This window comes from Paludisphaera mucosa (assembly GCF_029589435.1).
Lineage (GTDB): Bacteria > Planctomycetota > Planctomycetia > Isosphaerales > Isosphaeraceae > Paludisphaera > Paludisphaera mucosa.
The window spans coordinates 1-113,634 of sequence record NZ_JARRAG010000002.1 but is presented as its reverse complement, the minus strand read 5'-3'; the positions used below and the strand labels follow the sequence as shown (position 1 = coordinate 113,634).

General features: G+C 70.5%; 102 protein-coding genes and 1 tRNA gene (1 of these 103 only partly in view). 54 read left to right on the top strand and 49 right to left on the bottom strand.

Features of this window, described 5'->3' with window-relative positions; translation table 11 throughout:
* A protein-coding gene (locus PZE19_RS09945; protein WP_277860457.1) for a purple acid phosphatase family protein crosses the window boundary here: on the bottom strand, positions 1–1,417 show its 5' portion. Its footprint begins 611 nt before the window's first position; the window shows 1,417 of its 2,028 coding nt (coding positions 1–1,417); its start codon is at positions 1,415–1,417; its stop codon lies off the left edge, out of view.
* Between the two features lie 63 nt (positions 1,418–1,480).
* Between PZE19_RS09945 and PZE19_RS09940 the strand changes: the two genes are divergently transcribed.
* On the top strand, positions 1,481–2,545 hold the full coding sequence (locus tag PZE19_RS09940; RefSeq protein ID WP_277860456.1) for a hypothetical protein: 1,065 nt from the start codon (positions 1,481–1,483) through the stop codon (positions 2,543–2,545).
* An 18-nt stretch (positions 2,546–2,563) separates the two neighbouring features.
* Here PZE19_RS09940 and PZE19_RS09935 read toward each other — a convergent pair whose 3' ends face one another.
* Positions 2,564–3,640 (bottom strand): ligand-gated ion channel, encoded by a 1,077-nt coding sequence (locus PZE19_RS09935; RefSeq protein ID WP_277860455.1) that lies wholly within the window; start codon positions 3,638–3,640, stop codon positions 2,564–2,566.
* A gap of 224 nt (positions 3,641–3,864) precedes the next feature.
* On the opposite strand from PZE19_RS09935, the gene PZE19_RS09930 reads away from it, so the two are divergent.
* The 7 genes from PZE19_RS09930 to lgt all read left to right on the top strand — a co-directional run bounded on the left by PZE19_RS09930 (position 3,865) and on the right by lgt (position 10,216).
* Positions 3,865–4,641, top strand: a complete 777-nt coding sequence (locus tag PZE19_RS09930) for a ubiquinone/menaquinone biosynthesis methyltransferase (protein ID WP_277860454.1) — start codon at positions 3,865–3,867, stop codon at positions 4,639–4,641.
* A complete protein-coding gene (locus PZE19_RS09925) occupies positions 4,638–5,252 on the top strand; it encodes a UbiX family flavin prenyltransferase (RefSeq protein WP_277860453.1) in 615 nt (204 codons plus the stop codon). The genes PZE19_RS09930 and PZE19_RS09925 overlap by 4 nt, the downstream gene beginning before the upstream one ends.
* Before the next feature lie 3 nt (positions 5,253–5,255).
* On the top strand, positions 5,256–6,125 hold the full coding sequence (locus PZE19_RS09920) for an SDR family NAD(P)-dependent oxidoreductase (RefSeq protein ID WP_277860452.1): 870 nt from the start codon (positions 5,256–5,258) through the stop codon (positions 6,123–6,125).
* 4 nt (positions 6,126–6,129) lie between these two features.
* Positions 6,130–7,008 carry a UbiA-like polyprenyltransferase gene (locus PZE19_RS09915; RefSeq protein WP_277860451.1) on the top strand — a complete coding sequence of 293 codons (879 nt, stop codon included), beginning with the start codon at positions 6,130–6,132 and terminating at the stop codon, positions 7,006–7,008.
* Positions 7,009–7,151: 143 nt separating this feature from the next.
* On the top strand, positions 7,152–7,940 hold the full coding sequence (locus PZE19_RS09910; RefSeq protein WP_277860450.1) for a hypothetical protein: 789 nt from the start codon (positions 7,152–7,154) through the stop codon (positions 7,938–7,940).
* A 197-nt stretch (positions 7,941–8,137) separates the two neighbouring features.
* On the top strand, positions 8,138–9,286 hold the full coding sequence (gene mqnE / locus PZE19_RS09905; protein WP_277860449.1) for an aminofutalosine synthase MqnE: 1,149 nt from the start codon (positions 8,138–8,140) through the stop codon (positions 9,284–9,286).
* A gap of 96 nt (positions 9,287–9,382) precedes the next feature.
* A complete protein-coding gene (gene lgt, locus PZE19_RS09900; protein WP_277860448.1) occupies positions 9,383–10,216 on the top strand; it encodes a prolipoprotein diacylglyceryl transferase in 834 nt (277 codons plus the stop codon).
* A gap of 21 nt (positions 10,217–10,237) precedes the next feature.
* On the opposite strand, the gene arfB is transcribed toward lgt, so the two are convergent.
* The gene (gene arfB / locus PZE19_RS09895; RefSeq protein WP_277860447.1) at positions 10,238–10,663 is read right to left on the bottom strand and encodes an alternative ribosome rescue aminoacyl-tRNA hydrolase ArfB; all 426 of its coding nucleotides are present in this window, start codon (positions 10,661–10,663) and stop codon (positions 10,238–10,240) included.
* Positions 10,664–10,935: 272 nt separating this feature from the next.
* Between arfB and PZE19_RS09890 the strand changes: the two genes are divergently transcribed.
* The 7 genes from PZE19_RS09890 to PZE19_RS09860 all read left to right on the top strand — a co-directional run bounded on the left by PZE19_RS09890 (position 10,936) and on the right by PZE19_RS09860 (position 17,743).
* Positions 10,936–11,940, top strand: a complete 1,005-nt coding sequence (locus tag PZE19_RS09890; protein WP_277860446.1) for a PstS family phosphate ABC transporter substrate-binding protein — start codon at positions 10,936–10,938, stop codon at positions 11,938–11,940.
* A 43-nt stretch (positions 11,941–11,983) separates the two neighbouring features.
* Positions 11,984–12,955, top strand: coding sequence for a phosphate ABC transporter permease subunit PstC (gene pstC, locus PZE19_RS09885; protein ID WP_277860445.1), 972 nt, complete (start codon positions 11,984–11,986; stop codon positions 12,953–12,955).
* Positions 12,952–13,899 carry a phosphate ABC transporter permease PstA gene (pstA, locus tag PZE19_RS09880; RefSeq protein ID WP_277860444.1) on the top strand — a complete coding sequence of 316 codons (948 nt, stop codon included), beginning with the start codon at positions 12,952–12,954 and terminating at the stop codon, positions 13,897–13,899. Before pstC ends, pstA begins: the two co-directional genes overlap by 4 nt.
* A gap of 44 nt (positions 13,900–13,943) precedes the next feature.
* On the top strand, positions 13,944–14,834 hold the full coding sequence (pstB, locus tag PZE19_RS09875; RefSeq protein WP_277860443.1) for a phosphate ABC transporter ATP-binding protein PstB: 891 nt from the start codon (positions 13,944–13,946) through the stop codon (positions 14,832–14,834).
* Between the two features lie 123 nt (positions 14,835–14,957).
* Positions 14,958–15,668, top strand: coding sequence for a glycosyltransferase family 25 protein (locus PZE19_RS09870; RefSeq protein WP_277860442.1), 711 nt, complete (start codon positions 14,958–14,960; stop codon positions 15,666–15,668).
* A gap of 34 nt (positions 15,669–15,702) precedes the next feature.
* On the top strand, positions 15,703–16,929 hold the full coding sequence (locus PZE19_RS09865; protein WP_277860441.1) for a M20 metallopeptidase family protein: 1,227 nt from the start codon (positions 15,703–15,705) through the stop codon (positions 16,927–16,929).
* Positions 16,930–17,035: 106 nt separating this feature from the next.
* A complete protein-coding gene (locus tag PZE19_RS09860) occupies positions 17,036–17,743 on the top strand; it encodes a response regulator (RefSeq protein WP_277860440.1) in 708 nt (235 codons plus the stop codon).
* Here PZE19_RS09860 and PZE19_RS09855 read toward each other — a convergent pair.
* Entirely contained in the window at positions 17,682–17,912 is a 231-nt protein-coding gene (locus tag PZE19_RS09855) for a carbon storage regulator (protein WP_368411352.1), read from the bottom strand. The genes PZE19_RS09860 and PZE19_RS09855 overlap by 62 nt on opposite strands.
* A gap of 308 nt (positions 17,913–18,220) precedes the next feature.
* Between PZE19_RS09855 and trxB the strand changes: the two genes are divergently transcribed.
* Positions 18,221–19,252 (top strand): thioredoxin-disulfide reductase, encoded by a 1,032-nt coding sequence (gene trxB / locus PZE19_RS09850; protein WP_277860438.1) that lies wholly within the window; start codon positions 18,221–18,223, stop codon positions 19,250–19,252.
* A gap of 12 nt (positions 19,253–19,264) precedes the next feature.
* On the opposite strand, the gene PZE19_RS09845 is transcribed toward trxB, so the two are convergent.
* The 9 genes from PZE19_RS09845 to PZE19_RS09805 all read right to left on the bottom strand — a co-directional run bounded on the left by PZE19_RS09845 (position 19,265) and on the right by PZE19_RS09805 (position 30,786).
* Positions 19,265–20,587 (bottom strand): sensor histidine kinase, encoded by a 1,323-nt coding sequence (locus PZE19_RS09845; protein WP_277860437.1) that lies wholly within the window; start codon positions 20,585–20,587, stop codon positions 19,265–19,267.
* A 73-nt stretch (positions 20,588–20,660) separates the two neighbouring features.
* Positions 20,661–21,350: a GGDEF domain-containing protein gene (locus PZE19_RS09840; RefSeq protein ID WP_277860436.1), complete on the bottom strand. Its 690-nt coding sequence runs from the start codon at positions 21,348–21,350 to the stop codon at positions 20,661–20,663.
* A gap of 254 nt (positions 21,351–21,604) precedes the next feature.
* Positions 21,605–22,417, bottom strand: coding sequence for an ABC transporter permease (locus PZE19_RS09835; RefSeq protein ID WP_277860435.1), 813 nt, complete (start codon positions 22,415–22,417; stop codon positions 21,605–21,607).
* A 4-nt stretch (positions 22,418–22,421) separates the two neighbouring features.
* Complete coding sequence (locus PZE19_RS09830) at positions 22,422–23,312, bottom strand: ABC transporter permease (protein ID WP_277860434.1); 891 nt, start codon at positions 23,310–23,312, stop codon at positions 22,422–22,424.
* A complete protein-coding gene (locus PZE19_RS09825; protein ID WP_277860433.1) occupies positions 23,299–24,291 on the bottom strand; it encodes an ABC transporter ATP-binding protein in 993 nt (330 codons plus the stop codon). Before PZE19_RS09825 ends, PZE19_RS09830 begins: the two co-directional genes overlap by 14 nt.
* Before the next feature lie 53 nt (positions 24,292–24,344).
* A complete protein-coding gene (locus PZE19_RS09820; RefSeq protein WP_277860432.1) occupies positions 24,345–26,273 on the bottom strand; it encodes a DNA gyrase/topoisomerase IV subunit B in 1,929 nt (642 codons plus the stop codon).
* 74 nt (positions 26,274–26,347) lie between these two features.
* Entirely contained in the window at positions 26,348–28,882 is a 2,535-nt protein-coding gene (locus PZE19_RS09815) for a DNA gyrase/topoisomerase IV subunit A (RefSeq protein WP_277860431.1), read from the bottom strand.
* Between the two features lie 184 nt (positions 28,883–29,066).
* Positions 29,067–29,906 (bottom strand): sugar phosphate isomerase/epimerase family protein, encoded by an 840-nt coding sequence (locus PZE19_RS09810; RefSeq protein ID WP_277860430.1) that lies wholly within the window; start codon positions 29,904–29,906, stop codon positions 29,067–29,069.
* Positions 29,907–29,910: 4 nt separating this feature from the next.
* Positions 29,911–30,786, bottom strand: a complete 876-nt coding sequence (locus tag PZE19_RS09805; protein WP_277860429.1) for a bifunctional 5,10-methylenetetrahydrofolate dehydrogenase/5,10-methenyltetrahydrofolate cyclohydrolase — start codon at positions 30,784–30,786, stop codon at positions 29,911–29,913.
* Positions 30,787–30,973: 187 nt separating this feature from the next.
* Between PZE19_RS09805 and PZE19_RS09800 the strand changes: the two genes are divergently transcribed.
* The 6 genes from PZE19_RS09800 to PZE19_RS09775 all read left to right on the top strand — a co-directional run bounded on the left by PZE19_RS09800 (position 30,974) and on the right by PZE19_RS09775 (position 36,822).
* On the top strand, positions 30,974–31,774 hold the full coding sequence (locus PZE19_RS09800) for an AraC family transcriptional regulator (protein WP_277860428.1): 801 nt from the start codon (positions 30,974–30,976) through the stop codon (positions 31,772–31,774).
* Positions 31,775–31,815: 41 nt separating this feature from the next.
* Positions 31,816–33,171, top strand: a complete 1,356-nt coding sequence (locus tag PZE19_RS09795) for a ThuA domain-containing protein (protein ID WP_277860427.1) — start codon at positions 31,816–31,818, stop codon at positions 33,169–33,171.
* An 18-nt stretch (positions 33,172–33,189) separates the two neighbouring features.
* A complete protein-coding gene (locus tag PZE19_RS09790) occupies positions 33,190–34,158 on the top strand; it encodes a sugar phosphate isomerase/epimerase family protein (protein WP_277860426.1) in 969 nt (322 codons plus the stop codon).
* Positions 34,155–35,309 carry a family 20 glycosylhydrolase gene (locus PZE19_RS09785; RefSeq protein WP_277860425.1) on the top strand — a complete coding sequence of 385 codons (1,155 nt, stop codon included), beginning with the start codon at positions 34,155–34,157 and terminating at the stop codon, positions 35,307–35,309. The genes PZE19_RS09790 and PZE19_RS09785 overlap by 4 nt, the downstream gene beginning before the upstream one ends.
* Positions 35,310–35,536: 227 nt before the next feature.
* Positions 35,537–36,304, top strand: coding sequence for a ThuA domain-containing protein (locus tag PZE19_RS09780; RefSeq protein WP_277860424.1), 768 nt, complete (start codon positions 35,537–35,539; stop codon positions 36,302–36,304).
* A gap of 140 nt (positions 36,305–36,444) precedes the next feature.
* Positions 36,445–36,822, top strand: coding sequence for a CZB domain-containing protein (locus tag PZE19_RS09775; RefSeq protein ID WP_277860423.1), 378 nt, complete (start codon positions 36,445–36,447; stop codon positions 36,820–36,822).
* A 13-nt stretch (positions 36,823–36,835) separates the two neighbouring features.
* Here PZE19_RS09775 and PZE19_RS09770 read toward each other — a convergent pair whose 3' ends face one another.
* From PZE19_RS09770 to PZE19_RS09725, 10 genes are all read right to left on the bottom strand, one after another.
* Positions 36,836–37,000, bottom strand: coding sequence for a hypothetical protein (locus PZE19_RS09770; protein WP_277860422.1), 165 nt, complete (start codon positions 36,998–37,000; stop codon positions 36,836–36,838).
* On the bottom strand, positions 36,972–38,321 hold the full coding sequence (locus PZE19_RS09765) for a glycosyltransferase family 9 protein (protein ID WP_277860421.1): 1,350 nt from the start codon (positions 38,319–38,321) through the stop codon (positions 36,972–36,974). Before PZE19_RS09765 ends, PZE19_RS09770 begins: the two co-directional genes overlap by 29 nt.
* Entirely contained in the window at positions 38,302–39,426 is a 1,125-nt protein-coding gene (locus PZE19_RS09760) for a glycosyltransferase family 4 protein (RefSeq protein ID WP_277860420.1), read from the bottom strand. Before PZE19_RS09760 ends, PZE19_RS09765 begins: the two co-directional genes overlap by 20 nt.
* Positions 39,426–40,922 carry a polysaccharide deacetylase family protein gene (locus PZE19_RS09755; protein WP_277860419.1) on the bottom strand — a complete coding sequence of 499 codons (1,497 nt, stop codon included), beginning with the start codon at positions 40,920–40,922 and terminating at the stop codon, positions 39,426–39,428. Before PZE19_RS09755 ends, PZE19_RS09760 begins: the two co-directional genes overlap by 1 nt.
* Positions 40,915–41,616, bottom strand: coding sequence for a class I SAM-dependent methyltransferase (locus PZE19_RS09750; RefSeq protein ID WP_277860418.1), 702 nt, complete (start codon positions 41,614–41,616; stop codon positions 40,915–40,917). Before PZE19_RS09750 ends, PZE19_RS09755 begins: the two co-directional genes overlap by 8 nt.
* Complete coding sequence (locus PZE19_RS09745) at positions 41,613–42,377, bottom strand: glycosyltransferase family 2 protein (protein WP_277860417.1); 765 nt, start codon at positions 42,375–42,377, stop codon at positions 41,613–41,615. The genes PZE19_RS09750 and PZE19_RS09745 overlap by 4 nt, the downstream gene beginning before the upstream one ends.
* A complete protein-coding gene (locus tag PZE19_RS09740; RefSeq protein ID WP_277860416.1) occupies positions 42,370–43,440 on the bottom strand; it encodes a CDP-alcohol phosphatidyltransferase family protein in 1,071 nt (356 codons plus the stop codon). The genes PZE19_RS09745 and PZE19_RS09740 overlap by 8 nt, the downstream gene beginning before the upstream one ends.
* Positions 43,441–43,535: 95 nt before the next feature.
* Positions 43,536–44,480, bottom strand: a complete 945-nt coding sequence (locus PZE19_RS09735) for a glycosyltransferase (protein ID WP_277860415.1) — start codon at positions 44,478–44,480, stop codon at positions 43,536–43,538.
* 145 nt (positions 44,481–44,625) lie between these two features.
* On the bottom strand, positions 44,626–45,582 hold the full coding sequence (locus PZE19_RS09730) for a sugar phosphate isomerase/epimerase family protein (RefSeq protein ID WP_277860414.1): 957 nt from the start codon (positions 45,580–45,582) through the stop codon (positions 44,626–44,628).
* A 38-nt stretch (positions 45,583–45,620) separates the two neighbouring features.
* Positions 45,621–46,445 carry a sugar phosphate isomerase/epimerase family protein gene (locus PZE19_RS09725; protein WP_277860413.1) on the bottom strand — a complete coding sequence of 275 codons (825 nt, stop codon included), beginning with the start codon at positions 46,443–46,445 and terminating at the stop codon, positions 45,621–45,623.
* Positions 46,446–46,622: 177 nt separating this feature from the next.
* Here PZE19_RS09725 and PZE19_RS09720 point away from each other — a divergent pair, with 177 nt between their 5' ends.
* On the top strand, positions 46,623–47,087 hold the full coding sequence (locus PZE19_RS09720) for a hypothetical protein (RefSeq protein WP_277860412.1): 465 nt from the start codon (positions 46,623–46,625) through the stop codon (positions 47,085–47,087).
* A 6-nt stretch (positions 47,088–47,093) separates the two neighbouring features.
* On the opposite strand, the gene PZE19_RS09715 is transcribed toward PZE19_RS09720, so the two are convergent.
* The 6 genes from PZE19_RS09715 to PZE19_RS09690 all read right to left on the bottom strand — a co-directional run bounded on the left by PZE19_RS09715 (position 47,094) and on the right by PZE19_RS09690 (position 55,907).
* Entirely contained in the window at positions 47,094–47,867 is a 774-nt protein-coding gene (locus PZE19_RS09715; RefSeq protein ID WP_277860411.1) for a phosphorylase family protein, read from the bottom strand.
* Complete coding sequence (gene hpnH / locus PZE19_RS09710) at positions 47,852–48,853, bottom strand: adenosyl-hopene transferase HpnH (protein WP_277860410.1); 1,002 nt, start codon at positions 48,851–48,853, stop codon at positions 47,852–47,854. The genes PZE19_RS09715 and hpnH overlap by 16 nt, the downstream gene beginning before the upstream one ends.
* Before the next feature lie 87 nt (positions 48,854–48,940).
* The gene (gene shc, locus PZE19_RS09705) at positions 48,941–50,968 is read right to left on the bottom strand and encodes a squalene--hopene cyclase (protein WP_277860409.1); all 2,028 of its coding nucleotides are present in this window, start codon (positions 50,966–50,968) and stop codon (positions 48,941–48,943) included.
* A 239-nt stretch (positions 50,969–51,207) separates the two neighbouring features.
* Entirely contained in the window at positions 51,208–52,533 is a 1,326-nt protein-coding gene (locus tag PZE19_RS09700) for a BON domain-containing protein (RefSeq protein ID WP_277860408.1), read from the bottom strand.
* A 205-nt stretch (positions 52,534–52,738) separates the two neighbouring features.
* The gene (locus tag PZE19_RS09695) at positions 52,739–55,084 is read right to left on the bottom strand and encodes a TolC family protein (RefSeq protein ID WP_277860407.1); all 2,346 of its coding nucleotides are present in this window, start codon (positions 55,082–55,084) and stop codon (positions 52,739–52,741) included.
* 418 nt (positions 55,085–55,502) lie between these two features.
* Positions 55,503–55,907 (bottom strand): Mpo1-like protein, encoded by a 405-nt coding sequence (locus PZE19_RS09690; protein ID WP_277860406.1) that lies wholly within the window; start codon positions 55,905–55,907, stop codon positions 55,503–55,505.
* A 144-nt stretch (positions 55,908–56,051) separates the two neighbouring features.
* On the opposite strand from PZE19_RS09690, the gene lpxK reads away from it, so the two are divergent.
* The 10 genes from lpxK to PZE19_RS09640 all read left to right on the top strand — a co-directional run bounded on the left by lpxK (position 56,052) and on the right by PZE19_RS09640 (position 66,932).
* On the top strand, positions 56,052–57,128 hold the full coding sequence (gene lpxK / locus PZE19_RS09685) for a tetraacyldisaccharide 4'-kinase (protein ID WP_277860405.1): 1,077 nt from the start codon (positions 56,052–56,054) through the stop codon (positions 57,126–57,128).
* 76 nt (positions 57,129–57,204) lie between these two features.
* The gene (waaF, locus tag PZE19_RS09680; RefSeq protein ID WP_277860404.1) at positions 57,205–58,299 is read left to right on the top strand and encodes a lipopolysaccharide heptosyltransferase II; all 1,095 of its coding nucleotides are present in this window, start codon (positions 57,205–57,207) and stop codon (positions 58,297–58,299) included.
* Positions 58,284–59,225, top strand: a complete 942-nt coding sequence (locus tag PZE19_RS09675; RefSeq protein WP_277860403.1) for an NAD-dependent epimerase/dehydratase family protein — start codon at positions 58,284–58,286, stop codon at positions 59,223–59,225. The genes waaF and PZE19_RS09675 overlap by 16 nt, the downstream gene beginning before the upstream one ends.
* Positions 59,226–59,295: 70 nt before the next feature.
* The gene (locus PZE19_RS09670; protein WP_277860402.1) at positions 59,296–60,891 is read left to right on the top strand and encodes a glycosyltransferase family 39 protein; all 1,596 of its coding nucleotides are present in this window, start codon (positions 59,296–59,298) and stop codon (positions 60,889–60,891) included.
* A complete protein-coding gene (locus PZE19_RS09665; RefSeq protein WP_277860401.1) occupies positions 60,888–61,739 on the top strand; it encodes a lipopolysaccharide kinase InaA family protein in 852 nt (283 codons plus the stop codon). The genes PZE19_RS09670 and PZE19_RS09665 overlap by 4 nt, the downstream gene beginning before the upstream one ends.
* A 119-nt stretch (positions 61,740–61,858) precedes the next feature.
* On the top strand, positions 61,859–63,106 hold the full coding sequence (locus PZE19_RS09660) for a glycosyltransferase family 4 protein (RefSeq protein WP_277860400.1): 1,248 nt from the start codon (positions 61,859–61,861) through the stop codon (positions 63,104–63,106).
* Between the two features lie 61 nt (positions 63,107–63,167).
* Entirely contained in the window at positions 63,168–63,923 is a 756-nt protein-coding gene (locus PZE19_RS09655; RefSeq protein WP_277860399.1) for a sugar phosphate nucleotidyltransferase, read from the top strand.
* 14 nt (positions 63,924–63,937) lie between these two features.
* Positions 63,938–65,746, top strand: coding sequence for a glycerol-3-phosphate 1-O-acyltransferase PlsY (gene plsY, locus PZE19_RS09650; protein WP_277860398.1), 1,809 nt, complete (start codon positions 63,938–63,940; stop codon positions 65,744–65,746).
* 89 nt (positions 65,747–65,835) lie between these two features.
* The gene (locus PZE19_RS09645) at positions 65,836–66,261 is read left to right on the top strand and encodes an OsmC family protein (RefSeq protein WP_277860397.1); all 426 of its coding nucleotides are present in this window, start codon (positions 65,836–65,838) and stop codon (positions 66,259–66,261) included.
* Positions 66,262–66,299: 38 nt separating this feature from the next.
* Positions 66,300–66,932, top strand: coding sequence for a hypothetical protein (locus PZE19_RS09640; RefSeq protein WP_277860396.1), 633 nt, complete (start codon positions 66,300–66,302; stop codon positions 66,930–66,932).
* Between the two features lie 4 nt (positions 66,933–66,936).
* Here the strand turns inward: PZE19_RS09640 and PZE19_RS09635 are convergent, their stop codons facing one another.
* The 6 genes from PZE19_RS09635 to PZE19_RS09610 form a co-directional block, all read right to left on the bottom strand.
* Positions 66,937–68,898 carry a hypothetical protein gene (locus tag PZE19_RS09635; protein WP_277860395.1) on the bottom strand — a complete coding sequence of 654 codons (1,962 nt, stop codon included), beginning with the start codon at positions 68,896–68,898 and terminating at the stop codon, positions 66,937–66,939.
* 94 nt (positions 68,899–68,992) lie between these two features.
* A complete protein-coding gene (locus PZE19_RS09630) occupies positions 68,993–69,694 on the bottom strand; it encodes a class I SAM-dependent methyltransferase (RefSeq protein WP_277860394.1) in 702 nt (233 codons plus the stop codon).
* Positions 69,691–70,488 carry a glycosyltransferase gene (locus PZE19_RS09625; RefSeq protein ID WP_277860393.1) on the bottom strand — a complete coding sequence of 266 codons (798 nt, stop codon included), beginning with the start codon at positions 70,486–70,488 and terminating at the stop codon, positions 69,691–69,693. The genes PZE19_RS09630 and PZE19_RS09625 overlap by 4 nt, the downstream gene beginning before the upstream one ends.
* Entirely contained in the window at positions 70,488–71,510 is a 1,023-nt protein-coding gene (locus tag PZE19_RS09620; RefSeq protein ID WP_277860392.1) for an NAD-dependent epimerase/dehydratase family protein, read from the bottom strand. The genes PZE19_RS09625 and PZE19_RS09620 overlap by 1 nt, the downstream gene beginning before the upstream one ends.
* 163 nt (positions 71,511–71,673) lie before the next feature.
* The gene (locus PZE19_RS09615) at positions 71,674–72,888 is read right to left on the bottom strand and encodes a nucleotide sugar dehydrogenase (RefSeq protein ID WP_277860391.1); all 1,215 of its coding nucleotides are present in this window, start codon (positions 72,886–72,888) and stop codon (positions 71,674–71,676) included.
* 379 nt (positions 72,889–73,267) lie between these two features.
* Complete coding sequence (locus PZE19_RS09610) at positions 73,268–74,323, bottom strand: hypothetical protein (RefSeq protein ID WP_277860390.1); 1,056 nt, start codon at positions 74,321–74,323, stop codon at positions 73,268–73,270.
* 268 nt (positions 74,324–74,591) lie between these two features.
* Here PZE19_RS09610 and PZE19_RS09605 point away from each other — a divergent pair, with 268 nt between their 5' ends.
* From PZE19_RS09605 to PZE19_RS09540, 14 genes are all read left to right on the top strand, one after another.
* Positions 74,592–75,074 carry a cupin domain-containing protein gene (locus tag PZE19_RS09605; RefSeq protein ID WP_277860389.1) on the top strand — a complete coding sequence of 161 codons (483 nt, stop codon included), beginning with the start codon at positions 74,592–74,594 and terminating at the stop codon, positions 75,072–75,074.
* A gap of 144 nt (positions 75,075–75,218) precedes the next feature.
* Positions 75,219–76,433: an SGNH/GDSL hydrolase family protein gene (locus PZE19_RS09600; protein ID WP_277860388.1), complete on the top strand. Its 1,215-nt coding sequence runs from the start codon at positions 75,219–75,221 to the stop codon at positions 76,431–76,433.
* The gene (locus tag PZE19_RS09595; RefSeq protein ID WP_277860387.1) at positions 76,430–79,915 is read left to right on the top strand and encodes a PVC-type heme-binding CxxCH protein; all 3,486 of its coding nucleotides are present in this window, start codon (positions 76,430–76,432) and stop codon (positions 79,913–79,915) included. The genes PZE19_RS09600 and PZE19_RS09595 overlap by 4 nt, the downstream gene beginning before the upstream one ends.
* A 416-nt stretch (positions 79,916–80,331) precedes the next feature.
* Positions 80,332–81,534, top strand: a complete 1,203-nt coding sequence (locus PZE19_RS09590; protein WP_277860386.1) for a GspE/PulE family protein — start codon at positions 80,332–80,334, stop codon at positions 81,532–81,534.
* 135 nt (positions 81,535–81,669) lie between these two features.
* The gene (locus PZE19_RS09585; protein ID WP_277860385.1) at positions 81,670–82,752 is read left to right on the top strand and encodes a type II secretion system F family protein; all 1,083 of its coding nucleotides are present in this window, start codon (positions 81,670–81,672) and stop codon (positions 82,750–82,752) included.
* A gap of 67 nt (positions 82,753–82,819) precedes the next feature.
* Complete coding sequence (locus PZE19_RS09580) at positions 82,820–84,049, top strand: type II secretion system F family protein (RefSeq protein WP_277860384.1); 1,230 nt, start codon at positions 82,820–82,822, stop codon at positions 84,047–84,049.
* Positions 84,050–84,083: 34 nt separating this feature from the next.
* Positions 84,084–84,329: a hypothetical protein gene (locus tag PZE19_RS09575; RefSeq protein WP_277860383.1), complete on the top strand. Its 246-nt coding sequence runs from the start codon at positions 84,084–84,086 to the stop codon at positions 84,327–84,329.
* A 1-nt stretch (position 84,330) separates the two neighbouring features.
* Entirely contained in the window at positions 84,331–85,548 is a 1,218-nt protein-coding gene (locus tag PZE19_RS09570) for a type II secretion system F family protein (RefSeq protein ID WP_277860382.1), read from the top strand.
* Positions 85,545–85,973, top strand: a complete 429-nt coding sequence (locus PZE19_RS09565; protein WP_277860381.1) for a type IV pilus modification PilV family protein — start codon at positions 85,545–85,547, stop codon at positions 85,971–85,973. Before PZE19_RS09570 ends, PZE19_RS09565 begins: the two co-directional genes overlap by 4 nt.
* On the top strand, positions 85,970–86,509 hold the full coding sequence (locus PZE19_RS09560) for a PulJ/GspJ family protein (RefSeq protein ID WP_277860380.1): 540 nt from the start codon (positions 85,970–85,972) through the stop codon (positions 86,507–86,509). The genes PZE19_RS09565 and PZE19_RS09560 overlap by 4 nt, the downstream gene beginning before the upstream one ends.
* On the top strand, positions 86,506–86,931 hold the full coding sequence (locus tag PZE19_RS09555; protein ID WP_277860379.1) for a hypothetical protein: 426 nt from the start codon (positions 86,506–86,508) through the stop codon (positions 86,929–86,931). The genes PZE19_RS09560 and PZE19_RS09555 overlap by 4 nt, the downstream gene beginning before the upstream one ends.
* Positions 86,932–86,948: 17 nt before the next feature.
* Positions 86,949–87,869: a DUF1559 domain-containing protein gene (locus PZE19_RS09550; protein ID WP_277860378.1), complete on the top strand. Its 921-nt coding sequence runs from the start codon at positions 86,949–86,951 to the stop codon at positions 87,867–87,869.
* 28 nt (positions 87,870–87,897) lie between these two features.
* Positions 87,898–88,857, top strand: a complete 960-nt coding sequence (locus PZE19_RS09545; protein WP_277860377.1) for a DUF1559 family PulG-like putative transporter — start codon at positions 87,898–87,900, stop codon at positions 88,855–88,857.
* On the top strand, positions 88,844–89,749 hold the full coding sequence (locus tag PZE19_RS09540; RefSeq protein WP_277860376.1) for a DUF1559 family PulG-like putative transporter: 906 nt from the start codon (positions 88,844–88,846) through the stop codon (positions 89,747–89,749). Before PZE19_RS09545 ends, PZE19_RS09540 begins: the two co-directional genes overlap by 14 nt.
* A gap of 37 nt (positions 89,750–89,786) precedes the next feature.
* Here the strand turns inward: PZE19_RS09540 and PZE19_RS09535 are convergent, their stop codons facing one another.
* Together PZE19_RS09535 and PZE19_RS09530 are read right to left on the bottom strand one after the other, a co-directional pair.
* The gene (locus PZE19_RS09535) at positions 89,787–93,827 is read right to left on the bottom strand and encodes a DUF6797 domain-containing protein (protein WP_277860375.1); all 4,041 of its coding nucleotides are present in this window, start codon (positions 93,825–93,827) and stop codon (positions 89,787–89,789) included.
* A gap of 129 nt (positions 93,828–93,956) precedes the next feature.
* Complete coding sequence (locus tag PZE19_RS09530; RefSeq protein WP_277860374.1) at positions 93,957–95,249, bottom strand: hypothetical protein; 1,293 nt, start codon at positions 95,247–95,249, stop codon at positions 93,957–93,959.
* A 280-nt stretch (positions 95,250–95,529) separates the two neighbouring features.
* On the opposite strand from PZE19_RS09530, the gene PZE19_RS09525 reads away from it, so the two are divergent.
* Positions 95,530–96,909: an SGNH/GDSL hydrolase family protein gene (locus PZE19_RS09525; RefSeq protein ID WP_277860373.1), complete on the top strand. Its 1,380-nt coding sequence runs from the start codon at positions 95,530–95,532 to the stop codon at positions 96,907–96,909.
* 2 nt (positions 96,910–96,911) lie between these two features.
* Here the strand turns inward: PZE19_RS09525 and PZE19_RS09520 are convergent, their stop codons facing one another.
* Positions 96,912–97,409 carry a DinB family protein gene (locus tag PZE19_RS09520; protein ID WP_277860372.1) on the bottom strand — a complete coding sequence of 166 codons (498 nt, stop codon included), beginning with the start codon at positions 97,407–97,409 and terminating at the stop codon, positions 96,912–96,914.
* A 346-nt stretch (positions 97,410–97,755) separates the two neighbouring features.
* Between PZE19_RS09520 and PZE19_RS09515 the strand changes: the two genes are divergently transcribed.
* Positions 97,756–98,127 carry a DUF3024 domain-containing protein gene (locus PZE19_RS09515; RefSeq protein WP_277860371.1) on the top strand — a complete coding sequence of 124 codons (372 nt, stop codon included), beginning with the start codon at positions 97,756–97,758 and terminating at the stop codon, positions 98,125–98,127.
* Positions 98,128–98,161: 34 nt separating this feature from the next.
* Here the strand turns inward: PZE19_RS09515 and PZE19_RS09510 are convergent, their stop codons facing one another.
* Entirely contained in the window at positions 98,162–99,094 is a 933-nt protein-coding gene (locus tag PZE19_RS09510; protein ID WP_277860370.1) for an alpha/beta hydrolase family protein, read from the bottom strand.
* Positions 99,091–100,716 (bottom strand): glycerol-3-phosphate dehydrogenase/oxidase, encoded by a 1,626-nt coding sequence (locus tag PZE19_RS09505; RefSeq protein ID WP_277860369.1) that lies wholly within the window; start codon positions 100,714–100,716, stop codon positions 99,091–99,093. The genes PZE19_RS09510 and PZE19_RS09505 overlap by 4 nt, the downstream gene beginning before the upstream one ends.
* Positions 100,717–100,989: 273 nt before the next feature.
* Between PZE19_RS09505 and PZE19_RS09500 the strand changes: the two genes are divergently transcribed.
* The gene (locus tag PZE19_RS09500) at positions 100,990–102,651 is read left to right on the top strand and encodes a flagellar biosynthesis protein FlhF (RefSeq protein WP_277860368.1); all 1,662 of its coding nucleotides are present in this window, start codon (positions 100,990–100,992) and stop codon (positions 102,649–102,651) included.
* 109 nt (positions 102,652–102,760) lie between these two features.
* Here the strand turns inward: PZE19_RS09500 and PZE19_RS09495 are convergent, their stop codons facing one another.
* Positions 102,761–103,573 (bottom strand): SAM-dependent methyltransferase, encoded by an 813-nt coding sequence (locus tag PZE19_RS09495; RefSeq protein WP_277860367.1) that lies wholly within the window; start codon positions 103,571–103,573, stop codon positions 102,761–102,763.
* A gap of 43 nt (positions 103,574–103,616) precedes the next feature.
* A complete protein-coding gene (locus tag PZE19_RS09490; protein ID WP_277860366.1) occupies positions 103,617–103,940 on the bottom strand; it encodes a winged helix-turn-helix transcriptional regulator in 324 nt (107 codons plus the stop codon).
* A 200-nt stretch (positions 103,941–104,140) separates the two neighbouring features.
* On the opposite strand from PZE19_RS09490, the gene PZE19_RS09485 reads away from it, so the two are divergent.
* The 4 genes from PZE19_RS09485 to PZE19_RS09470 all read left to right on the top strand — a co-directional run bounded on the left by PZE19_RS09485 (position 104,141) and on the right by PZE19_RS09470 (position 106,658).
* Complete coding sequence (locus PZE19_RS09485) at positions 104,141–104,776, top strand: NADPH-dependent F420 reductase (protein ID WP_438269970.1); 636 nt, start codon at positions 104,141–104,143, stop codon at positions 104,774–104,776.
* Between the two features lie 243 nt (positions 104,777–105,019).
* A complete protein-coding gene (locus PZE19_RS09480; RefSeq protein ID WP_277860365.1) occupies positions 105,020–105,325 on the top strand; it encodes a hypothetical protein in 306 nt (101 codons plus the stop codon).
* 493 nt (positions 105,326–105,818) lie between these two features.
* Positions 105,819–106,172, top strand: coding sequence for a transposase (locus PZE19_RS09475; RefSeq protein WP_277860364.1), 354 nt, complete (start codon positions 105,819–105,821; stop codon positions 106,170–106,172).
* Between the two features lie 21 nt (positions 106,173–106,193).
* Positions 106,194–106,658 carry a transposase gene (locus PZE19_RS09470; protein WP_277860363.1) on the top strand — a complete coding sequence of 155 codons (465 nt, stop codon included), beginning with the start codon at positions 106,194–106,196 and terminating at the stop codon, positions 106,656–106,658.
* An 18-nt stretch (positions 106,659–106,676) separates the two neighbouring features.
* Here PZE19_RS09470 and PZE19_RS09465 read toward each other — a convergent pair whose 3' ends face one another.
* The 7 genes from PZE19_RS09465 to PZE19_RS09435 form a co-directional block, all read right to left on the bottom strand.
* Entirely contained in the window at positions 106,677–108,800 is a 2,124-nt protein-coding gene (locus tag PZE19_RS09465) for a M56 family metallopeptidase (RefSeq protein WP_277860362.1), read from the bottom strand.
* Entirely contained in the window at positions 108,797–109,180 is a 384-nt protein-coding gene (locus tag PZE19_RS09460) for a BlaI/MecI/CopY family transcriptional regulator (RefSeq protein ID WP_277860361.1), read from the bottom strand. The genes PZE19_RS09465 and PZE19_RS09460 overlap by 4 nt, the downstream gene beginning before the upstream one ends.
* Positions 109,181–110,253: 1,073 nt before the next feature.
* Positions 110,254–110,865, bottom strand: coding sequence for a hypothetical protein (locus PZE19_RS09455; RefSeq protein ID WP_277860360.1), 612 nt, complete (start codon positions 110,863–110,865; stop codon positions 110,254–110,256).
* A 97-nt stretch (positions 110,866–110,962) separates the two neighbouring features.
* Positions 110,963–111,036, bottom strand: a tRNA-Val gene (locus PZE19_RS09450).
* 105 nt (positions 111,037–111,141) lie between these two features.
* A complete protein-coding gene (frr, locus tag PZE19_RS09445; RefSeq protein WP_277860359.1) occupies positions 111,142–111,702 on the bottom strand; it encodes a ribosome recycling factor in 561 nt (186 codons plus the stop codon).
* Between the two features lie 138 nt (positions 111,703–111,840).
* On the bottom strand, positions 111,841–112,617 hold the full coding sequence (gene pyrH, locus PZE19_RS09440; RefSeq protein WP_277860358.1) for a UMP kinase: 777 nt from the start codon (positions 112,615–112,617) through the stop codon (positions 111,841–111,843).
* Between the two features lie 115 nt (positions 112,618–112,732).
* The gene (locus PZE19_RS09435) at positions 112,733–113,329 is read right to left on the bottom strand and encodes a translation elongation factor Ts (protein ID WP_277860357.1); all 597 of its coding nucleotides are present in this window, start codon (positions 113,327–113,329) and stop codon (positions 112,733–112,735) included.
* Positions 113,330–113,634 lie beyond the last annotated feature (305 nt).

Here is a 113,634-nt window from a genome sequence, read left to right as displayed (position 1 = left end):
CCGCGGTCGTGTCGGGCGGCCCGTCCTGGGGAAGCCGGAAGAAGGCGTTGTACAGCCGAGGGCCCTGGTCGAGATATTCGTGGTTGCCGACCGCGGGCATGACGGTCACGCGGTCGAACACGGGCGCGGCGCGGAGGAAGAAGTGGTCCCAGTTGGTCCGCTCGTTGCCGCGGTCGACGAGGTCGCCGGCCAGGAAGATGAAGTCCATGCCCGGGTGCCGGCGGAAGGCGGCGGTGACGAGCGCGCCCCAGCCCTCGAAGCCGGTCTGGGCGTCGCCGAGGTAGAGGAACTCGAGCCGTTTCGGCCGCGTCGGGCCCGTCTTGACGGTCCGCCAGGAGCCCCAGTTGCGGGGGGCGCCGTCGCCGACGGAGTAGTAGTACATCGTGTCGGGCTCGAGGCCGTCGACGGTCACCGCGTGGCGACGGATGACCGGGTCGTTGAGCAGGCCGGGCGAGCGCACCAGCCGGGAGTCCCCCTCGACGATCCGCATGCCGACGAGGTCGGGCGGGGAGGTCGGGTCGTCCTCGGGAGTCTGGTACTTCGCGGGGGCGATCCGGACGACGCTCGACTCGACGTCGGGCGCGGTCCGCCAGCTCCACACGAGCCGCCGCGTCGGGTCGTCGCTCAGGCTGATGACGACCTGGTCGGGCTGGTCGGCCGAGGGCGAGTGCGTCTTCCAGACCCGGCCGCCGGCCAGCATGGCCCCGTGGCGGCGGTCGTGCGCCGGCTGGAGCAGGATCGAGCCGTCCAGCTCGGCGGGCAGCTCGCGGATCGTCCGCCGGCCGTCGTTCGCGGCGCTGGCGCCGTTGCGCGCGGCGACCGCCTTCCATTCGAAGTCCGGGTCGGGAGCCAGTTGGAGCGCGTCGGCGGCGAGCGGCGGGTGTCCGGGGACGGCGCGCACGAAGGCGACGTAATGCTCCTCGGGGGAGCGATCCAGGCCGTTGACGCCCAGCCCGACCCAGCCGGGAGGGAACGTCTTGCGGTGGACGTCCCACGGCCGGCCCTCGACCTGGAAGGTCAGGCCCGACGGCCGGAAGCCCTGATCTCCCACCCAGAACGGCGTCGAGCCTCGCGGTGCGGCGACGGCGACCATCACCGGGCCGGGGGCCTGGAATCGTACGGAGTTGCGTCCCAGGGCGTCGCGTTCGGAACGCTGGAGCCAGGGGAGGAGCTTCGCCTGTCGGCTGGCCGCGACGGTCAGCTCGCGTTCCGACTTGACCGCGCTGAGCCGGACGCCGACGGCGTCCAGGGACTTGCGGACGCCGGGCAGGTTCTCGACGGGCGTGGATTCCCGGCAGCCGGCGCAGCACGCCAGCGTCGGCAACACGACCCACCACCCGACTCGCTTCCAAACGTGCATGATCCGCCGTCCCTCCTGGATCTGGCGACGCTCCATCGCGAAAGATAGATACCGCATCGGGCCGACTCTTCAAATGGCGATTTGCCGGGAGCGACGCCCTTTCCCCCGCGAGACGACCCCATGCCCGCCGTCGGATTCCCCCCGAACGCCCCATCTCCGCTGGCCTGGGCCGCCGAGGAGCCGGTGGATCTGCGAATCTGGGCGATCCTGGGCGGCGCGGGCCTCGTCCTCCTGACGGTCGAGCTGATCCGGCTGATCCTCCGGGCCCGGCGCGAATCACGGCCCCTGGCGACCGGCGTCGCGAGGGGGCCGATCGCGAACCCGGCCCTCGGCCCGGTCGAACTCCCGATGGAGCCCCGGGAGCCCAACCCCCACGCTCCGCGTTACTTCCGGTACCTCGGGCCGTTCCGAGACGACCAGCGGGCCGAGGTGCGGCCGGCGATGCCCTGGCGGAGGGTCGCGTGCCCGCCGCTGCGGGGCCGGATCGTGCTGGTCTCGCTGTTCGTGGGGGCGGACGGACGGGCATGGAGCGACGAGGAGATCGCCCGGCACCTGGCCTCGCTGGGACGCGCCGCGAGGTGGATGGAAGAACAGGCCGGCCGCTACGGCGCGGCGTTGGGGGTGGGTCTGGCGGACGTCTATTTCCAGGTCGACGGCGATCCCACGCCCGAAACCGACGTCGTCGTCGCGCAGAGCGGGGGGGAGGTCGGCCTGTTCGAGGCCGACTCGACGGCCCGCGCCCTGACCATCATGAGTCGGGCGGCGGCGACGCTGGGGTTCCGCGACGCGGTCGACTTCGTCCAGGAGGTCGCCGCGCGACTGCCCGGGGCGACCGTCGCCTGGCTGCTGCACCTGCGGCTGGCGGGCCGGTCGTACGCCGTGCCGCTCGACCGGACCGAACTCGACGGGGTCAGCCTGGCCTTCTGCCACGCCCGGCAGGCCAACTTCACCGAGCCCCTGATCCGACCCCCCGTCCCTCGCGCGGGGGTGCTGGCGCACGAGGTCATGCACCTCTTCGGCGCCGAGGACAAGTACGGCTGGCCCCTCTCCCGCTTCCCGCCCGGGAGCGTGACCCGCCGCGACGTCATGCGGCTGGAATCGGAGCGGCTCTCCGAACTGCGCGTCGACCCCCTGACCGCCGGCGAGCTGGGCTGGGGGCCGAGGGCGGCGGACGTTCGGGCCTGAGGCGGACTCCCGGGCCGATCAGGCGAACGAGAACGCGGCGACGGCGAGCCCCGAGATCACGAAGGCCAGCGGGAACACCCATCGGGCCGCCTTTTGCAGCTTGAGCGCCCGCTCCACCCCGTCGCGGCGGATGACCACGTGGATCGCCGAGACCGAGAAGATGACCGCGAGGACGAACAGGAACGAGGTCAACGTGTAGCGGTCGATGAAGGTCAGGTAGGCCACCTTCGGCAGCGAGAAGTCGATCGCATACGTGAACGTGACCAGCGACAGGAGGATGGCCAGCCCGGTGCTGACCTGGGGCTGGAGGTTCGTGGGCTCGAACCAGAAGACGATCCAGGACGCCACGACCAGGAGACTCATCGGCAGCAGGACCCGCCAGACGTAGAACGTGTACCGCCGGCTGATGTCCACGTCGAACATCAGGCGCTCGTCGCTCGGGCCCTCGTCGCGGTCGGGCTCGATGCGGGCCGAGACCGCCTCGATGTTCCAGTCCGTCACCGAGGCTTCCGACAGCTTGCCGACCCTCTTGGGGTCGATGATCAGCCTGAGGTCCTTGGCGAAGGGGTCGAACGCCGAGACCACGACGGTCAGCGTCTGCTCGTCGAACGGGAACCGCTTGAGCCGCAGCGGCGACTGGAACTTGTGGCTGAACCGGATCCGCTGGGCGACCCGGCCGTCGTCGTCCACGTAGAGGTCCCCCTCGCGCTCGGCGTTGACCTGCTCGACGGCGTTGACGAATTCGAGCGCCGGGGCCCAGATCTGGCCGGGCCGGTAGCGTCGGACCTTGCCCCGCCGTTCCTCGGGCTTGAGGACCAGCGTCGGGTCGGTCCAGGCGGTGTCGAGATAGGCCGCCATGTCGAACGACTCTTCGCGCAGGTTGATGCGCGCGAAGTCGATCAGGTAGACCCCGAGCGAGATCTCGATCCGCGCGCCCCCTTCGCCCGGCCAGTGGATCCCTTCCAGGCGGAGCGGCCCGGCGATCGGCCCGTCCGGGCCGGCCCCGACGCGGGCCGGCGCGAGCCCCGTCGTCGCGGCCAGGACGAGGCCGGCCCACATCAGCCTGCGAGAAGCGGGGGATGTCGCCGCGGGCACGTTCACCTCGTCGGACGGATTTCTGAATAGGTCGATGAATGCGTCTTCAGCTTAGCGAAGCCTATGCCGTCATGATGCACCCACGACGATTTTCGATCTCGGTTCAGGTCTGGGGCGAACCTGCGGGGCCGCCGGCGGTCGCGCGTCGACTTGTCGGGAGGCGGTGTCGAGGCAACAATGACTTGTCTCCACCCAACCCCGACGACCCCAGCGGACGACGCCCCGTGCCCCTATCCGAACCCGCGACGGCCCCGCCGGCCCCCGCCGCCCCGTCATCGTCCGAGGACAAGTCGAACCAGCGCGTCCGGCGGATGTTCGCGTCGATCGCCAAGCGGTACGACCTGCTCAACCACCTGCTGAGCCTGAACATCGACCGCTCGTGGCGGCGGTTCACGACCCGGACGGTGCCCCCGACGCCCGGCGACCCGGTTCTGGACTGCTGCACCGGCACCGCCGACCTGGCGATCGAGTACGACAGGGCCGGGAAGGGACGCTCGCCGATCGTCGGGGCCGACTTCTGCCGCGAGATGCTCCTCGTCGGCGACGAGAAGATACGGAAGATCGGGGCCGAGGGCCGCATCACCCTCGTCGAGGGCGACGCCCAGCACCTGCCCGTCCCCAGCGACGCGTTCGGCGTGGTCAGCGTCGCGTTCGGCCTCCGCAACGTGCGCGACACGGTCGCCGGCCTCGACGAGCTGATCCGCGCGGCGAGGCCCGGCGGCAAGGTGGCCGTCCTGGAGTTCTCCCGCCCCCGGGGCCGCGTCCTGGGGCCGATCTACCTCGGGTTCTTCCGCAAGATCCTCCCCCGGATCGGCCAGGCGGTCGCGCCCAACGAGGATTCCGCGTACCACTATCTGCCCAAGACGGTCCTGGAATTCCCCGACGGTCAGGATCTGCTCGACTTGATGGGCTCGCGCGGGCTGGTCGACCTGGAGATGCACCCGCTGACCTTCGGGATCGCCACGCTCTACGTCGGCGTCAAGCCGCCGGCGCGGCCATGACCGACGACGGGCTCCCCCTGGTCGTCGCGATCACCGGGGCCAGCGGCGCGCCTTACGCGCTCGCCCTGCTGCGGACGCTCCTGGGGCTGGGCCGGACGGTCCACCTGACGATCAGCCCGAGCGCCGTCGAGGTGATGCTGGCCGAGGTCGGCCTGGCCCCGAAGCTCAACGCCTTCGACCCGGCCGCCTGGCTGGGCGAGGTCGGGCCGGGTCGCTTGATCTATCACCATCACCGCGACTTCTCCGCGGGGATCGCCAGCGGTTCGTTCCTGACGGCCGGCATGGTGGTCGTCCCGTGCAGCATGAGCACGCTGGGTTCGATCGCCCACGGGATCACGACGAACCTCGTCACCCGCGCGGCCGACGTGCACCTGAAAGAGCGCCGCAAGCTGATTTTGGTCCCGCGCGAGACCCCCTTGAGCCTCGTCCACCTGGAGAACATGCTGCAGGTCACGCGGGCCGGGGCGATCGTCCTGCCCGCCTCGCCCGCCTGGTATCATCGGCCGAAGGGGCTCGAAGACATGGTCGCCTTCGTCGTCGGCCGGATCTGCGACCAGCTCGGCGTCGCCAACCGGCTGATCCCGCGCTGGGGCGAAGGGGAGGGGGGCTGAACCATGCCGGATGCTCAACCCGCCGGCCGCGTCGTCCTGATCACCGGCGCCTCGTCCGGCCTGGGAGCGGCCATCGCCCGCGAGATCGCCCGGCGCGGCAAGGCGTCGGCCTTCGCGCTGGTCGCGCGGCGCGAGGATCGCCTGGCCGCGCTGGGCGACGAGCTGAAGCGGCTTGCGCCGGGGGTGGACGTCCTGACGATCCCGGCCGACCTATCCCAAACCGAAGCCTGCGCTCTTGTGGCGAAGGAGGCCGTCGAGCGGTTCGGGGGCGTCGACGTGCTGATCAACAACGCGGGCCTCGGGCTGCCGACGCTCTTCGCCGACGCCCCGGTCGAGGACCTCGAACAGCAGGTCGCAGTCAACTTTCGGGCCCCGCTGCTGCTGACGCGGCACCTGGTCGGCTCGCTGACCGCGCGGCGGGGGACGGTGATCAACATCGGCTCGGCGATCACCTGCGTGGCGAACTCGGCGCTAGGGGCCTACGGGGCGACCAAGGCCGGGATCGCCTACTGGAACGACGCCCTCCGCCGCGAGCTGCGGCCCGACGGCGTGACGGTCTGCCTCGTCGAGCCCGGCCCGATCAGGACCGAGTTCACCGAGGCCTTCCAGAAACTCGCCCGCGACGGGGCCCAGGCGCACCCGGTGGTGGAGACCCCCTCGGCCTGGATGACGGCCGACGTCGAGGACGTGGCGCGGCGGGTCGCGGGCCTGATCGACCGTCCCAGACGCCGGTTGTCCGTCCTTCGCCGCATGGTCTGGCCGTTCCGGGCGATGGGGGCGCTGGCCTGGGCGTTCCCGGCGCTGGGGGACTGGCTCGTCACCCGGATTTTCCACGTCGACCAGGCCTCGGGACGTGCTGGAAAGGCTCGCTGATCCCATGTCGATCGCCCTGCGGCGCGTCCGCGACTACCTGGAGCTGGTGCGGTTCAGCCACACGCTGTTCGCCCTGCCGTTCGCGCTCATGGGCGCCTTGCTCGCGGCCTGCGGGCCGGAAGGTCTGCGAGGGCGGCCTCGCGACTGGCTGGGGATCTTGCTCTGCATGACGACCGCGCGGTCGGCGGCCATGGCTTTCAACCGCCTCGTCGACCGCGACGTCGACGCCGGGAACCCCCGCACGGCGGGGCGACACATCCCCCGCGGGGCGCTCAGCCCGGCGGCCGTCGCGCTCTTCACCGTCCTTTGCGCGGCGGCCTTCGTCGCCTCGACGCTACTCTTCCTGCCCAACCCCTGGCCGCTGCGGCTGGCCGTGCCGGTGCTGCTCTGGCTGCTGGGCTACTCGTACACGAAGCGGTTCACCAGCCTGGCTCACTTCTGGCTGGGGGCGTCGCTGAGCCTCGCGCCGATCGCCGCCTGGATCGCCCTGCGGGGCGACATCGCCTGGGCCCCGGCCTGGCTGGGCCTGGCCGTCTTCTGGTGGGTCGCCGGCTTCGACCTGATCTACGCCTGCCAGGACGCCGAGTACGACCGCAGCGTCGGCCTGAACAGCGTCCCCGCGCGGCTGGGCGTCGCCGGCGCGCTCCGGCTCGCGGCGTTCTGCCACGCGCTCATGGTCGCGGCCCTGATCGGCCTGGGCGTCTCATACCCGCTGGGCGCGATTTATTACGTCGGCGTCGCCGCCGCGGCGGTGCTCCTGGTCTACGAGCACTCCCTGGTCCGTCCCGACGACCTCGACCGCGTCAACCTGGCGTTCTTCCACGTCAACGTGATCATCAGCATGGGCCTGCTGGTCGTGACGCTGTTCGACCTCTTCCTCTGAGGCGACGGCCGCTGCACCGGGACGAGGCGGTCGCCATTTCCCGGAAATCCCCGGACATGGGGCGCGCCGTAGTCGCGAATCGGCGATTCCTCCAGTAGAGGGTTCCCTTCGTCGGCTTCAACGTCCCGGACCGGGAGGCAGCGGTGCTGCGATTCCAACACCTCGTCCTGTCACTGTCGCTCGTCGCTCTCGCCTCCTCCCCGAGCCAGGCGGCCGACGCGCCGGCCGTCGCCGCCCTGAAGGAGAAGGGGCTGACGAGGTCGGGCCGCTTCTTCGTGATCGAGGCGGAGCAGGCGGCGCTGGAGAAGTGGAAGGCGGCCCGTCCCGTGCTGGCCGGTCACGCGGCGAACGTCGAGCGCAAGAGCCGGGCCGATGCAGCCGCCGAGGAACTCGCCCAACTGGAAGCGAGCCGGGTCGAGCTGCAGAACACGCTGAGCGACCTCGACCAGCAGGTCAACCCGCAGGGGTTCCAGCCCGGCGGGTTCGGTCAGGGGGGCTTCGAACAGGGGAGTTTCGGCCAGACCGGATTCGGCGGCCAGGCGTACCTGGCCCAGGTGAACACCCAGCGCGCCTGGGTGCGGGCGAATCTGGTCGAGATCGCTTCCCTGCAGCGGGCCGCCCGGTCCGAGACGCCCAAGGACGAGAAGGCCCTGGAAGCCGAGATGCAGAAGAGCCTGGAAGCCGTGCGGACCGCCCTGGCGGAATTCCGCGAGGCGGCCGACGCCGTCGTGAGGCGATACGACGAGCTGGACGTCGACCCCGCGGTCAAGTCGGCGTTCCAGGCGCTGGAAAAAGCGAAGCTGGGCGGACTGAAACTCGGACCGACGCCCGAGTTCGGCAACGCCCTGAAGGCGCTCGCGAAGGCCGAGCGGACGTACCTGGAGAAGAAGTCGCCCGTCGTCTCGCGGACGAGGTCGCGACCGCGGCGATGAACCGGCCCGTCGGGGTTGCGCGGAAGGGGCGAACGTCCGCGAGGCCGGCCCGGGGGGCGGCTTGGTCGTCGAACGTTTCGCCGGCTTCCGCCGCGACGTCTCGGCAGGTGTTGCCGTATGATTCAATCACGACTAAAATTCGAGAAACCGCCCCGACCGGCGGGTTGAACCGATATCGTTCGAGGATGGGAGCGGACATGGCCGACGACGTGGCTCGTCTGAAGGTGATTCGCGAGAAGGTGGAGGCCGGCGAGCGGCTCAGCTTCGACGACGGGCTGGCGCTGGAGGCGTCGCGCGACATCCTGGAGATCGGCGCGCTGGCGAACCTGGTTCGCGAGCGGAAGAACGGCGACCTCGGGTTCTACAACGTCAACACGCACATCAACCCGACGAACGTCTGCGTCTACACCTGCGACTTCTGCGCCTTCCGGGCCGACCTCGACGAGCCCAAGGCTTACGTCATGTACCGCGACCAGGTCGTCGAGCGCGCCCGCCAGGCGAGCGAGCGGGGGGCGACCGAGATCCACATCGTGGGCGGGCTGCACCACAAGCTGAAGCTCGACTACTACTGCGACGTCATCCGCTGGATCAAGGAGGTCGACCCCGAGATCCACGTGAAGGCGTACACGGCCGTCGAGGTCGAGTTCTTCGCCAAGATCACCCGGGTCTCGACCGAGGAGGTCCTCAAGCGGCTGATCGACGCCGGCCTGGGGAGCCTCCCGGGCGGCGGGGCCGAGATCTTCCATCCCGAGGTCCGCGAGAAGATCTGCGGGGCCAAGGCGACCACCGAACAGTGGCTCGACGTCCACCGCACGGCCCACCGGCTGGGGCTGCACTCCAACGCCACGATGCTCTACGGCCACATCGACGGCCCCGTCCATCGGATCGACCACATGGTCCGGCTCCGCGAACTGCAGGACGAGACCGGCGGGTTCCAGACGTTCATCCCGCTGGCCTTCCACCCCGACAACTCGGAGATGGCCGACATCCCCCGGCCCTCGGGGATGATGGACCTCAAGACGATGGCCATCAGCCGCTTGATGCTCGACAACTTCCCGCACATCAAGGCGTATTGGGTCATGCTCGGCCTGAAGACCGCCCAGGTGGCCCTCTCGTTCGGGGCCGACGACATCGACGGCACCGTGGTCCACGAGAAGATCTACCACGAGGCCGGCGCCGAGACGCCCCAGGAGGCGACCGTCGCCGAGATCCGCCGCCTGATCGAGGAGGCCGGCCGCGTCCCCATCGAGCGCGACACGCTCTACCGCGAGATCCGCCGCGAGGGGGGCCGCTGGTCCGCCGGCGCCAAGATCCAGACGCCCTCGCTCGCGATTCTGAACTCCTGATTGATTGGCCTTGCCCGCCGCCGCCCCCGCTGGCATCCTCCCGACGACCCCGGCGCGTACGACGCGCGCCGGCCCCCTCGCCGAAAGGACGCGGCCATGCAACCGATCTTGTTCGAGGCCCTCGGCTTCAAGGTCCACGCCTACGGACTGATGATGGCCCTGGCCTGCGCCTCGGCGCTGGGGATCTCGGTCTGGCGGGCGCGCCGCGAGGGGATGGACGCAGACGCCGTGTACGAGCTGGCGACCTGGCTCTTCCTGGGCGGCGTCGTCGGCGCCCGGGCCCTCTTCGTGATCGTCTATCCCGGGTCGATCCACTCGGTCCTGGACGTCTTCAAGGCCTGGGAAGGGGGCGGGGTATTCTACGGCTGCATTCTGGGCGGCCTGGGCGGGACGCTGCTCTACTACCGGCGGCGACCCTTCCCGTTCCTCAAAATGGCCGACGTCGTCGCCCCCGCACTGGCGGTCGGCGCGTTCTTCGGGCGGATCGGCTGCCACCTCAACGGCTGCTGCCACGGGGCCGTCACCCGCGCCGCGTGGGGCGTCCGCTTCCCCTACGGCTCGCACGCCTGGGCCGAGCATGTCGACCACGGCCTGATCCCGCCCGACGCCCCGTGGTCGCTCCCGGTCCATCCGACCCAGTTAATCGCCTCGCTCGGCGGCCTCGTCCTGCTCGTCGTCCTGACGGCCTATTTCCCGTATCGCCGCCGCCCCGGCCAGGTGATGGCGCTTTTGATGATCGCCTACCCGATCACCCGCTGGCCCGTCGAAGTGCTCCGCGCCGACGACCCAGGCGTCTTCGCCGGTGTCACCGTCTCGATGCTCATCAGCCTGGGGCTGCTCGCGGGGGGCGTCGCGCTCTGGATGCGGCTGCGCGGCGACGAAGAACGGATCGAACGGCTGGTCCTCGAAGGCCGTCCGGCCGCTGCCTGAGAGCCTGCGGGCCGGCGGAAATCATTCCTCGTGCGCGCCGGGGTCTTTCCGCCGCGACTTGGATTCGCTGTGCTTCTTCTTGGAGGCCAGCCGGCGCTTCTGGGAGCCGAGGGTGGGGCGGGAGGGGCGGCGGGGCTTGGGGCGTTCGCAGGCCTTGGCGATCATCTCGACCAGGCGTTCGACGGCGTCGCGCCGGTTCGACTCCTGGGTCCTCTCGGCCTGGGCGAGGATCGACAGGAAGCCGTCGCCGCCGACCCGTCGCCCGGCCTGGGTGATGAGGCGGCGCCGCACGTCCTCCGGGAGCGACGGCGAGTTGGTCGCGTCGAACCGGAGGCGCACGGCCGTCGAGACCTTGTTGACGTTCTGCCCGCCGGGGCCGGATGAGCGGATGAACTCGAATTCGAGTTCCGCCTCGTCGAGCGTCACCCGGTCGTTGACCACGATCATCGCGTGCCGTCCACCAGCCAGGGGAATGAAAGAGGGATTCGGCGAGCGCCGCCCTTCCAGTGTATCGCCGTCGCGGGAGAATCGCCCCGGAAGTTCGCCGATCCGCCGGACTCCGCCCATCCTCACGTCGACTTCATATGAACTTCATGAAGGCGCGATAGACTGGACGGGCGGAGCGGGCTCGCGGACAATCGCGAGGTGTTCCCCCGGGCGGGCCGGTCCGTCCGGCGGAAGACTCGCACCCTCTCCTCGAGACGAAGGATCAGCGATCCATGCGGCCCTGGCGTGAACGATTTCGGCTCCTGGCCCTGGGCGCGGCCCTCGGCGTCGTCGGGGGATGCGGCGGGGGCGGCGGCGCAGCCAACGATGCCTCGACCCCCGCGCCGACCATCATCATCGACGGCTCCAGCACCGTCTACCGGATCAGCAAGGCGGCGCAGGAGGGGTTCGCGGCGGTCGACCCCGACGTGACGGTGGTCGTCGACAACCACGGCACCGGCGGCGGCTTCGGACGCTACCTGCAGGGCGAGGTCGACATCGTCGACGCCTCGCGCGACGCCAAGCCCGAGGAGGCGGAGAAGGCCCGCAGCCAGGGGATTGAATGGACTCGGCTGCTGGTCGGCTACGACGGCATCACCCTGACGGTCAACGCCAAGAACGACTTCGTCAAATCGCTGACGGTCGAGCAGATCAAAAAGTTGTGGGAGCCGGGCTCGACGCTCAAGACCTGGAAAGACCTCGACGGCTCGTGGCCCGATCGGCCGATCATCCTCTACTCCCCCGACAACGACTCGGGCACCTACGAGTTCTTCACCGAGGCGATCGTCGGCAAGGCCAAGAGCCAGCGCGAGGGCGTCCAGCAGAGTTCCGACGACAACATCCTGGTCAACGGCGTCGCCGGCGACCCGGACGGCCTGGGCTACTTCGGCTACGCGTACTACGCGGCCAACAAGGAGAAGCTGCGGGCCCTGGCGGTGCAGGCGACGGCCGACGCTCCGGCGGTCGTCCCCAGCCCCGAGACGATCGCCGACAAGTCGTACAAGCCGCTCTCGCGGCCCCTCTACCTGTTCGTCAAGAATTCCGCGGCCCGGCGGCCCGAGATGGGGCGATTCCTGTCGTATTACCTGGACAACGTCTCGACTCTCGCCGTGAAGGGGGGATACGATCCCCCGAGCGCGGACGAATGCCAGGCGGCCAAGGCGGCGCTGGCCCGGCTGACCGCGGCGCCGGGTGCCGGCTCGGCCGAGCCGGCCGCCAAGACGCCCGCGACCCCCTGAGCGAGCGATGCCGCCCGAACGTCCCGTCTCCCCGGATGCGACCGTGACCCCCAAAGCGCCGCCGAGCCCGCCGACCGCCCTTTCTTCGCAGGACGACGCGTGGAGCGGCCAGTCGCGGGCCTCGGCCGTCGCCGAGCTGCTCGCGCCGGTCGTGCTCGGTTTGTGCGGGCTCATCACCGTGCTCACGACGCTGGGGATCTTGCTCGTCCTCACGGTGCAGACGGTCGAGTTCTTCCTCAAGGCGAAGATCGGCGTCGGCGATTTCCTGCTGGGGGCGGTGCTCAAGCCGGACGCCCTGCCGCCGAAGTTCGGCATCCTGCCGCTGGTCTGGGGGACCTTCCTGATCGCCTTCGGGTCGTCGTGCATCGCGCTGCCGATCGGGCTCATGAGCGCGATCTACCTGAGCGAGTACGCCCCGCGGGTCGTGCGGTCGGTTCTCAAGCCGACCCTGGAGCTGCTCGCCGGCGTGCCGACGATCGTCTACGGCTACCTGGCCCTGCTGCTGGTCACGCCGGTCCTCAAGGCGATTTTGGAGCCCCTGGGCGTGCGGGTCGACCAGTTCAACGCCCTGTCGGCCTGCGTCGTGGTCGGGGTGATGATCGTGCCGCTGGTCTCGTCGCTGAGCGAGGACGTGCTCTCGGCCGTCCCCTCGGGCCTGCGCGAGGCGGCGTACGGGCTGGGGGCGACCAAGTTCGAGGTCTCGACGCGGATCGTCCTGCCGGCGGGGCTCTCCGGGGTGGTGGCGTCGTTCATCCTGGCGATCAGCCGGGCCGTCGGCGAGACGATGGCGGTGGTGCTGGCGGCCGGGATGATCCCCCAGATCACGCTCAACCCGCTGACCTCGGTCGAGACGATGACGACCTACATCGTCCAGGTCATCAGCGGCGAGGCCGCCTACGGCTCGGCGAAGTACCTGTCGCTGTTCGCGGTGGGGCTGGCCCTGTTCGGCATCACGATGACGCTCAACGTCATCTCCAGCCTGGTGCTCAGGCGTTACCGCGAGGTCTACCAATGAGCGACGCGTCGGCCGGGGCGTTCCGGCCGCATCGGCGGATGCGGCGCTGGCTGGGGCCGATCTTCGGCGCGGCCTGCCTGCTGGCGACGCTGACGGGCGTGGTCGTGCTGACCGTGCTGATGGGGGCGATCCTCGCGGCCGCGTTGTCGGGGCCCCCCCATCCCCCCTGGCATGACGTCGCGGCCAACTTGAGCGAGCTGGGCTCGCTGCTGCGGCGCCTGGTCTCCGGCCGCCAGTCGAGCACCCCCGCCGCGGCCGGCTACCACGTCGGGCTCGTGGGCAGCCTCTGGCTGCTGGGGCTGGTCACGGCGATCGGCATCCCCGTGGGGATCGGGGCCGGGGTCTTCCTGGAGGAGTACATGCCGGAGGGGCGGGCGCGGCGGGTGATCCAGACCAACATCGCCAACCTGGCGGGCGTCCCCTCGGTGGTCTACGGCATCCTCGGCCTGGCGCTCTTCGTGCGGGCCTTCGGGATGAAGGGCCTGGCCCTGGGGCCGTCGCTCCTGGCGGGGGTCCTGACGCTCGGCCTGCTGATCCTTCCCACCCTGGTGATCACGACCCAGGAGGCGCTCCGCACGGTGCCGGCGTCGCTCCGCCAGGCCGCCCTGGCCCTGGGGGCGACGCGCTGGCAGGTCGTCAGCGGCCACGTCCTGCCGGCGGCCCTGCCGGGCATCATGACGGGCACGATCCTGGGCCTGTCGCGGGCGATCGGCGAGACGGCGCCGCTCTTGATGGTGGGCGCCGCCGGCTCGCTGCTGCGGGCGCCCCGCGGCCCGCTCGACCGCTACACGGCGCTGCCGGTCGAGATCTACAACTACGCCAAGGAGCCCGATCGGGAGTTCCAGGCGGTCGCCGCGGGCGGCATCCTGATCCTGGTGGTGCTGCTGCTGTCGATGAACGCCGTCGCCATCCTCATCCGCAACCGCTTCCGCCGCGGCCGCTGAACCGGGCCGACGGACGACGCGCATCCCCAACCCCGGATCGGTCCATGAACGCCCCCGAGACCCTCGTGAAGGACGGCACGACTCCCCCGCCGGGCCCTCCCGCCCCCCCGGGGGCCGCGACGTCGCGCGACGATCCGTCCTCGCCCCCGCCCGCCGACCCCGTGGTCCTGCAGACCCGCGGTCTGCACGTCTGGTACGGCTCCTCGCTGGCCCTGAAGGGCATCGACATCGACATCCCCCGCCACAAGATCACGGCCATGATCGGCCCCTCGGGCTGCGGCAAGAGCACGCTCCTGCGCTGCTTCAACCGCATGAACGACCTGATCCCCGACTGCCGGATGGAGGGCGAGGTCCGGTTCGACGGCGAGTCGATCGCCGGACCCAAGGTCGACGCCGTGGGCCTGCGGCGGCGGATCGGCATGGTCTTCCAGAAGCCCAACCCCTTCCCGAAGAGCATCTACAACAACATCGCCTGGGGCGCGAGGATCAACGGCTACCGGGGCGACATGGACGAGCTGGTCGAGCGCTCCCTGCGGCGGGCGGCGCTCTGGGAGGAGGTCAAGAACAAGATCCACCACTCGGGGATGGCGCTCTCCGGCGGCCAGCAGCAGCGGCTCTGCATCGCCCGCACGCTGGCCGTCGAGCCCGAGGTGATCCTGATGGACGAGCCCTGCTCGGCGCTCGACCCGATCTCGACGGCCCGGGTCGAGGACCTGATGGACGACCTCAAGGACGACTACACCATCGTCATCGTCACCCACAACATGCAGCAGGCCCGCCGCGTCAGCGACCTGACCGCCTGCCTCATGCCCGACGAGGCCGCCGGCGACGGCCAGCGGACCGGCATCCTCGTCGAGCTCAGCCCCACCGACATCCTGTTCACCAATCCCAAGGATCCCCGGACCGAGGCCTACATCACCGGCCGCATCGGCTGAGTCCGACGGCCCCCGCGGCGACGCCCGCTCGCTTCGCCTTGACGGCCGAACGGGCGGGTCCTAAGCTGGCGTGTGGAAATCCAGGCGCTCCGCCTCCCGCCCGACACCCCCTCCGGATTCGCGATGAGCCTCCTCGAGTCCTTCTCCCGGGCCTACGTCATCAACCTCCCGCAACGAGCGGATCGCCGCCGCGAAACGCGGGCGATGTTCGACCGCGTCGGCCTGACGGACTGGGAGCGGCGCGTCGAGTTCTTCCCGGGCATCCGCCCCGAGACGACCGAAGGGTTCCCCAGCCTGGGGGTCCGGGGATGCTTCCTCAGCCACCTCGGCGTCCTGAAGCGGGCGGCCGAGGTGTGCACGGACAGCGTGCTGATCATGGAGGACGACCTGGAGATCGACCCCGACTTCGTCCGCCGCGGCGACGCCCTCGCCGCGATCCTGGCCCGCGAGGACTGGGGGTTCGCGTATTTCGGCCACATCCTGACCGGCCTTCCCGAGGATCCGGGCGTCCCGCTCCAGCCCTATCGGGGCGCGGTCCAGACGGCGCACTTCGTGGCGATCCGGCGCGAGGTCGTCCTGCGACTCGTCGACCACCTCGAGGCGATCCTGGGACGGCCGACCGGGCATCCCGACGGCGGCCCGATGCACGTGGACGGGGCTTACAGCATCTTCCGCGACAAGAACCCCGACGTGTCGACCCTGGTCGCCGTGCCGAACCTGGGCACGCAGCGCAATTCGTCGAGCGACATCTCCACGCGGTGGTTCGACAAGGTCCCGGGCCTGCACTCGATGGCGCAGGGGGCCCGACGGGTCAGGCGTCGGCTGAGGCGTTGAAGCCTCTCCCCGTCTCGAAGGGACTCTCCCGATCATGACCGACTGGCGCCTCGCGCTGGACCGCTGCATCGATTCGCGGGCCGACCGCCTGCGCGAGGTGCGCCGCCACCTGCACGTGAACCCCGAGCCCAGCCGCGAGGAATACCAGACGACGCGGTTCCTCGCCGAGCGGCTTGAAGAGTCCGGCGTGCCGTTTTCCGTCGTCTCGTCTCGCAGGGGGATCCTGGCGGGGGCCCTCGACGACTCGGCCGGCCCGCTCGCGGCCATCCGGGCCGACATCGACGCCCTGCCCATCGCCGACGCCAAGGACGTCGCCTATCGCTCGGCCCGCGACGGCGTGATGCACGCCTGCGGCCACGACGCCCACGCCGCGATGGCCCTGGGGGCGGCCGAGGCCCTCTGGGCCTGCCGCGGGGTCCTGCCCGCGCCGAACTGCTGGCGCGCGGTGTTCCAACCGGCCGAGGAGGTCGGCGAGGGCGCCTACGAGATGGTCGCCGCCGGCGCGATGGCGGGCGTCAAGGCCGTCGCGGCCCTTCACGTCGACCCCGAACGGCCCGTCGGCCGCGTCGGCTGCCGGGCCCGGGAACTGACGGCCTTCTGCCACGACCTGGACGTCGTCGTGCGCGGCGTGGGCGGCCATGCGGCGCGACCCCACCTGGCGCGCGACCCGCTGCTCGCCGCCTGCCAGTTCCTGACCACCGTCTACCAGGCGATCCCCCGGAGCGTCGACTCCCGCGACCCCACGGTCGTCACCTTCGGCTCGATCCAGTCCGGGACGAACGCCAACGTCATCCCCGGCGAGGCCGTCCTCAGGGGGACGATCCGCACGCTCTCGCGGCAGTCCTCCCAGCGCGTCGCCGAGCGGCTCAAGCAGATCGCCGACGGCCTGGGCGCGGCGACCGAGACGACGTTCGAGCTGAGCCTGAACAACTGCACGGAAGGCGTCTTCAACGACCCCGCCGTGACGGCCCTCTGCACCCGCGCCGCCGGCGAGGTCGTGGGCCCGGAGAACCTCGACGAGATCCGCCTGCCCAGCATGGGCGGCGAGGACTTCTCCGGCTACCTGTCCCTGGCCCCCGGCTGCATGCTCCGGCTCGGCGTGGCCGGGCCGGGCCGGGCCGTCCACCACCTCCACTCGCCCTCGTTCGACATCGACGAGCGGGCCCTGGTCCTGGGGGCCAAGATCCTCGCCCGCTCGGCCGTTATGATGGCGCACGCCTTCGCGGGCGATGGAAAGGACGATACCGCGGCCGCTTCATGATTTCTTCACGCGGGATTCATCGCGGGCACGCGCCGATCCTTATACTGGAATCGGCACGACTCATGCGGGCCGCCCGCCCGCGACCAGGGCCCGGGACTCGACGAACATGCCCAAGCCGAAGATCCTGATCGTGGAAGACGAGCCCGCGCTGGTGGAGATCCTCCGCGCCAACCTCGAGCGCGAGGGCTACGAGGCGATCGTGGCCGGCGACGGGGTCGAGGGGCTGCGGCAGGCCCAGCTCAAGACGCCCGACCTGATCGTCCTGGACCTGATGTTGCCCCTGAAGGGGGGCCTCGACGTGTGTCGCGAGCTGAAGGCGAACGCCCGCACGAAGGACGTTCCCGTCATCATGGTCACCGCCCGCGGCGAGGAGTCCGACCAGCTCGTGGGCTTCGCGACCGGCGCCGACGACTACGTGACCAAGCCGTACAGCATGAAGGTCCTGATCCAGCGGATCAAGAAAGAGCTGCGCCGCGCCGAGTCCCGCGAGGAGACCCCCACCGGATCCCAGATCGTCAGCCAGGGGGTCGTCATCGACCGCCACAGCCATCGCGCGTTCCATCGCGACCAGGAGCTGGTGCTGACCCCCACGGAGTTCCGGCTGCTGGAGGTCCTCCTCCGCCAGATCGGCCGTGCGTTCACCCGCTACGAGCTGATGGACGCCGCCATCGGCGAGGACGCCGTCGTCCTGGAGCGGACGATCGACGTCCACATCAAGAGCCTGCGGAAGAAGCTCGGCGAGGCCGGCGACCTCATCGAGACGGTTCGCGGCGTGGGGTATCGGTTCCACGAGCCGAGGCTGGTGGGCGCCTGACCTCGCCGCCGTCGTGGTGGGCCGGCCTCGGCGGCGTCGCCCGCTCGGGGACGAGCTCCGCCCGGACGACGGCGATCTCGCGCGGGGCCTCGATGCCCAGACGCACCTGGCCCCCCTCCAGCCGCACGACCGTCACGCAGACGTCGTCGCCGATGTAGAGCCGTTCCATGAGTTTCCGCGTCAAGACCAGCATGGCGTCGCGTCCCCCCGGTCGTCCCTGACGGCTTCTGCCCGCCCCCGCGGCCCTCGCCGCGGCGGCGCCCGGCTCCGCCCGTCAGGGGACCCTGCTGGAAATCTAGGTCACGACCCCCTAGGATTGGGAGTCGATCGGCGAGATTGCGCGGAATTTCCCCGGGACGCCGGCGTCCGGCACCACGTCCCGACGCGTCCCGATCCCGGTGGCCGCCTTCGCAAGGTTCGATCCCGTCGGACTTGCGGACGACGCGGCCCCGCCCGCCTCGCTCGGAAAGGGTGACGATGTCTGCTGCACATTCGGCCGTGATCATCATCGGTTCGGGTTCCGCCGGTCTGACCGCCGCGATCTACGCCTCGCGCGCCAACCTGGCCCCCCTGGTCTTCGAGGGCAAGGAGCCGGGCGGGCAGCTCACGCTCACGACGACGGTCGACAACTTCCCGGGCTTCCCCGACGGCGTCGAGGGGCCCGAGCTGATGGACCGGATGCGCAAGCAGGCCCAGCGGTTCGGCGCCGACGCCCGCTGGGAGACGGCCTTCGAGGTCGACTTCTCGCGGCGGCCGTTCACGGTCAAGACCACCGACGACCCCAGCGGCGACCCCTCCAGCGGCGAGATTCGCACCTACACCGCCGACTCGGTCATCATCGCCACCGGGGCCTCGGCCCGCTGGCTGGGGATCGAGGGCCCCTATCGCGGCAACGGCGTCACCACCTGCGCCACCTGCGACGGGGCGCTCTACAAGGGCAAGGAGATCGCCGTCGTCGGCGGCGGCGACTCGGCCATCGAGGAGGCGACCTTCCTCACCCGGTTCGCCACCAAGGTCACCCTCATCCACCGCCGTCACGAGCTGCGGGCGTCGAAGATCATGCAGGACCGGCTCAAGGGCCATCCCAAGATCGAATACGCCCTCGGCAACGCCGTCCAGGAGATCCTCGGCGACGCCTCCCCGCGCGCCCCCCACCTGCAAGGCGTCCGCCTCCGTTCGACGGAGGACGGCTCGACGCGAGACCTGAAGATCGACGGGTTGTTCCTGGCCATCGGCCACGACCCCAACTCGACGATCTTCCGGGACCAGGTCGCCACCACCCCCGAGGGCTACGTCCTGACCCGGTCGGCCCTCTCCTGGAAGGACGCCGGCGCTCCCGCCGGGCTGCTCGACGCGCTGCCGAATTACGGCTCGGCGACGAGCGTCGAGGGGGTCTTCGCCTGCGGCGACGTCGTCGACACCCACTACCGCCAGGCGATCACCGCCGCCGGCTCGGGGTGCGCCGCCGCGATGGATTGCGAACGCTGGCTGGAGACGCAGCACAAATGAGCCGTCGGCGGCTCAGCCCGCCTCGGCGGCCGTCGACGTCGGCGACGGGGCGGGGGCCTGCGCCCGGGGCAGCCGGACGGTGAAGGTCGACCCGGCCCCGAGCCGGCTGGTCACCTCCACCCGCCCCTGGAGCGACGAGACCAGGTGCTTGACGATGGCCAGGCCGAGCCCGGTGCCGCCCAGTTCGCGGCTCCGGGCCTTGTCGACCCGGTAGAAGCGTTCGAAGATGCGCGCCTGCTCCTCGCGGGGGATGCCGAGGCCCGTGTCGCTCACCGCGACGACGATCTCGGCGGCCGAGGCCGAGCCGACGACCCCCACCCGGCCCCCAGGCGGCGTGTACTTGATCGCGTTGTCGATCAGGTTGTCGAAGATCTGGCGGACCGCCTCCTCGTCGGCCAGGATCGTCGCCCCGGCGTCGAGCGCGTCGACGTCGAACTCCAGGGTCAGGTCGCCGGACTCGGCCCGGTCGCGATGAGCCTCGACGCAGCGGCCCAGGACGGCGGCCAGGCCCAGGGGGTCGTGCCGGAAGACGTCCTGATTCGCCTCCAGCCGGGCGAGGCTGAGCATGTCGTGGATCAGGGAGTCGAGCCGGTCGGCCTGCTCGTCGATCCGTTCGACGAACCGCCGGTTCACGGCCGGATCCTCGAGCGCCCAGTCGAGCAGGGTCTCGGCGTACGCCTTGATCGACGCCAGCGGGGTCTTCAGCTCGTGCGAGGCGTTGGCGACGAAGTCCTGGCGCATCCGCTCCAGCCGCCTCAGGTCGGTGACGTCGTGGAAGACCAGGACCGCGCCGGCGGGGGGCTTGCCGGGCAGCGGCGAGCCCCGGACGGCCAGGATCCGCGAAGAGGCCCGGAGGCCCTCGCGGCCCGCCAGCGTCAGTTCGGCGAGGTAGGCGTCGGGATGGGCCGCGCGGAACGTCGACTCGACGGCCTCCTGCACCTGGGGGCTGCGGATCAGCTCGGGCATCAGGCGGCCCACCGACGACCCGTCCAGGCCGAAGAGGGCGTCGGCGCTGGCGTTGGCGAAGAGCAGGCGGCGCCGGGGATCGACGGCGAGCACGGCCTCGGCCATCGCACCCAGCACGACCCGGAGCTGCTGGCGGTCGGCCTCGAGCCGCTGGATGCGGTCGTGGATCTCGGGCGCCGTCGCGTTGAAGGCCGAGACCAGGGCGTCGGGCCCGCCCCAGGGCCGCGCGAGCACCGGCCGGGCGCGCCGACCCTCGGCCAGCCGCACCAGGCCCATCGCGACCTCGCCGGCCGCCCGCGCCCGTCGCAGGGCGACCGCGGCGGCGGCGGACGCCAGGACCAGGACGAGGGCCGATACGACGTACGCCATCACGATCCACCGAGGTCCGGGCGGTTCATCCCATCATCACGCCCCAGCAGTATCGAGCCTGCGAGGGAGGGGGTCAACAGCCGACGGCGGCCTTGACCTCGTGGCCGGCGGGGGAGGGGGGGCGGACGAGGTCGTCGGCGTGGCTGACCCGGTTGCGTCCCAGGCGTTTCGACTGATACAGCGCGAGGTCGGCCGCCTCGACCAGGCCCTCGGCCGTGACCTGCGAGACCCCCTCTTCGTGCCGGAGGGTGGCCACGCCGAGGCTGGCGGTGATGGGGCCCAGGGGCCATCTCCGCGAGGCCAGCGCCAGCCGGACCCGCTCGGCCATCGTCACCGCGCCGGGGCGCCCCGTCCCGGGGAGCAGGATGGCGAACTCCTCGCCACCGTACCGCGCCACGACGTCGTGGCTGCGGGCGGCGGCCTGGACGACCGCGGAGACGTCGCGGAGCACGACGTCCCCGGCCGCGTGGCCGTAGCCGTCGTTGAACGACTTGAAGTGGTCGACGTCCAGCAGCACGATCGACAGCGGCAGCCGGTGACGCAACGCGAACGAGAACGAGATGTTGAGCGAATCGACCAGGAACCGGCGGTTCCAGAGGCCCGTGAGGCCGTCGGTGGCCGCCACCCGCCTCAGGTCGTGCAGGTCGCCCTCCAGGTTCGTCCTGTGGACGCGGAGCGCGTCGATGGTCGCATAGGCCTCCTCCAGCCTCGACCGCAGGTGGTGGATCTCCGCCAGGAGGGCCGGCTCGAGGGCCGTCGCCACGCTCTCCCGACCGCCGCTTCCTTCCGGATCGCATCGCGACTCTGCGGACGCCGTCGCGTCTTCCCGTGGGGCCTCGCACGTTGATTCCGCGTCGACCACGGCTCGACCTCCTGGAGTATCCCCGAGCACGACGGCGCGGAGCCGTCGACCAAGACCGAGGAGGCGCGCACTGCACCTCGGCCGTCCCGCCCAACACGGGAATCCTAGGTCATGCTTGGTCCGCTACCGCGCGAATCTTGGTTCGTGCGGCGGGCTCAACTGCTGGCGCTGCGGTAGGAGCGGAGCGCGACCTGGAAGAATCGCCGGCTGACCCAAAGCGAGGCCACGGCGACCGCGGCGGTCCAGGCGACCATCCTCGGGTCGAGCACGCGGACCATGACGTTCGCCGGCACGTTCGAGACCAGCAGGATGGGGATGACGAACGTGAAGAACTTGCCCAGCGGCTCGGCCCCGCGGCCGGCGAAGATCTCGCGGGGGTAGCGGGCGAGGCTCGAGAAGAGCCACCACATCTCCATCAGGCTCTGGTTGCGGACCATCCAGACCGAGACCGAGGTGAGGATCATCATGAAGCTGTAGGCGATGGCGACCCCGCAGGCGAAGGTGGCGAAGAAGGCCGCCACCCGCGTCGGGTCGAACTCCCACCCCTTCTGGACGAGCGCCACGGCCATGAGGACGGCCCCCATGACCAGGTTGGGCGCCGTCCCCCAGTCGATGCGGCGGCAGGAGATCAGGAATTGCTCGTCGATCGGCTTGAGCAGCAGGAAGTCGAGGTCGCCGGTGCGGACCAGCTCGGCGAACTCGTTGCAATTCTCCAGGAAGAGGGTCTCGATCACCCCGTTCAGGGCGAAGAAGCAGCCCACGAAGAAGAAGTAGTCGGGCTCGCTCCAGCCGGCGATGCTGCTCGTCTTGCCGAACACGGTGCGGTAGAAGGCGATCATGATGCCCATCCAGAGCAGCTCGACCGACACCTTCACCAGGAAGTTTCCCCGGAAGGCCATCTCGCGGGCCAGCGTGTAGCGGGCCAGTCCGCCCAGCATCCGGCCGTATCGGGTTGCGCCTGCGATCACGAGATCAGCCTCCGTACGCGCTGTAGCGCCTCAGCCCGGCGCGGTAGAGGCCCTTCGCCAGCAGCAGGAACGCGACCGCCCAGAAGAGTTCCAGCGCGAGGTGCAGGGCCAGCTCGACCCCACGGATCTTGCCCTGGAAGACCACGGCGGGGAAATACGCCATGTACTGGAACGGCAGCACTTTCAGCAGGCCCGACCACGGCTGCGGCAGCAGGTCGAGCGGCAGCATGTGGCCCGAGACGAAGAAGTTGAGCGTCATCACGATGTAGAGGACCGACGTCACTTCCAGGAACCAGAACCCCACCATTCCCACGCTCGCCTCGAAGTAGAAGCCGACCATGAACGACAGGATGAGCGAGACGGCGTAGGCCGCCATCGTGAGGGCGTCGGGGAAGCCGTCGAAGTAGCCCCGGCAGACGTAGAAGAGGCCGGCGTAGGGGATGAACGACATCGTGATGTAGGCGACCTTGTGCGCGACCCGCGACGAGAGCAGGAACCCGATCAGGTCCAGCGGCTGGAGCAGGTAGCGTTTGAGCGTCCCCTCGCGGACGTCGCGGGCGATGCCCGCCGCCAGGCCGGGCATGCTCGAGAACAACCGGCTGATGTTGGTCAGCAGCAGGTAGGCGATCATCTCCCGGTAGTTGAACCCGCCCAGGACCGCCTGGCCCGAGCCCTCGTAGATCGCCCGCCAGAGCAGGATCGTGGTGATGATCGGCAGGAACCGGAGGATCGTGCCCAGGAGGAAATCGCTGCGGTACGTCATCCTCTCGATGAGCGACACGCGGAAGATGCGCGCGTACTTGACCATCGAGTCGGCGAAGCCGGGACGGGGGCGGTGCGAGGCCGTCAGGTCGAGGTCCCCGTCGATCGGGGCGAGGGCGTCAAGCGGCTTCATGGGCGAGCCGGGCCTCCTCGAAGACCTTGGCGATGACCTCTTCCAGCGGCGGGTCCTCCACGCTGACGTCGGCCAAAGCGTGGCGGTTGAGCACCGCGCCGAGCACCTCCGCCACCCGCGAGCGTTCGATGCGGACGTCGGCGAACGGGCCCTCGCGGCGGACGACCTCGCCGTAGCGCTCCAGCCCCTCGGGCGCGGGGCCCTCGAACTGGAGCCGCACCAGCTTCGACTCGCCGAACCGCTCGACGATGCCGGCGAGCGGGCCGTCGTAGACGATCTTCCCCTGGGTGATGACGATGACGCGGTCGCAGAGCGCCTCGACGTCGCGCATGTAATGGCTCGTCAGGAGCATCGTCACGCCCCGCCGCTCGTGGTAGTCGCGCAGGCATTTCTGGATGGCCGCCTGGGCGACGACGTCGAGGCCGATGGTCGGCTCGTCGAGCAGCAGGAGCCTGGGGCCGTGCAGCAGGGCGGCGATCAGCTCCATCTTCATCCGCTCGCCCAGCGAGAGTTCGCGGACGGCCTGGCGGGTCAGCTTCTCGACCCCCAGCAGCTCGATCAGCTCGGACAGGGTCCGGTCGAACTCGTCCTTGGGGATCGAGTAGATCTCGCGGTGGAGCTGGAAGCTGTCGCCGGCGGGGAGGTCCCACCAGAGCTGGTTCTTCTGGCCCATCACCAGCGAGAACTGGCGGCGGAAGGCGTCGTCGCGGCGCCAGGGGGTGAAGCCCAGCACCCGGGCGTCGCCGCCGTTGGGGTAGATCAGGCCCGAGAGCATCTTGAGCGTCGTGGTCTTGCCCGCGCCGTTGGGGCCGAGGAACGCGACCATCTCGCCGGGCTCGATGGCGAAGCCGATGCGGTCGACCGCCTTGACCTCCTTGTACTCGCGGCGATAGAGGCCGCGGAGGGCGCCGAGGAGCCCTTCGTTCTTCTGGAAGACGCGGTACGTCTTCGTGAGGTCCTCGACTTCGATGATCGGCATGGGCTGGGGGTTCCTGGCTCTCGGGGCGTGAGGACGACGACGCGGGCCACCGATCAGATGTCGATGTCCTTCGCCGTGTAGGCCTCTTCCATGATGAATTTGAACCGCGCCTCGGGCTCCTTGCCCATCAGGTCGCAGACGGTCCGCTCGGTGTAGGGGCGGTCTTCCTCGGGGACGACCACGCGCAGCAGGCGGCGTCCGGCGGGGTCGAGGGTGGTCTCGAAGAGGAGCTTGGCGGGCATCTCGCCCAGGCCCTTGAAGCGGGTGATGTCGGGCTTCGCGTTCGACGGCAGCTTGCCGAGCAGGCGGTCGCGGTGGCCGTCGTCGGAGGCCCAGTAGGTCTCCTTGCCCCAGGTGATCTTGTACAGGGGCGGGCAGCCCAGGTAGATGCGGCCGTCGGCCAGCAGGCCGGGGAGGTGGCGGTAGAAGAAGGTCAGCAGCAGGGTGGCGATGTGGTGGCCGTCGCTGTCGGCGTCGGTCAGGATGATCACCTTGCCGTAGCGCAGCCGCGCCGGGTCGAACTGGTCGTCCATGCCGCAGCCCAGGGCGCTGACGAGGTCGGTCAGCTCCTTGTTGTCGAGCACCTTGGCCTTGCCGGCCTGCTCGGCGTTGAGGACCTTGCCGCGGAGCGGCAGGATCGCCTGGACGTCGCGGTCGCGGCCCTGCTTGGCCGAGCCGCCGGCGCTGTCGCCCTCGACGATGAACAGCTCGGACTCTTCGGGGTCGGTGCTGTCGCAGTCGGCGAGCTTGCCGGGCAGGTTGAGCTTGCCGCCGACGGCCGTCTTGCGGCGGACCTGCGAGGCCGCGGCCCGGCTGGCCTCGCGGGCCTTGGCCGCCTGGATCACGCGGGCCACCACGGCGTCGCCCACGCTCTTGTTCTGGTGGAGGAACGCCTCCAGGCTGGGCCGGACCATCGACTCGACCTGGCCGCGGACCTCGGGGTTGTTCAGCCGGCCCTTGGTCTGGCCCTGGAACTGGGGCTCGTGGAGGCAGACCGAGAGGACGGCCGTCAGGCCCTCGCGGACGTCCTCGCGCTTGATCTCCAGGCCCTTCTTGACCAGGTCGTGGGTCTCCATGAACCGCTGGACGGCCGTCCCCACGGCGGCCAGCATGCCCATCTCGTGGGTGCCGCCGTCGCGGGTGGGGATCGTGTTGACGAACGAGAGGACCTCCTCGTCGGTCGCCTCGGTCCAGGCCAGGGCCAGATGGATCCGCAGGCCGTCGTCCTCCAGCTCGCGCTCCAGGACGAAGGCGGCGGGGGCGACCCGCGCGTCCTGGCGGCGGTGGTTGACGGCGTCGAGGAAGTCGGCGACGCCGCCGTCGTGGCGGAACTCGACGCTGGTCTTGGCCTTCTCGTCGACGAACTGGATCACCAGGCCCTTGTTCAGGTACGTTTTGACGTCCAGCCGCTCGGCGATCAGGGCGGAGTCGTAGTCGAGGGCCTGGAAGATGTCGGTGTCGGGCGTGAAGGTCACGGTGGTCCCGGTGCCGCGAGCCGGCTCGCCGGGCTCGACCGGGCCGAGCGCCTTGCCGCGCTTGTAGCGTTGGGTGTAGGTGCGGCCGTCGCGACGGACCTCGGCGACGAGGCTCTTGCTGAGCGCGTTGACGACGCTGGCGCCGACCCCGTGCAGGCCACCTGCCACCTTGTAGGCGTCGTTGTCGAACTTGCCGCCGGCGTGGAGCGTGGTGAAAATGACCTCGAGCGCGCTCTGGCCGGTCTTGGGATGCCTGTCGACGGGGATGCCGCGGCCGTTGTCGGACACCGAGATCGTGCGGCCGTCGTGGTGCAGCGTGACCACGATCCGGGTGGCGTGGCCGTTCATCACCTCGTCGACCGAGTTGTCGACGATCTCCCAGAGCAGGTGGTGCAGCCCCGTCTTGTCGACGCCGCCGATGTACATGCCCGGCCGGCGGCGGACCGCTTCCAGCCCTTCCAGGACGGTGATCGACTTGGCGTCGTAGGTCGCGGATCCGTTCGCCATCGCGGTCCAACCCTCTCTGCTGGCCCCGGCACGCTCGGCCGGGACGCGGTATTCTTCGCGGGCGCGGGGGTTCGTCAATCCCGGGGGTCGTCGGATTTGGATCGGGCGTCGCCGGCGTCGCCGACCTGGTCGGGCGACGGCACGGGCTCGGCCTCGGCGGGCAGCAGGCATTCGAGCGACCCCCGCTGGAGGATCGCATAGCCCCGGCCGCCGCGGCCGGTGACGGGATATTTCGTCGCCCGGACGATCTGCTCGGCGCCGCGGTTGGTCCGCACCGCCAGCCCTTCCCGCTTCTTGTTCGCCAGGACGAAGCCGATGACCCGGTCCTTGGCGTCGAGCTTGATCGCCGCCACGCCCCGCGCCGCGGAGCCGACGACGTTGGCCTCGGTGACGGGGAAGATCAGCACCCGCGCCTGCTTGGTGGCCAGGCAGACGTTCTCCGAGCCGTCGGTCGCCTCGACGCCCACGATCGAATCGCCCTTGAACGTGGGGTCGAGCCGGGCGACGAGCCGCCCCTTCTTCGTCGAGACGGGGGCGAGCGTGGCCAGCGGGAACCGGAGGATCTTGCCCCCGGCGGTCAGGGCCACCACGTACGGCGGCGGCGGCAGGGTGGGGCCTCCGGCGTGACCGTTGAGCGCGCCGTCGGCGTGGCCGTCGCCGTTGGCGCCGACGTGGCCGTTCGCCGTCGCGTCGAGGTCGGAGTCGAGGGTCCGCTGGACCATCCGCGACGGCGTCTGTGCGTAGCGGGCGAAGTCCGGCAGGCAGCGCGGGTCGTGGCAGACGACGCCGACGAGCCGTTCCTGGTCCTCGAAGGCGAACTGCTTCTGGATCGGGTCGCCGTGCCCGGTCGTCATGGGGATGTCGTTGACGCGGAGCGTGTAGCCCATGCCGCGGTCGGTGAAGAAGGTGATCGTCTGGCGGGCGCGGGCGCGGTACACCCAGCCCACTTGGTCGCCGTCGCGGACGCGGATGCTGGCGACGTCGGTGAACGAGCGCTGCCGCTTCGTCCAGCCTTCGCGGGTGACGATGACCCAGGCGTCCTCGTCGACGATGTAGTCCTCCTCGCGGAACTCCATCGGCGCGGCGGGGGCCTCGATGCGGGTCCGGCGGGCGTCGCCGTAGGCCCTGGCGATCTGCTTCAGCTCTTCCTTGATGATCGCCCATCGCGCCGGCTCGTCGTCCAGCAGCTTCTGGATCTCGGCGGCGCGCTTCCGCTTGCCGGCCAGCTCTTCGAGGATGTCCTTGATCTCCAGCTTGCCCAGGCGGTAGAGCTTGGTCTCCAGGATCGCGTCGGCCTGCAGGTCGCTGAGTCCGAAGCGGGCGATCAGCTTGGGGGCGGCGTCGGCCTTGCCGTCGCTGGCGCGGATGATCCGGATCGCCTCGTCGAGGTTGTTGAAGACGATCGCGAAGCCTTCGAGGATGTGGATCCGCGCCAGCAAGAGTTTCAGCTCGTAGCTGAGCCTGCGGACGACGATGTCCATCCGGAAGTCGAGGAAGTGCTGGAGGATGGTCTTGAGGTCCAGCCGGCTGGGGACGGCCACCTCCGCCTCAAGGGCCGGAAGCAGGCACGTCAGGTTCACGCCGTAGTTCACCTGCAAGGGCGTGTTCTTGAACAGATAGGCCATGGCGGCGTCGGCGTTCGAGCCCGGCCGAAGCTCCAAGACGATGCGGATGTCGTCGGTGCTCAGGTCCTTCACGTTCGTGAGCTGGGGGACCATCCCCTTGCCGATCAGCTCGCCGATCCGAGCGACCAGCGGGTCCTTCTCGATGCCGTAGGGGATCGAGTCGATGATGATCGCGTTGGGCCGATCCTCGGGGCGGAGGTAGGTGCCCCTGAGCTTCAGCGAGCCCTGGCCGGTCGCGTAGATCCGCTGGATCTCGTCGGGCCCGTTCAGGATGACGCCGCCGGTGGGGAAGTCGGGCCCGATGATGTGCCGGGTCAGCTTCTCCAGCGGGGCCTCGCGGTTCTCCAGCAAGACGACCAGGGCGTTGCAGACTTCCTTGAGATTGTGCGGCGGGATGTTCGTCGCCATGCCGACGGCGATGCCCGCCGCGCCGTTGACGAGCAGGTTCGGGAACTGGGCGGGCAGGACGATGGGCTCCTGCGTGGTCGCCATGTAATTGTCGCGGAAGTCGACCGTCTGGTCGCGCAGCTCGCTCAACAGGGTCTGGGCGATGGGCGTCAGCCGGCACTCGGTGTACCGGAAGGCGGCCGGCGGGTCGCCGTCGATCGAGCCGAAGTTGCCATAACCCTCGATCAGGGGCTGGCGAAGCGAGAACGGCTGGGCCATGCGGACCAGGGCGTCGTAGATCGACGAGTCGCCGTGGGGGTGATAGTTCTTCATCACCTCGCCGACGACCGCCGCGCACTTCATGAACCGGCCGTCGGCGGTGATCCGGAGGTCCGACCACATCGCGTACAAGATCCGCCGCTGCACGGGCTTGAGCCCGTCGCGGACGTCCGGCAGGGCCCGCGAGGTGATGACGCTGAGCGCGTAGTTGAGATACCGCTCCCGCGCCGCCTCCGCCAGCGGGACGTCCTCCGTCAGCGACGTCCGCCGCGCGCGGACCTCGCGATCCTGATTCCCCCGGCGGGTCCGTTTCGCCATCGCTGGGCCCCAGCTCCCATCCTGTTCATCAACCGCTCGGCATCCGGCCACGGCAGATCAAAGCAACTCCTGAGATCGCCACAATACCAATACTCGGCCGCCGCCCGCAATTGGATACTGTACAAATTTACAAATCCGGGCGAGCGTGCAAACTTGATCGCGTGGCGAAGCTGGGTCGATTGGATCAGGCATGCTTCGCATACGCGGCGTCGAGTTCGCGCCGCAGGCAATCGATGCTGCGGCGGGCGGTCTCCTCGGCCCCGGGCGAGAAATCGAAGACCTCGACCGAAACCCAGCGTTCGTAGCCGGATGCGACGAGCGACTTGAGGATCGGGGCGAAGTCGACGTCGCCCATTCCCGGACCTTTCAGGTTGACGTCCTGGACGTGGAAGTGGCCGGCCTTGGCGGCGTGGCGGCGGATCAGCTCGGGGACGGTCGCCTCGACCTCGCCGCTCTGGGCCTTGACGTCCATGTGGAGCTTGAAATGCGGGTGGTCGACCCTGGCGATGAGCGCCTCGGCCTGGGCGCATGTGTTCAGGAAGTTCGTCTCGGAGGGGGCCAGGGGTTCCAGGCAGAGGTCGATGCCGAGGTCGCCGACGCTCGGCATGATTCGCTGGAAGACTTCGAGGGCGTATCCCTCCGCCTGTTCGTACGAAACGCCCGGGAGCAGGTCGCGCTGCTTCGGCGAGCCCAGCACCATGAGCGACCCGCCGAGATCGCGGGCGGCCTCAGCCAGGACCATGAGGTAGTCGCCGGTTCGGCGGCGGACGGCGGGGTCTGGCGAAGTGAGATAGAATCCCTCGGTTTTGGCGAGCAGCCAGTGCAGGCCGATCGTGGCCAGGCCGGAATCCTCGATAATGCGGCGGATCTCGCGGCGACGGTCGGCCGACAGGTCGGTGACGAGCGGGGCGAGAGTGAAGGGGGCGATCTCCAGGCCGTCGTAGCCGAGGCCTCGGACGGTCCGGCAGACCTCGGCGAGGTCCCAGCCCTCGAACAGCTCATTGCAGATTCCCAGGCGGATCACGGCCTCATCCTCGGCTTTCGGCGGAGAGCTTGGCGGCGAACAGGGTGTTGCGCAGGAGCATGGCCACAGTCATCGGCCCGACGCCGCCGGGGACGGGCGTGATCTTGCCGGCGACCTCCGCGACCTCGGCGAAGTCGACGTCGCCGCAGAGCTTGCCGTCGGCCTTGCGGTGGATCCCCACGTCGATGACGACGGCGTGGGGCTTGACCCAGTCGGCCTTGACCGCCTCGGGCTGGCCCATCGCGGCGATCAGCACGTCGGCCTCGCGGGCGAACCGGGCCGGGTCCTTCGTGCCGGTGTGGCAGACGGTCACGGTGGCGTCGGCCCCCTTGCCTTTCTGCAGCAGCAGGAGCGCCACCGGCTTGCCGACGACCTGCGAGCGGCCGAGCACCACGACGTGCGCGCCCCGGGTCTCGACTCCGGCGTCCTTGAGTAGCTCGATGATGCCGAGCGGCGTGCAGGGGACGAACCGGGGGTTCCCCTGGGCGAGCAGGCCGACGTTGACCGTGTTGAAGCCGTCGACGTCCTTGAGCGGGTCGACGCGCTCGATCACCTCGGCGGGGTCGAGGTACTTCGGCAGCGGGAGCTGGACGAGGATGCCGTGGACGGCCGTGTCGGCGTTGAGGCGGTCGACGGTGGCGAGCACCTTCGCCTGGGTCGTCTCGGCCGGCAGCCGGATCACCTCGCCGTGCATCCCGGCGGCCTTGACGGCGTTCTCCTTGTTGCGGACGTACACCCGGCTCGCCGGATCCTCGCCGACCAACACCACCGAGAGCCCCGGCGTGATCCCCGTCCGGTCGCGGAACTCCGCCACCTCGACCGCCAGCTCGCCGCGGACCCGCTCGGCCAGGGCCTTCCCATCCAGGATCTCAGCAGGCACGTGTCGTCATCCCCGTTCGGCGTGGTTGGTCGAGCATCCTCCGCGGGCTCCATTATGCCGGAACGACGAGGCGGTGGCGAGGGACGGCAGATCCGCCCGTCGCCCTGATGGGATCTGGCGGCCCGTCTCGTCCTGCGGGACGATGGCGTGGCTCGGCGGAATAGGGAACGGAAGAGGAGGCGCATCGGTGACGGCCATCCCGCCCGGAACGACGGAACTCCGGGGCTTCCTGCAGCTCGCGGAATTGTTCGACTGCCTGGACGACGTGGTCGTCTGGGTGAAAGACCGCGAGGGGCGGTATCGCTGGGTGAACCGGGCCTTCCTGCTGAACCACGCGTTCGGCGTAGGGGCCGCGGAGGCGGGGCCGCACGCACGCGAGGTGGTGGGGAAGACCGATTACGAGGTCTCGCCGCCGTTCCTGGCCGACCAGTTCCGGATGGACGACGAGTATGTGCTGGGCGGCCGGCGGATCGTCGACCGGATCGAGCTGGTGGGCCAGCCCGACGGGCGGACGGTCTGGAGCATGACGAACAAGATCCCGCTCTACGACGGACGCGGCGAGGTCGTCGCCACGGCCGGGCTGACGCGGAAGCTCGCCGAGCCGGACGCGGCCGTCGCGACCCTGTCCGGGCTGGGGCCGGTGCTGGCCTTCCTCCGCGACCATTTCGCCGAGCCGATCACCAACGCCCGGCTCGCGGCGATCGCCCACATGTCGGTACGCGCCTTCGAAAGGCGGTTCCAGGACGAGCTGCACACGACGCCGCAGAAATACCTGCGCCGGCTCCGCATCCGGCTGGCGGCCCGCGCGCTGGTGACGACGCGGCAGTCGCTGGCCGAGATCGCCGCGGCCTGCGGGTTCGCCGATCAAAGCCATTTCACCCGCGAATTCGGCCGCTGGTTCGGCCGCACCCCGCGCGAGTACCGCGCCCACTATTCGCGCCGCGACGGTCCTGTTCCAAACGCTGGCGTCGAGGCACAAGATCCCTGACCGGCGGCGGCGGTATAGTCCGGGCGAAGGAGGGCACTCCCATGCTCGGAAACCGTCGCCCCCGCAAGGTCCTGTTCGCGCTGGCGTTCCTCATCCTCGCCGCGGCGGCCGCGGCCGCCGCGCCGATCCGCGTGCTGATCCTCGGCGGCTCGGACGATCTCGATCGCCGGGCGTCGCGGCCCGTCTTGAAACGCCTCCTCGAGCGCTCGGGCCGATTCGACGTCCGCGTCTGCGAGACGCCCGTCGGCCTTGGCGCGAGGACGTTCGAGGGCTTCGACCTGGTCGTCGACGACGGCGGCGCGGGCGACGCGGCGACCGCGAAGGCCCTCGCGGACTTCGTCGCCTTGGGCAAAGGCCTCGTCGTCGCATGCGGCGGCGTCTGCGGGCCGTCGGCCGCCGCGGACCTTTCGCCGCTCCACGCGGGCTCCGTCCCGATCGGGCCAGCAGCGTTGCTAGCCGTCGCGATCGTCCACCCCGAGCACCCGATCGTCGCCGGTCTACCGGGCGAGATTCGCACCGTCGGCCCCGTCCCGGCCGTCGTCGCCGTCCCCGGGGGCGAGACGCTGGCCGTCGCCGGGGCCGAAAAGGCCCCAGTCCTCGCCGCTCGAACGCACGGTGCGGGGCGGGTGGCCGCGCTCGCCCTGGGTCGCGACGCCGCCGCCTTGCATGAGCCCCACATGGGAATGCTGCTGGCCCGCGCCTGCGAGTGGGCCGCGACGGGGGCCGTGGGCTCCGACGTCGCCAAGGCGCCGCCCACGGTCCGAGCCCTCCTGATCACCGGCGGCCACTTCCATGACGCCTCCTTCTACGGCCTGTTCGACGGCGTCGAGGGGCTCGACGCGCTGCCGGTCGAGACGGCGGCCGAGGCCTTCAAGAAGGACGTCCGCGACATATTCGACGTCGTCGTCTTCTACGACTTCACCCGGGACCTCGACGAGGAGGCCCGCAAGAACCTGCGGGCGTTCGTCGAGGCCGGCAAGGGGATCGTCGTGCTCCACCACGCCCTGCTCGATTTCCAGTCGTGGGCCTGGTGGTCCGAGGAGGTCGTCGGTGGCCGGTACCGGCTCCAGCGCGAGGGGGACGCGCCGTCGTCCGCCGTGATGGACGGCGTCGAGATGTTCGTCGTCCCGGCCGGCGAGCACCCCGTCCTGCGTGGCGTGGGCCCGTTCCTGGTCCGCGACGAGGCCTACAAGAATCTGTACCGATCCGAGAAGGATCGGCCCCTGCTGACCACCGACGCCCCGGCCAGCGACCCGATCCTGGCCTGGGTCGGCCCTTGCACGACGGCGCGGGTCGTCGCGGTGCAGCTCGGCCACGGGCCGTCGGCCTACACCCACCCGTCATATCGCAGACTCGTCCACAACGCGGTCCGTTGGTCGGCCCGCAAGCTCGACTGAATTCCAAGGAGCCTCGTCGTGAAGATCGGCCTCTACAGCATCACGTATCTGGGCATGTGGTACCGCGGCGAGGCGCTGACCCTGCCCGAGATGATCGAGAAGGCGGCGGAATTCGGGTACGACGGCATCGAGATCGACGGCAAGCGCCCCCACGGCAACCCGCTCGACTGGCCGACCGGCCGGTGCCGCGACCTCGCCGGCCTGGCCCGCGACCGTGGCGTGCCGATCTACGCCGTCGCCGCCAACAACGACTTCAGCAACCCCGTGCCCGAGGTCCGCGAGGCCCAGATCTGCTACCTCCGCGAGCTGATCCGGATGACCGCCGACATGGGCGCGCCGACGCTCCGCGTGTTCCTCGCCTGGTGGGGCGTGACCCGGCACCCGCAGCTCGCCACCTACGACATCGCCGAGGGCTACTGGCCGATCGTCCACGAGAAGTTCTCGCACGACGAGATCTGGGGGTGGTGCCGCGAGGCCCTCGTCGAGTGCTCGCGGTACGCGGCCGAGGCCGGCGTCACGCTCTGCCTCCAGAACCACAAGCCGCTCATCAAGGACCACACGGACGTCTTGAAGATGGTCCGCGAGGTCGACTCGCCGCACCTCAAGGTCTGCCTCGACGCCCCCCTCATGCCCGACCGCAGCGGCCCGGCGATCGACGCCGCGGCGCGCGAGGTGGGCGACCTCCAGGTGCTCACCCATTTCGGCGGCGAGTTCGAGCGCCGGGCCGACGGCTCGATCCACGGCTTCGAGCGCAACGACGGCGTCGTCGGCGAGGACACCGAGCGCTACTATCGCGACTTCGCCCGCTCGATGAACGCCATCGGCTACGACGGCTACATCGGCTACGAGCTGTGCCACCAGCTCCCCGTCGTCGACGGCCGGACGGTCGGGATCGAGTACGCCCACGAGAACGCCCGCCTCGCCGCCGAGTTCATGCGGAACCTGATCGAGGCGGAGTCCGCCGTGGGAAGCGGGGTGGCGCGATGAGCCGATTCGCGGCCCTCGGCCTGATCGTGCTCGCGGGACTCGCCGCCGCGGCGCGGGCCGACGAGCCCGACCGGCTGGACGCGGTCCTGCCGGTGCGGGGCCTCTGCATCGCGTCGCCGAGCCCGAAGCGGGTCGACGAGTTCGCCAGGTTCATCGAGCTGGAGCTGGCCCCGCGACACGTCAACACCCTGATCCTGCGGGTCGACTTCAACTACCAGTACGCCAGCCGCCCCGAGCTGGCCTCGGCCGACGGCCTGTCGAAGGCCGACGCCGCGAAGCTGGTCGAGGTCTGCAAGAAGCGCAAGATCCGGATCATCCCGCAGGTCAACCTGCTGGGCCATCAGTCCTGGTCCGGACACGTGGGCAAGCTGCTCCAGGTCTATCCGGAATTCGACGAGACGCCCTGGGTGAAGATGCCCGAGAAGTACAAGTGGCCCAACCCGGACGGACTCTACTGCAAGAGCTACTGTCCGCTGCACCCCAGGGTCCACGAGGTCGTCTTCCCGGTCGTGGACGAGATCTGCGAAGCCTTCGAGGCCGACGCCTTCCACGCCGGGCTCGACGAGGTCTTCTACATCGGCGAGGCCAAATGCGAGCGCTGCGGCGGCAAGGACCGCTCCGTGCTGCTGGCCGACGAGGTCAAGCGGATCCGCGACCACCTCGCGGCGAAGAATCGGCGGCTCTGGATCTGGGCCGACCGGCTGATCGACGGCCGGACGACCGGACTGGGCGAGTGGGAGGCCAGCACCAACGACACCCACCGCGCCGTGGATTTGATCCCGAAGGACGTCGTCCTCTGCGACTGGCACTACGTGCGCCCCGACCCGACCACCGTCGCGTTCGCCCTCAAAGGCCTCGACGTCGTCGCCTGCCCCTGGCGCAAGCCCTCGGTCGCCCTGATGCAGCTCGAAGACATGACGAAACTCCGCGAGCGGTCGTCGCGGGCCACCCGCAAGCACCTGCTCGGCATGGTCCAGACCGTCTGGTCGGGGGCCGACGGCTTCATCGACGAATACTACGGCCGCCGCCCTCCGCGCCGGGACGCGAAGCCCGACGAGTCGGAGGTCGCCTGCTTCCACGCCCTCTTCGACGCCGTCGGCAAGCTCGAAGCGAAGGGCGAATCCGCCGCGGCGACGGAGGAAGGCCGATGATTTCCAGCGACCGCCCTTCTCCCGCCGGGAGAAAGTGGCCCGCAGGGCCGGATGAGGGTCGCGGCGCTTCGCGTCCGCCTGCGCATTCAGTACGCCAACCCCCTCCCGAAATCCGACGACCCTCATCCGCCTCTTCGAGGCGCCTTCTCCCGGGGAAAGGAGGATCTGTCGGCGCCGGCCGCATTGTACGTCGCCCCATCATCCGGGGCTCCGCCACGGCGGCCCTCATGGTCCTGCTATCAGTCGCCACGGCCACGGCCCAGGAGCCCAAACGGTTGCTGGTCGTCGGCCAGAGCAAGGGGTATCAGCACGACGCCGTCTCGACGGCGATGGCGACGTTCTACGACCTGGGCCGGAGCACGGGGCAGTGGGAGGCGACGCTCCGCACCGACTGCGGGAACATCACGAAGATGCCGCTGAAATACGAGGCGAAGAACCTCGATAAATTCGACGCCGTCGTCTTCTTCACCGACGGCGACCTCGACATGGACGACGCCCAGAAGGCCGACCTGCTCGCGTTCATCCGCGACGACGGCAAGGGGTTCCTCGGCGTCCACAGCGCGACGATCACGTTCCCGTCGTGGCCCGAGTACCGCCGCATGCTCGGCGGGGCCTTCGACGGCCACCCCTGGGGCCAGTTCGAAGCCCCGCTGATCGTCGAGGATCGCGACTTCCCGGGCTTCCGGTCCCTCCCGCCGAGCTTCACGCTGAAGGACGAAATCTACCAGATCCAGGGCTTCTCGCGGGCCGACGCGCGGATCTTGCTGCGACTCGACCCCGATCGCATCGATCGGTCCAAGAAAGGCGTGCACGATCGCGGCGATTTCCCCGTCGCCTGGGCTCGGCCGTATGGCAAGGGCCGCGTGCTCTACAACGGCCTGGGCCATCGCCGGGAGGTCTGGGAACGGACCGAATTCCGCGACATGTGGGTCGAGTCGACCCGCTGGGTCCTGGGGCTCGCTCCCGGCGACGCCACGCCAAGGCCGAGGCCCTGAACCGCCGCCGCTCGGCGGATGCGACGGCCCCTCGCGCGCGTTATGCTGGCGCTCGTCGCATCAAGAAGCGTGGAGCCGAAGCGGGAGCCGCGACGTCGCGGGACTCGTCGCGACGACCCGCCTTCGAGGGGGATCCCGCCATGATCGATCCGGCCAGCCTCGACCACGCGATCGCCTCCCACGCCAAGTGGAAGTTCCGGCTGCGCGAGGCCATCAAGACCGGGAAAAGCGAGTGGACCGTCGAGACGGTGCGTCCCGACGACCTCTGCGAGTTCGGCAAGTGGCTGAACGCGCTGCCGCTCGCCGACCGCATGAGGAAGGAGTGGCGCGAGGTGAAGTCGCTCCACGCGAAATTCCACGTCGCCGCGGCCGGCGTCCTGGAATCGGCCGTCGCCGGGCGTCAGGCCGAAGCGACCGACGCGATGGCCTCGGGGGGCCCGTTCACCGACGTCTCCGTGAAGCTGGTCAGGCTCATCTCGGACTGGAAGCAGGCGGCGGCCGAGGCCGGCGGCCGTTGAGCTTTCGTCGGGCTCAGAAGAGGCCGTCGATCCAGGAGCGGAGCCAGGGGAAGCGCGTCCCCACGGCCGAGTAGAGGTACGCCGCGGACCAGGCGGCGACCCAGGCCAGGACGACCCAGCCCCGGGCGTCGACCGACGGGGCCTTCCGCTCAGGTCGCAGGGTTGTAGTCGTGTTCATAGGCGATCTCCAGGTCGCGGGACGGGGAGGCCTCTCGCGCGGGCTCGGTGCGGTTCGTCCGGGCCAGCCAGCGTCGCGCGGCCCGGTAGACGCGGTCGGGTTCGAGGCCCGTCATGCAGGGATGGTCGGCCAGGGGGCACGTCTTCTGGTGGCAGGGCCGGCACGCGACGCGGTTGCGGAGCACCAGCGATCGCGACGACCAGGGCCGCCACTGGACCGGGTTGTTCGTGCCGCTGAAGAGGATCACCGAGGTCGCGCCGGCCGAGGCCGCCAGGTGGGCCGGACCGGAATCGGCGCCGATGAACAGATCGGCGCGTTCGAGCAGGGCCGTCGTCTGGGGGACGGTCAATCGCCCCGACCAGTCGACGAGCCGGTCGTCGGGCGTCAGGATCCGCGAGAGCGGGGGGTCTTCGGGTCCGCCCACGATGACGACCCGCCAGCCGTCGCCCAGGAAGCGCTCGATGAGCGCCTTCCAGTGCCGCTTCGGCCAGCGCTTGGCGGCCGTCCCGGCGCCGAGGTGGACGGCCAGCATGGGCGGGTGGGGACGAAACTGTTCGGCCTGCAGGCTGGCGTCGGACTCGCGGCCCGGGGCCGTCCTCGCGACGCGGCCGCGGCGGCGGCCGGCGCGGCGGGGCCAGGCGTCGAGCAGGCGGGCGGCGACCTCGGCGCGGTCGTCGTCGCGGACGTGGACGAGGGCGCGGCCGCCGAAGTCGGGGGCGACGCCCAGGGGTTCGAGCAGGGCGAGCCGCGAGCGGACCTCGTGGCGGCCGGGCGCCCATTCGGCGACGTCGGTCAGCAGGAACGAGCCGCCCCCCATCGCGAAGCCGACGCGCCGCGCGACGCCGCCGATCGCCAGGACGAGGATCGAGAGCACGTCGCCGCGGACGTCGATGCCCAGGTCGTAGCGGTCGTCGCGGAGCGAGGCGCCGAGCCGCCAGACCTCGGCCGCGAGCCCGCGCCGCGACGGGCTGCGCTCGAACCACGTCCGCTCGGCGATCCGCACCCGCGTCACGTTGGCGTCGGCCTCGAAGACCTCGTGATTGCTGGGCGAGGCCAGGACGTCGATCTCGGCCTGGGGATAGGCGTTGCGGAGCTGCCCGATCAGCGGCGCGGTCAGGACGGCGTCGCCCAGATGGTCGAGCTGGACGACGAGGATCCGTCGGGGCGCGTCGACCTCGCGGGGGGGCCGCAGCCGTCGCCAGATCGGCGCGACGAGGCCGCCGGCCGCGTCGAACGCGCGCACCAGGATCCGCCATCGCAGCTTGCTGTAGCGATAGCGCCCGGTCCGAACAGGCTTGAGGTCAGTCGGCGACCTGATCATAAACCTCCGCCGTGAGCTTGGCGACGCGGTCCCAAAGGTAGTTCGAAGCGACGTGGGCCGCAAGGCCAGGTCGCGGCCCTTCGCGCCAGGCCCGCGAGAGGGCCTCGCCGATCTCGTCGACCTTCCACGGCCGCGCGTAGGTCGCGCGGTCGCCGAAATACGACCGGGTCGACCCGTGCGGCGTGACGACCACGGCCGCCCCGGAGAGCGCGGCCTCGAGCGCGGCCAGGCCGGGCGTCTCGAACCAGCTGCACAGGGCGAAGACCCGCGCGGCGGCGTAGGTCGACGTCAGCAGCGGGTCGTGGTGGTCGAGCCCTTCCAGCCAGACGACGCGGTCGCCGCCCTCGCGGCGGCACTGCCTCTCGTAGTTCTCGTGCTGCGGGGGCGCCTCGCCGACGACGACCAGCGGCAGCCCCAGCCGTCGCGCGGCGCGGATCACGCCCAGCGGGTTCTTGCGGGGCTCGATCCGGCCCACGAACAGGACGAACTCGAAGTCGCCCACGCGCTCGCGGAAGAGCCGGGGCGAGCCCCAGCCGAATTCCGGCAGCACGCCGTTGGGCACCACGCGGATCCGCCCGCGGTCGACGCCGAAGAGCCGGACGAGCTGGTCCGCCTCCTCGTCCGAGTTCGGCAGGACCCGGTCGGCCGTCGCGAGCAGCTCGCGACGCCAGCCGGGCAGGCCTCGGAACGCGCGACGCATCGCCCACGCCCCGACCGCGCCGAGCTTCCGGGCCGCGGTCGGTTCGAGCGCCCAGAGGGCCCTCGGCTCGTACCAGCAGATCGGCGAGACCACGATCGGCACCCGTCTCGCCCGCGCCGCCCTCGCCAGCTCCAGGCCCTCGCGGGACATGCCGAACAGGTGCAGCAGTCGCGCGTGGTCGAGGCGGTCGGTCCAGGGCGAGAAGAGTCGCACCGGGACGTCCAGAGCCTCGAGGTGACGGCCCGTCTGGATCAACTGGTTCTCGCCGCCGCCCGGCGACTGGAAGGCGGACGAGGGGGCGTGCAGGTAGGCCGAGCCCGACGGCGGCGGCCCCTGCGACCGCGTCGCCAGCCAGTGGGCGGCGTTCGGCGCGGTGTCGAAGGTTTCGAGGGATCGGTCGTCCATCAGTCCGTCCCCGTCCTCTGGAGTTTCCAGCGCCGAAGTCCTTTCTTCACGCGGCCGGCGAGCGTGGCCTGCGAGATCTCCTCGATCGGCGTCACGGTCTCCCAGTCGATCGCCCGCCGGACGAGCTGCTTGAACGTCGCCGGGCGTCGGTCGGGCGTCGGCGGCCGCACGAACCGCCGGGCCGGCGTCGGCCGCCGGTCGTAGGCGAGCGAGGCCAGGTCCAGGATCGTCCGGGGTCCGGTCAGCGGCATCAGGCAGCGAAACTCGCCACGTTGGATCTCCAGCGCCAGGGGGTAGTCGGCGTCCCAGTCCTCGAACTGGACCTCGAACCGGTCGGGGCCGCGAGGGATGGCCAGCCACTTGCGGGCGGCCCGCCATCGCCACCAGCGGGCCATCTCCGTCAGGGTCGTCCGCCAGACGAGGGGATAGCGGTCGAGCGTCGCGGCCAGGGCGAGCGGAACCTCGGGCATGCGGCCCAGCCGGCGCTCGGGGTGGCCGTAGACGAACGCGGGCTCGCCGGCCTCGATCTTCTCGGCGACCACGGCCGCGAGGTGTTCGGCCACGCAGCGGCCGCCGCTCGCGCCGGCGTCGAGGAAGAGCCCCTCGCAGATGGGATGGACGGGGACCTGCAGAACCCTGGAGAACCGCCCGTCCTTCCACGGGAACGACGGCAGGTCGTCGTAGCCGAGCTGGAAGTCTGACGAATACGAATAGCCGAGCGACTCCAACGCGTCGTCGAGCGAGGGGTTCCAGCGGCCGTGGGGGGCGGCGAAACCCTCGACGTCGAAGCCCCGCCCGCGGAGGATCCGGTCGGCCCGCTCCAGGTTCCGGAGGTTGGCCTCGGGGTCGCGGTAGACGTAGTGGTAGTGCCCGTGCGACTGGGCGTCGCGGCCGGCCAGGTCGGCCAGGACCTCGCGCTCGCCGCTGTAGGCGTTGGTGTTGACGAAGTGCGTACAGCAGTCGTTCAGCAGGTTCCGGCCCAGGGCGAACCGGAAGTAGTCTTCGGCCACGGGCTCGTCGAGGTCGACCCGGAGGTTGAACGCCGAGCGGAACGGGTGCGGGAACGGCGCGAGCCGCATCCAGACGCCGTCGTGGGCCGCGACGACGTCGCGGAGCTGTTCGATGAGGCGTTCGCGGATCCAGGCCTTGGGATGACGGGAGACCCGCTCCCGGAGCGTCCAGCCCCGGACTTCCCACGCGCCGCGCATCGGCTTGTCGTCGATCAGCGCCTGGAAGGGGTCGACGGACTCCCCCTTGCGGAGGAAGTCGACGTCGATCGCGACGTGCGCCGAGGTCAGCAGCGACCGCATCGCCGCGGCCGGCTCGCTTCGGCCGTCGAACAGGACGAACCGACCGCCCCGGAACGCGAACGGGTGCGCGTCGCGGACGACTTCGAACGCGACGCCCTCCTGCGCCAGGATCGTTTCGAGCCCCGGCGGGGTCTTCCACAGGAGGAAGGGGAGCGCGGCCGGCCTCGGCCCGAGGATCTCAGACATTCGAGCCTCCGCCGCCCCGCGCGACCCACAGAGCCATCAGCCGCGCGGACGGCAGCCGGCGGAAGAGCATCAGCCGCTTCTCGGCCGGCGACAGCAGGTGCACGACCCGGACGTCGGCGAACGACTTCAACAGTTCCTTGCGCAGCCGGCTGGGCCAGAACCATCGCTCGCGGACGGGGCCGTCGGAGGGATACATCCAGCGTCCCCGGCGCTCGTCGATCTTCTTCACGAGGGCGCTCGGCATCCACGGCCGCTGGGAGTTGAACGAGGCCAGGCTCTTGTCGACGATCGCCAGCGCGCCGCGAGGTGTTAAGACGCGGCTCGCCTCGGCGATCGTCTCGTCCCACGTCGCCGGGTCGAGGTGCTCGAAGACCTCCACCGCGATCACGGCGTCGAAGCTCCCCGAGGGGAAGGGGAGGCTGCGGGCGCTGCCGCGGACGCGGGCGATCCCGTCGGCCTCGGCCAGCATCGCCGTCGATAGGTCGAGGCCCGTCACGGTCGCGCCGTGGTCCTGCAGGGCGCGGGCGAACCGGCCCTTGCCGCAGCCCAGGTCGAGCACGCGGAGTCCCGCGACCGGCCCGATGGCGTCGAGCACCCCGCGCAACCGGTAGTCCTCGGGGTCGAGCGCGTCCTTGAAACGCCAGTGCAGGGCGTCGAACCGGAACGTGACTTCCGCCTCGTGTGCCGAGATCATGTGACCTCCATGTGGTCCAATTCCCGCAACTTCCATGTGCGGACGGCCGCCGATACGCCGGACAACGCGCAGAACATCAGGCCTTCGAGCCCGTCGCGAAACCCCTGCTTGTACAGGTAGAGCTTGAGGAACAGCCAGGCCGGCCGGAGCGTCAGGTCCGTCGCCCGGAAGCGGGCCCCGGCTCGGTGCAGATCGCGGGCTTCGAGCGACGTGTACTGGTCGATCTTGTGGAGGAAGACCCGGACGTCGGGCAGCGTGCGGTGGTCCAGCGGCCCCAGCATCCGGCCCGTCGTCCCGTCGAGCTGCACCGTCTCGTGGACCCGTCCCGTCCAGGCGCCGCGATCGCGGCGGAAGAGGCGCAGCGGCAGGTCCTGCTGCGTGCCCGAATAGCCGAACGGGCGGCCGAGGATCTCGCTACGGATCGGGATGCGGAACCCGGCGTGGGGGTTCGACGGGTCGACCAGGGCGCGGGCGATCTCGACGGCCAGCTCGGGGGTCGCGCGCTCGTCGGCGTCGATGGAGAGGATCCAGTCGCCCGAGGCCGCCTCGCGGCCCGCGTTTCGCTGGGAGGCGAAGTCGTCGAACGGGCGGACCAGCACCACGTCGGCGAGCCGCCTCGCGACGCCCAGGGTGTCGTCCTCGCTCGACGTGTCGACCACCACGATCCGCTCGTGCGCGAAGGCGACCGAGGCCAGGCAGCCGGGCAGGTTGGCCTCCTCGTTGCGGGCGACGATCAGGGCGGTGATCCGGGGCTCAGGCATGCGCCACCCCCTTCCGCGCGATCCCGGCCAGAGCACGCAACGGGAAGTAGCACGCATAGACCGCCAGCGCCACATCGAGCCGGCCGACGGCGGCCAGGACGATCCACAGATGCCAGCGCAGGTCGGCGTGGCCCAGCGCCCCGACGAGCCTCTTGAGCGATCGGAGGAGCGAGCCATTCCGGATTGTCGGCGCCGGCCGGGGTGCCTCGCCTGCCGCGGGCGCTGACGCCTTTTCAAGCACTTGGCCCGTGAGCGACTGGATGAGGAAGAGGTATTTGCCCGAGGCGAAGAGCATTCCCAAAACCAGCCAGGCCGGCGAGCCGGTCGCGGCGAACGTCGACCATGCGATCGCGGCGTGGAGCGCGAGGTCGGCCAGCTCGTCCAGCACCTGGTCGAGCCAGCGGCCGAAGGCGGAGCACGAGCCCTGGAGCCGGGCGAGCCGGCCGTCGGCCGTGTCGAGCACGAGGGCCGCCGCGAAGGCGAGCGCCGTGGCCGTGCGTCCCGGCCATCCGAGGCCGCCGCAGGCGACGGTCGCGACGCCCAGGAGCATGAGCCCCCCCGCGGCGAGCGTCAGGCTGTTCGGCCCGACACGGGTCGGCTGCAGGGCCGCGGCGAGGCGGTCGGCGAGCGGGAAGGCCCAGTATCGGCCCAGGGGCTGGTAGTTCAGCCGACGATTCAACTCCTGCTCGGCGCCGGCCAGAGCCTCGGGGCCGTCGAGCCGCCAGAAGGCGGCGGCCTCGGGGTCGCGGCCCAGGCGGACGGCCCGCTTGAGGCGTCGGCCGTCGTAGAGGCGGTCGGTGCGGACGACCGCGACTCGCCCGGCGGGCTCGGCCTCGATCAGGGCGACGCGGCCGGGCTCGGCGTCGGCGAGCAGGGGGGCCACGTCGGGCGCCTGGCCCCGGCCCGCGAGCACGGCGATCGTGCGTCCGGGGCCGACGGCGGCGAGGGCCTGATCGATCAGGCGGGCGAGCACCGGGCGATCCAGCACGACCTCGGCGGCGAGCAGGCCGCGAGGCCCGCGCGGGCGGGCGTCGATCACCAGATTGAGGGCCGCGGCTGCCATCCTTCGCCTCCCTGCGGTCGTTCGTTCCCCTCGGTCGGTCTCGACCCGGCGTCCGTCGCGATTCCTTCGCGACCCTCCGCCGGATCGTCATGCGATCACCAGTCGAAGCGGCGGAAGAACGCCTCCTGGCGCTCGACCCAGCCGGTCGATCCCGCGTGCAGGGCGCTTCGGGCCCTGGCGACCTCGGGCCAACGCGAGGCCGCCTCGAGGAAGGCCCGGCGGAAGGCCCGCCCGCCCCGGGCCAGCCGGACGGCCAGCCAGCCGAGGTGCTTCGCCAGCCGCACGCCGCGGAGGTTCTTCCACGCGAAGATCAACGTATTTCGGATCGCCAGGCCGTCGCAGCGGGCCTCTCCCAGCTCCGGCGCGAAGGTGGCGAACCCCTTGTGGTAGGCGGTCGACTCGGGGACGTAGTAGCCACGGAGCCCGGCCATCCAGGCCCGGAAGCCGAGGTCGAGGTCCTCGATGCGGCCGGGGAAGTAAATGGGATCGTAGCCGCCGATCGCCAGGAACCGGGCACGGTCGACGGCCAGGATGGGTCCCGCGGCGGCGGTCAGGTCGGCCTCGTGGATGCGGGCCTCGTGGCCCGGCACGCGGCACATCCCCTGCACGAGGCCGAACCGCGTCCGGACCCGCGTCCGCATCCCCTCGTAGAGCCGGCCGTCGAAGGTCCAGCAGAGGGGCGCTGAGAAGAGCGCGTCGGGCCTTTCCGCGAAGGGGCGGAGCAGCGGGCCGACGGCTTCGGGGGCGAGCTTGACGTCGTTGTTGAGCAGCAGGACGACGGGCTCGTCCAGCTCCTGCAACACGTCGTTGAACGAGGCGAGCCCGCGGTTGGGCCGGCGGACGACGCGGACGTCGGGGAACTCGAAGGCCAGCCGGGCGAGCGAGTCGTCGGTCGAGTCGTTGTCGACCACGACGACCCCGCAGGGGACGGGCGATCGGCGCGCGGCCTCGATCACCGAGGGGAGGCACTCCTGCAGGAGCGCCCGGCCGTTGTAGTTGAGCACCAGGATCTGGGTGCGATCGAGCGACACGGGTTCCATCCCTGATTCGTCGTCGTTCGTCGTGGCTCGGGGCGTCTCCGCGGCCTGCGCGCCGCAATCCGCCGATTTCGTCGCGTACCTTACGAAACGACGCGGACCCGGTCAAGGCCGGGTCCGCGCCGGATCGATGCGGAGTCGCGGTCGCTCAGGCGTGGTATTCCGAGCCGCGGAGCTTCTCGAGGAGCTTCTTGGTGGCCTTGATCCCCTCGGGCTCGCTCAGGCCGCCGCCCTCGTACTCGATGCCGACGAAGCCGTCGTAGCCCGAGTCGGTGACGATCTTCATGATCCGGCCGAAGTCGAGGTTGGACTCGTTCCCCTTGTCGTCGAAGTCGTAGCTCTTGGCCGAGACTCCCTTGGCGAAGGGCATCATGCGGGCGATGGCGTCGTAGACGTCGATCGAGTACTTGCCGCCGGACTTGGGGAAGTTGCCGAAGTCGGGCAGGGTGCCGAAGTACGGGCTGCCGACGGCCTTGATCAGGGCGAGCAGGGCGTCCGGGTTGCTGGACGGGCCGCCGTGGTTCTCGCAGATGACGTGGATCTTGTGCTCCTTGCCGTAGGCGGCCAGCGCGCCGCAGGCCTCGGCCGCCTTCGTCACCTCGGTCGGGGTGTAGTGCTCGCCGGTGTTGACGCGGATGGCGTGGCAGCCCAGGGCGACGGCGGCGTCGACCCACTTCTTGTGGTTGTCGACGGCCTTGTCGCGGTCGGCCTTCTCGGGGGCGCTCAGGTCGCCCTCGCCGTCGATCATGATCAGCACGTTGGTGACGCCGTGGTCGGCGGCGCGCTTCTTGAGGTCTTTCAGGTAGACCGAGTCGTGGGCCTTGTCCTTGAAGAACTGGTTGACGTACTCGACCCCTTCGATGCCGAACTCCTCGCGGGCGATCTTGGGGAAGTCGAGGTTGTCGATCTTCTTGGCGCGGAGCGCCTTGTGCAGCGACCACTCGGCCAGCGAGATCTTGAAGTCGCCGATCTTGCCCGACTTGGGCGCGCCGGTGACGTCGGCGGCGAACGCCAGGCCGCCGCGCAGGCCGAGGCCGAGCAGCGCGCCGCCGGCCGCGGCGCCTTGGAGGAACGAGCGACGGTTGAGCGATTCGTGACGACTCATGGGAGGCTCCTGGGCTGGAAGGGCGGGTCGATTGGAGTTCAGGCGAACGGGATCGATTTCTCGTCAAGGATGCGCTTGAGGGCGTTGGCCGCGTCGGCGAAGCGTTCCGGGCCGGTGAACCCGTACGACAGCTCCGCCACGGTGAGGTGGGGTTCGAGCACGACGAAGCCGTCGTAGCCGTGGCGTACGGCGTCTTCGAGCAGGACGGGGATCTGGCCGTCCCCCTCGCCGGCGGGGACGTTGCGGTGCTGCTCTTCGCTGTAGTCCTTGACGTGGAAGTGGGCGGCGAACGGCCGCAGGAGCGTCCAGGCCGCGTCGATCGCCTGGCCGACCTCGACGTAGTTCGCGGGGTCGAAGGCGTGCGTCAGGGCGGGCGAGTCCACCGTCGTCAGCAGGTCGTGGACGCGGTCGGCACGGTCGCCGTAGATGCCCTTCTCGTTCTCCAGGTACAGGACGACGCCGCGTTCCAGGGCGACCTCGGCCAGCTCGGCCATGCGATCGACCACGGCCGAGCGATGGATCGCCGGGTCGTCGCCGGGGGGCATGTAGAAGCTGAAGACCCGGATGCGGGCGCACTCGTAGAAGTCGGCGACGTCGAGGGCCCGGGCGAAGCGGGCGAGGTGTTCGTCGAAGGGGTCGGTGATCCTGATCTTGCCGATCGGCGAGCCCACGGCGCTGAGGCCGAAGCCGGCGTCCTTCAGGCGGGCTCGGAAGTCCCGGTGCTGCTCCTCGGAGAGGTCGAGCACGTTGGTCCCGTGGATGGCGCGGAATTCGATGTGCTTGACGCCGTGGCGGGTCAAGACGTCGATCTGCTCCCCCGGGTCCTGGGAGATCTCGTCGGCGAAGGCGCTGAGGCGGATCATCGGGGGCGTGTCTCGCGTCGCGTCCGGAAGGCTCGTTCGCGTCCCTCTCCGCGATGATAGCAGTTCGGCGCGAAACCTCCAGGGGCCGGTGGTGCGGCGCGGGGCTTCCGAGTACGATACGTCGGACCGCTCGACGAGGACCCGGATCAACCGCCCGGCATCTTGGGACGCCCGCCCATGTGGACCCTGCTCTTCACGTTCGCCATCTACTGGCTGGTGGCCTTCGTCGGCTGCTTCGTAGCGGTCGAGATCGCGCAGGACGCCCTCTACGACCAGGTGACTCCGCGGGCCGGGCTGAAGGTGACGCTGGCCTCGGTGGTCCTGGGCCTGGTGATGACCTACTTCCACCCCTCGTTCGAGTCGATGTTCACGACGAACGTGCTGTGGACGGTCTTGCAGGGGATCGTCTGGGTCGGGGCCTTCATGCTGATCCTCCAGTTCCACCCCTGGCACGCCCTGGGGCTGGGGGCCTTGCTGATGTGCCTGGTCGCCCCGCTGGCGACGATGGGCGTCGACAGCATGCTCGCGCCCGACGCCCAGGCCCAGCGGGTCCGCGCGGGCGCCTCCGCCGCCGCGACCAAGCCGGTCCGAGGGTCGCTCTCGCCCGGCGCGGCACCGGCCCCCGCGGCGAAGACGCCCTGACCAAGTCTACGCCAGGCTCCGCAGGAAGACCTGGAGCCCGTCGGCCAGCCGGTCGGCGCTCGCCATCGCCTGGGCGTGGAGCGACCAGAAGTCCTTGACGGCCGACGGCCGGCCCCACAAGGCGCGCAGGGCCGCGCCGACGCGGTAGCTGCCGGTCGTGTTCAGGAGCCGGCCGATCTCGGGCGGCAGCTCGGTCCGGGCGTCGTCGCTGACGACGCGGAGCGAGAAGAAGGGGATGCTGCGGTCGCGGGCGGCGACGGCCGCGGCGAAGGTCTCCATGTCGATCAGGTCGGCCCGGTGCTCCTCGCGGAGACGGGCCTTCTCCTGGACGCCGGAGATCACGCGGTCGACCAGGAGCAGGCGGTCGACGACCCGAAGGCCCGGGACGGATTCCGCGACGCTCGCGTGCAGCTCGACGACCGCGCCCGAGGCGTCGGCGACCGATCGCGGGACGACGAGGTCGTTGCGGTTCAGGGCCGGGTCGAGGGCGCCGGCGAAGCCGGCCGAGACCAGCACCCGCGGGCGGTGGCCGTCGAGCAGGTGGGCGACGCCGCGGCGGGCCGAGGCGGGGCCGACGCCCGAGGCGACCACCACGAGCAGGCGGCCCTCAAGCTCGCCCTCCACGACCGTCAGCGAGCGGGCCGTGTAGCGGCGGACCTTCGAAAGCTTGTCGATCAGGTGGCCGGCCTCCATCGGCATCGCCATGACGACGCCGACGTCGGCCGGGGTGGGCGGTGGGGCCAGGCGTGCGTCCCCGGGTCGGCTCAAAGGAACTGCCACTTGACCATCTTGAGGGTGTCGCCCAGGCGGCTGTTGACGCCCAGGGCGGCCGAGGTCTCGAAGCCCGAGTGCATCATGCAGTTCTCGCAGCGCGGGTCCTTGCCCGGGCCGTAGTCTTCCCACTCCGTCTTGTTGATCAGGTCGCCGAAGGTCGGGTGGTGGATGTCCGTGATGAGGTAGCACGGGCCCTTCCACCCCTTGATGTTGCGGGTGGGGTTGGCCCAGGCGGTGCAGCTCAGCTCGCGCTTGCCCTGGAGGAATTCCAGGTAGATCGGCGACGAGTAGAACCGGTACTTGCGGAACATGGCCTCGGCCGCCCGGAACTTGGTCCGGATGTCGGCGCGGGTCATGAACATGTCTTTCGAGTCGACCGCGGCGTAGCCGTAGCCCGGCGAGATCAGGAAGCCGTCGACGTCGATGCTCGTGAGGTAGCCGAACAGCTCGTCCAGCTCGTTCATGTCGGTCTCGTGGAAGACCGTCGTGTTGGTGCAGACGAGGAAGCCGGCCTCCTTGGCCGCCTTGACTCCGTCGACGGCCGCGTCGAAGACGCCCTTGCGCTCGACGGCGATGTCGTGGTTCTCGCGCATGCCGTCGAAGTGGACGTTGAAGAAGAATCGGGAGCTGGGCTTGAAGTCGGCGATCTTCTTGCGGATGAACATGCCGTTGGTGCAGAGGTAGACGACCTTCTTGCGCTCCAGGATCTTGGCGGTCAGCTCGCCGATCCCGGGATAGATCATCGGCTCGCCGCCGCAGATCGAGACCACCGGCGCGCCGCATTCGTCGACCGCGGCGAGGCACTCGTCGATCGAGAGCTTCTGCTTGATCGTCTGCGAATACTCGCGGATCCGCCCGCAGCCGGTGCAGGTCAGGTTGCAGGCGTGGAGCGGCTCCAGCATCAGGACCATCGGGAACTTCTTGGCCCGGGAGAGCTTCTTCTTGGCGATGTAACCGGCGATCCGGCTGGTCATCTGCAATGGGAAACGCATGCGGCGATCACTCCCTTGTTCTGCTTGCGTGCACCGAATCGGGCGGACCGGATCGGATCGGACGGGATGGACGGGGGTGCGGACGGGTCAGGCGATCGGCCGGGGGTCGGCCGGGATGCGGCTCGCCAGCGCGCCGGGGGCGAGGCTCCGCTCCCGGGCGACGGCCCGGCCGTAGCGGGCGATCGCCATGAGCGGGAACGAGACCCGGTACAGGTGATACCGCAGGTAGAAGACCCGCGGGAAGCCCGTCCCGGTGAATTCGGGCTCGTCCCACGAGCCGTCCTCCAGCTGGGTGTCGACCAGGTGCTGGATCCCCCGGGCGACGGCGGGGGAGGAGGCCCGCCCCGCCGAGATCAGGCCGAGCAGCGCCCAGGAGGTCTGCGAGGCGGTCGGGGCGCCGGTCCCCTTCAGCTCGGGCTCGTCGTAGGTCCGGCAGGTCTCGCCCCAGCCGCCGCACGGCTGCTGGACCGATTCGAGCCAGTCGGCCGCCCGCACGAGCGCCGGGGCGTCCATCGGGTGGTCGATCGCCTTGAGGCCCTGCAGGACCTGCCAGGTGCCGTAGATGTAGTTCACGCCCCAGCGGCCGTACCAGCAGCCCTCGGGCTCCTGCGTCCGCCAGAGGTAGTCCAGGCCGCGGGCGACGGCCGGGTGGTCGAGGGCGTAGCCGAGGTCGCCGAGGGCCTCGATCACCCGGGCGGTGATGTCGGCGCAGCTCGGGTCGAGCATGGCGTTGTGGTCGGCGAACGGGACCTTGGTCAGGACCTCGTTGTCGATGTCGACGTCGAACGCCGCCCAGCCGCCGTCGCGGTTCTGCATGGCGAGCAGCCAGTCGACGCCGCGCTTGATCGCCTCGGCGAAGCGGGGCTCGTCGGCCTCGGACGACCGGAGCAGGGCCATCAGGACCATGGCCGTGTCGTCGATGTCGGGATAGAAGCCGTTGGCGTACTGGAAGTGCCAGCCCGTGGGCTCGACGCCCGGCCGGCGCACCTGCCAGTCGCCGCCGCGGCGCAGCTCCTTGCCGAGCAGCCAGTCCGCCGCCTTCTCGATGGCGGGCTCGTCGGTCGCGTCCTCGGCGTCCGCCAGCGCGATGGCCGCGATCGCCGTGTCCCACACGGGCGAGACGCAGGGCTGGAAGCGGGTCGTGTCGCCTTCCTCGATCCGCAGGTCGTCGAGCTGGCGCCAGGCCCAGGCCACGGCCGGCGAATCGTCGTCGTAGTCCAGGCACTTGAGGGCCAGGATCGTGTAGATCATGGGCGGGTAGATCGCCCCCAGCCCGTCGGAGTCCTCGAAGTGCTCGACCATCCAGCGATGCGCCGCCTGGAGCCCGCGACGACGCCACGAGGTCGGCAGCAGGCGGTCGGCCCACTTCAGGCCGCGGTCGACGGTCAGGAAGAACCGGCCCCACGAGAAGAACGGTTGACTCGGTTTCTTCCAGCGCTTGTCGCCGGCGATGAACAGCTCGTGGATCCCGCGCTCGGGGGGGAGCTTCCGGACCGGCTTGCAGTGCGAGACGATCGAGAGCGGCACGACGATCGACCGCGTCCAGGCCGACATCGCGCTGAGGCTGAAGTCCAGCCGCGAGGGGATCAGGGCCATCTCGGGCGGCACGGTCGGGCAGTCGTCGTACGAGATCTGGCCCAGCAGGGCGAGGTAGAACCGCGTGAAGCTGTTGCAGGCCGCCGCGCCCCCCTGGGCGAGCACGGCCGCCCGCGCCTTGACCATCGCCGGGTCGTCGACGGGCGTGCCCGTGAGCTTCAGTGCGAAGTACGCCTTCACCGACGTGCTGATCTCGGCGGGTCCGCCGGGATAGTTGGGCCAGCCCCCCTCGGGGAGCTGGTGCTTCAGCAGGTAGCGGGCGCAGCGACGGCAGACCTCCTCGCGCTCGCGGCCGAAGAAGGCCATGAGGAGGATGGATTCGGATTCCAGGATCGAGTCGCCTTCGAGCTCGCCCACCCAGTGGCCGTCGGCCTGCTGGCCGTTCCGCAGCCAGTTCCGGGTCCGGTCGAGCGCGGCGTCGTGGCCGCGGGCGAGGGCCGACTCTCGGGGCATCGACGACCGGATGAAGGAATGGGCCGTGGTGCCCTGGGGAGCGCCACCCTCCTTGTTGGCGATCATGCGTCGTCGATCCTCTTTCTCGCGTCGTGATCGAATGGCGGCCCGTCCGAAGATCGACGATGATCCCCGGCGCGCAGGCGGGCGTGGGGAGACTCCCCCCGAGTGGGAGGTCATCCTAAGCGGGTCGCCGAGATTCGATCAAGGTCAAACCCCCTCGCGATTTGCGACCTATTTTCCGGCGGTCGCGTCGAGGGGGCGGAGAGTCCGCCTATCCTTCTCAGTGTCGCGCGGCGGCCGATTCAGTCGGCCGTAAAGGTGGATTCGATGTGGAAATCGCGGAGCAGAGGGATCGAGCGGAGCAGGGCGTCGAGCCGCGCCGGATCTTCTGCCGGCGGCAGCGAGCCGCGCACCTGCACGACGTCGCCCTGCACGCGGACCCGGTCGACGTGCGCGGACTGGCCGGCGTGGCGGCGGATCTGGTGCAGGAAATAGGGCTCGAGGTCGTCGGGCCGGCCCTTGGTCCGCAGCGGGTTGGGATGATCCTCGTCGGGCAGGGGGAATTCCAGGTCGTCGACGACCTCGCGGACGCCCGCGGTCTGCTCGACGGCCCGGTACGCGAGCATCGCCTCGTAGGCGGAAGGGACCTTGCCCGTGATCGTGGCGACGTCGCCGCGGGTCTGGACGTCGACGCCCAGGCCCTTCAGCGAGGGGCGGCGCTCCAGCGATTGCTCGGCTCGCGCCGAGAGCGAGGCGCCCGGCTGCGCCGCGGGGGCCGCGGCGGGAACGGGCTGGGGCGCGGGGACGGCCGTCGGGGCCGGGGCCGGGACGTCTCCGGGGGCGGGGGGCGGCGGGACGCTCGGCTGAAGCTCGATCGGCTTGCCGTCGAGGGGCTGGGGCGGGGGAGGGGGCGTCTCGCGGCTGGCGACGCGGAGGTCGCTCGACACGCGGGTCACGCCGGGAGCCTTCCTGGCCTCTTGCTCGATCATCCGCTTGTCTTCTTCGCTGGCGACGACGCCGGACAGGGAGACCTGGCCGAACTCGTCGACGCTCAGGTGCACTTGCCCCTTCACGGGCGCGGAGGCGCGCCGCAGCCGCTCGTCGGCCGTCGGGGCCGGGCGCGCCTCGCCGGCGGCCGACGTCGCGTCGCCGCGCCGGGCGTAGCTGGGGGGGATGCTCAGGATCGGCGGCTCGAAGCCCCAGAAGGGATCGTCGAGGCGGCCGAAGAGGGGCTCGGGGTAGACGAAATACGGCGGCGGCCCGACCGGGGCCGCGGCGACCGCCGCGCCGGCGGCGTAGGACTGTTCGAGCGCGACGCGCTGGGCCTCGGCGGTGTCGATGACCAGGTCGTCGTGGGGGACCAGGCCCAGGTCGATGACCGTGCGGATCGCCATGTCGTGGACCGCCTTGGTCCCGACCTTGCCCGCCAGGATGATCTCGCCGCCCTTGCCGGTGGTCACCCGGATCGCATAGGGCAGGATGAGCGGATTCGCGCGAAGCGAGTCGACGACGGCCTGCTCGGGGGTCGCCCTGGTTTGCGCCGCGGCGGGCTGCTCGGCGGCGGCGAAAGATGAAGTTAAGGGGGCGGCGAGGGCCGCGAGGACGACGAATCGAAGGCGTCGGGACATGATGCTCGCCCCTTCCTGGTAGACGTGCCGCGCGCGTGGCGTCGAGCGGGGGACCTGTCGATGAATTTTATCGGTGACGGCTCCGTCGCGGCAAGGCCGTCGACTCGTCGCGCCCCTTCATCAGTCGTAAAAAACGCCGAAGGGCCGGCGCCCCGTGGGGAGCGCCGGCCCTTCGTTCGGTTCGATCGGACGTCGTGGCGACGCCTCAGCCCTGGGGCAGCGGGGGCAGGTCGACGACCTCGGGGAGCGGGGGCAAGGCTTCGGCCTCCTGCGCACCGGCCGGTGCGGCGGCGGGTGCGGGGGCCGGGCTCGGGCTCGGGGCCGGTCCGCTCGCCGGCAGGGCGGCGGGGTCGATCCGGGGGGCGTCGGCCGGCCGGGCCTCCGGCGCGGGGGTCTGCGAGAGGATCGGGGGCTCGCCGGCCGGGCGGTACGGGGGCATCGGGGTCGGCGGCGGTCCCAGCGGGCCGACGGGGGCCGGCATCGCGGGCAGGGGGCCGCCGTCTTCGACGCCCGGCGGCTGATGCGGCTCGACGGGGTCCGGCGTGGGCGGGCCGACGACGCGTTCGCGGTACATCGGGCCGTCGGGCGGGATCGGGATCTGCTTGTGGCCTTCCTGGATGTCGCGGGCCTGGACGTACGCCTTGCGGGGGTTGGGGCCCTCGGCGACCGCGATGTTGTTGTAGGCCAGGAGCGTCCCCTTGGCTTCCTCGAGGGCGACGATCGAGATGTTGTAGGTCGTCTTGTACTGGGCCTCGAGGGCGACGGCTTGGGCGTACTGGCTGACGGCGTCGAGGAAGCGGTCGATCGTGATCCGGCCTTCTTCGTAGTAGGCCCGCTGGGCGGCGAGCCGCTCGGCGGCCGCGGCCCGCAGCCGCGACGCGGTCTTGAACTGCTTGAAGTTGGCGTCGACCTCCAGGAAGAACCGGCTGAGCGAGTGGACCGTCTGGTGCACGACCTGCTGGAGGAAGGCCCGCTGCCGGAGCAGGGTGTACTGGGCCTGCCGGGTGCTGGCCAGCGGCGACCGCATCCCGAGCGGCATCTGGAACGACCAGCCGACCTGCCAGGTCCGGAAGTTGTTGTACAGGCCGGGATTGCCCGCGACGCCGGCGGCCCGCTGCTGGGCGGCGACCACGGGTTCCAGGGCCTTGACCGTGGCCCCCGTCATGACGGCCTCGGCCGTGTCGAGGTTCTGGCCCAGGCCGTTGAACTGGTAGAGGACGTTCAGGCTGAGCTGGGGGAGCAGCTGGTTGCGGGTGACCAGGAGCTGCAGCTCGGCGATCCGGACCAGCAGCTGCTGCTGGACGATGTCGGGCTGGAACGTGACCATCTGGGCCAGGCTCGACTCCCAGTCGGGCTCGAGGCGGGCCTCGGTCGGCGGCGTGACCGGGATGATCCGGCGGTTGTCGGCCGGCGGCAGGCCCAGGATGTTCCGGAGCTGACGCTCGGTCGTGATCACGTCGGCCGTCTTGGTGACCAGGTCGAGGTTGAACTGCTCCATCCGCTGTTGGGCCTCGGCGACGTCGGCGACCGTCCCCTTGCCGACGACCAGCTCGGCCTGTTCGCGGTTGACGATCTCGCGGGCCAGCTCGACGGCCTTCTCGGCCGACCAGAGCTGCACGTGCTGCTGGGCCAGGGCCCAGTACTGCTGCTCGATCGAGCGGACCTGGGCCATGATCTCGGCCTTGAATCGCCAGACGGCCGCGTCGGCGTTGAGCCGGGCGACGACGATCGGGGCGCGGTTGGCCTCCAGGCCGACGGGCGGGCCGGCCTGCTGGCCGGGCATCGGCGCGCTGCCCATCAAGGGCTGGGTCAGGGTCATCTGCAGGTTGGTCGTATACGCCGACGGCGTCACCAGGAACGTGCTGTTCTGGTACAGCCAGTTGACGTTGTGGACGATGCCGAGCTGGGCGCCGGTGGCGGTCCGCTTCTGCAGGCCGACCTGGAACTGGGCCGTGTCCTGGATCGAGATGACCGGCGTCTTGATCCCGGCGAGCTGGAACGTACCGCCCTGGACGGCGTTGTTGAACGGCTGGGTGCTCTTGCCCCAGGTCATGTTGGTGATGAGCCCGGTGTCGAAGACGCTGAGCGCCTGGGCGATCTGCGTCTCCTGGATCGCCGGGTCGTACACCGTCTGGAGCGTGCCGGCGCCGAGCGAGCTGGCGACGCCCGCCCCGGCCCCGGTGTTCAGCGGCGACGGCTCGAAGCCGCCGACCGGGATGCCCTGGGCGCCGAAGGCGATCACGCGGACCACCTCGGAGTTGTCCAGGCCGATCCGGATCGCCTCCTGGAGCGTCATCGGCCAGATCTCGTCGGCCTCGGGATCGTTGGTGGTGCGGGGCTTGGCGATCTTGGGGATCGGCAAGGACGTGCTACTCGACAGGAAATCGGCCTGCGTGACCTCCTTGTCCTCCAGGGCCATCTTCCCCATGTTGTCGTGGGGGACGGACTTGGTCTGGTCGATGTAGGGAAGTCTCTGGCAACCGGCGGAGCTCACCCAGGCCGCCAGCACGGCCATATGAGTCCAACGGTTCCTGCGTAAGGTCAATCGCATGGCCAGCCGTCCTTGACTAAGATCGCCATGTGACGCGTAACCCGAGGCGTGGGATCACGCCGCGCCATCCCTGGCTTGGCTCACGGAGTCTATCGCCCACGACTCGACTGCCGCCGTCGCATTCGGGCCGACTCGGTCGCGACCCTTCTCCAACACCCACGAGGCCGGCCGGGAAGAGATGCGGTGGCCGGTCCATCGTGCCGAAAACCTGCTGCGTCTGATCGAACATCCGACGACTCGGTCCCGGTTCCCATGAAGTGATCGGGGAATCGGGCTGTCGAAAGGTATCGGTCGTTCGTGTTCTGCGACTTGAAGCGATGAGGGGGAATTTACCGATCGTGCCGATTCTGCTCCAGGGGAAAATGCGAGGGCGCGACGCGGAACCGTCGGCGCACCCCGTCTCCGCTCTCCGCCGTCTTTAAAGGGACGGGCCGACTCGGGCCGTTCCCGCCCCGGCTGTGGATTCGCCCCCGCCGTCGCCCGGCGACGGCCGCGCCAGGCCGTCCAGCTCGTGGAAAGGGCCCGATCCCGGGGGGAATTCGACGTAAGGGACGCCCAGCAGCCGCTTGAAGTAGATGACCTCGCCGGGGTCGGTCCCTTCCAGGTAGTGCCCCGCCATCTGGAGTGCGTAACCGCCCACGAAAAGCCCGAGCGCCAGCACGAAGATGGGGAACGAGATCAGGAACGCGTACACGGCGAAGAGCAGCACCCCCAAAATGGTCAGCGGGATGCCGACCATGTGGAGCACGAAGCTGACCCCGCTGAGGTGCCGTTTCAGCCAGTGGACGACCAGGGGGTGGGGCGGCTCGGGAGGCGGGATCATGCGTCGGCCTTGGGTGGGAGGGGGTTCGGTGCGGCTTGACGGTCGGAGTCGCCAGCGGTTAGCCTCCTCGTCCTATCGTAACGACGGCCGCGGCCCTGCGGGAGTCGCGGCCCGATCGAGACCCAGCACCAGGACGGCGGTGGCGTGGCCCGAATCGATCCCGAAGTGTTCCTCAGGCTGATCCGCGGCGAGACCCGGGGCCCGCTGGCGGCCCTCGGCCGCATGGGGCTCGGCCTCGGGGCCGCGGGCTACGGGGTCGCCGTCGCCGCGCGGAACGCGGCGTTCGACCGCGGGCTCAAGGCCGTCCACCACGCGCGAGTGCCCGTGGTCTCGGTGGGGAACCTGACGCTGGGCGGGACCGGCAAGACCCCCATGGTCGAGTGGCTGGCGCGCTGGTATCGCGAGCGCGGCCTTCGCGTCTGCCTGATCAGCCGCGGCTACGGCCGGGCCGACGCGGTCAACGACGAGGCGCTCGTGCTGGAGGAGAACCTCCCCGACGTCCCCCACCTCCAGGACCCCGACCGGTCGCGGCTCGCCGAGATCGCGGTCGACGAGCTGGAAGCCGAGCTGATCCTACTCGACGACGGCTTCCAGCATCGCCGGCTGGCCCGCGACCTCGACCTCGTCCTGCTCGACGCCCTGGACCCCTTCGGCCTGGGCCGGATCTTCCCGCGCGGGCTGCTCCGCGAACCGGCCTCGTCGCTGCGGCGAGCGGGAGCGGTGATCGTTTCGCGGGCGGACCTCGTCCCGGCCGAGCGCCGGGCCTGGATCCGCGATGAGGCCCGCCGCCACGCGCCGTCGGTCCCGATCCTGGAAGCTCGCCACGCACCGCGAGACCTCGTCGACGGCGAAGGCTCCGTCGGCACGCTCGACGGCCTTCCCGGCCGGGCCGTCGCGGCCTTCTGCGGCATCGGCAACCCCGTGGGCTTCCGCCGCACGATCGAGTCGCTGGGTTGCCGGTTGGTCGACCTGCGGGTCTTCCCGGACCACCATCCCTACTCGGCCGACGACGTCGACGGGCTCGTCCGCTGGGCCGGGGCGACGGGGGCCGAACTCGTCTTGACCACGCAGAAGGATTTGGTGAAGCTCCGCCTCTCGAATCTCGGGGACGCGCCCCTCCGCGCGCTCCGGATCGGCCTGGAACTTCTGGGGGACGCCCGGCCGCTGGAAGGCCTGCTGGCGGGCCTGATCCCCGAGTCGCGGCCGGTCCCGGGAGCCTAGGGGGGCGGGGAGTCCGCGAGGATCGGCCGCCGGCAAGGACGCCGGACGGACCTGCCAGGGAAGGGCCCGGCCGCGCATGAACATCGTCGTCTTCCTCCCCAGCCTGATCGGCGACGCCGTCATGGCGACGCCCACCCTCCGGGCCCTGCGTCGCGGGTTCCCCTCGGGCCGGCTCTCGATCGTGGCGAAGCCCAACGTCGCCCCCGTGCTCGACGGGCTCGACTGGTTCGACGAGACGATCCTCTTCCACCCCCGCTCGAAGCTCCGCGAGCAGCGCACGCCGGCGCTCATCCGCCGGCTCCGCGGCGACCGCCCCGACGCGGCGGTCCTGCTGCCGAACTCGATCCGCACGGCCTGGATCGCGCGGCTGTCGGGGATCCCGCGCCGGGTGGGCTACGACCGCTACGCCCGCGGCTGGCTGCTGACCGACCGCCTGGCGCCTCCCCGCGACGCGGCCGGGAAGCTCCTGCCGTGCCCGATCGTCGAATACTACCTGGGCCTCGCCCACGTCCTGGGATGCCCCGGCGAGGGCGTCCGCCTGGAACTGGCGACCACCCCGGCCAACGAGGCCGCGGCCGACGAGGCCTGCACCGCGCTCGGCGTCGATCCCTCGGCCGGCCTGGTCTGCCTGAACACCGGCGGCGCCTTCGGCCCGGCCAAGGCCTGGCCCGCGGAATCGTTCGGCGTCCTGGCCCGCCGACTGGCCGAAGAATCGAACGTCTCGGTCGTCGTCCTCTGCGGCCCGTCCGAGCGGGACGAGGCCCGCAAGATCGTCGCGCTGGCCGCGCATCCCCGGGTCGCGAGCCTCGCCGACCGGGCTTTGAGCCTCGGCCTGTCGAAGGCGATGGTGCGCCGCGCCGACCTGCTCGTGACGACCGACTCGGGGCCCCGGCACTTCGCCGCGGCGTTCGGCACCCCGGTCGTCACGCTCTTCGGGCCGACGCGGATCGAGTGGACGCGGACGAACCACCCCAACGCGATCCACCTGTACCACCCGGTCCCCTGCGGGCCCTGCCAGCGACCCGTCTGCCCGCTGGGCCACCACCTCTGCATGAAGAACTTGAATCCCGACCGCGTCTTCGACGCTTCGCGACGTATGCTTTCAGGACGGCGACGCCCACGAGCGAGCCTGCGACCCGGAACCGAGGAGTTGACATGGCGACCTGGCTGATCACCGGTGCGGGCGGATGGCTGGGAGGCTGGGTCCTCGACGCCGTCGGGCGGACCCTGGCCGACGGGGACCGGATCGTCGTCCTGGGGCGGAACCGGCCCGCGTCGCTCCGCGGCGCGCTCTTCGTCGGGGCCGACCTCCGCGACCCTGAAGGGCTCGGCCGGGCCGTGCGCGACGTCGCGCCGGATTACGTGATCCACGCCGCCGGCAAGACGCCGCCGACCCCCGACGAAGAGATGTACGAGGCGAATTTCTGGGGGACGGACCGACTCCTGAACGCGCTCCGCCACCTGGATCGGCCCGTCCGCGTGGTCGTCGCCGGCTCGGCCGCCGAGCTGGGCCCGGTCGCAGCGGCCGACCTGCCGGTCGTCGAGGACCAGGTCTGCCGGCCCATGACGGCCTACGGCCGCAGCAAGGCGATGGCGACGGCCGCGGCCTTGGTCGCTCGGGGGCCGCTGGAGATCGTGGTCGGCCGGGTGTTCAACCCGGTGGGGCCGGGGATGCCCGAGTCGCTCGCCTTCGGCCGTTTCGCCGCGCAGCTCGCGGCGCCGGACCTCCCGCAGACGCTCCTCGCCGGCCGCCTCGACGCCCGCCGCGACTTCGTCGACGTCCGCGACGCCGCCAGGGCGCTGGTCGCGCTGGCGCACCAGGGGCAGGCCCGCCGCATCTACAACATCGGGTCGGGACACTCGCGTACGGTCCAGGAGGGGCTCGACCTGCTGATCCACCTGAGTGGCCGGTCGGTCCGGATCGGCCTCGACGCGGGTGCGACACGCCGGGGCGAGCCGGACGACTCGCGCGCCAGTCTCGACCGCATCACGGCCGAGACCGACTGGCGACCGTCGATCCCGTTCGAGCGGTCGATGGCCGACCTTTGGTCCGCCGCCTCGGCGCGCGGCGGCATGGCGCTGCCATTGACGGGCTGAAGGGTGCACCTATAATCGCGGCGGCGGCCGAGGATCGGCCCGCGGCAGGCCGAGGGTCAAGGAGGATCGGGTGGCGCACCGTCGCTGGCTCATCGGCATCTTGGCGTTCGCGGCGCTCCTCCACGCCGCGGCGATCGCCCGCACACTCGTCCCGGCGCAGGACGGCCTCAAATTCCTCGCCGTCGCGCGACGCTTTCAGACCGACCCCTGGGTCGACGTGGTCCGCGGCACCGACCAGCACCCCCTCTATCCGGCCCTCGTCGCGGCCGCGGAGCCGCTGACCGCGACGCTCGCAGGCCCCGGGCCCGACGCATGGCGGATCGCCGCCCAGGCGGTCTCGGCCGCCGCGTCGCTGCTCATGCTCCTGCCCCTGTTCGCGCTCGCCCGCAGGATCTTCGACGATCGCGTGGCGCTGGTCGCGGCCTTTCTGTACGTGCTGCTCCCCGTGCCGGCCGAGGTCGGTCGCGACACGCTTGGCAATGCGGTCGGCCTGCTGGGGATGACGACGTCGCTCTGGCTGGGCGCGACGGCGGTCCGCCGCGACTCTTGGCGGCTGGCCATGGCCTGCGGCCTGGTCGGCGGGGCGGCCTACCTGGCGAGGCCGGAGGCGATCGTCGCGCCGGCGGCCGTCGGCCTGGCGTACCTGGTCCACCTGGCCCGCACGCGGGGCATCCGCTCGATCGCCACGGCCCCCGCGCCGGCGGCCCTGGCGCTGGCCGTCCTGGTCTGCGTCGGCTCGTACGCCCTGGCGAAGGGGCAGGTCTCCGAGAAGCTCGCCCTGCGACACGCCGCCGCGCTCGGACCTCAGACGATCGTTCGTCGTTCGACGCCCCAGCCGCTCCCCCCGGGCCTCGACCGGGCGGCGCTGGACCTCTCGCCCAAGGAGGAGTCGAACGAGCGGACGCTGGACGGGCCATTCGACGCCCTGCGCTGGGTCGGCCGCCGCTGGTGGGACGAGATGTGCTGGGGCTTCGCGATCATGGCGATCTGGGGCCTCGCCCGACGGAGGTTCATCCGGACCGCCTGCGGTCGCGAGGCCGGCGATGGCTCCGCCGAGCGGCTGGTCCTGGGAATCTTCGCCGCGACGTACGTGCTGGTCCTAATGCGTCACGGCTCGAACCTCGGCTACCTGTCGGGCCGGCACGTGCTGCCGCTGGTGGCGATCTCGACGATCTGGTCGGCCGCGGGGATGGTCATCTGCCTGCAACGGCTGGGGACGAAGGTCCCGGCCTCGCCGCGGGCCTGGCGTGCGGTCGTGGTCGCGGCGACGGCCGTCGTGGCGACGGGCCTGGTCGCCTATCAACTTCGCACGGGTCACGAGAGCCGGCGGGGCCACTGGCAGGCCGGACGATGGCTCGCCGCGCACGCGGGGGCCGGCGACCAGATCCTCGACACCCGCGGCTGGGCCCGCTTCGTGGCCGGCCGGCCCGACGGCTACGACTACTGGCACGTCCGCCAGGCCCTCTCCGACCGCCATCTCGCCTACGTCGTCGTGGGGCGGGACGAGCTGGAGGCGAAGAGCCGACGCTCCGAGAGCCTCCACGCCTTGCTCGCCTTCGCGGCGACGCCCGTGCAGGACTTCCCGTCGCTCGTCGAGGGCCGCGACGTCGGGACGCGCATCTACCGCGTGAACCAACCGGTCTCCTGGGAAGGCTTCGCACCATGAGCCTCCGCGCGTTCTGGGAACGTCTGATCCGCGGCTCGCGCTGGTCGTGGGTCGACGACCGCTATCGCGAGGCCCTGCCGGCCGACTTCGACGCGTCGGTCATGACGATCGTCAGCCGCGACCGGCTGCACGCCAAGCAAGGGCGATCGACGGCCCGCGTCGTCTTCCACGCGCCCGAGGGGCGTCGGGTTTCGGTCTACCTGAAGCGACACTTCCGGCTCCCCTGGCCTGCCCGGCTGGCGGCGACCTTCAACCCCGCCGGTCGGCATTCCCCCGGGGCGGCCGAATGGGCCCACCTGGAGCGGGCGCGGGCCCTCGGCGTGCCGGTCCCGGACGTCGTCGCGGTCGGCGAGCGGGTCGGGCCGTGGGGTGCCTTGCAGAGCTACCTCGCCGTCGCCGAGCTGCCCGGCCGCGAGCTGAACGAGGTCCTCCCCGACCTGGAGCGATCGCTCGACCCCGAGAGCTTCGCCGCGATGAAGCGCCGGATCGTCCGCGAGATGGCCCGCATCGCCGCGACGATGCACCGCGCCCGGGTCTTCCACAAGGACCTCTACCTCTGTCACTTCTTCGTGAACCTGGAGAAGCTGGCCCGCGACCCGCGCGACGTCGAGCTGACCCTGATCGACCTGCACCGGCTCCGCGAACACCGGCTGACGGCCGATCGCTGGCGCTGGAAGGACCTGGGGCAGCTCCTCTTCTCGATGGAGGGGGTCGCCGGCGTCGCCCCTCGCGATGCGCTCCGGTTCTGGAAGCACTACCGCAAGGCGGCGGGCCTGCATCGGCCCGAATGGCAGGCGACGATGATCCGGCTGAAGGCGGCGCGGTATGCGGCCCACAACCAGGGCTGATCGAAAACCCGCCGGGTCCCGGGGAAAAGCTCCAGTCGCGGGCCGCCCGGGGGCGAAGAACAGACGATGACGGATCGCCGGGCGAGGGCCCGACGTGCAAGGACGCGGAGATGGAACCCATGCGGCTTGCCCTGAACTTCCCGAGGGTCGATCCCACGAAAGGCGGGGCCGAGACCTACATCGTCGACCTCTGCCGCAGCCTCACGCGCGGCGGGCACCAGGTCGACCTCTTCACGTCGAGCTGGGCCGAAGGGGCGCTCCCGCCCGAGGTCCGCTGCATCCGCGTCGAGGCCGAGGGCCGCAGCCGCCGCGAGCAGGTCGCCGGCTTCGCCGACGCCTCGGCGCGTCTGTTGAAAGCCGCCGACTACGACTGCACCGTCGGGTTCATCAACACGTACGAGCACGACGTCATCATCCCCCAGGGGGGCGTCCACGCCGGCAGCCTGCGGGCGAACGCGATGCGGTTCGCCAATCCCGTCGCGCGGCGGCTCTATGTCATGGGCAAGGTTCTGAACCCCAAGTTCTGGACCTTCCGCGCCATCGAGAAGCGGCAGTACGCCCCCGAACGCCAGGCCCGGGTGGTGGCGGTGAGCCGGATGGTCTCCCGGCACCTCCAGGAATTCGCCGGGGTCCCGAAATCGCGGATTCACGTCGTCCCCAACGCGATCGACCCCGACCGCGTCCTCGTCCCCCAGCCGGGGGCGACGCGTTGCGCCTTCCGCAACCGGATCGGGCTGGAGCCGGGCGACCTGGTCGGCCTGTTCGTCGGCCACAACTACGCGCTCAAGGGCCTCGAACCGCTGATCCGCGGACTTGCCGCCCGGAATGGGACCGAGTTGAAGCCCATCCACCTGATCGTCTGCGGCGGCGGCCGTCCGGGATGGTATCGCCGCCTCGCGAATCGGCTGGGCGTGGGCGAATACGTCCACTTCCTCGGGTTCCACGACGACGTCCGCGAGTGCTACTGGTCGAGCGACTTCTTCGTCTCGCCGACGTATTACGACCCCTGTTCGCTGGTCGTCTTCGAGGCCCTGGCCTGCGGCCTGCCCGTGATCACCACCGCCTGCAACGGCGCCAGCGAGCTGATGACCGACGGCCGCCAGGGATACGTGCTGCCGACGCCCGACGCGCGGACCGAGCTGGTCGCCGCGCTCGACCGCCTGGCCGACGACGCCCACCGCCGCGCGATGTCGGCCGAGGCTGCGAAGCTGGGTCGGGAATGGACCTTCGACCGCCACGTCGAGGCCCTCGTGCGGGTCTTCCAGGAGGTCGCCGCCGCCAAGGCGAAGCACGCCTCGCACGGCAAGCGGCCCGCCGCCCCGCACGTCGCGAAGACCAGGAATCGCAAGAAGGCGGGACGGGGTTGACGCCCGCCCGAGCCGTTCGGAATTCGATCCAACGAGTACCAGGGAAGGGGAGGACGGGACCATGAAGGCCGTGATCCTGGCGGGAGGGAAGGGGACGCGATTGCGGCCCTACACCCACGTCCTGCCCAAGCCGTTGATGCCGCTGGGCGAAGACGACCCGATGCCGATCATCGAGGTCGTCCTGCGGCAGCTCGCCCGCTTCGGCTTCCGCGACGTCACGATCATCACCGGTTACCTCACCGAGCTGATCGAGACCTTCTGCGGCGACGGCCGGAAGTTCGGCGCGAAGATCTCGTACCGTCGCGAGGTCGCGCCCCTGGGCACGGCGGGCGGCCTGACGCTGATCAAGCGCCCCGAGGAGCCGGTGCTCGTCATCAACGGCGACATCCTCACGACGCTCGACTACGGCTCGATGTTCGACTTCCACCAGACCCGCGGCGCGGCGGCGACGATCGCGTCTTACCCGCGCGAGGTGAAGATCGACTTCGGCGTCCTCCAGTTCGGCGACGACCCCCACGTCTTGACGGGGTACCAGGAGAAGCCCGAGTATTCCTTCCAGGTCAGCATGGGCGTGTACATCCTGGACCCCCTGGCGTGGGACTACCTCGTCCCCGGCCAGGCGGTGACGATGCCCGAGCTGCTCGAAGCGATGCGGAAGACCGGCCGGCCCGTCCACTGCTACAAGCAGAAGTGCTACTGGCTGGACATCGGCCGCCACGACGACTACGCGACGGCCAACGAGATCTTCGACAACCGCCGCGCCGCGTTCCTGGGGCAGCCCGACAAGGCGGTCCTCAAGATCGGCCGGGACGACTGACGGGAGCGTCGCCGTTGAGCTGGACCTACGTCGCGACCGCCCTCGCCGCCTACCTGATCGGGTCGATCCCGTTCGGCTACCTGATCTATTACGCCCTCACCAAAGAAGACGTGCGCAAGGTCGGCTCGGGCAACATCGGCGCGACGAACGTCGGCCGGCTGCTGGGGTTCCGCTTCTTCGTCCTCGTGTTCGCGCTCGACGTGCTCAAGGGCCTCCTGCCGACGCTACTGCTGCCGATGATGTTCGCCCGGCTGGGCTGGGACGTCCCGACCGACCTCCCCGTCGCGGCGGCGCTGGGGGCGATCCTCGGGCACAACTTCCCGGTCTTCCTGGGCTTCCACGGCGGCAAGGGGGTGGCGACCAGCCTGGGGGCCCTGCTGGCCCTTTTGCCGGGATGCTGCGGCGTCGCGGCGGTCGCGTTCTTCGCCGTCTTCGCGGTCTCGCGGTACGTGTCGCTCTCGTCGATCGCCGGCGGGCTGGCCTTCGGGGCGAGCTATTTCTGGTGGACGTCGGACCCCTGGGCCCCGTCGCATCGCGCATTGAGCGCCCTGGTCGCGGCCGTGGTCGTCTTGCTGATCGCGCGGCATCGCAAGAACGTGGGCCGGCTGCTGGCGGGGACCGAGAACCGCGTGAACTTCCGGCGGCCGAAGGCGGACGGCGCGTCGCCCCCCGCGCAGCCCTCGGGCATGATCCGCCCGGGAGTGCTCGCGGGCCTGGCCGTCGCCGCAGCCGTGCTGTTCGGGGCCGGCGCCCTGATCCTCCGACGGGCCCAGACGCCCGTCGAGGCGATCGCCGGGCCGTGGCTCCTCCACGAGACCCACCGCGAGGCCACCGGCCAGCAACGCTCGACGCGGGTCGCCTTCGACGCGGCCGGCGATCGCCTCGCGGTCCTCTGCCCGCGCTACAATCGCATCCTGACCTACCGCATTGACGACGACGCCAAGCTCTCGCCTCTGGCGAAGATCGCCGTCGACGGCCGGCCCGTGGCCATCGCGGTCGTGGGCGGGAACGTCGCCGTGCTCCAGCGGCCCGTCAACGACGCCAAGCACCTCGGGCCCGGCTGGCTCGACGTCTTCGCGCTCGACGGCGGGCGGGTCGGGTCGCGGGTCGAGGCGGGGTATTATCCCGACGACCTGGCGGCCACGCCCGACGGGGCCTTCCTGATCGTCCTGGCCTCCGGCCGCGGCGAAGGGGACGTCACGAAGCACGCCCCCGAACTGTCCGTCTTCGCGACGTCGGCGGTCCTTGGATCGACTCCCACCACGGCCGTCGGCAGGCTCGCGTTCGAGGACGGCGACGACCTCGACCGGCTGACCCTCTCGCAACGCGGATCTCACGCGCTGGCGACGCTGGTCCGGCAGAAGACCGCGGTCGCGATCGACCTGACGGATCCGTCGACCCCTCGTCTGGCCGGCCGAATGGACCTTCAACGCGTCGATGAGCCTTACGTCTCGGCGTCGGACGACGGCGACTGGATCCTCGTCCCCGCCCAGGACGAGCGCGACGCCGTCGCGGTCACGTCGTCGCCGGTCCAAGCCCAGCATCAAGAATCTGCGGGGAAAGCCGGCTATCTCGTCGTCGCGCGGCCGGACGATTCCTCGCTCGAGATGGTCCAGATCGCCCCGCCGATCGTGCTGGGACGGTTCCCGGTCCTCGGGCCGTTGAACGTGGGCGGGGCCGAGCCTTCAGGGTTGGCCTATTGCGCGCGTCGTCGGCTGCTGGCCGCCGCGACCAAGCCGGGAACGGTCCATCTCATCCGCCTGGAATCGCGGGTGGACGCGATCGCCGCGGCACCCCCGGCGTCCCGCTTCGCCGCCCGCTGAGGGGTTGATTCGCGGCCGTTCCGTACAATGATTGGAAGTTCCGGGCGAACTTCCTCCATGACGAGACTCCACGAGGGCGCAGCACCATCATGAAAACGCACGGGTCCGCCGTCTGGCGGGGCGGGATCAAGGACGGCAAGGGCGCGATCTCGACCAGGAGCGGGGCGCTCCAGGAATACCCCTACGGCTTCTCCAGCCGCTTCGAGGGCAAGCCGGGCACGAACCCCGAAGAGCTGATCGGGGCGGCCCACGCCGGCTGCTTCACGATGGCGCTCTCGCTGATCCTGGGCGAGGCCGGGCTCACGGCCGAGCGCATGGAGACCACGGCCGACGTGACCCTCGACAAGGAGGGCGACGGCTTCGCGATCAAGACGGTCCACCTGACGCTCCGGGCGAAGATCCCGGGCGCCGACGAGGCGAAGTTCGCGGAACTGGCCGCCAAGGCCAAGGCCGGCTGTCCGGTCTCGAAGCTCCTGAAGGCCGAGATCACCCTCGACGCGGCGCTCGAAAGCTGAACGGCCGGTCGCGACTCACCCTCCCGGGAGCACCTTCGATGCGAACCACGCCGACTCGAATCCCCGGGTATTGCCCCACCTGCCGTCGGACGGTCGCCAAGGCCGACCCGTCGAAGCTCTGCGCCCATTGCGGCGACAGGATCGTCCCCCAGGGCTACTGCCCGGTCTGCGAGGGCTTCCAGCTCGGGGGGGACGGGGCGGTCTGCCGCAAGCACGACGTGCCGCTGGAGGCGGCCCCGCCGACCTCCTCGGGCGTCGATGCGGCGGGGCCCTGGGTCGAGGTGGCCCACTATCCCGACGCCATGGACTGCCAGCCCCTGCGCATCCGGCTGGAGGCCGAAGGCATCCCCACCACGATCGACGGCGAGCGCATGGGGTCTCGGTCGATGTATGCGATCGCGACCGGCGGGGTCGTCCTACGCGTGCCGCAGAGCCTGGCGGGGGACGCCCGCGTCATCCTCTCGCAGACCTGGTCCAAAGACTCCGCCGAGCTGGGAATCGAGGACGACGACTGGGACGACCTGGACGACGACGGCCTGGGCGCGAGCGAACAGGACGACCGGTCGTGGCGGGGGCTGTCCCTGAAGATCGTCGCCGCCGGGCTCCTGATCGAGGCGGTGTACTTCGTCTACGCGACCGTCAAGTTCTTCCTTCGCGTCGGCGAGGGTTGACCGTTCAGCGTGCGACGGGGCCCCCGGTCGAGGTCGCCACGGCCGGCGGGGCCACGACGTCGCCGCCCGACTTCAGTGCCGTGATCTTGAACTCGGGCTTGAGCCGCCCGCTCGGGTCGTGGAACGAGACCCCGATCACCTCGTCGGCGACGCCCTCCTGGAAGAGGTGGACCACGCCCATGATGTTGCGCGGGAGGCTGCTGACGAGGAACCCGCCCGCCGTGTTCCGCCAGACGAGCCGGTGGTTGGCCGGCTCGCCGTCCTTGTACTCGACCCGGATCAGGGGCGGATCCACCTTGTAGAGCATCGCCTGGAGCTTGCCCAGCAGCGACAGCTCGAAATCGACCTTGATGAACGTCAGCCCGCGGCCGGCGTCGGGCGGCTGATAGGATTTCGTGAAGCCGCTCGAGGCGACGTCGAGCCGTTGCGTCCCCTGCCATCGGGGCTTTTCCCGCCGCTGGAGCAGGAGGAGCGGGCCGTCGCCCGCGACGCAGTCGTACCAGCGGAGCATCTCGATCCAGGTCCGCGGATCGACGATGCAGGGATGCTCGTAGTCGATCGCCACGTGCGAGTAGACGATGAACTTCGGCGCGTTCGCGCCGCGGTAGTGATCGGCGCACATCTGGTCGAGCAGCGGCGTGTAGGCGCAGTACGACTGGAAGACCGGCCGCGGCCGCCAGTTCAGGTCGTTGGCCCAGACGTACGACGTCTCCCACGGATAGATGTCGACGGGGGCCGTGCCGATCCGCTCCAGGAACGCGTCCGGCAGGACCTGCTCGCGCTTCGCCTTGGAGTCGTAGGCGCGCATCGCGGCCCGGGTCCGATCGAGCTTGCAGAGGGCGACCCAGTTTTCGGCCCCGCGGGTCACGACCTTCTCGACCGACGTGGGGGCGTACCAGAAGCCCGAGACCAGGATGAGTGCGACGGCGACGGTCGCCCCGATCCTCGTCCTGAATGTGCGGCTCGCCGCCGGCAGCACCAGCGCGGAAAGGCTGACCATCACGGGCCAGGCGCTCAGGAAGTGGCCGAGCGACTGCCGGACGACCGTCCCCTTGTAGAGGACGAACATCGGGAAGAGCATGATCGCGAACGCCGGCGCCATCGCCGACCGCCGCGCCAGGCTGACGATCAGGCCCAGGGCCGCGAGGCCCAGCATGCTGACCATCAGGTTGAACCCGCTGCTCGCCGGATCGTCGCTGGTCATCTGGGTCGAATAGGCCGACGCCAGCTCTCGCGACGCCCGGAGGAACGGCCAGAGGGCGTCGAGCGGGCCGCTGTAGGCCCGGAAGAACGCGGCCATCGAGCCGAAATAGACCAGGCCCAGCAGGGCGAGGCGCATCCACACCCGCGGGCTGTGGTCGCGGGCGAGTCGCATGAGCACCCATATCCCCAGGGCGCCCGTGCAGGCGACCCCGAGGTTGAACTTCGTCAGGACCGCCGCCCCGGCGATGAAAGCGGCCGGGACGGCCCATTCGGGCCGGCGGTCGAGCTCCGCAAGGACGAGGAAGCCGGTGACGGTCAGGATCATCGCGCCGGCGAGGATCAGGTTGAAGTCGTTGTCCAGGGCGATGCCGCTCATCGCCGTCGTGGCGGCGAAGACCAGGGGGGCGATGTAGCCCTTGACCCGGAAGAGCAGGACGCCGACCGACGTCCACCAGAAGAGGTGGAGCCCCAGCCGCAGGGCCACCGCGTGGAGGTTGACGTCGCCGTATTCCTTGGGGATGAGGGCGAAGCCCAGGGGCCCGTAGGTGAACACGAAGTCGCGGCCGTGGACCAGTCCCTTGGCCGCCGAGAGGTACAACGCGGCGCACCACGAGGGGTCGAGGCCGGCGCCCATCTGCGTGATCCACTGGGGGATCGTGAGCATGATGAAAGCCACCAGCAGGAGGACGCGCCAGACGATCCCGGCGACGGGGGTCGCATCATCTCGGCTCGCGTCGGCGATCAGCCCCGGCTCCGCGGTCATCGCATCCTCCATGACAGGCTCCGTCGGCGCGTCGCGCCGGCGTTCGGACGGGCGGCGTCCTGCCGCGGCCGTCGGGTCCGACTCCCGGCTCCGGTCAGGCGGGGCGACGGGCGACGAGGAAGAACTGGGCGCCGAAGAACCGCCAGGCCCACGGCATCTGCAGGTAGAGCCGGACCAGCCAGGGGGCGCTCGGGAGCTTGCTCCGGAACGAGAACGGCAGCGTGCGGGCGAGTTCCACCTCGACCTGGAAGCCGGACAGCTCCAGGGCCTCGGCGACCGACTTCTCCGTGAGCGCCAGGTGGTGGTCGAAGTAGTCGTAGTAGTCGGCCGCGCAGGCGCGGAAGTTGGGCCCCAGGATCATGACCCGCCCGCCCGGCTTGAGCGCGCCGCGGACGGCCTCGAAGACGGCCAGGACCTGCTCGCGGGTCCGGCAGTGTTCGAGGAAGTTGGACATGAAGGCCGCGTCGAAGTGCGCGGCGGGGACGACCTCGCCGAGCCGCTCGGCGGCGATCTCGTGGACCGTCACGTCGGGGTTGGCGTGGCGGCGGGTCTCGGGGTTCAGGTCGACCGCGACGCGCTCGCCGGCCTCGACGTTGTTGATGAACTCGCAATAGCCCGCGGCCACCTCGAGCACGCTGCCGCCCGCGGGGACGTAGCGGTTGAACCAGGACTCGCAGAGGACCCGCCAGACCGCCGTGCGCCGGGTCAGCACCTGCTTGCCGAACCGGTTGCGGTAGATCTGCTCGACGAGGTTCTCCAGCGGCGCGTCCGCCTCGATTCCGATCGTTCGCGTCATCGTGCTCCTCGCGGCGCCCGCCGGGGCGAAAGGGCGTATGCGTACCAGTACAAGTAACGGGGGAGCCATTTCATGAGCCGGAACCGCGACTCGCCCGCCGTGCGGTCCCGCCAGTGGCTCGGGACCTCGGCGATCGCCTCGCCGCGGCGGAAGGCCTTGGCGGTCAGCTCCAGCGCCAGCTCGAAGCCGCCGGTGCTCTCGATGCCCATCTCGCGCACCAGGGCGGCGTCGTAGAGCCGGAAGTTGTTCGTGGCGTCGTGGGTCGGGAACCGCGCGACGTACCAGAGCGAGAGGCCGGCCAGGCGGCTGAGGGTCCGCTTCAGCCACGGGCCCCCCTCCTGGCTCCCCCCCTTCATGTAGCGGCTGGGGCAGACGATCCGGTGGCCCTGGCGGTACAGGTCGAGCATCCCGGGGACGACCCGCAGGTCGTCCGAGAGGTCGGCCATGACGACCAGGGCGGGGCCGTCGCCGACCTCGTCGAACCCGGTCTTGATCGCCCCGACGACGCCCCGGCCGTGGCGGTTCTTCACCAGCCGCAGCCAGGGGCGGTCCTGGGCGAAGGACCGGGCCACGGGGACCGTCGTGTCCTCGTCGAAGTCGTAGACGACGTGGAGCTCGAACGGCCGCGGCACGTCGCGCTCGATCTCGGCCAGCAGCGCGGGGAAGTTCTCCCCCTCGTTGTAGACCGGCACGACCAGCGCCAGGGGCTTGTCGGCGCGGGGGCCGACCACGGCGTGGGGGCCGGCCCCGATGCGTCGGCCGGTCCGTCGGGCTCCCGTCGTCTGCGTTCCCATCAGATGACTCCGGCTGCGAGCTGCTTGTCGACCCAGGGGATGACCTCGTCGAGGATCTCGTCGAGCGGCGTGTCGGCCGAGAAGCCGATCAGGTCGCGGGCCTTCTCGACGGTCGGGATCCGGCACTGCACGTCGTACTGGAAGGGCTTGTCGGAGACCGTGCGGAACGGCTTCCACTCGCCGTGGACCTTCTTCCAGATCAGCTCGGCCAGCTCCATGACGGTCGTGGAGGCGGCCGTCGAGAGGTTGAAGTCCTCGTTCATGGCCGCCGGGTGCTCGACGCAGAGCCGGATGCCGCGGGCGAGGTCGCCGCCGTAGGTGTAGTGGCGCACCTGCGTGCCGTCGCCGAGGATGTGCAGCGGGTCCTGGCCCTTGAGGACCTTCTGGACCAGGTCGGGGACGACGTGGCTCATGGCGAGCTTGACGTTGCCCGAGAGGATCTCGACGTCGCACTTGGCCCGGCGCTCGCCGATGCCGACGCAGTTGAACGGCCGGGCGATCGTGAACGGCAGCCCGTACTGCTCGTAGGCGCCCTGGGCGAAGTACTCGACGGCCAGCTTCTGGAAGCCGTAGGTCGAGGCCGGCGGCGGGCAGGCCCGGTGGTCGCCCTCGTGGCTGGGGAACCGCGTCGCGTTCTCGAAGACCATCGACGACGAGACGACGGTGATCTTCTTCAACCTGGCGTGCCGGTAGGCCCAGATGGCCGCGTCGAAGGTCGAGGCGGTGATCCGCTCGTTCTCGGCCAGCAGGTCGTAGGCGAACGTGTGGAAGTAGCTGATGCCGCCGATCATGGCCGCGCCGGCGACGACGTGGTCGCAGTCGGCGAGCAGCTCCTTCATCAGCCCGACGTCCTTGGCGTCGCCGCGGACCAGCGTGTAGTTCGCGTTGTCGAGGCTGTTGTGCTCGATGTCGCCGTACTTCGAGAAGTTGTCGACGCCGACGACCTCGTGGCCGTGCGCGAGCAACTCCTCGACGAGGTAGCCGCCGATGAACCCGGCCGATCCTGTCACCATGATCTTCATGAACGGTCCCTCTCGGGCCTGGCGCGGGTCGCGCGGCCGGTATCCATACGGGGGAAGGGGGCGATCGGCCCGAGGCGGCCGGGCGATCGATCGGAACGGGCGAGGCTCCATCCGGCCGTGCGGGGAGGGGGGCTCGGGCCCCGGCCCCGCATCGGGCCCGGCGTCAGGCGGCGGTGCGGGTCTCGGCCTCGACGTCCTGCTCCGACGGCCGCTTCAGGAAGTTGAAGACGTCGACCACCGGCTTGCGGATCGAGAGCCCCCGATAGTCGTCGTGGCAGGCCCCCAGGAACACCACGTCGGCCTCGTCGAGCGCCGTCTCCAGCGAGACGAACGACGGGTCGTCGATGTAGGGGTCGGTGCAGAGTACCTTGCGGCTCTCGAACGTCAAGACCTTCCGGAGCTTGTAGGCCAGCGAGTCGCGGGGGTCGTCGTTGTTCCCCTTGAACGCCATTCCCAGGATCGCGACGGTCGCCGTCGACAGGTCGTAGCGCGCCTTGGCCGACTCGACGAGGAACGTGGGCAGCCCCTCGTTGATCATCATCGCGGCCTGGCCGAGCACGAAGTCGTTGTGGTTGAACGCGGCGAGTTGCATCGTGTCCTTGAGCAGGCAGGGCCCGCCGGCGAACCCGGCCCCGGGGAACCCGGACATGCGGGGATAGTCGGTGGTCATCGCCTTGCGGACGCGGTCGAAGTCCGCGCCGAACTTGCCGGCGATCACGTAGAACTGGTTGGCGATCGCGAAGTTGATGTAGCGGTAGCTGTTGCAGAAGAGCTTGCAGAGCTCGGCCTCGACCGGCGGGATCTCGATCATCTTCGAGCCCAGCATGCCGAACAGCGCCGAGGCCCGCCGGGTCGCCGTCGGGGTGGCCCCGCCGATGATCTGGGGGAGGCTGCCGGTCTCTTCGAGCGCGAAGCCCTGGGCGATGCGCTCGGGGCAGTGGGCCACGTCGACCCGGAGGCCCCGGTCGCGGGTCCGCTGGTCGAGCCGGCTGGTGACGCCGGGGAAGACCGTGCTCCGCAGGATGAGGAGCTGGCCGTCGTGCATGCGGTCGAGGATCGCCCCCATCGCCCGGTCGAAGGTCCGGATCTGCGGGCTGAGGAACTCGTCGACCGGCGTGCCGATCGTGACGATCACCGTCTCGCTGCGGCCGACGGCGTCCGGATCCATGGTCACGCTCAGGCGGCCGTCGGCGAGGACTTCCGCCAGCGACTCGTCCGCGCCCCGCTCGAGGAACGGCATCCGCCCCTCGGCGACGCTCCTCACCCGCGACTCGCTGTTGTCGAGGAGGGTCACCCGCGCGCCCGCGACCGAGAGCGCGATCCCCAGCGGGAGGCCGATGTGGCCGCAGCCTCCGACGATGCAGACGGAATGTTTCATCTCGAAAATCCCTTTTCGGAGATCGTTTCCGACGCCCCGCCGGACCGTCGGCCGGCGCATCGATCGTCCCGACGGCCAAATCGCACGTCGGTCCCGTCGGCCCGTCCCTCGCGGGGCGCCCTCTCGCTCGCGTCCTTGCCAGCTTCGACTTCCCGGCTCGAAGGGAGGTCCCAGACCAACCCTCTCGCCCCTGCACCGCGGCCTCGTCTCGACATGACGGGGGGCCACTCCCGATCGACCGGAGAAGAATCGACTCCAGGCGCGGACGGGAGTGCTTAATACTCTTATTCCATCGGCTCATCAAGGGCGACGCTTGACGTAAATCCTCGCGACCGGGAGAGTCCCGGCCCCCGGCGGCCTCCCGGGCGGCCTCCCGGTCTCACCTCCGCCATTTTTTCGGCTGCGGCCAGGGCCGAGGCCGTTGCGGGGCCGTCCCGTCCCAGGCCCAGGGGGTGGCGATCCGCTGGAAGACCCGGAACCCCGAGCCGAAGACCACGAACGCCATGAACAGGAGGATGAGCGGCATCAGCGCGGGCAGGACCGCCAGGAAGAGGCCCAGGACCCAGAGCGCCACCCATCCCTTGACGAGCAGTCCGACGATGTCGATCACCCGGATCTTCGACGCCAGCTCCTGGAGCCGGCCGGCGGCGACGACCAGGTCGTCGAGGATCGTCCGCGAGGGGGCCGTCGGCGCGAAGCCGCCCCGGGGCCGACGGGGGACGGGGGGCTGCTGGAGGTCGGCGAGCGAGTCGCGGGCCCGGTCGATCGCCCCGGTCGCGCCGATGGGATCGGCGGCGATCGTTTGTTCGGCGTCTTCCAGCTCGTGGTTGATGAGACGAATCTCGCGGCCGTAGAGGTCCCCCTCGCCGCCCGATGGGCCGCCGCGGGCGACCGTCGCGGACACCGCCGCCACCTCGCGTCGGGCGTCCTTGAGCGTCTTGGCGGCGACCTCGTGGGCCAGGTTCAGGCGGTCCAGGCCCTCCTTGCAGACGCTCGACTCGTGCAGCAGCTCTTCGAGGCGGCCCGACGAGAGCATCGCCCGGGCCTCCTCGCTGGGCGCGACGCGGAAGGTCGAGGTCGACTGCATCCGCTGCTCGGCCTTGTTCCACAGCTCCATCACGGCCAGCCAGCGCTCCCAGAGCCGGTCGAGGTCGGCGGCGAGCTTCTCGTAGAGCGCCTTCGTCTCGCCGGTCATCGGCTCGGTGAAGTCCGGGTCGGTGGCCGGCAGGGCCTTGTGGCGGGTCCGCAGCGCGTCGATCTGGTCCATCAGGCCGACGGCCCGCTCGCGGAAGTCCTTGAACTGCTCCTCGGCGACCGCCTGGATCTGGCGGTTCCGCCGGTACAACATCAGCAAGGCCGCCACGCCCAGACCCCCGAAGAGGAGGATCAGGACCATCGGCAGGCGCATCTCGGGGAACGCGGACATCGACATCATCGCCGGAACCTCTCCCGTTGGCCGTCTCGCGTCGCGGGGCTTCCCGTCGCCCCGACTCGACGCCGCACCATGAGCTTCGTCGCGCGACGTCGCCTGTCGGGCGGGATCGCCTTCGATGGTGGGCGCATTTTCCGCAACCTGCGAAAATCGTTCCAATTCCGTCGACTCGTCGGGCGGCCGCCGGTCGCACGTTCCCCCGGAGCCGGTCCACACATTACCATCTGGGAGACGAAATCCCCTCGAATTCCCGCCTCCGGAGCCTGACCTCATGACGCGACGCACGCCGCTGTTCCGCCCCTCGACGGTCCTCCCCAGCCTGCTCGCCCTGGCCCTGGCCGCCGGCTGGGCCTGGCGCGAGGTCGCGCACGCGCAGGAGGCGAGGCCGATCACGACCTCGAAGACCGTGAACGTCGACGACGTGGCGATGTCGGTGTACAAGGACGAGGGGAAGCCGGTGGGCCGGGCGGGCCTCTATTTCGAGGGCCCGACCGAGCTGTGCTCCAGCCTGGTGGCGGGCCGGTTCGTGATCGACCCCGGGAAGTCGCCGCACCCGCCCCACGTCCATCCGGACGAGGAGATCCTGATCGTCGAGTCCGGCCGCGGCGAGATCTTCTGCGACGGCAAGACCATGAAGGTCGGCCCCGGCTCGGTGATGTTCTCGGCCCCCAACGTCCCGCACAACATCTCCAGCTCCGGGCCCGAGCCGGTCGTCTTCTACTTCATGAAGTGGCTCCCGAAGACGGCGAAGTGACCGTCGGCCCGTCTCGGCCCGGCGCAAGCCCTCGACCCGCCGGCGCCGGGGCGGTAGATTGCTTCCATGCCCCTTTGCCGCTTCCCGACCGGCGGGCGCGCCGGCCGGCCGCTCGCCCTCCCTCGTGAACGTCGGAGCCCGACCGTGCCCGCAGCCCGCCTTTCGCCCGCCCGGACCCTCCTCGCCGGGCTCCTCATCCTCGCGGCGACGGCCTCGACGGCCGTCGCCAAGCCGCCGCCGCCGCCGTGGGACTTCCATAGCGGCGACCGTGTCGTCCTGGTCGGCGACACGTTCATCGAGCGAGACCAGCGCTACGGATACCTTGAGACGAGCCTGACGCTCGCCAACCCGGACAAGGACCTGACGTTCCGCAACCTGGGCTGGAGCGGCGACACGGTCCGCGGGCTCTCGCGGGCCGGCTTCGACCCGCCCGAGGCGGGCTTCCGCGAGTTGAAGCGGCAGGTGACCGACGCCAAGCCGACCGTGCTCGTCGTCGGCTACGGCATGGCCGACTCGTTCGACGGCGAGGCCGGCCTCTCGCGGTTCGTCGAGGGCTACAACGCGTTCCTCGACGCCGTCGCGCCGCTCAAGGCCCGGCTCGTCCTGCTCTCGCCGCTGCCCCACGAGACCATGCCGCCGCCGCTGCCGGACCCCTCGGCGCACAACCGCGACCTGCGGCTCTACGCCGACGCGGTCCGCAAGATCGCCGAGGAGCGCGACGCCGCGTTCGTCGACCTCTTCGACGCGTTCGCCAAGGATCGCGCCCGCCTGGAGTCCCGGCCCACCGGCTCGGCCCCCGACACTGACGACGGCATCCACCTGACGGAGCTGGGCTCGTGGCGGCTGGCCAACCTCCCCGTCCTGGGATTGAACCCCGACCCGTCCTCGCACACCAAGGTCGTGACGGCGGGCGACGCGCCGGTCCGCTACGTCGCCGCCGGCCCGCTCCCGCCCCCCGCCTCCCCGCAGAAGGGCGAAGATTCGGCCGACGCCCGGAAGCTCAAGGTCGAGAAGCTGAAGCCCGGCCGCTACACGCTCAAGATCGACGGCCGCGCGGTCGCGACGAAGACCGACGCGGAATGGGCCGCGGGGCAGACGATCCCGATCGTGCCCGAGGCCGAGCAGGTCGAGAAGCTCCGCGCGGCGATCAACGCCAAGAACCTGCTCTTCTTCTACCGCTGGCGGCCGCAGAACATCACCTACCTGTTCGGCTTCCGCAAGCACGAGCAGGGCCGCAACGCCGTGGAGATCCCCCAGTTCGACCCGCTGGTCGACGCGAAGGAGAAGGAGATCGCCGCCTTGCGCAAGCCCGTCCCGCACACCTACGAGCTGGTCCCCGAGAGCGAGGCCTCCCGATGAGCATCCGATCCCGGCGCGGGAGCGCCTTCCCCCGGGGCCTGGCCGTCGCGGCGGGCCTGGTCTTCGCCCTCTCGACCTCGTCGCGCGCCCAGAACGCGGTCGGGCCGCCGCCGGATCCGGATCCCGAGGTCGAGCGGCGGTCGTTCATCGTCGCCGACGGGTTCGAGGTGAACCTCTACGCGGCCGACCCGCTGATCGCCAAGCCGATCCAGATGAACTTCGACCCCGCCGGCCGGCTCTGGATCGCCAGCTCCGAGGTCTACCCCCAGATCAAGCCCGGCCAGGAGGCCAACGACAAGATCCTCGTGCTGGAAGACAAGGACGGCGACGGCCGGGCCGAGAAGACGACGGTCTTCGCCGACGGGCTGCTGATTCCCACCGGGGTGGAGCCGGGCGACGGCGGCGTCTACGTCGCCAACAGCACCGAGCTGCTCCACCTGAAGGACACCGACGGCGACGGCAAGGCCGACTCCACCCGCGTCGTGCTCTCGGGCTTCGGCACCGAGGACACGCACCACCTGCTGCATACGCTGCGGTGGGGCCACGACGGCATGCTCTATTTCAACCAGTCGATCTACATCCACAGCCACATCGAGACCCCCCACGGCGTGCGTCGGCTGAACGGCGGCGGCATCTGGCGGTTCCGCCCCGAGACGATGGAGCTGGACGTCTTCATCCGCGGCCTGGTCAACGGCTGGGGCCATCAGGTCGACGCCTGGGGCCAGTCGTTCGCGACCGACGGCGCGGGCGGCGAGGGGATCAACTACTGCCTGCCGGGCGCCTACTACGTCACCGCGGTCGACGCCGTCCGCCTGCTCAAGGGCCTGAACCCGGGCAGCCCGAAGTACTGCGGGCTGGAGGTCGCCAGCGGTCGACACCTGCCCGACTCCTGGCAGGGGAGCCTGCTGACCAACGACTTCCGCGGCAACCGAGTCTGCCGGTTCGTCGTCAGCGACGACGGCGCGGGGTTCTCCTCGCGCGAGCAGTCCGAGCTGATCAAGACGAAGCACGTCTCCTTCCGGCCGATCGACGTCCTGATGGGCCCGGACGGGGCCATCTACATCGCCGACTGGTACAACCCGATCATCCAGCACGGCGAGGTCGACTTCCGCGACCCCCGCCGCGACCACACCCGGGGCCGGATCTGGCGCGTCACCGCCAAGAACCGCCCGGTCGTCGAGCGGCCGAAGCTCGTGGACGCCGCCGTCCCGGCCCTGCTCGAAGCCCTCAAGGCCCCCGAGGAATACACCCGCCGGCAGGCCAAGCGCGTCCTCAAGGAGCGCGGGCCCGCCGCGGTCGGTCCGGTCCTGTCGGACTGGGTCGCCACGCTCGATCCCGCCGACCCCGACTTCGAGCGCAATCGGCTCGAAGGGCTCTGGACCTTCCAGGCGCTCGACGTCGCCCGGCCGGCCCTGCTTGAAGAGGCCTTGAACTCGAAGGACGCCCGCGTCCGGGCGGCGGCCGCGCGGATCGTCCCCTTCTGGAAGAGCCGGGTCACCGACCCCGACGAACTGCTGGCCCCGCTGGTCGCGGACGAAGCCCCGCGCGTCCGGCTGGAGGCCGTTCGTTCATTGGCGCGGATGCCGAACGAGAAGTCGGCGGAGCTGGCGCTCAAGGCGCTCGACAAGCCGGTCGACGGGTTCCTCGACTACGCCCTCTGGCTGGCCGCGCGCGACCTGGCCCCCGCATGGCTGCCCGCCGTCCGGGCCGGCCGCTTCGACTTCGGCGGAGACGCCCGCCGGCTGGTCTTCGCCCTGGAATCCATGGGCTCGCCCGACGTGCTCCAGCCCTTGCTGGCCCTTTACAAGGAGGGCCGCGTCCCGCACGAACAGGACGCCGCCGCCCTGAACCTGATCGCGGCCGTGGGCGGCCCGGCCGAGCTGGGGCTGCTGCTGGACCTGATCGGGAAGAAGGACGCCCTGCCGCCCGCCCGCCAGTCGGCCCTGCTCACGGCCCTCGTCCGCGCCGGCCGCGAGCGCAAGATCGTCCCCGCCGGCGACCTCGCGCGGATCGGCCCGCTCCTGACCCAGCCCGACGAGTCTCTGCGGTCGGCGGCGGCCGCGGCGGTCGGCGCGTGGAAGATCGCCGGCCTGCGGCCGAAGCTCGCCGAGCTGGCCGTCGCCGCCGAGGCCTCGGCCCCCCTGCGGCTGGAGGCCATCCGAGGCCTGATCGCGTTCGCCGACCCCGAATCCGTGGCCCTCGTCGCCAAGCTCGCCGAGCCGGGAGGCGACTCCCTGGGCCAGACGCTGGCGATCGCCTCGCTGGCCTCGCACGACCCGGCGGCCGTCGCCGACCGCGCCGCGAAGTGGCTCGCGGGCCTGAAGGCCGCCCGCCTGAACGAGGCGCAGGCCGTGCTGACCTCGTTCCTGGGCCGTCGCGACGGCCCGGCCGCGCTGGCGAAGGCGCTGGCGGCCGTGAAGCTCGACCCCGACCTGGCGAAGCTCGCCGTCCGCGACATCCGCGCCAACGGCCGTTCGGCGCAGGAGCTGATCGACGCCCTGGCGAAGTCCGGATCGCTGGGCGACACCAACCGGACGTACCCTCCCGAAGAGAAGGCGTCGATCCTCGCCGAGCTGGCCAAGGGCGACCCCGTCCGGGGCGAGGCGATCTTCCGCCGCGAGGACATGACCTGCCTGAAGTGCCACGCGATCGCCGGGGCCGGCGGCCAGGTCGGCCCCAGCATGGAGAGCATCGGCGCGAGCGCCCCGATCGACTACCTGCTCGACTCGATCCTGGAGCCCAACAAGGCCGTCAAGGAGAACTTCCACGCCACGGTCGTCGCCACCAACGAGGGCCGGATCGTCACGGGCATCCGCGTCCGCCAGACCGATTCCGAGCTGGTCCTCCGCGACGCCGAGGACCAGGAGATCGCCATCCCCCTCGACGCGATCGAGGAGCAGAAGGTCGCCGGCTCGATCATGCCCGCCGGGCTCACCGAGCCCCTGACCCGGCCCGAGCTGGTCGACCTCGTCCGCTTCCTGTCCGAGCTGGGCAAGATCGGCGACTACGCGGTCAGCAAGGAGCGCGTCCTGCGGCGCTGGCGGGCGCTCGCCAGCACGAAGGAGGCCGCCACGGCCATGATCCGGTCGAGCGTCGAGGCCGTGATCCAGGGCCAGGACGCGCTGCCCTGGAAGACCGCCTACGCGACGGTCGGCGGCCGGCTGGTCCCGAGCGAGCTTCCGGCGAACCCCCGGGTGAGCGGCGCCCCGCCGATGACGCTCGTCCGCTCCGACGTCGAGGTCACCACCCCCGGCGCGGTGCGGCTGAAATTCGACTCGGCCCGCGACCTGGCCTTCTGGATCGACGGCCGCCGCGTCGAACCCGACCCGAAGGCCCCCGACGCCCTGACCGTCGAACTCGACCGCGGCGTCCACGCCCTCTACGTCGGCTTCGAGCCGGGCCGACGCGGCGACGGCTTCCGATGCGTCCTCGAAGACGTCGAAGGCTCCCCCGCCCAGGTCCGGCCCGTCCTCGGGAAGTAACCTCCCATAACGGCCTTCCCCCCCTCGCGGGGGAAGGAGGCCCGAAGGGCCGGATGAGGGGGAGACGCGCATGAAAACCTGTGGAATTCGAGTCGGCTGAGTTCTTCGGGGGAAGAACGCAAAGACATTCACATTCAAGTGTGACAGCTTCCTGACGCGTCTTCCCCCTCATCCGGCCCTTCGGCCACCTTCCCCCGCGAGGGGGGAAGGCCGTTGAGATTAGAAAAGGGGCTTCCCATGGCCGAGCCTCCGCTTGAACGACCTTCCTCGCCGCCGCCCCCGGCGGATGCGGGCGCCTGCCGGCCCGCCTGCCCGGCGTGCGGGGGGAAGCTCGTCGAGCGCAAGGGGAGCTGATCTGCTCGCGCTGCCATACCATCTGCGAGACCTGCTGCGAGGGCGGACGGGGGTGAACTGACATGGCCGCGACGCCCCTGTCCGACAGCCTGAAGGCGCTGGATCCGAACAATCCCCAGTACGCCTCCTCGGTCGTCGACGCCCTGCTCGCCGCGGCCGTCGCCGCGGGCGCGAGCGACGTCCACGTCCATCCGATCGAGGACGGGTTGGACGTCCGCTGGCGGGTCGACGGCGTCCTCCATCCGGTCGCGACCCTGCCGCGGCGGGGCGCTCCGAACGTCGTCGCCCGGCTCAAGGTGCTGGCCGAGCTGCTGACCTACAAGACCGACTCCCCCCAGGAGGGCCGGATCCGCCGCGAGCCCGGCAAGGTCGAGATGCGACTCTCGACGTTCCCCACGCTCCATGGCGAGAAGGCCGTGGTCCGCCTCTTCGCCGGGCCGGGCCGCTTCCTCGTCCCGGACGACCTGGGACTCCCCGAGGAGGTCCGCGTCGCGCTGTCGGGGCTGCTCGACGAGACGACCGGGGCGATCGTCCTGGCCGGCCCGGCGGGCAGCGGCAAGACCACCACGATCTACGCCTGCCTCCGCGAGCTGGCCCGCCGCACCGAGGGCCGGCGCAGCCTGGCGACGCTCGAGGATCCGATCGAGGCGGCGCTCGATGGCGTCTCGCAGTCGCAGGTCGACGTCGCGGCCGGCCTGACCCTCGAAGCGGGCCTCCGCGCCCTGCTGCGGCAAGACCCCGAGGTCGTCGCCGTCGGCGAGATCCGCGACCGCGCGACCGCCGAGACGACGCTGCAAGCCGCCCTGACCGGCCACCTGACCCTGACGACTTTCCACGCCGGCAGCGCCTGCGAGGTCGTCGGCCGCCTGCTCGACATGGGCATCGAGCCCTACGCGATCCGCAGCGGCCTCCGCGCCGTGATCGCGCTGCGGCTGGTCCGGAAGCTCTGCCCGGCCTGCTCGGTCGCGGTCGACGACCCGGCCGGGTTCCTGGGCCTGGCCGTTCATTCGGCCCGCACGGCTCGGGGATGCCCGCAGTGCGGCGGTTCGGGATTTGCCGGTCGGATCGTGCTCGCCGAGATGCTCCCGCCCCTAGACGACGAACTCGGCCGCGCCGTCCTCGCCCGCGCCGACGTCCGCCGCCTGGAAACGATCGCCGTGGAGTCCGGCATGACCACCCGCTGGGCCCGCGCCCGGGCCGCCGTCGAAGAAGGCCGCACGTCCCCCGCCGAGGTCCGCCGCGTGCTCGGCATGACCGACCGCTGAGCCCCGGAATCCCATCCCGACCGGCTGGCATCCGACAAATGTAAGGAATCGCGGGCGGGCCGCTTGACGCCCTGTGACAATTGTGATAGACCTGATTCTGTCACAGTTGTCATAGGCCGCGGAGGGCGGGGTCCGATGGCGAGCACGGGTTCGGAGGGCGGGGGCGTCCGGCCGGTGTCGGTCGAGGAGCTGGTCGCGCTCAACGAGGAGATCGCGGCCCTGGTGAGGGCCGGCTCGCCGCTGGAGGCGGGCCTGGGGCGGTCGGGTGCGGAGCTGCCCGGCAACCTGGGCCGCATCGCCGCGACGCTCTCCGAGCGGATGAAGCGGGGCGAGAGCCTCGTCGAGGCGCTCGACGCCGAGAAGGCGACGATCCCCCCGCTGTACCGCGCGGTGGTCGAGGCCGGCGCCCGGACCGGGAACGTTTCGGCGGCCCTCGAAGGGATGACTCGCTACCTGCGCGGGTTCGCCGACGCCCGCGACGCGGTGGGGCTGGCGCTCTGGTACCCCCTGGTCGTCGCGACCCTGGCCTACATCCTCTTCGTCGGCATCGTGGTCGTGGTGGCGCCGCGTTTCGGGGCCGCGTTCACGTCGCTCGGGCTGCCGGCGACGCGGGCCCTCGACGTCGTCGTGTGGCTGGGCCGGACCGCCTGGCTCTGGTGGCCGATCTGGCCGATCGCCCTGGCGGCGATCGCCGTGGCCTGGGTGCGATCGGGGCGGGCCTCGCGGTTCGACGCCGGCTCGTGGACGTTCCTGGGCCTCTTCCCCTGGATGCGGTCGCTGGTGAGGGACTACCAGTCGGCGGGCTTCGCCGAGCTGCTGGCCCTCTTGCTGGAGAACCAGATCGCCTACCCGAAGGCCGTGACGCTCGCCGCCGAGGCGACGGGGAACGCCGCCCTGATCGCCGAGGCCCGCGCGATCGCCGGTGACCTGGAGCGGGGGCGTTCGGCCCAGGAGGCCGTCGCCGGCGGGGCGTTCCGGTCCTTCTCGCCGATGCTCCGCTGGGTGCTGGCGCACGGCCGGTCGGAGGGCTCGATGGTCCGGGCCCTGCGCAACCTCGCGCCGATGTACCGCACCCGCGCCGCGCTCACGGCCGAGAAGATGCGGGTCCTGCTGCCGGCGCTCGTGATCATCCTGGTGGGCACGTCGGCGACCTTGCTCTACGCCCTGACCCTCTTCCTGCCCCTGTCGGGGATGCTCAACGAGCTGGCCGGCCCCTGAGGCGTCGTCCCGACGTCGTGCATCCCCGAATCTTCGAATCCGACTTGTAGTCGAGGCCGCGTCCGTCATGATCGAGTCGCGCGAGAATCACGGGGGGGGCGGGGGCCTGACCCCCGGCGAGGCGAACCGGCTGTCGGAGCACGTCGCCGGGGTCGCCGAGGCGGGCTTGCCGCTGGGGCCGGGCCTGCGGGCGCTGGCCGAGGAATCGCCGCGCGGCGCGTTCCGCGACACGCTGCGGGGGCTGGCCGACTCGATCGAGCGCGGCGTCCCCCTGGAAGCGGCGGTGGATGACGAGGCGAGCCGGATCCCGCCCCACCTCCGCGGGCTGATCCGAGCGGGGCTCCGCACGGGCAACTTGGGCGACGTCCTCGGCCGGTTCTCGGCCGTCGCGAGCGTCGGCGCCGACCTCAAGCGGAGCTTCTGGATCGGCATGGCCTACCCGTTGCTGGCCATCAGCCTGGCCGGCGTGCTGTTCGTGCTGGTCGACCTGCTCATCGTGGGGAAGTTCGAGGCGATCTTCCTCGATTTCGGCGTGCCGCTGCCCACGCTGACGCGGTTCATGCTGCAGGTTTCGCACGCGGTCCGCCTGCTCTGGCCGGCCGTGCTGGCGGCCGTCCTGGCGATCGTCGCCGGCTGGGCGTTCGTCGGCCTGATCTTGCCGCGTGCGAGCCGCAACAGCCTGCTCGGCCGGCTGCCGATCTTCGGGCCGCTCTGGCGGTTCACGTCGTGGGCGGAGTTCTGCCACCTGCTGGCCATGCTCCTGGAAGCCGACCTGCCGCTCCCCGAGGCGCTCCGGCTGACCGGCTCGGGGGTCGAGAACAACGACGTCGACCTCGCCTGCCGCGCCATGGCGCGGAGCGTCGAGCAGGGCGCCTCGCTCTCCGCCGCCATGCAGGGGGGGGCCGTCCCGGCCCCGACGGGCCCGTTCGACCACCTGGCCCGCCCCAAGCCCCAGTGGGACGACGTGAGCGGGGCCCCCGCCGACAAGGACTTCGGCCCCGCCGAGGCCCCGCCGCTGGGAGACCTGCTGGAGGTCGAGGCGGGCTCGCGGGCGATCCGCCGGTCGATGCCCGAGGGGCTCCCCAGGCTTCTGCGGTGGGCGGAGGGCCGCTCGGCGATCGCCGAGGTGCTGCACATGGCCGGCGAGACCTTCCAGTCCCGCTCCCGGGCCGAGGCGTCGTTCGGCGGCGGCGTCGTGGCCTTCCTGGCCACGGTCGGCGTCGTCGCGGGCGTCTTCATCGTCGTCATCGGAATGTTCCTGCCCCTGATCACGCTCATCTCGAAGCTTTCGGGCTGAATCGAAGACCCTTCAGACAAGGAGACCAGGATCCATGAAGACGATGACCAGGCTAGCCGCCCTGCGGTTGTGCGACGACGCCTCGGCGGTGCGGGCCGCCCAGGCGATGTGCTATGCGGCCGGGCCCGCCGTCCTCATCGCGGCGATCGGCGGCCTCGTGCGGATGGAGGCGACGCGGGTCGAGTTGCTGATCGGCGTCCTGGCGGCGGCCGGGCTGGCCGTCGGCCTCGTGGCCCTGGGGACGGTCACCGGCCTGGTCGCCGAGCAGCGGAGACGTTGACATGAGCCAGGGGCCGGGGGCGAACGAGGCGCGCGCGACTTACTCCGCGGCCGAGCCGTGGCGGCTCTGGCACATGCTCGTGCTGGTCCTGAACGTGGCGGTCTTCTTATGGGCCTACACCGCCATCGGCGGCTGGGCCGTCGTCCTGCTCATCCTCCTGCTCGTCACCCTGATCGTGGGCTGGGTGTTCATGGCGATCCGCGGCCACGCCAGCCAGCAGCACGCGCTGCTCTGGATGCTGGCGATCGCCGCCGAGCACCGCATGCCGCTGGCGACGACCGTGGAGGCGTTCGCGAACCAGTACCGCGGCTGGTTCCGCCGCCGCGTGCTGAGGCTCGCCGCGCTCCTGGACCAGGGGGCCAGCCTCTCCTTCGCCCTGCGGGACGTGCGGGGCCTGGCGTCGGCCGACTCGGCGATGCTGGTGGAGATGGGCGAGGAGAGCGGTCGCCTGGGGCCGACCCTGCGGAGGGCGGCCGCGATCCAGTCGAGCCGCTCGGCCGTGGGAGCGACCCTCGCCTCGCAGGCGAGCTACCTGCTGATCCTCCTCTTGATCACGCAGGTGATCACGGGATTCCTGCTCTACTTCATCGTGCCCAAGTTCGAGGCGATCTTCCTGGACTTCGGAGTGGCCCTGCCGACGTCGACCAAGATCATGCTCTCCGGCGCGCACTTCGCGACCTCGCAGCTCCTCGTGCCGATCTGGCTCCCGCTCCTGACCCTCGGCCTCCTGTTCATCATCCCCCGAGCCCTGACCGGAGGGGCGGGCTTCGACTTCCCGCTGATCGGCCGCCTCTTCCGGCGGCGGCACGCGGCGCTGATCCTGCGTTCGCTGGCGATGACCGCCGAGTCCAAGCGGCCCATCGAGGACGGCCTGCACACGCTGGCGAGCCGCTACCCAACGCGCTGGGTCCGACGGCGGATCGCGGCGGCCGAGGACGAGGTGCGGCGCGGCGTCGACTGGCGCGAGGCCCTGGCGCGGCAGGGGTTGATCCGCGCGACCGATCACGAGGTGTTGAACACCGCCGCGGCCGTCGGCAACCTCCCCTGGGCGATGAACGACCTGGCCGACGCGGCCGATCGTCGCACGGCCCTGCGGATGTCGCTGCTGGCCCAGGCCATCTGGCCGTTCGTGATCCTGTCGCTCGGGGCGCTCGTCATGTTCCTGGCGGTCGGTTTCTTCGCTCCGTTGGTCGAGCTGATCGGGAGGCTTGCGGGATGATCGCGGCACGAAGGCGATCCGCGCGACGCGGGTCGTTGCTGATCGAGACGGCGATGTCGGCCCTGATGCTGATGATCGCCATGACGCTGATCACCAAGGTGGTCGCCTCCGTCGCCTCCGAGCGACGGGCCTGGGACCGCCGCCGGTGCGCGACGGCCGAGGCCGCCAACGTCATGGAGCGGCTGTCGGCGCGTCCCTTCGACGCCCTGGCGACCGGCCCCGTCCCGGGGCTGGCGCTGGCCCCGGAAGCGGCCCGCGCGCTGCCGGGGGCCGAGTTGAAGGCGGACGTCGTCGCCGACGACCCCGCCGGCGGCGCGGGTTCGAAGCGGATCGGCCTGCAACTCCGTTGGCGCAATCGAAGCGGCGGCTGGGACGCCCCGGTGCGGCTGACGACCTGGGTCCACCGCCGGAAGGAGAAGTCATGAGCACCCCGGCGAATCGACGGTCGCAAAGTAGACGCCGCGGCGTGACGCTGGTCGAGCTGATGGTCCTGCTGACGGCCGTCGCGCTCATGCTCGGGACCTGCGTGATGCTCCTGGGCCTGGCGATGCGGCTGGAGGCCGACGGCCGGGCCGCGTTCGAGCGATCCGAGGCGCTCGACCGCCTGGCGGGGCGCTTCCGGGCCGACGTCCACGAGGCGCGAGGCGTCGCCCTCGACGGCCGGACCCTCAAGCTGCAACCCCGGCCCGGGCGGGCCGTCGAGTACCGCGTGGCCGACGACGGGGCGGTCTCGCGCGTCGTCGTCGAGGGGGGCAAGGATGCGGCGCGAGAGCCGTACCGCATCCCCCAGGCCGTCGCCGCCCGGCTGGAGATCCGCGAGATCGAAGGCCGACGGTTCGCGGCGATCGTCGTCGACGTCCAGCCCCGGAAGGACCGGATCGATCCGGTCCGGCCCGTGGAGATCCTGGCTCTCGCGGGCAAGGGCGCGCCGGCCGGGAAGCCGGAAGGAGGCAAGCCGTGAGAATCCCCCCCAGGCGATCGCGCCGCCGCGGCCTGACCTCGGTCGCCGTGCTGGTCCTCCTTTTCGTGATCGCGCTCGTCGGTGCCTCGCTGGTGCGGCTGAGCGTGACCTTCCGCGACCGGGCCCGCGCCCACGATCGGAGCCTGCAATCCGAGCTGCTCGCCGACGCGGGCCTCGACCGGGCGTTCGCCCGGCTCTCGGCCGCGCCCGGATACACGGGCGAACGCTGGGAGATCCCCGCCGAGGCCCTCGGCGCGGCGTCCGGCGCTGGCCCCGGGACCGCGGCGCTGGTGACGATCCGCGTGGAAACGGCCTCCCCCGGCGGCGGGGCGCGGACGGTCCGCGTCCAGGCCGACTATCCCCCCGACCCCCCGCGCCGCGTCCGATCGAGCCGGGAAGTCGTCCTGTCCGACACGCCCTGATATCGAGGAGTCCCGTCATGACATCGCGTCCGTCGCCCGTCCCCGGCACGTCCCGCCGGCCGGCCTTCACGCTGATCGAGTTGCTGGTGGTGATCGCGATCATCGCCGTCCTGGTCGCGCTCCTGCTGCCCGCCGTCCAGTCGGCTCGCGAGGCCGCGCGGCGGGTGACGTGCGTCAACAACCTGATGCAGGTCGGCCTGGCCCTGCACAATTACGAGGGGGCCTTCGAGGTCCTCCCCCCCGGCGTGGTCGACGAGGGCAAGGGCCCCGTGCTCGACCAGGCCAAGGGCTACGGCTTCGGCTGGGTCGCCCGCCTGACGCCGTACATGGAGCTGAAGAACGTCTACAACCACTTCAACTTCAACGCCAGCCTCTACGATCAGGCGAACCTCACGACCCGGGGGAACCTGGTCCATTCGTTCCTCTGCCCGTCGGCCGACGCGGGCAAGTCGCGGAACGCCCAGGGGATCCCGCTGACGAGCTACGCCGGCGTCCACCACGACGTCGAGGCCCCGATCGCGGCCGACAACCGTGGCGTGCTCTTCCTGAACAGCGTGATCCGCTACGAGGAGATCCCCGACGGCACCAGCCAGACCCTGTTCGTCGGCGAGAAGCTCAACGACGGCCTCGACCTGGGCTGGGCGTCGGGCACGCGGGCCAGCCTGCGGAACATGGGGACGATGCCCAACGCCAACTCGACCCAGCTGGTCTGGACCGAGGCCGGCCCCGTCGATCCCGCCACCCTGCTGGCCCCCGGCGGGCCGCCCGACCAGGCCCTCAAATACGTCGGCGGCTTCGCCAGCCGGCATCCCGGCGGCGTCAACTTCGTGTTCGGCGACGGCTCGGTGCGGTTCATCAAGTCATCCGTCCAGGCCGAGATCTACCGCCGGCTCGGCAGCCGGGCCGATGGCGAGATGATCGACTCCTCGTCGTACTGACCCGCGGCCGGTCGAAGGGGGGCGGACCATGAAACGCACGTCGGGCTTCTCGCTGATCGAACTCATCATCGTGCTGGGCGTGATCGCCGTCATCCTGGCCCTGATGCTCCCCGTCCTGCGGGGCGGGACCGAGGCGGCGCGGCGGATCCAGTGCATGAACAACCTGAAGCAGATCCACCTGGGCCTCCACGGCTACCACGCGACCCACGAGGTCTACCCGCCGGGCGTCGTCGACGGTTCGCGGCCCTTCTCCGAGACGGGGGCCGTGATGCGGACGCCCTGGACGGCGATGCTCCTGCCCTTCTGCGAGCAGCGGGCCGTCTACGACACGCTGAATTTCGACGCCGGGGCCGCGGACGCCGCCAACTCGACGGCGCGGCGGACGACCATCAATATGATGGCCTGTCCGGACTCGCTCCCCTACGGCGGCTGGGTCGGATCTTCGAGGAGCGTCCTGGCCGGTTCCGCGGGGCAGGTCACGTCGCCCGAGTTCGGCCGCACGAGCTACGCCGGGTGTCATCACGAGATCGAGAAGGCCGTCGACGTCGACGACCACGGCGTCTTCTTCCTCAACAGCCGCGTCCGCGCGGCCGAGGTCTTCGACGGCCTCTCGCAGACGATCTTCGTGGGCGAGGTCGTCGCGCCGGCGGCGACGGGCTGGCTCGTGGGCGGGCGCGGCTCGCTCCGCAACACGGGGGCGGCGATCAACGGCCTCGACGCCGCCGCGCTCGGCGACGCGGCGAAGTCGGAAGCGTGGCGCTCTTCGGGACGTACGCCCGCGGACCTGGAGGCGCTGATCGTCGACCAGCGCATCACCCCGCCTCCCGGGTACGTCGGCGGGTTCGGCAGCAACCATCGCGGCGACGGGGCGGTCTTCGTCTTCGGCGACGGCTCGGTCCGGTTCCTGAGGGCCTCCATCGACCCGACCGTCTTCCGGCGGCTGGGTCATCGCGACGACGGGGAGGAGATCGATGATGGCTCGTTCTGAAGGCCGCCGCGGCTTCACGCTGGTCGAACTCATGGTGGTCGTCGGCATCATCAGCGTGCTGATCGCGCTCCTGCTGCCGGCGGTGCAGTCGGCCCGCGAGATCGCGCGCCGGATGCAGTGCACGAACAACCTGTTCCAGGTCGGCCTCGCCCTGGAGAACTACCACTCGTCGAACCGCGTCTATCCGCCCGGGGTGGTCGATTTCCAGGGACCCGTGACGAGCGACCCGACGGGCTATCGCTTCGGCTGGGCCGCGCGGCTGCTGCCGTTCCTGGAGCAGAGGAACGTCTACAACCACCTCAACTTCCGGCTGGGAGCCTTCTCCGACGGCAACGCGACGGCCGTGGAGGTCCGGATCTCGACCTTCCTGTGCCCTTCGAACCCGAGCTCGACGGGCACGAACTACGCGGCGTGCCACAACGACCTCGAGGGCCCGATCGACGTCGACAACCACGGCGTCTTCTTCCTCAACAGCCGCGTCCCCCGCGAGGACCTCGTCGACGGGCCGGCGTTCACGTTCTTCGTCGGCGAGTCGGGGCGGTCGACGCTCTCGTTCGGCACCTGGGCGATGGGGACGGCGGCCACGCTCCGCAACACGGGCTGGGGCCTCGACGACGAGGGCCGCCCCGACGTCGCGTTCGCGACGAAGTCGTCGCAATCGGGCCTCAGGCCGGGCCAGGCCTTCGACCCGGTCGTCCTTCAGGCCATGATCGACAACGGCGAGATCGACGCCGACCTGGTCGGCGGCTTCTCGAGCTTCCACACGGGCGGCGCGAACTTCCTGTTCGGCGACGGCTCGGTGCGGATGCTCAAGAGCCGGATCAACCGCGGCGTCCTCCAGGCCCTGGCCCATCGCTCCGACGGCGTGCTCGTCGACGGCGAGGCGTTCTGAGCCGGATCGCCGCACGAGACGTTACGGTCCGAAGTCTTCACTCGACGGTCATGACGCCGTTCATGACCATCCAGTGGCCGGGGAAGCTGCACAGGTAGGGGTAGCGTCCGGGCGAGTCGGGGGCCTTGAAGTAGATGGCGGCCTCGGTCCCGGGGTCGACGACGTCGACGTAGACGAGGACGTCCTCGGTCTTCGGGATGTAGTTGCGGGCGGCGGCGTCGGGCTCGGCGATGATCTTGTTGACCAGGTCGCCGACCGTCGCCAGCGTCCCGGGCCGGAGCAGGACCCAGTTGTGGGGGACGACGTCGGGGTTGAGGAACGTCAGCTTGACCGCCTCGCCCGCCTTCACCTTGATCGCCGGCACGGTGTAGGTCAGGTTCCGGCCCGCGGCGATCTCGATCGTGCGCGCCCGGGGGATCTTGGTCGCCCAGGGGTTCGGAGTCCTCTTGAATTTCAGGGCGGCCATGTCGGCCAGCCGGGGGTGGGCCGCGACGATCTTGGGCGTCGGCTTGTAGCCCTCGAACCCGGTGAAGGGCGGGGCCAGCTTGTGGACGGTCGCGAAGAGTTCCTGGGGCGGGCCGGCGTCGACGTCCAGGCGGAGGTGGAGCGTGTCGACGGGCTGGATGTCGGGGATCTCCAGGAACAGCGTGCGGCCGTCGCCGACGACGTGCGCGGCTCGGATCGGCAGGACGTCGTGGCCGGGGGTCCCCGGATGCCGGGTCGAGTATTCGAGCGAGCCGTAGCCGCTGCTGTAGCGGTAGTTCCAGGCCTGCGCGAAGCACGCGCCGGGACGGCCGACCACGGCCGGATCGACGGGCTGGTGGAAGGTCAAAACGACGCCGTTCTCGACCGCGTGGATCGACCGCGGGGCCTGCACCGGGTCGCCCGTGTAGCGCAGCCGCTGGAAGCAGCCGTCGAGCGAGGTGTACGTCCCCCAGCCGGCCTGGCCGCAGACGTAGAGCTGGCCGTCGCGCGGGCTGAACCGGCCGCGATGGATCCCCGACAGGAAGTCGCCGGGGATCGGCGAGACGGCCCCCTGGGGCTGGCCGTCGACCTCGTCGCGGAGCAGCAGGAACGCGCCCCCCGCGCCGAACGAGAGGTGGATCTGGTTCCCCTGGAACGGGGCCCAGCGGTCGCTCGTGACCTCGACCTGCTCGGAGCTGGAGTTGTCGATCCCGCGGGGCAGGTAGACGAGGGGCAGGGCGGGGGGCTCGTCGTTCTTCGGGCCGGGATAGCCGTAATGGCGGCCGGGCCGGATCTCGCAGACCTGCGACGTGGGCACCCACTCGCCCTCGGACTGGGGGACGGTCAACACGCCCGACCGGGTGAGGCCCAGCCCGTCGGGGTTGCGGAATCCGGTGGCGAGGACCTGGGGCGGGCCGCCGTCGGGCGGGATGCGGAGGACGCCCTGGGGTCCGGAGGCCGTGTAGAAGTTCCCGGCCGCGTCGCGCTGGAGGCCGCAGATGAAGTCGTGGCCGGCGGGCGAGGTCGTGTAGGCGTTGTCGACGCAGCGGAGGAAGTCGGCCTCGCCGTCGCCGTCGAGGTCCTGGAGTTCCGTGATCTGGTCGCGGCCCAGGACGTAGACCTTGCCGTCGGCGGCCACAACGCCCTGCGGCTGGTGCAGGCCCGAGGCGAACCGTTTCCAGGACACGTTCGCCAGGCCGTCGTCGAGGCCTGAGACGCGCCAGACGTCGCCTTCCATCGTGGCGATCATCGCCGTGCCGTCGGCGAGGAAGTCGAGGCCGCTGAAGAACATCAGGGCCTTCCAGGGGTTCTCGAACGGGGGCTCGATCGTGTCGATCGCGAACGGCCGAGACTGGCCGGGCCGGCCGTGGGTGACGAGCACCTGGGGCCACTGCGCCCCGCCCCCGCGGGTGAGGTCGCGGAATCGGTGGGTCGCGGCCGGGCCGGCCTCGCGGACGAAACCGCCCTTCTCGTCGGCCCAGGGGGCGTCGAGCCACTCCTCCCCGTCGAACGTGTAGGAGAAGATGACTCGCTTGCCGTGGCGGTAGTACCCTTTGTAGACGAAGGGCTTGCTCGGCGCGGTGGCCGCGGGCTTCGGCAGCGGCTTGCCGTCGAGGATCAGGCCTTCCATGAAGCCGTGCCGGACGCTGGAGAAGCGGACGAACCCGCCGGTCCAGAGGGCCTCGTAGTTGAGCGTCTGGGGGTTGAAGCAGGCGGACAGCTCGCCCTTCTCGCCCAGCCGCAGGCAGACCGCCTTGGGGATGGTCTCGCCGTTGACGCGGAAGACGCCGCCGAGGACCGTCCCCAGGTCGGATTCGTTCCACCGGCCGTCGGCCCAGGTGCTCTCATTCTGGTTGCCCCAGTGGCCCTGCTTGCCGCCGTCGAGGCCGGGATACATCGGAAGCAGGGGGGGCGGCGAGGGCTGCTTGCGGAAGAAGTCGGCTTCCTTGGCGTAGAAGTCGAAGATCCGGTTGCGGTTCACGTGATCGGCGGCGCTCGTGTAGAACTCGGGCCGGAGGGGCTTCTGGTCGTAGTCGAACTCCGCGGGCGCGTGGGCGTGCGCGGGGAGCGTCAGCGAGGGTGTCGCCGTGCCCTCGGCGCCGAGCTTGAGCAGGAAGCTCAGGAGGTCGCTCCGCTCACGGGGCGACATCGTGGCGGCCAGGCCTTCGGGCATGAGCGTGCCCAGGGGCTTGCTCTCCTCGATCGCGTTCTTGGGCACCGGGACGATGTCGCCGAGCGCGACGTCGCGCACCTTGATCGCGGTCGGCGTCTCCTCGACCTTGTAGCCCTGGAGCAGCCGGCCGTCGTCGAGCGCGAAGGCGAAGGCCTCGTAGCCCTCCTTGACCTTGAGCCGGGGCCAGAGGACCGACGCCACGACGTCCTCGGGCGGCATCGTCTTGACCAGCGCGGTCAGCTCGGGGCCGATCGTGCCCCCCTGGTCGCCGACCTTGTGGCAGGAGAAGCAGGTGAACCGGACGTCGGTGAACACCGCCGCGCCCCGGGCAGGGTCGCCGTCGCGGCGGGCGGCGTCGAGCACCGTCGCGACCTCCTGCGCCTGCGCCGGCGAGAGGCCCGCGGCCGCGGCGGCCGGAGTCGGGGCGGGCGGGGGGGGGACGGGCGTGCGCGGGGTCGGCTTGGGGCCGGGCGCCGCGCCGTCGAGCTGCGGGACGAGCCAGTCGAGGCCGTCGAGGTTGTCGCGGAGCCGCTCCTCGGCGTCGTCCTGCGTGTGGCCGAGGATGCCGATCCGGCCCTTGTAGCCGCTCTCGCGGATCAGCTTCAACAGGCCCAGGTCGAGCCCCCCCTGGCCCAGCGGCAGGATCTTGCGGGCACCGCCGTCGCCCCCCGGATCCATGCCGTTGATATTCAGGGCGAGGAGGTACGGCATCATCGTCTGCAAGAGCGGCTTCAGGCGCTCGACGTGGGGATGGCCGTGGTGCAGGTTGTAGACGAGGCCGACGTTCGCGATCCCGTCCTTCTTGAGGCGTTCGATGATGGCGATCTGATTCTCGGGCTCGCCGAACCAGCCGCCGTGGTTGTACAGGGCGACGGTGCAGCCGATCTCGGCCGCGGCCTGGGCGAGCGGCTTGACCCGCGCGGCGCCTTCTGTCACTCGCCTCTCCTGCTCGGCCCCGGTCGCCTTGTCGGGCCCGAAGTCGGTCAGGACCCAGAGCTGCGCCTTGGCGTTATGCCGCTTCAGCACGTCGAGGATCCGCTTCGAGTCGTCGTTCAGCTCGGCGGGGCCCCAGAAGGCGTCGAGGCTCACGCCGTGCCGCTTGAGGGCCTCGAACTCCTCGTCGAACGTCGGGACGTGCTCGGCCCGCCAGTCGTAGGCGAAATGCTTGAAGCCCAGCCGTTCGAGCATCGCCGCGCGCTCTTCCGGGTTCCGCTTCTTCGAGTCGAACGGGACGATGCACCAGGCCGTCAGGTTCTCGCGCGCGAAGAGGGACGAGTCGGCCCTGGCGTCCTTCGGGACCTCGGCGGGCGGCGAGCCCCCGGCTTCGATCCGCAGCACCTGGGCGCGGATCAGGTCGGCCGCCAGGAGCGAGACGAGCCCGAGGAAGAGGCCCCAGGCGATCCTCCGCGAGCGACGGGCGGGCGAGGGCGGCTTCGGCATGAGTGAACCCTTCGGTGGCCGGGCGGGGTGGTGGACGGTGGGCGTGCGGCGACGGATCGGTCCCGACCCCCTCAGGTTATCGCCCCCGAGCGGCCCGGGCAATCGTCGCGACGCCTGCGCGGGGTCGCGTCAGGGCGAGGCGCGCCAGTAGTCCGGCAGGCCGGGCTTGGTGGCGAGCAGGATCTCGAGGATCGCCCGGCGCTCCTCGGGGGTGCGGCGGGCGAAGGCCGGCGACGGGTCCTTGCCCGTCAGGACGTCCCAGAGCCGGCGGTAGGTCCGCTCCTTGACCGGGGCGGGGAGGGCGTCGAACGCCTTCGAGTAGATCAGGTAGCTGCAGGGATACTTGAACAGCCGGGTCGTCAGGTCGAAGTCGCGCAGCGAACGCCCCTGGGGGTCGCGCGGGCCGCGGGCGGCGAACTCGGCGGCGAACGCGGACGAGCCCTCGACGCGACCGGCCAGCGGGGCCTCGTCCACGAACAGCATGTACTTCACGAGCTGCTCGGCCGGGCCCTCGTAGCGCCTGGCGGTGCTCTCGGAGATCGTCCCTTCCAGCTCGCCGAACGCCTTGCTGATCTCCCTGGCGTACTGGATCGCCAGCTTCGCCTGATAGTTGGCGACGGTGATCAGGTTCTGCATCTTGACCTGATGCTCCAGGACGAGGAGCGCGACGATGTCGCTGTGGGGCGAGAGGTAGGGCTTGAGGCTGAGCCGCCCCGCGAGGTCGAGCACGTCGCCCGCAGACTGGACTTCCAGCGGCTCAAGTTTCTCGCGCGGCGGGGTCAGGACGTTCCCCATGTGGGCCTGGCCGCCCGCCTTGCCGGTGACGTACCAGCCCCCCCAGCGCTCCTTGAGCGGGCTCTCGTGGGTGCTGGTGAAGCTCCCCGAGCTGAAGACGGGGCGTCCGGTGGGATCGGTCTGGATCGACCGCACCATGTGGCCCGGGACGTCCTGCGTCTTGCCCGAGACGTGGCACTGGAGGCAGTCGTGCGTGCGCCGCTCGATCTCGGGCGGGCCGTCGGCCTTCTGTTCGATCAGGTAGAAGACCCCGCCCAGCTCGGGATCGACGGCCGAGAACTCCAGCGTGTCGCTCCCCTGCACGAACCCGACGTACACCTCGTCGTTGAAGTACAACGCCCGGGGCGATCGGGGCGAGATCTTCGTGACCTGGAAGCTCGTCTTGGAGAAGACCAGGACCTGCGACGAGACCGGGACGTCGAGCGCCCTGAGCACCGCGCGGAGGTATCCCTGCGGGCCTTCCTTCTCAAGGACGACCTGCTTCGACTCGACGAGACGCTTGAGCCCGGCGACGGGGTCGTGGGCCTCGGCCGTCAGGTAATTGATGGGCTCGCGGTCATAGGGCAGGTCCGCGCGGGCCGCGATGCAGGAAGCCACCAGGCCGGCCGCCATGAATCCTTGCGCCACGACCCGGCGCGCGAGAGAGCATGGGGCCGGCTCCTGGCGGTGTCTGCATGACTCGTCGACGGGAGCCGGGAGGTCCGAGGACGAGAAGGATTCGATGGAATGGCTCGAATCGTGGATCACAATGTGAAATTATCACACGCCGGCGCGTCCCCCAAGGCTGCACTTCGCCAGTTCTTCACTTTGTGCACCTAGCCGGCTCGCGTTGACAAAAAACAACGGCCGGTCCCTAATCCGGGCGTTCGTCGGGGAAGGCTGCACGGACGTCGGGGGCTGGCGCGCGATGGATCGACGCAGGCGAGCGGTTCGGGTGCTGGTCTATGCGAGCTGGCTGGGCGTGCTCGGCCTGGCCCTGCGGATCGGCGGGACCGCGTTCGACACGAACCCCGAGCACCTCGTAGGGCTCCTCGGGTTGGCCTACCTGGCGGCCTGGGGGCCTTATTTCGTCTTCTCGCCGCACGGGCCCGCGGGGACGCTCGGGCGGTTCGCGCTCTGCACCGGCGCGCTCGGGCTGGCGCTGGGGGCGATGGAGGTCCCGGCAATGCTCCGGCTGGTCGATTACCGCGTCGTCTTCACCGCGCCGACGCCCCCCTGGCAGCGCGCGGGCAACGGGCCCGATCCCGACCTGATCTACGTCCGGCGGCCCCACCAGAAGACCCGATTCCGCTACGACGGGGCCGAGCTGTACGGCCTCCGCGGCGCGAAGCCCTGGCGACGCTACAACTGCGAGCTGGTCACCGACGCCCACGGCTTCCGCAACCCGACCGACGCGGCCCGGGCCGACGTCGTCGTGATCGGCGACTCGTTCATCGAAGGCCTGCACGTCGAGGCCGACGCGCTCGTGACCTCGCAACTCGCCGAGATGCTGGGGCGCAGCGTCGTGAACCTGGGCCGGACGGGCTACGGCCCGCAGCAGGAGGCGAACGTCCTCCGCCGTTACGGGGTCGCCCTCAAACCGTCCGCCTGCGTCTGGGCCTTCTACGAGGGCAACGACCTGCAGGACCTGCACGAGTTCGACGCCAACCGGAAGAACCTCCGCTACATCCTCGACGAGCGACGGTCCGACGGCGTCTACGGCCGGAGCTTCGTGCGCAACGGCCTGGGCTTCGCGATCCGGAACTGGCTCCGACCCGATGCCACGCGGCCGGCCGCGGCGTACACGGGCCTGTTCACGGACCGCGACGGCCGGGAAGTGCCGATGGTCTTCGGCACGGGCATCCAGCACGGCGCGGGGGGGCCGGAGTTCCCCCGGGGGACCTCTCCCGAGCTGGAGCGGATCCGGGCGATCCTGGCCGACGCCCGGGCCCTGTGTCGCGAGCACGGCGTCGACCTCGTCGTCGCCTTCGTGCCCGCCAAGTTCCGCGTCTATCGCGACCTCTGCCGGTTCGCGCCCGACTCGCCCTGTACGGCCTGGCCTAGCGACGACCTCCCCGACGACGTCGGGCGCGTGGTCGCCGGGCTCGGACCGGACGTGGGCTTCGTCGACCTCACGCCGCCGTTCCGCGCGGCGGCCGAGGCGGGCGGGCTCGTCTACCTGCCCGACGACACGCACTGGTCGGAAGAGGGCCACCGCCTGGCGGCCGAGGCGCTCGCCCCGGTGCTGGAGAGTCGCCTCGACCGTCCTCGCGAAGGCCGCGTCGCCTCCGCCCCCCCCCGGCGCTGACCTCAGGCGATCGACGTCCCGGCGACGACGAACGTCTTGGTCATGAGCTTCCTCAACAGCTGGATCTCGCCGGTGTGCCGGGCCTCGTCCTGCATGGCGACGAGGATCGTGCGGCGCGCCGAGCGCTCGGTCTTGCCTGGGTCGGCCGTGTCCAGCTGGTCGGGCGAGAGGGCGGCGTAGACTTCGCGCAGGCGGCGGTGCTGCTCCGAAAGGGCGGTCACGACGACGGCCAGCGTCGGCCATTCTTCGGGCCGCGTGTGCGCCGGGTTGCTCTCCCAGCTGAACATCTTCTGCCAGCCCGCCGGCATCTGCGCCGTGAGGCCCAGCGCCCGCGAAGCCAGGAACTCGGCCACGACGAACGCATGGCCGGCGTGCCACAAGCACGAATTTTGCAGGTTCGGGGGCGCCCATCTTGCGTGTACGTCGTCGAGACCCTTCAGGACGTCGAGGGTCTTGGCGCGGACGTCGTCCCACAAGGTCAGCAGAGTCTGATCGGCCATGGTCGTGCTCAGCGCCCCGATCGGACCGGGGCGGCGACTCCTGAAACGGGTTCTGGAACTCGGCTCGCAAGCCCCCACGGGCGGGAGCGGCTTCCGGAATATCTCCTAGGGTCGGACCCGAGGAGCCCGGTGGCAAGGCCAGTTCGTCCCATCCCGTCGCGGGGGGGCTTTCCGGAAACGCCCGGGCGGCGAATAATCTGAACAAATGTCATGTACCGTCGTCGGAATTTCCTTGCGTGCCGGCCGTAGCGATCGTGATGATTTGAAGAACACGAAGCCGGAGCAGGACGCGGGGTTCATCTCGACTCGAAGTCGCGGGGGGCCGGATCGCACCGGATCTCGAATCATGAAGACCAGCAAGACGGGCGGGCCGAAGTCCCGGGGCGGCGGCAAGGCCGGCGGGGCCGGGGTGGCCGTGGCGGAAGAAAAACCGGTGATCCTCGATTTCGTCGAGAGTCGGATCGCGGCGTTCAACGACAAGCGCGGCGGGGGCGTGGGCGTCCGCAAGGACCGCCACGGCTACACCCTTTTCCTGGAGGACTGCGGCGAGCCGATCGCCCGACTCCGGCCCCGGGCCGACGGCCGCTTCGCCGTCCTCTACTGGAGCGTCTTCAGCGAGCGCTGGCGGACGATCGGCGACTTCGGCGACGTCATCCTGGGCCTCGACGACGCGTTGGAATACATCGTCATGGACCCGATGGACTGCTTCTGGCGCTGAGCACGCAGGTGAAGGGTCGTTGAGCCGGGAGGGCTCACTCCGAGGACGCGCGTCTCACCTTGCGGAAGAAAGCGAGGATCTCCCGGATCGCCTCCGGCACCGAGGAGGAGTGGTCGCCCGGCACCTCGACGGCCGCTGCATCGATCCCAGCCCTCTCGGCCAGCATCGCCGTCCGGCGGGTGCCGCCTTGCACCCAGAATTCGTCCTCGCCGCAATACAGTCGGACGGGGCACTTGAAGCTGGCCGCGTAGGCGACGGGAGAACGGAGCCGGACCTCGGCCTCCGAGGAGGCTTCGAACGGCGCGGGCGTGCGGCTGACCTGGAGGTAGGCGATCAGGTCCGGGGAGCCCGACATGGAGGCTGCGGCGCGGAACCGCGGGGAGGCCGACGCGGCCATCATCGCCAGAGTTCCCCCGACGCTGTGGCCGGCCACGAACAGGTTTTCCGGATCCACATCCGGCGCCGCGGCCAATGCCTCGGCCGCGGCGAGCACGTCGTCGACCTCGTCGTAGAAAAGGGAGAAGTCCCCCGGTTGGCCGTTCTCGCCGCGCAGGACGGGCGTCATCACGACGTAGCCGGCGTCGCGGAAGGGGCGGCTCATCTCCCAGTGCCCCTCGCCGAAGGCGAACCCGCCGTGGAGGAAGAGGACGGCCGCCCTCCTCACGCCGTCGGGCGCGGGCCGGCTGCGGTAGGCCCGCAACCGCAGGCCGCCCGAGCGATACTCGACCGCCTCGGCGTCGGCCGGGGTCGCGAGCGGCTCGCCCGTCGAGGGCGACGGCCCGCGACGGACCAGTCGGGTCGAGAATCCGGCCCGGGCGCGGGCGAAATCCTCGGACCTGAGTTCGAGGCCGGGCGTCGGGCGGGGCAGGTCGAGGTCGCCGGACGGCCGCCCTCCACAGTCGAGCGACACAAGTCCGAGGGTGATTCCGACGACGAGCCCCGCACACGCCGCCTCTAGTCGGGTCACGACGGATGCCCGCGGGTCGGGCGCGTCGGGATCGCATCGCCGGCCGGCGGGAGATAGGTCGCGGCCAATGCGCGGAAATCGGCGACCTGCCGGTCCTGCCAGGCCTGGTCCTCGCCGAGTTCGGCGGCCATGATCTCGGCGACGCGGGGCGCGACCTCGATGCAGGCGCGGGCGTCCAGGAAGAGGGCCCGGGTGCGGCGGGCCAGGACGTCCTCGATCGTGCGGGCCGCCTCGTGGCGGACGCCCCAGATCACCTCGACCTCGACGTAGGGCAGGGCCGCGTGCAGCTTCCGCCCTGCTTCGGGCGACCGGGCGATCAGCTCCTTCAGGTCGGCCAGTTCCGAGCCGTAGATCGCCAGCGTCTCCTCGCGATCGGCGAGGTGGTCGGTCCAGCCGTGGAGGTGCAAATTCTCGGTCGCGCACGGCTTGCGAGCCAGCGCGCCGACCTCGGCCGCGTGGTCGACGGCGTCGCAGGCCATGACGCGGTAGGTCGTCCACTTGCCGCCGGTGACGGTGATCAGCCCCGAGTCGGAGACGACGACGGCGTGCTCGCGCGAGAGCTTCTTGGTCTGGCCGCCGCGGCCGACCTCGGAGTTGATCAGGGGCCGGAGGCCGGCGAACTGGCTCTTGACGTCGGCGGCGGTCGGCGTGCGGGTCAGGTGGCGGCCGGCGTGCTCCAGCAGGAAGGCCAGCTCCTCGGCCAGCGGCCCGGGCTCGCGGGGCGTCTGCGAGAGCGGGACGTCGGTCGTGCCGATGAGCGTGCGGTGGTGCCAGGGGATCGCGAAGAGAACCCGGCCGTCGTCGGTCTTGGGGATCATGATCGCCGTGTCGCCGGGCAGGAACGACCGGTCCAGGACGATGTGCGCGCCCTGGCTCGGAGCGAGGAGCGCCGAGGCGTCGGGCTGGTCGAGCCGCCGTACGGCGTCGGCGTAAACCCCGGTGGCGTTGACGACCGCTTTCGCGCGGATCGCGAACTCCTCGCCCGTCTCGGCGTCGCGCGCCCGCACGCCGACGATCCGGCCCAGCTCCTTGACGAGCCCGATCACGGCGACGTGATTGAGCGCCGAGGCCCCCAGGCCGACCGCCGTCCGGGCCAGCGCGACGGCCAGGCGGGCGTCGTCGAACTGGCCGTCGATGTAGAGGATGCCCCCGCGGAGCCCCTCGCCGCGGATCGTCGGCGTCCGTTTCAGCACGTCCTTCCGCGAGAGCCAGCGCGAGCGGCCCAAGCTGAGGCGGCCGGCCAGGCGGTCGTACAGCCAGAGCCCGACGCCGTAGAACGGGATCTGCCAGTAGCGGTACGCCGGGACGATGAAGTCGCGGGGGTGGACGAGGTGGGGAGCGTTCCGGGTCAGCAGGCCGCGCTCGTGGAGCGCCTCGCGGACCAGGGGGATGTTCCCCTGGGCCAGGTAGCGGACGCCGCCGTGGACCAGCTTGGTGCTCCGGCTCGACGTCCCGTGGGCGAAGTCGAGCGACTCCAGGACGAGCGTCTTGTAGCCCCGTGCGGCGGCGTCGACGGCGGCCCCGAGGCCCGTCGCCCCGCCGCCCACGACGACGACGTCCCACGTCGTCCCGGCCCGGAGGCGCTCCAGGTTCTCCCCGCGCGAGAGCGTGTTCGGCGACATGGCCGTCCCATCGTGTACCGGAACGGGAAGGCCCTCGCGACCGACGCGCGCCGAATCCCCGATCCTGCGATTGTCCGGTCCCGGGGCCGTCTTGGCTAGACGCCGCGAAACGCCGCCAGGGGGCCGCGTCCGGAATCGCTCAAGTTCGGGCGCGAAAAGGCCGACAGCCGCGATTGACCGACCCGATCGACGGTCGTATGATCCGCCCCGCTCCGACCGGCGACGGTCGAGATGCGCTTCGAGGATCGAGGAAGACGAAACGGAGGTCGTCACATGGGCGTCGCACTGGGATGGCTGGCCGTGGCCCTGGCCGCTTCGGGTCCGGGGGCCCCGCCGGAGGAGACGAAGCCGCAGATCACCTACCGCTTCCGGATGGTGGAAGTGAAGGGCCTCGCCTGGCGCGGGACCGGCCTCAAGCCGGTCGCCCAGCACAACGCGGTGAGCGTCTGGACCACCCCCGACGACTTCCTCGACCGGCTCCCCGCCGAGGCCCAGGCCGTCGCCGCCGACCCGGCCGAGGTCAAGGGCCCCGCCCAGGCCCCCGTCCACCTGTCGACCTGCAAGAGCCAGGAGTTCGTCACCCAGGTCGTCTGGAAGGGCAAGGGCAAGGCCCCCCGGCCGGTCACCGAGAGCGTCCGCGAGGGCGTCGTCGCGACCGTCGTCGGCCGCCGGATCGACCAGGGCGTGCTCGCCCAGCTCGTCATCGACGACGTCGACGTCCGCAGCGTCCACACGATCGCCTCGCCGACCGTGAAGCAAGCCCGCCGGCCGGAATCGGACGCGAAAGTGGCTCTGGCCGAGATGCGAGCCGACGCGCCATGCCCCTTTCAGGCGCTTCAGGCCGCCGAGCTGCACCACGGCGTGTCGGTGACGGTGAGCGCCTCGATGGACCTCGACGCCAATCCCGACGAGGCCGCGAAGCCCGTGACCAGCATCAGGATTCCCGCCGACTGGTTCCCCAGCAAGTCCGTCGCGATCGTGAAGTCCGCCGCGATCGCGACCCGGTGCCGGCACGACTCCGCCTGCTGCCAGGCCTCGACCGCCGGCGCCGGCGCGGTCCACGCCTGCGAGGTCAAGTGCGACGAGGGACGCACCGCCGACGGGAAAACCACGCCGAGCTGCAAGCTCTCTAAGACCGCCGCCGCGAAGACCGACGCCTCGACCGCCCGCGCGGGCTGGAAGGCGTCGGGCGAGGGGGGCGTCCAGATCCCCGAGGTCGGTCGCGCCTCGGCCGCCGGCGAATGGCTGATCCCCGACGGCGAGGTCCTGGTCGTCGGCTTCGGGCCCCACACCGTGGCCGACGCCGAGGGCAAGGCCGTCGTCCGCGAGCACCTGGCCGTGATCTCGGCCGAGGCCGATGACGACGATGATCAGCCGGCCGCCGTCCCGACCCGCCACGAGCCCCCCGCGGCCGTCCCCGCGACGCCCGAGCGGCCCGAGGCCCCGCGCACCGCGGCGGCCCTCCCCGAGCTGCCCAGCCGCTCGCTGCCGCAGGGCGTCCACGCCGACGGCACCCCCGCCGCGCTCCCCACGCTCCCCGAAGACGAGCAGCCGGCCGAGCCGGCGTCCGACGAGTCGTCCGAGCCCCTCGCCAGCCCCCAGTCGCGCCGAAAGCCGGCGACGCCTGCGTCCGATCCCGAGGCCGAGGCGGCCCCCAGCACGCCGGAGGTCCCGAAGTCCGAGGCCAAGAAGACCGACATGAAGGCGATCAAGTCCTCCTTCATGCCGGCCCTCAAGAAGCTCCAGGGCCTTCCGCCGCTCAACAACCTGATCGCGTCGGGACTCTTCCCGTCCCCGTTCCAGGGCGCCCAGTTCCTGGTCCCGCTCAAGCCCCTGGCCCTCAAGCTGCCGTTCAACCAGAAGCTCGAATTCGAGCTGGTCGGCCGCGTCGTCAACGACCCCGAGGCCGCCGCCCAGTTCTTCGCCGGCAACTGACACGACCGGGCTGCCGCTCGATCCCGATTCCGGAGCCCTCGGGGCCCGTCTCCTGCGACGGCCCCCGAGGGCTCCTCGGCGTTCGAAAGTTACGCTCAGGAAAACCAACTCACTCCGAGTCGCGGAGCAGGGGCTTCTTCTCATATTGCGTGGGGACGGACGTGATCGGCTCCGACGGCTGCGCCTCGGCACGGCGTCGTCCCGCCACGCGGACGTAGCCCAGGTAATCGCCGGCGTCGGCCTCGATCGCCTGGACCTCCGTCACGTTCTCGGGGGCGACCAGGCCGAGCCAGTCCAGCCAGCGCCGCCAGCCTTCGGGGAGGGCGTCGGCCGTCGCGACGTCCACGATGCCGGTCCGCTCCCAGTGCCGTCGCCACCAGGCCGCCGAGTGCAGGCACCACAGGTCCGGCGTCCACCATCCCCGAAGATGAGCGGGGACCTCGCCCTCGATCTCTCGGATCAGGCCGGCCCCGACGATCCCCAGCTGGCCGCCGGGCTTCACGAACCGCGCGAGATAACCGAGGTACTGGTCGTCGGTGCCGTAGTAGGGGAACGAGTCGATCGACACGATCGCGTCGAAGAACTCCGATGCGAAGGGGAGCGAGCGCGCGTCGACGTGGAGCGGGAAGACCCCGTCCTCGACCCCCGCGTCGCGGGCCCGTTGCAGGTTCTCCGAGACGCTGAACCAGAGGTCGGCGGCCCAGACCTGCACGCCGAACTCGCGGCGCAGGAAAATCGACGACATCGCGCGACCGCAGCCGAGATCCAGCACGCGCATGCCGGGTCGCAGGTCGAGCGCCCCGGCCAGCCACTCGGTCATCCATAGGGGGTTCGCCGCGCCGCCGACCCCGGCGAGCAGCCACTCGGGGTTATAGGCCGAGGCGCGGGGGAACCGGTCGGAGATCAGCCGCTCGTCCGCCATCACGGGAATCCTCCCTCGGAACTGGCCTTCGCAGGCTTGGGAATCAGGACGACGCCGGATTTCTCGCTCGATGTCCGGCGCCCCACTCCGCCATCGCGGTCAGGATCGGCTTCAGGCCCTCGCCGTACGGGGTGAAGGCGTATTCGACGCGGGGCGGCACGACGGCGAAAACTTCCCGTCGGACGATCCCGTCCCGCTCCAGCTCTTTCAGATGGTCGGTGAGCATCTTCGGCGTCACCTCGGGGATGGCCCGCCGCAGGGCGCTGAATCGCCGCGGCCCGGCCTTGAGCTGGAAGAGGATGAGCGGCTTCCACTTCCCGCCGATCACATCCAGCGTCGTCCGGATCGGGCATTCGGACTCGTCCATCGCGGTATCCTTTTCGTGCCTCGGCCACTTCCTCGACACTCCTTCTCCCTCCCAGAACGGGATGATACAAGACCCGACGTCCCGGAGGGACCGGGGATCGGCGGGAGGAGAAGGTCGTCGAGATCGTCCGCCGTCAGGTCGCGCGTGGGCGAGATGACGGAGTCGAAAATCGGCGACCTGGTTCGCGCAGGGACACGATCATGAAAATCGCGATCATCGGGGCGGGTCAGGTCGGCGGGACGCTGGGGAGGGCCTGGGCCGCGGCCGGCCACGAAATCGTCTTCGGAGTCCGGGACCCGGCCGGAAACAGGGTCGCTTCCGTCGTCGCGACGACCGCCGGCCGGGCCCGCGCGGCCGGAGTCGCCGAGGCGGCGGCCGGCGCGGAGGTGGTCGTCCTCGCCACCCCCTGGCCGGCGACCGAGTCGGCGGTGCGGGAGGCCGGCGACCTGTCGGGAAAGGTGCTCATCGACTGCACCAACCCGCTGGCCGACGACCTGTCCGTCCTGCTCGTCGGTCGGACCTCCTCGGGCGCGGAGTTGGTGGCGACCTGGGCGCCGGAGGCTCGCGTGGTGAAGGCGTTCAACACCACCGGATTCGAGAACATGGCCGACCCCGACTTCCACGGCAGGCCCGCGACCATGCTCATCGCCGGCGACGACGAGGCCGCGAAGGCGATCGCCTGCGGCCTGGCCCGCGACGTCGGCTTCGACCCGGTGGTCGCCGGCCCGCTGACGATGGCTCGTCTCCTCGAACCGATAGCCTTGCTCTGGATCAATCTCGCTTTATTCCGAGGTCATGGGACTCGCGTCACATTCCAGCTCGATCGGAAAGCATGAGGTCCAGGAGGATACAATTTTCGCCGATCAGCCGTCGCGGAGGTCGGCACGAGTGCGGGCCGACCGGGGTCTTCGGGATTGTTAAGAAGAGTCCATGCGTATGGGCGAAGTCGTTATGTTTGCCAATTTCGGAGGATTTGTTTTGTCCGCTAGCGGACATAAAGTATGCTGGCCATACAACGCTCGATGTGCGAGGCTGCGGCTCGCCCAGGCGGTGCCATCAACCCTGAAACGAGGCGAGGCGTGCCGATCTCGACGGGCCGGCTCTACTCCCAGTCCGGCGTCGATCGCGACGGGCCGGCCGATTGGATCGATCTGCAAACGCTCGAAGGCCGTCGACTCGGGGCCTGCGCGACGATCATCGCGGTCACGGAGATCGTCGAACGCTTCCCCGGGCAGACCTTCCGCGCGGTCACGTGGCGCGCGGGACGGCCGGTCGGCCGATACCTGGTTCGCGCGATGAGGTCGAGGTGGGTCCAGTGGAAAGACGAGGCGTCCGCCGGGCGGCCCTCGCAAACCATGCCGCTCGATCTCACGGCGGGCGATTAAAGCTCACCCGGATGAGCCCCTACCGATCGGCGTTTGCGGCCGGGCGCAGGCCTTCTCAAGTTTGGCCGACGACGACAAGGCCGCAGGTCTCCATCCTCCATCTCTCGCTCGTTTCGAGACCCGAGCCGCCGTCGCGTTCCGCCTCCTCCGCACTGAACCGCCGGGCCGCCACGGGTCAGGTGACGTCGTCGTCGGCGGGCCTAGCGCGGCGAAGCCGCCCGCGTCCCGCCGGCGCCGAGCGACCGACCCCCCGGAACCGTCCGCATCTGGCTCGTGGTGAGCGCGCAGCGTCGCCGCGACTGGACCCTCCCCGCCGGCCACGGCCCCACCGGCCGCGGATGGGGCCGGGCGGTGAGCCGTCGGGCGTCCGGTAACTCATCTCCCCAAACGAGCCGCCCTGAGGGCCTCCATGCGCTCGCCCTGGGCCGCTCGGGGCTGAAACTGGTATTCAGAGTCTGTTCCAAAAGGGGTTCGGGCGACGTAACCTGACGGGATGGAACGCAAGCCCTACCCCAGCGACCTGACCGATGCGCAATGGCGGCTCATCGCGCCGCTGACCCCCGGTGTGAAGCCCGGCGGGCGGCCGCGCAAGTACGACATGCGCGAGGTGATGGACGCCCTGCTGTACGTCGACCGCGAGGGTTGCTCGTGGCGGGCCCTGCCGCACGACCTCCCGCACTGGAAGACCTGCTACAACTTCTTCCGCCGCTTCGAGTCCGACGGGACCTGGGACTCCCTGGTCGCGGCCCTGCGGGTCGCGGTCCGGAAGAAGCTGGGACGCGACCCGACGCCGAGCGGCGCGTGCATCGACAGCCAGTCGGCGAAGACGGCCTCCGGCGGCGCGTAGGTCGGGGTCGACGGCGGGAAGATGGTGCGGGGCCGGAAGCGGCATGTCGTCACGGACACGGTGGGCCTGCTGCTGATCGTGGTGGTGACGGCGGCGAACGCCGACGACGGGGCGACGGCGCCGCGGCTGCTCGCCGGCCTGCCCGCGGCGAGCTTCCCGCGGCTGTCGGTCGTGTGGGCCGACCGGAAGTATCGCAACAACAAGCTGGACGAATGGCTGGCGGGACAACGCCGCCTGCGGCTGGAGATCTCGTCGAAGCCGGAGGGGGCGATCGGGTTCAAGCCGCTGAAGAAGCGTTGGGCGGTGGAGCAGACGTTCGGCTGCATGCTCCGCCTGCGGCGGTTGGTCCGCGACCTCGAGAGGCTGGCGACGACCAGCGCGGCGATGGTGAAGCTCAGCGCGATCCATAGGATGGTCCGCCGAGCCAGCCCGCCGCGCGGTCGAAAGAAATTCCGCTTCAAGCGGCCGCCCAAGGCGGCCGCTTAAGCCTTATGGAACAGACTCTCAGTTGACGACCCCGGCGGCGAACAGCCAGGCGAGGTCGGCCAGCGACCCGGCGCCGGTGGATTGCAGGAGGACCGAACGACCCTCGCCGGTGACCTGCGTATTCCTGAAGAACTCCCGGGTCATCTGCTCCGCTTTCGTCACCTCGGGCCGAAGGGGAGTCTTCGACGGCGCATGCGCCTCGATCTGTCGTCTTACCTGGTCGAAGATGTCCGTAACCGCCCGGACGGTCGAGCCGCTCGCTTCAGCATCCGGGCACGTCCCGACGGCCCGGAATCGGATCTGTTCGTCGTCCTCGAGTCCGATCGCCCAGAGGTCGGCGTGCTCGAACGCGGGGACGGGGTCGATATCGAAGTCCGTCGGGTCGTCAGTCCGGAAGACCTTCGTCAGCTTCCCGCCGCGGTTGTCGAGGCCGACCACCAAGAGGCCGCCGAGCAGCCGGTCCCAATCCTTCCCCTGCGCGAACACGGAAGTGGGCGGTGCGGCGGCCCGATCGCGATGGAGGAGCTTGAGCATTCGTTTCTCCGAATCGGCGGGACGCTCCTCTCCGGAAACCACCAGGGTCCGCTCGTCGGGGCAGAAGAAGAACGCGTCGAGTTTGGTCGGCAAATTCGTCACGCGGAAATAAGATCCGTTCCCGTCGCGGACCTCTGAGACGACCGCCCCGAACAGCCGGAAGACGGCCTTCCAGTCCACCGGTTCGGCCGTCCTGCACGTGAGCCTGGTGACGAAGATCCGCCCGTTCGGCTTCGGGCCGTCCACCCGAGCAATTCGTATGTCGGCCGTGACCTGCTCGAACATCTCGACCTTCGGGGCGGTCTGGCCGGGCTTGGTCGGGTCGAACTTGAATTGGTTCGCCGCGAGCGCCCACTGCTGGCCGATCGCCAGGTTCAGCATGGTGCGGTAGAGCTCCATGCCGGCGAGCTGAAAGGCGGCCGCGGGGCGGAACGCGACGAAGCTCTGCGAATCCTCGTCCATGACGTACGACAGGTCGAACGGCTCGGCCGCTCGCCGCGCCGCGTCCGCGAAGGGCTGGCCGTCGCGGTCGTCCGCACGGGCCGGCCCGTGCAGCAGCGAGGCGACGATCGCCGCGGAGAGCATAAGCGAGGCCGCCGACGCCCGATGCAGACCCGCCCAGGGGCGGCACGGAGATTTCTTCTCGTCACGCAACATGTCGATCCTCCTGATCAAGGTCCCCTTCACCGGCAGGAACGCCCTGGCCGGCCAGCATGGGGGACGTCCGTCCTGTCGAAGAGCCAGTCGAGACAAGCTGTGCAAATACCGATCGTTCCCGCCCGAGAACTTCGCCCCAAGGGCGTCGGCGGCCAACTCCTGCTCCAACCGGAGGCGGGCGGCCAACCAGTGGACGAGGGGGTTGTAGAAGTACAGGGCCTGGGCGGCACGCGCCACGACCCCGGTGATGTAATCCTCGCGAAGGATATGGGCCAGTTCATGCGACAGTACGGCCCGACGCGCGTCCTCGTCCCACGACCGCCAGTCATCGGGCAGCAGGATCACGGCGCTGCGCCATCCCGCCGTGGCCGGGGCGGTCAGTTCGGCGGATTCGCGGAACTCGACCCGCTTCTTGCATAACATCTCGGATCGTACCTCCGAGAGGAGACGCAACAGCTCGGCGTCGTCCACCCGACGGCTCCGCACCCTGACGAGATGGACGGCCCATAGCCCGGCGAGCAGCCGGAGCACTCCGCAGGCGATACCTGCCAGCCCGACGACGGCCAGCATGGAGGCCCAGCTACGGCAGATGTCCGCAGGGGCCGCCGCCGTCCGATCGAGGTGACTCCACGCCTCGCGGATGCTGGATAGCAACGGCCGACGGTCGCCGGAGAAGGCCTGCGGCGCGGGGTCGGCGACGCCGCGGGCCGAGCTCGCGTTCACGGCGGGCGGGACATTCACGTCGGCGATAGGCGTCGGCGAAGACGCCCGGGTCCGCATGGCCATCGACAGCAGCCCGACAGCCAAGGCGAGGCCCAGGCCCAGCGAGGCGGCCCAGGCGCCCGACGCCGGGCTTCGTCGGGAAGCACGAAGGTAGATCGCCGCGGTCGTCGCCAGCACGAGCGAAGCCTGGACCGCGGACCAGGCCAGCATCAAGCCGAGATCCGTCATCGTCCTCGCTCCTTCAAGACTTCGCGAAGCATGTCGCGTTCCTCATCCGTCAAGGCGCGTTGTTCCACGAGCTGCTTCAGCAACTGGGCGCGGGAACCGCGAAAGACGCGATGGACCAGGTCGCTCAGGATGCGTCCGGATATCTCCTCGTACGACCGGATGGCCCGGTAGCGGAAGGGCTTGTCATCGTTAATCTGTCGCAGAAATCCCTTGTCGGCCAGCCCCCGCACGAGGTTGGCGATCGTCACGTATGTCCTGTCGAGCCCCGACCCGGCTAGGCGATCGCGAGCCTCCGCCGCCGTGGCGTCGTCGTAGCCCCAGAAGGCCTGCATGACTTCGAGTTCCCGGTCCGTCAGGTCTTTCGCTGGCGGGCGTCCCATGCCGGTCTCCCCTGGCCGATTTGGTATTCCAAATTTGGTTTTTAAAATCTATCAGGCTCGGTGATCGAGTCAACGCCAGCTCCTCCGAAAAACTGCGGGCCAGGGCGATGCCTCCGGCCCGTGCTCTCGTGAACCGAGCCCCTGAAGGGTCTCGGCCGCAAGCGGCTTCGATCACTATCGCAGAAGCGGGTCCGTTCCCTCCCCCGCTTTGCAAGGGTTACGCGAGTCGTCGGGCCATCTTCCTCCGCTAAAGCTCCGTGCAGACGGCCCGCCGCCCCTTGCAAATCTCCCTCTCCCTGCTCGCCGCATGGCAGAAGGTCAGGCCGCTTGAGCGGACTGACCTTCATTAACCACCGGAGCAGGAGCACCCCATGTCACAACCCAGATTCCCCCTCGGCTAGGTCGTCGTCACACCTGGCGCCGCCGCCCTACTGAACCACGGCCAAATCTGCGGCCTGCTGGCCCGCCACGTCTCTGGCGACTGGGGCGAAGTCCTGCCGGAGGACGCGGAGGAGAAGGAGCGTTCCGTGAAGGAGGGGTTTCGGATTCTCTCGGCCTACAAGGAGGACGGGACGTCGTTCTGGATCATCACGGAGGCCGACAGGTCATCGACCACGATCCTGCTGCCCAGCGAGTACTGAGAGACTGTTCCGAAAGGCCGATGGGACCCGCCTCCCGACGGCCTTCCCCCCTTGCGGGGGAAGGTGGCCGGAACGGCCGGATGAGGGGGAAGACGAGCAGGCGGCCCTTCCCTTAAGAAGAGGCCGGATCGCGAATTCCGACGGCGTCCTTGCTGGTCGTCCCCCTCATCCGACCCCTGCGGGGTCTGCCTTCCCCCGCGAGGGGGGAAGGCCGTGATACGGGAATCCAACCGACCTTTTGGAACAGTCTCTCAGTCGGGATGGAGCGGAGCCAGGGGGCTAAGGCCACCTGAGCGGCCGGACCGATGAAGATTGTCCGGGTATTGCCGTGATGGGCCGTCCTGTGGCTGACGGGGCGGTAATCGCAAACCTTGCTTGACGTCGCCAGATCGGCCGTGCGCAGCATGCACACTTCGCCCGGCCGGGCTCCGGTCAGGCGCTGGATTTCGACCATCGCCCGGACCTGGCGGGGCAGGTGGGGGAGGGTCGCTTCGACGACGGCGTCGGAGACCGGCTTGACCGGCGCGGATTCCCGGGCGCCCGCCGTCCCCCGGCGGATGCCTTCGACGGAGCGAAGGTTTCCCAGGTCGAAGCCGAGACGAGTTGCTCCGAGACCCCCCACTTGAACATGCGGACGATGGACCGGACGCGTCGGTTGACCATCGAACGGCAGTTGCCGGAGTCGATGACGCGAGATCGGATCGCCTTGAGCGCCAGGGGGCCGAAGTCGGCGGCGGGCAGCATGTCGTACAGTTCGCGGACCGGCTTGAGCGCGTGCCGTATGCTGGCGGGCTCGCCCGAAGAAGAGCGGGCGTCGACATGAGCCAGGTAGCGGACCAGCAATTCCACCACCGTGATGGGCTCGGCGTCCACAGGCTCACGGCCGTTCGTCAACCATTCGCTGACGACCCGATCATACGTCCGCTTGCTGTCATCGGAGCCGTGGGCCCCGAGATAAATGTCTCGGCCGTTCAGAGTGGCGACGGCCTGGCCGCTAGGCTTGTGAAGCCTGCAGGAAGGGGTCCGGAGAGTTCTCGCGTGCAAGGTGGGCAGCCTTCAATTCGGTAATTACCGAATTGGGCCGCACCACCTGGCAACGGTAGATAAGCTCGAAAGTGAGCCTTAGGCGGAGGTTACGGAGTGGGCGATACAGGATTCGAACCTGTGACCTCATGCGTGTCGAGCATGCGCTCTAGCCAACTGAGCTAATCGCCCGGGGTTTTGGGGAGCAAGTCGCCCCGGGGAAACCTAATATAGAGGCCGAGGGGCGGTGGGTCAAGAGGGCGGTCGGGAAGAAGCGGCGAGGCGCGGGGGCGGGGGTCAGAACTCCATGATCTCGCCCGACTTCCTCTCGGCCAGGTCGTTGACCTTGCCCTCGAACTTCTTGGTGAGGCCCTGGATCTCGTCCTTGCACGAGGCGACGTCGTCCTCGGTGAGGATCTTGTCGGTCTGCTCCACGTCGGCCTGCTTGTTGGCGTCGCGGCGGATGTTGCGGATGGAGACGCGGGCCTCCTCGGCCAGGTCCTTCACGCGGCCGACGAGCTTCTTGCGGTTCTCGACCGAGAGCGGCGGGATGTTCAGGCGGACGGCCTTGCCGTCGGAGTTGGGGGTCAGGCCCAGGTCGCTGGTCTGGATGGCCTTGACGATGTCGCCGACGACGGACGGGTCGAAGGGGCGGATCAGGATCTGCTGGGGCTCGGGCGTGCTCAGGTTGGCGAGCTGCTTGAGCGGCGTGAAGGAGCCGTAGTACTCGACGCGGACCGACTCGACGAGGCCGACGTTGGCCCGGCCGGTGCGGATGCCGCGGAGCTGGTCGGTCAGGAGGGTGACGCTCTTCTCCATCCGATCTTCGGCTTCCAGGACGATTTCTTCGATGCTCATCGGGACGACTCCCTGGCTTGGCGGCGGTCGCGTTGGGATCGAATCGGATCCGATCGGGGGGGCGGGGCGGGGCGGACCGGACGGTCGCGGGATCATCTTAACCGCGGCCCGGGCGTCCGGAAAAGGCCCCGGGGCGCCTCAGGCGTCGGCGGCGGCGCCGGCGCGGGGGCGGGACTTGGCGGCGACCCAGGTGCCGAGGGGCTCGCCGCAGACGGCGCGTTCGATGTTGCCGTCCTTCTTGAAGTTGAAGACGAGGATCGGCAGGCGGTTCTCCATGCACATGCCGATGGCCGTCATGTCCATGACCTTCAGCTCGTCGCGGAGCACCTGGTCGTAGGTCAGCGACTCGTAGAGGATGGCGTGGGGGTTCTTCTCGGGGTCGGCCGAGTAGACGCCGTCGACCCGGGTGGCCTTCATCAGGACCTCGACGCCCAGCTCCTTGCCGCGGAGGGCGGCGGCGGTGTCGGTGGTCACGAAGGGGCTGCCGGTGCCGGTCGCCAGCACGACGATCCGGCCCTTGGCCAGGTGCGAGAGGGCGCGGCGGCGGATGAACGGCTCGGCGATCTCGTCCATGCGGATCGTCGTCAGCAGGCGGGTCTCGCAGCCCTGGTGTTCCAGGGCGTCCTGGAGGGCGAGGCCGTTGATGACGGTGGCCGTCATGCCCATGTAGTGGGCGGTGGCCTCCTTGATGACGTCGGAGCCCCGGCTGAGCTGCGCTCCGCGGAGGATGTTGCCGCCGCCGACGACCACGGCGATCTCGACGCCGAGCGAGGCGACCCGCGAGACCTGCCTGGCGATCCGGCTGACCTCCTCGACGCTGATGCCCCCCTCGCCGGGGCGGCAGAAGCCTTCGCCCGAGAGCTTCAGGAGGATGCGGCGGAAGGCGGGCTTCCCGGTCGAGACGCTGGAGTCCATGTCCTGTCCCTTCGTTGCGATGCGACGCGGCGGGTCCGTCCGACCTCGGGGGCGGGGAGTGAGGGCCGCGTCGGACGCGAGGGCGGCTCGCGTCCGACGCGTCGAGGGGGGCGGCTCAGCGCTCCTCGCCGACGATGAAGCGGGCGAAGCGGGCGACCGAGATGTTCTCGCCGGTCCGGGCGTTGACGGCGATGATCACGTCCTTGACGCTCTTCGAGTCGTCGCGGATGAACGGCTGGTCCATCAGGACCGACTCGGCGTACCACGAGTCGAGCTTGCCCGTGGCGATCTTCTCCTGGATGTTGACCGGCTTGTCGCCGACCTGGCTCATGAAGATCCGCTTCTGCTCGGCGACGGCCTCTTCGGGCACGTCCTCGCGGCGGACGTACTTCGGGTTGGACGCCATGACGTGCAGGGCGAGGTCCTTGGCGAGCTGCTTGAACTCGTCGTTGCGGGCGACGAAGTCGGTCTCGCAGTTCAGCTCGACCAGGACGCCCGACTTGGAGTCGTGGTGGATGTACGCCTCGACGCGGCCGGCCTTGGCGGCGCGGCCGGCGCGGAGCTCGGCCTGCTTGAGCCCGCGCTCCTTGGCCAGGGTCTCGGCCTTGGCGAGGTCGCCGTCGGCTTCGGTCAGGAGCTTCTTGCACTCCATCAGGCCCAGCCCGGTCTTCTTGCGGAACTCGTTGACAGCCTGAGCCGTGATCGCGGCCATCGAAATCTCTCCTCTGGCGTTCGTATGTCGAATGTCTGATGTCTTGATGCGGTGTCGGGCGGCCGGCCCGGTCGCGGCGTGCGGGGGCGGGACGTCGGCGGCGCCGCCCCGCGCCGGGGCGTTCCCGGGCGCGGGGGGCGCGACGTCCCGACGGATCAGGCGCCTTCGCCGGCCGGGGCCGGGGCCTCGTCGGGCGTCGGGGCGGCTTCGGCCGGGGCCTCGACGGGGGTCGGGGCGGCTTCGGGCTCGGCGGCGGGGCCGGCTCGGGCGCGGCCATGATACGGCGACCACCGAGATCTACACCC

Coding starts and splice junctions, on each gene's coding strand:
- PZE19_RS09860 (WP_277860440.1), top strand. CDS start 17,036: ATGCCCAAGCCGAAGATCCTGATCGTGGAAGACGAGCCCGCGCTGGTG.
- PZE19_RS09690 (WP_277860406.1), bottom strand. CDS start 55,907: ATGATCCCGCCTCCCGAGCCGCCCCACCCCCTGGTCGTCCACTGGCTG.
- PZE19_RS09830 (WP_277860434.1), bottom strand. CDS start 23,312: ATGAAGCCGCTTGACGCCCTCGCCCCGATCGACGGGGACCTCGACCTG.
- PZE19_RS09620 (WP_277860392.1), bottom strand. CDS start 71,510: ATGAAGATCATGGTGACAGGATCGGCCGGGTTCATCGGCGGCTACCTC.
- PZE19_RS09490 (WP_277860366.1), bottom strand. CDS start 103,940: ATGGACGAGTCCGAATGCCCGATCCGGACGACGCTGGATGTGATCGGC.
- PZE19_RS09635 (WP_277860395.1), bottom strand. CDS start 68,898: ATGACCGCGGAGCCGGGGCTGATCGCCGACGCGAGCCGAGATGATGCG.
- PZE19_RS09575 (WP_277860383.1), top strand. CDS start 84,084: ATGAAGACGATGACCAGGCTAGCCGCCCTGCGGTTGTGCGACGACGCC.
- PZE19_RS09730 (WP_277860414.1), bottom strand. CDS start 45,582: ATGAGTCGTCACGAATCGCTCAACCGTCGCTCGTTCCTCCAAGGCGCC.
- PZE19_RS09735 (WP_277860415.1), bottom strand. CDS start 44,480: ATGGAACCCGTGTCGCTCGATCGCACCCAGATCCTGGTGCTCAACTAC.
- PZE19_RS09915 (WP_277860451.1), top strand. CDS start 6,130: ATGTCGATCGCCCTGCGGCGCGTCCGCGACTACCTGGAGCTGGTGCGG.
- PZE19_RS09925 (WP_277860453.1), top strand. CDS start 4,638: ATGACCGACGACGGGCTCCCCCTGGTCGTCGCGATCACCGGGGCCAGC.
- PZE19_RS09565 (WP_277860381.1), top strand. CDS start 85,545: ATGATCGCGGCACGAAGGCGATCCGCGCGACGCGGGTCGTTGCTGATC.
- PZE19_RS09570 (WP_277860382.1), top strand. CDS start 84,331: ATGAGCCAGGGGCCGGGGGCGAACGAGGCGCGCGCGACTTACTCCGCG.
- PZE19_RS09855 (WP_368411352.1), bottom strand. CDS start 17,912: ATGGAACGGCTCTACATCGGCGACGACGTCTGCGTGACGGTCGTGCGG.
- PZE19_RS09520 (WP_277860372.1), bottom strand. CDS start 97,409: ATGGCCGATCAGACTCTGCTGACCTTGTGGGACGACGTCCGCGCCAAG.
- PZE19_RS09550 (WP_277860378.1), top strand. CDS start 86,949: ATGACATCGCGTCCGTCGCCCGTCCCCGGCACGTCCCGCCGGCCGGCC.
- arfB (WP_277860447.1), bottom strand. CDS start 10,663: ATGATCGTGGTCAACGACCGGGTGACGCTCGACGAGGCGGAACTCGAA.
- PZE19_RS09795 (WP_277860427.1), top strand. CDS start 31,816: ATGCTCGGAAACCGTCGCCCCCGCAAGGTCCTGTTCGCGCTGGCGTTC.
- PZE19_RS09665 (WP_277860401.1), top strand. CDS start 60,888: ATGAGCCTCCGCGCGTTCTGGGAACGTCTGATCCGCGGCTCGCGCTGG.
- trxB (WP_277860438.1), top strand. CDS start 18,221: ATGTCTGCTGCACATTCGGCCGTGATCATCATCGGTTCGGGTTCCGCC.
- PZE19_RS09560 (WP_277860380.1), top strand. CDS start 85,970: ATGAGCACCCCGGCGAATCGACGGTCGCAAAGTAGACGCCGCGGCGTG.
- PZE19_RS09495 (WP_277860367.1), bottom strand. CDS start 103,573: ATGGCGGACGAGCGGCTGATCTCCGACCGGTTCCCCCGCGCCTCGGCC.
- PZE19_RS09890 (WP_277860446.1), top strand. CDS start 10,936: ATGCGGCCCTGGCGTGAACGATTTCGGCTCCTGGCCCTGGGCGCGGCC.
- PZE19_RS09770 (WP_277860422.1), bottom strand. CDS start 37,000: ATGAACACGACTACAACCCTGCGACCTGAGCGGAAGGCCCCGTCGGTC.
- PZE19_RS09585 (WP_277860385.1), top strand. CDS start 81,670: ATGGCGAGCACGGGTTCGGAGGGCGGGGGCGTCCGGCCGGTGTCGGTC.
- PZE19_RS09460 (WP_277860361.1), bottom strand. CDS start 109,180: ATGGGACGCCCGCCAGCGAAAGACCTGACGGACCGGGAACTCGAAGTC.
- PZE19_RS09435 (WP_277860357.1), bottom strand. CDS start 113,329: ATGGCCGCGATCACGGCTCAGGCTGTCAACGAGTTCCGCAAGAAGACC.
- waaF (WP_277860404.1), top strand. CDS start 57,205: ATGAACATCGTCGTCTTCCTCCCCAGCCTGATCGGCGACGCCGTCATG.
- PZE19_RS09920 (WP_277860452.1), top strand. CDS start 5,256: ATGCCGGATGCTCAACCCGCCGGCCGCGTCGTCCTGATCACCGGCGCC.
- PZE19_RS09760 (WP_277860420.1), bottom strand. CDS start 39,426: ATGGACGACCGATCCCTCGAAACCTTCGACACCGCGCCGAACGCCGCC.
- PZE19_RS09725 (WP_277860413.1), bottom strand. CDS start 46,445: ATGATCCGCCTCAGCGCCTTCGCCGACGAGATCTCCCAGGACCCGGGG.
- PZE19_RS09500 (WP_277860368.1), top strand. CDS start 100,990: ATGGGCGTCGCACTGGGATGGCTGGCCGTGGCCCTGGCCGCTTCGGGT.
- PZE19_RS09525 (WP_277860373.1), top strand. CDS start 95,530: ATGGATCGACGCAGGCGAGCGGTTCGGGTGCTGGTCTATGCGAGCTGG.
- pyrH (WP_277860358.1), bottom strand. CDS start 112,617: ATGGACTCCAGCGTCTCGACCGGGAAGCCCGCCTTCCGCCGCATCCTC.
- PZE19_RS09660 (WP_277860400.1), top strand. CDS start 61,859: ATGCGGCTTGCCCTGAACTTCCCGAGGGTCGATCCCACGAAAGGCGGG.
- pstA (WP_277860444.1), top strand. CDS start 12,952: ATGAGCGACGCGTCGGCCGGGGCGTTCCGGCCGCATCGGCGGATGCGG.
- PZE19_RS09615 (WP_277860391.1), bottom strand. CDS start 72,888: ATGAAACATTCCGTCTGCATCGTCGGAGGCTGCGGCCACATCGGCCTC.
- PZE19_RS09750 (WP_277860418.1), bottom strand. CDS start 41,616: ATGATCTCGGCACACGAGGCGGAAGTCACGTTCCGGTTCGACGCCCTG.
- mqnE (WP_277860449.1), top strand. CDS start 8,138: ATGGCCGACGACGTGGCTCGTCTGAAGGTGATTCGCGAGAAGGTGGAG.
- PZE19_RS09820 (WP_277860432.1), bottom strand. CDS start 26,273: ATGGCGAACGGATCCGCGACCTACGACGCCAAGTCGATCACCGTCCTG.
- PZE19_RS09645 (WP_277860397.1), top strand. CDS start 65,836: ATGAAAACGCACGGGTCCGCCGTCTGGCGGGGCGGGATCAAGGACGGC.
- PZE19_RS09580 (WP_277860384.1), top strand. CDS start 82,820: ATGATCGAGTCGCGCGAGAATCACGGGGGGGGCGGGGGCCTGACCCCC.
- PZE19_RS09475 (WP_277860364.1), top strand. CDS start 105,819: ATGGAACGCAAGCCCTACCCCAGCGACCTGACCGATGCGCAATGGCGG.
- PZE19_RS09865 (WP_277860441.1), top strand. CDS start 15,703: ATGACCGACTGGCGCCTCGCGCTGGACCGCTGCATCGATTCGCGGGCC.
- PZE19_RS09695 (WP_277860407.1), bottom strand. CDS start 55,084: ATGCGATTGACCTTACGCAGGAACCGTTGGACTCATATGGCCGTGCTG.
- PZE19_RS09640 (WP_277860396.1), top strand. CDS start 66,300: ATGCGAACCACGCCGACTCGAATCCCCGGGTATTGCCCCACCTGCCGT.
- PZE19_RS09870 (WP_277860442.1), top strand. CDS start 14,958: ATGAGCCTCCTCGAGTCCTTCTCCCGGGCCTACGTCATCAACCTCCCG.
- PZE19_RS09785 (WP_277860425.1), top strand. CDS start 34,155: ATGAGCCGATTCGCGGCCCTCGGCCTGATCGTGCTCGCGGGACTCGCC.
- PZE19_RS09540 (WP_277860376.1), top strand. CDS start 88,844: ATGGCTCGTTCTGAAGGCCGCCGCGGCTTCACGCTGGTCGAACTCATG.
- PZE19_RS09655 (WP_277860399.1), top strand. CDS start 63,168: ATGAAGGCCGTGATCCTGGCGGGAGGGAAGGGGACGCGATTGCGGCCC.
- PZE19_RS09505 (WP_277860369.1), bottom strand. CDS start 100,716: ATGTCGCCGAACACGCTCTCGCGCGGGGAGAACCTGGAGCGCCTCCGG.
- PZE19_RS09675 (WP_277860403.1), top strand. CDS start 58,284: ATGGCGACCTGGCTGATCACCGGTGCGGGCGGATGGCTGGGAGGCTGG.
- PZE19_RS09465 (WP_277860362.1), bottom strand. CDS start 108,800: ATGACGGATCTCGGCTTGATGCTGGCCTGGTCCGCGGTCCAGGCTTCG.
- PZE19_RS09825 (WP_277860433.1), bottom strand. CDS start 24,291: ATGCCGATCATCGAAGTCGAGGACCTCACGAAGACGTACCGCGTCTTC.
- PZE19_RS09595 (WP_277860387.1), top strand. CDS start 76,430: ATGAGCATCCGATCCCGGCGCGGGAGCGCCTTCCCCCGGGGCCTGGCC.
- PZE19_RS09515 (WP_277860371.1), top strand. CDS start 97,756: ATGAAGACCAGCAAGACGGGCGGGCCGAAGTCCCGGGGCGGCGGCAAG.
- PZE19_RS09775 (WP_277860423.1), top strand. CDS start 36,445: ATGATCGATCCGGCCAGCCTCGACCACGCGATCGCCTCCCACGCCAAG.
- PZE19_RS09545 (WP_277860377.1), top strand. CDS start 87,898: ATGAAACGCACGTCGGGCTTCTCGCTGATCGAACTCATCATCGTGCTG.
- PZE19_RS09700 (WP_277860408.1), bottom strand. CDS start 52,533: ATGTCCCGACGCCTTCGATTCGTCGTCCTCGCGGCCCTCGCCGCCCCC.
- PZE19_RS09765 (WP_277860421.1), bottom strand. CDS start 38,321: ATGATCAGGTCGCCGACTGACCTCAAGCCTGTTCGGACCGGGCGCTAT.
- PZE19_RS09940 (WP_277860456.1), top strand. CDS start 1,481: ATGCCCGCCGTCGGATTCCCCCCGAACGCCCCATCTCCGCTGGCCTGG.
- PZE19_RS09745 (WP_277860417.1), bottom strand. CDS start 42,377: ATGCCTGAGCCCCGGATCACCGCCCTGATCGTCGCCCGCAACGAGGAG.
- PZE19_RS09755 (WP_277860419.1), bottom strand. CDS start 40,922: ATGTCTGAGATCCTCGGGCCGAGGCCGGCCGCGCTCCCCTTCCTCCTG.
- hpnH (WP_277860410.1), bottom strand. CDS start 48,853: ATGCGTTTCCCATTGCAGATGACCAGCCGGATCGCCGGTTACATCGCC.
- PZE19_RS09470 (WP_277860363.1), top strand. CDS start 106,194: ATGGTGCGGGGCCGGAAGCGGCATGTCGTCACGGACACGGTGGGCCTG.
- PZE19_RS09630 (WP_277860394.1), bottom strand. CDS start 69,694: ATGACGCGAACGATCGGAATCGAGGCGGACGCGCCGCTGGAGAACCTC.
- PZE19_RS09605 (WP_277860389.1), top strand. CDS start 74,592: ATGACGCGACGCACGCCGCTGTTCCGCCCCTCGACGGTCCTCCCCAGC.
- PZE19_RS09610 (WP_277860390.1), bottom strand. CDS start 74,323: ATGATGTCGATGTCCGCGTTCCCCGAGATGCGCCTGCCGATGGTCCTG.
- PZE19_RS09625 (WP_277860393.1), bottom strand. CDS start 70,488: ATGGGAACGCAGACGACGGGAGCCCGACGGACCGGCCGACGCATCGGG.
- pstB (WP_277860443.1), top strand. CDS start 13,944: ATGAACGCCCCCGAGACCCTCGTGAAGGACGGCACGACTCCCCCGCCG.
- PZE19_RS09590 (WP_277860386.1), top strand. CDS start 80,332: ATGGCCGCGACGCCCCTGTCCGACAGCCTGAAGGCGCTGGATCCGAAC.
- PZE19_RS09535 (WP_277860375.1), bottom strand. CDS start 93,827: ATGCCGAAGCCGCCCTCGCCCGCCCGTCGCTCGCGGAGGATCGCCTGG.
- PZE19_RS09485 (WP_438269970.1), top strand. CDS start 104,141: ATGAAAATCGCGATCATCGGGGCGGGTCAGGTCGGCGGGACGCTGGGG.
- lgt (WP_277860448.1), top strand. CDS start 9,383: ATGCAACCGATCTTGTTCGAGGCCCTCGGCTTCAAGGTCCACGCCTAC.
- PZE19_RS09815 (WP_277860431.1), bottom strand. CDS start 28,882: ATGGCGAAACGGACCCGCCGGGGGAATCAGGATCGCGAGGTCCGCGCG.
- PZE19_RS09720 (WP_277860412.1), top strand. CDS start 46,623: ATGTGGACCCTGCTCTTCACGTTCGCCATCTACTGGCTGGTGGCCTTC.
- frr (WP_277860359.1), bottom strand. CDS start 111,702: ATGAGCATCGAAGAAATCGTCCTGGAAGCCGAAGATCGGATGGAGAAG.
- PZE19_RS09780 (WP_277860424.1), top strand. CDS start 35,537: ATGGTCCTGCTATCAGTCGCCACGGCCACGGCCCAGGAGCCCAAACGG.
- shc (WP_277860409.1), bottom strand. CDS start 50,968: ATGATCGCCAACAAGGAGGGTGGCGCTCCCCAGGGCACCACGGCCCAT.
- PZE19_RS09740 (WP_277860416.1), bottom strand. CDS start 43,440: ATGGCAGCCGCGGCCCTCAATCTGGTGATCGACGCCCGCCCGCGCGGG.
- PZE19_RS09845 (WP_277860437.1), bottom strand. CDS start 20,587: ATGGCGTACGTCGTATCGGCCCTCGTCCTGGTCCTGGCGTCCGCCGCC.